General features: G+C 53.9%; 105 protein-coding genes, 1 other RNA gene, 1 pseudogene and 1 other annotated feature (2 of these 108 running past the window's edge). Of the genes and pseudogenes, 66 read left to right on the top strand and 41 right to left on the bottom strand.

Annotation, left to right across the window (positions count from 1 at the left end):
- Window positions 1–1445 carry the 3' portion of a tRNA uracil 4-sulfurtransferase ThiI gene (thiI, locus tag SIK69_RS03585; protein WP_319626972.1) on the top strand. The gene continues 7 nt to the left of window position 1, outside the view, so the window shows 1445 of its 1452 coding nt (coding positions 8–1452); its start codon lies beyond the left edge, outside the window; it ends in the stop codon at window positions 1443–1445.
- A gap of 98 nt (window positions 1446–1543) precedes the next feature.
- A complete protein-coding gene (locus SIK69_RS03580) occupies window positions 1544–2281 on the top strand; it encodes a GntR family transcriptional regulator (protein ID WP_319785420.1) in 738 nt (245 codons plus the stop codon).
- Between the two features lie 32 nt (window positions 2282–2313).
- Here the strand turns inward: SIK69_RS03580 and SIK69_RS03575 are convergent, their stop codons facing one another.
- The 5 genes from SIK69_RS03575 to panE all read right to left on the bottom strand — a co-directional run bounded on the left by SIK69_RS03575 (window position 2314) and on the right by panE (window position 7315).
- On the bottom strand, window positions 2314–3036 hold the full coding sequence (locus SIK69_RS03575; protein ID WP_319785419.1) for a glucosamine-6-phosphate deaminase: 723 nt from the start codon (window positions 3034–3036) through the stop codon (window positions 2314–2316).
- Window positions 3033–4361 (bottom strand): 6-phospho-beta-glucosidase, encoded by a 1329-nt coding sequence (locus SIK69_RS03570; protein WP_319785418.1) that lies wholly within the window; start codon window positions 4359–4361, stop codon window positions 3033–3035. The genes SIK69_RS03575 and SIK69_RS03570 overlap by 4 nt, the downstream gene beginning before the upstream one ends.
- A 12-nt stretch (window positions 4362–4373) precedes the next feature.
- Window positions 4374–5642, bottom strand: coding sequence for a PTS sugar transporter subunit IIC (locus SIK69_RS03565; protein ID WP_319785417.1), 1269 nt, complete (start codon window positions 5640–5642; stop codon window positions 4374–4376).
- A 208-nt stretch (window positions 5643–5850) separates the two neighbouring features.
- Window positions 5851–6441 carry a protein deglycase YajL gene (gene yajL / locus SIK69_RS03560; protein WP_319626695.1) on the bottom strand — a complete coding sequence of 197 codons (591 nt, stop codon included), beginning with the start codon at window positions 6439–6441 and terminating at the stop codon, window positions 5851–5853.
- Window positions 6401–7315 (bottom strand): 2-dehydropantoate 2-reductase, encoded by a 915-nt coding sequence (gene panE / locus SIK69_RS03555; protein ID WP_319626696.1) that lies wholly within the window; start codon window positions 7313–7315, stop codon window positions 6401–6403. Before panE ends, yajL begins: the two co-directional genes overlap by 41 nt.
- Before the next feature lie 149 nt (window positions 7316–7464).
- Between panE and SIK69_RS03550 the strand changes: the two genes are divergently transcribed.
- Window positions 7465–7956, top strand: a complete 492-nt coding sequence (locus tag SIK69_RS03550) for a YajQ family cyclic di-GMP-binding protein (RefSeq protein ID WP_319626697.1) — start codon at window positions 7465–7467, stop codon at window positions 7954–7956.
- 65 nt (window positions 7957–8021) lie between these two features.
- Here the strand turns inward: SIK69_RS03550 and SIK69_RS03545 are convergent, their stop codons facing one another.
- The 8 genes from SIK69_RS03545 to SIK69_RS03510 form a co-directional block, all read right to left on the bottom strand.
- Entirely contained in the window at window positions 8022–9386 is a 1365-nt protein-coding gene (locus tag SIK69_RS03545) for an MFS transporter (protein ID WP_319626698.1), read from the bottom strand.
- Between the two features lie 147 nt (window positions 9387–9533).
- The gene (cyoE, locus tag SIK69_RS03540) at window positions 9534–10421 is read right to left on the bottom strand and encodes a heme o synthase (protein WP_319626699.1); all 888 of its coding nucleotides are present in this window, start codon (window positions 10419–10421) and stop codon (window positions 9534–9536) included.
- 11 nt (window positions 10422–10432) lie between these two features.
- Window positions 10433–10759, bottom strand: coding sequence for a cytochrome o ubiquinol oxidase subunit IV (locus SIK69_RS03535; protein WP_319785416.1), 327 nt, complete (start codon window positions 10757–10759; stop codon window positions 10433–10435).
- A complete protein-coding gene (locus tag SIK69_RS03530) occupies window positions 10759–11373 on the bottom strand; it encodes a cytochrome o ubiquinol oxidase subunit III (protein ID WP_319626701.1) in 615 nt (204 codons plus the stop codon). Before SIK69_RS03530 ends, SIK69_RS03535 begins: the two co-directional genes overlap by 1 nt.
- Window positions 11363–13354, bottom strand: a complete 1992-nt coding sequence (cyoB, locus tag SIK69_RS03525) for a cytochrome o ubiquinol oxidase subunit I (RefSeq protein WP_319626702.1) — start codon at window positions 13352–13354, stop codon at window positions 11363–11365. Before cyoB ends, SIK69_RS03530 begins: the two co-directional genes overlap by 11 nt.
- A gap of 19 nt (window positions 13355–13373) precedes the next feature.
- A complete protein-coding gene (gene cyoA, locus SIK69_RS03520; protein WP_319626703.1) occupies window positions 13374–14318 on the bottom strand; it encodes a cytochrome o ubiquinol oxidase subunit II in 945 nt (314 codons plus the stop codon).
- Window positions 14319–14787: 469 nt separating this feature from the next.
- Window positions 14788–16263, bottom strand: coding sequence for a muropeptide MFS transporter AmpG (gene ampG, locus SIK69_RS03515; RefSeq protein WP_319626704.1), 1476 nt, complete (start codon window positions 16261–16263; stop codon window positions 14788–14790).
- 44 nt (window positions 16264–16307) lie between these two features.
- Window positions 16308–16886: a lipoprotein gene (locus SIK69_RS03510; RefSeq protein WP_319626705.1), complete on the bottom strand. Its 579-nt coding sequence runs from the start codon at window positions 16884–16886 to the stop codon at window positions 16308–16310.
- 305 nt (window positions 16887–17191) lie between these two features.
- Here SIK69_RS03510 and bolA point away from each other — a divergent pair, with 305 nt between their 5' ends.
- The 9 genes from bolA (at window position 17192) to SIK69_RS03465 (ending at window position 27548) form a co-directional block, all read left to right on the top strand.
- On the top strand, window positions 17192–17509 hold the full coding sequence (gene bolA / locus SIK69_RS03505; RefSeq protein WP_319626706.1) for a transcriptional regulator BolA: 318 nt from the start codon (window positions 17192–17194) through the stop codon (window positions 17507–17509).
- Window positions 17510–17857: 348 nt separating this feature from the next.
- Complete coding sequence (tig, locus tag SIK69_RS03500) at window positions 17858–19156, top strand: trigger factor (RefSeq protein WP_319626707.1); 1299 nt, start codon at window positions 17858–17860, stop codon at window positions 19154–19156.
- A 258-nt stretch (window positions 19157–19414) separates the two neighbouring features.
- Window positions 19415–20038: an ATP-dependent Clp endopeptidase proteolytic subunit ClpP gene (clpP, locus tag SIK69_RS03495; RefSeq protein WP_110511663.1), complete on the top strand. Its 624-nt coding sequence runs from the start codon at window positions 19415–19417 to the stop codon at window positions 20036–20038.
- Window positions 20039–20144: 106 nt separating this feature from the next.
- Window positions 20145–21419 carry an ATP-dependent protease ATP-binding subunit ClpX gene (gene clpX / locus SIK69_RS03490; protein WP_319626708.1) on the top strand — a complete coding sequence of 425 codons (1275 nt, stop codon included), beginning with the start codon at window positions 20145–20147 and terminating at the stop codon, window positions 21417–21419.
- 183 nt (window positions 21420–21602) lie between these two features.
- Window positions 21603–23957 carry an endopeptidase La gene (gene lon / locus SIK69_RS03485; RefSeq protein WP_319626709.1) on the top strand — a complete coding sequence of 785 codons (2355 nt, stop codon included), beginning with the start codon at window positions 21603–21605 and terminating at the stop codon, window positions 23955–23957.
- A 210-nt stretch (window positions 23958–24167) separates the two neighbouring features.
- Window positions 24168–24440 (top strand): nucleoid-associated protein HU-beta, encoded by a 273-nt coding sequence (gene hupB / locus SIK69_RS03480; RefSeq protein ID WP_002444653.1) that lies wholly within the window; start codon window positions 24168–24170, stop codon window positions 24438–24440.
- A 212-nt stretch (window positions 24441–24652) separates the two neighbouring features.
- Window positions 24653–26527 (top strand): peptidylprolyl isomerase, encoded by a 1875-nt coding sequence (ppiD, locus tag SIK69_RS03475; protein ID WP_319785415.1) that lies wholly within the window; start codon window positions 24653–24655, stop codon window positions 26525–26527.
- A 148-nt stretch (window positions 26528–26675) separates the two neighbouring features.
- Window positions 26676–27050: a helix-hairpin-helix domain-containing protein gene (locus SIK69_RS03470; protein WP_319785414.1), complete on the top strand. Its 375-nt coding sequence runs from the start codon at window positions 26676–26678 to the stop codon at window positions 27048–27050.
- A 99-nt stretch (window positions 27051–27149) separates the two neighbouring features.
- Window positions 27150–27548, top strand: a complete 399-nt coding sequence (locus tag SIK69_RS03465; RefSeq protein ID WP_319785413.1) for a YbgC/FadM family acyl-CoA thioesterase — start codon at window positions 27150–27152, stop codon at window positions 27546–27548.
- A gap of 46 nt (window positions 27549–27594) precedes the next feature.
- On the opposite strand, the gene queC is transcribed toward SIK69_RS03465, so the two are convergent.
- Together queC and SIK69_RS03455 are read right to left on the bottom strand one after the other, a co-directional pair.
- Complete coding sequence (queC, locus tag SIK69_RS03460) at window positions 27595–28290, bottom strand: 7-cyano-7-deazaguanine synthase QueC (RefSeq protein WP_319626713.1); 696 nt, start codon at window positions 28288–28290, stop codon at window positions 27595–27597.
- 75 nt (window positions 28291–28365) lie between these two features.
- Complete coding sequence (locus tag SIK69_RS03455; protein WP_319785412.1) at window positions 28366–30069, bottom strand: SgrR family transcriptional regulator; 1704 nt, start codon at window positions 30067–30069, stop codon at window positions 28366–28368.
- Window positions 30070–30183: 114 nt separating this feature from the next.
- Here SIK69_RS03455 and cof point away from each other — a divergent pair, with 114 nt between their 5' ends.
- A complete protein-coding gene (cof, locus tag SIK69_RS03450; RefSeq protein WP_319626715.1) occupies window positions 30184–31002 on the top strand; it encodes an HMP-PP phosphatase in 819 nt (272 codons plus the stop codon).
- Between the two features lie 64 nt (window positions 31003–31066).
- Here cof and SIK69_RS03445 read toward each other — a convergent pair whose 3' ends face one another.
- Window positions 31067–32113, bottom strand: coding sequence for a PLP-dependent cysteine synthase family protein (locus SIK69_RS03445; protein ID WP_319785495.1), 1047 nt, complete (start codon window positions 32111–32113; stop codon window positions 31067–31069).
- A 115-nt stretch (window positions 32114–32228) separates the two neighbouring features.
- Between SIK69_RS03445 and SIK69_RS03440 the strand changes: the two genes are divergently transcribed.
- From SIK69_RS03440 to amtB, 5 genes are all read left to right on the top strand, one after another.
- Window positions 32229–32687, top strand: coding sequence for an Lrp/AsnC family transcriptional regulator (locus SIK69_RS03440; protein ID WP_319626717.1), 459 nt, complete (start codon window positions 32229–32231; stop codon window positions 32685–32687).
- 162 nt (window positions 32688–32849) lie between these two features.
- On the top strand, window positions 32850–34625 hold the full coding sequence (locus tag SIK69_RS03435) for a SmdA family multidrug ABC transporter permease/ATP-binding protein (RefSeq protein WP_319626718.1): 1776 nt from the start codon (window positions 32850–32852) through the stop codon (window positions 34623–34625).
- Window positions 34618–36396, top strand: coding sequence for a SmdB family multidrug efflux ABC transporter permease/ATP-binding protein (locus tag SIK69_RS03430; protein WP_319626719.1), 1779 nt, complete (start codon window positions 34618–34620; stop codon window positions 36394–36396). The genes SIK69_RS03435 and SIK69_RS03430 overlap by 8 nt, the downstream gene beginning before the upstream one ends.
- A 256-nt stretch (window positions 36397–36652) precedes the next feature.
- Complete coding sequence (glnK, locus tag SIK69_RS03425) at window positions 36653–36991, top strand: P-II family nitrogen regulator (RefSeq protein WP_002891893.1); 339 nt, start codon at window positions 36653–36655, stop codon at window positions 36989–36991.
- A 31-nt stretch (window positions 36992–37022) separates the two neighbouring features.
- A complete protein-coding gene (gene amtB, locus SIK69_RS03420; RefSeq protein WP_319626720.1) occupies window positions 37023–38309 on the top strand; it encodes an ammonium transporter AmtB in 1287 nt (428 codons plus the stop codon).
- 95 nt (window positions 38310–38404) lie between these two features.
- On the opposite strand, the gene tesB is transcribed toward amtB, so the two are convergent.
- Complete coding sequence (gene tesB / locus SIK69_RS03415; protein WP_319626721.1) at window positions 38405–39265, bottom strand: acyl-CoA thioesterase II; 861 nt, start codon at window positions 39263–39265, stop codon at window positions 38405–38407.
- A 218-nt stretch (window positions 39266–39483) separates the two neighbouring features.
- On the opposite strand from tesB, the gene SIK69_RS03410 reads away from it, so the two are divergent.
- Complete coding sequence (locus tag SIK69_RS03410) at window positions 39484–40053, top strand: YbaY family lipoprotein (protein WP_319626722.1); 570 nt, start codon at window positions 39484–39486, stop codon at window positions 40051–40053.
- 34 nt (window positions 40054–40087) lie between these two features.
- On the opposite strand, the gene SIK69_RS03405 is transcribed toward SIK69_RS03410, so the two are convergent.
- A complete protein-coding gene (locus SIK69_RS03405) occupies window positions 40088–40399 on the bottom strand; it encodes an MGMT family protein (protein WP_319626723.1) in 312 nt (103 codons plus the stop codon).
- 62 nt (window positions 40400–40461) lie between these two features.
- The gene (locus SIK69_RS03400; protein ID WP_319785411.1) at window positions 40462–40869 is read right to left on the bottom strand and encodes a dTDP-glucose pyrophosphorylase; all 408 of its coding nucleotides are present in this window, start codon (window positions 40867–40869) and stop codon (window positions 40462–40464) included.
- 236 nt (window positions 40870–41105) lie between these two features.
- On the opposite strand from SIK69_RS03400, the gene ffs reads away from it, so the two are divergent.
- Window positions 41106–41202: signal recognition particle sRNA small type (gene ffs, locus SIK69_RS03395), an RNA gene on the top strand.
- A gap of 225 nt (window positions 41203–41427) precedes the next feature.
- Window positions 41428–41904: a hypothetical protein gene (locus SIK69_RS03390; RefSeq protein WP_319785410.1), complete on the top strand. Its 477-nt coding sequence runs from the start codon at window positions 41428–41430 to the stop codon at window positions 41902–41904.
- 611 nt (window positions 41905–42515) lie between these two features.
- On the opposite strand, the gene SIK69_RS03385 is transcribed toward SIK69_RS03390, so the two are convergent.
- The 3 genes from SIK69_RS03385 to SIK69_RS03375 form a co-directional block, all read right to left on the bottom strand.
- The gene (locus tag SIK69_RS03385) at window positions 42516–42788 is read right to left on the bottom strand and encodes a hypothetical protein (protein WP_319785409.1); all 273 of its coding nucleotides are present in this window, start codon (window positions 42786–42788) and stop codon (window positions 42516–42518) included.
- 274 nt (window positions 42789–43062) lie between these two features.
- The gene (locus SIK69_RS03380) at window positions 43063–44199 is read right to left on the bottom strand and encodes a PAAR domain-containing protein (RefSeq protein ID WP_319785408.1); all 1137 of its coding nucleotides are present in this window, start codon (window positions 44197–44199) and stop codon (window positions 43063–43065) included.
- Window positions 44200–44209: 10 nt separating this feature from the next.
- Window positions 44210–44671, bottom strand: coding sequence for a hypothetical protein (locus SIK69_RS03375; RefSeq protein ID WP_319785407.1), 462 nt, complete (start codon window positions 44669–44671; stop codon window positions 44210–44212).
- Window positions 44672–45109: 438 nt separating this feature from the next.
- Here SIK69_RS03375 and SIK69_RS03370 point away from each other — a divergent pair, with 438 nt between their 5' ends.
- The 3 genes from SIK69_RS03370 to SIK69_RS03360 all read left to right on the top strand — a co-directional run bounded on the left by SIK69_RS03370 (window position 45110) and on the right by SIK69_RS03360 (window position 46455).
- The gene (locus SIK69_RS03370; RefSeq protein ID WP_319626725.1) at window positions 45110–45733 is read left to right on the top strand and encodes a helix-turn-helix domain-containing protein; all 624 of its coding nucleotides are present in this window, start codon (window positions 45110–45112) and stop codon (window positions 45731–45733) included.
- 261 nt (window positions 45734–45994) lie between these two features.
- Window positions 45995–46243 carry a hypothetical protein gene (locus tag SIK69_RS03365; RefSeq protein ID WP_319626726.1) on the top strand — a complete coding sequence of 83 codons (249 nt, stop codon included), beginning with the start codon at window positions 45995–45997 and terminating at the stop codon, window positions 46241–46243.
- Window positions 46240–46455 (top strand): hypothetical protein, encoded by a 216-nt coding sequence (locus SIK69_RS03360; protein ID WP_319626727.1) that lies wholly within the window; start codon window positions 46240–46242, stop codon window positions 46453–46455. The genes SIK69_RS03365 and SIK69_RS03360 overlap by 4 nt, the downstream gene beginning before the upstream one ends.
- A 97-nt stretch (window positions 46456–46552) precedes the next feature.
- Here SIK69_RS03360 and yczR read toward each other — a convergent pair whose 3' ends face one another.
- Entirely contained in the window at window positions 46553–47980 is a 1428-nt protein-coding gene (gene yczR / locus SIK69_RS03355) for a MocR-like transcription factor YczR (RefSeq protein WP_319785405.1), read from the bottom strand.
- 87 nt (window positions 47981–48067) lie between these two features.
- Here yczR and yczE point away from each other — a divergent pair, with 87 nt between their 5' ends.
- The 3 genes from yczE (at window position 48068) to SIK69_RS03340 (ending at window position 52304) form a co-directional block, all read left to right on the top strand.
- Window positions 48068–48682 carry a membrane protein YczE gene (gene yczE, locus SIK69_RS03350; protein ID WP_319785403.1) on the top strand — a complete coding sequence of 205 codons (615 nt, stop codon included), beginning with the start codon at window positions 48068–48070 and terminating at the stop codon, window positions 48680–48682.
- 122 nt (window positions 48683–48804) lie between these two features.
- Window positions 48805–51888, top strand: a complete 3084-nt coding sequence (locus SIK69_RS03345) for a beta-galactosidase (RefSeq protein ID WP_319785402.1) — start codon at window positions 48805–48807, stop codon at window positions 51886–51888.
- A 62-nt stretch (window positions 51889–51950) separates the two neighbouring features.
- Window positions 51951–52304, top strand: coding sequence for a DUF1428 domain-containing protein (locus SIK69_RS03340; protein ID WP_319626731.1), 354 nt, complete (start codon window positions 51951–51953; stop codon window positions 52302–52304).
- A gap of 34 nt (window positions 52305–52338) precedes the next feature.
- On the opposite strand, the gene pdeB is transcribed toward SIK69_RS03340, so the two are convergent.
- Complete coding sequence (gene pdeB, locus SIK69_RS03335) at window positions 52339–53907, bottom strand: cyclic di-3',5'-guanosine monophosphate phosphodiesterase PdeB (protein WP_319785401.1); 1569 nt, start codon at window positions 53905–53907, stop codon at window positions 52339–52341.
- A 103-nt stretch (window positions 53908–54010) separates the two neighbouring features.
- On the opposite strand from pdeB, the gene SIK69_RS03330 reads away from it, so the two are divergent.
- On the top strand, window positions 54011–54727 hold the full coding sequence (locus SIK69_RS03330) for a GntR family transcriptional regulator (protein ID WP_319785400.1): 717 nt from the start codon (window positions 54011–54013) through the stop codon (window positions 54725–54727).
- Here SIK69_RS03330 and SIK69_RS03325 read toward each other — a convergent pair whose 3' ends face one another.
- Entirely contained in the window at window positions 54728–55927 is a 1200-nt protein-coding gene (locus SIK69_RS03325; protein ID WP_319785399.1) for an enolase C-terminal domain-like protein, read from the bottom strand. It abuts the gene before it with no gap.
- A gap of 278 nt (window positions 55928–56205) precedes the next feature.
- Between SIK69_RS03325 and SIK69_RS03320 the strand changes: the two genes are divergently transcribed.
- The 10 genes from SIK69_RS03320 (at window position 56206) to ykgO (ending at window position 63292) form a co-directional block, all read left to right on the top strand.
- Window positions 56206–57573, top strand: a complete 1368-nt coding sequence (locus tag SIK69_RS03320; RefSeq protein WP_319785398.1) for a PTS transporter subunit EIIC — start codon at window positions 56206–56208, stop codon at window positions 57571–57573.
- A gap of 398 nt (window positions 57574–57971) precedes the next feature.
- Window positions 57972–58952, top strand: a complete 981-nt coding sequence (locus SIK69_RS03315) for a 6-phosphofructokinase (protein ID WP_319785494.1) — start codon at window positions 57972–57974, stop codon at window positions 58950–58952.
- A gap of 11 nt (window positions 58953–58963) precedes the next feature.
- Window positions 58964–59278 (top strand): PTS sugar transporter subunit IIB, encoded by a 315-nt coding sequence (locus SIK69_RS03310; RefSeq protein ID WP_319785397.1) that lies wholly within the window; start codon window positions 58964–58966, stop codon window positions 59276–59278.
- Window positions 59271–60638, top strand: a complete 1368-nt coding sequence (locus SIK69_RS03305; RefSeq protein WP_319785396.1) for a PTS sugar transporter subunit IIC — start codon at window positions 59271–59273, stop codon at window positions 60636–60638. The genes SIK69_RS03310 and SIK69_RS03305 overlap by 8 nt, the downstream gene beginning before the upstream one ends.
- Window positions 60625–61467: a class II fructose-bisphosphate aldolase gene (locus SIK69_RS03300; protein WP_319785395.1), complete on the top strand. Its 843-nt coding sequence runs from the start codon at window positions 60625–60627 to the stop codon at window positions 61465–61467. The genes SIK69_RS03305 and SIK69_RS03300 overlap by 14 nt, the downstream gene beginning before the upstream one ends.
- Before the next feature lie 68 nt (window positions 61468–61535).
- Entirely contained in the window at window positions 61536–61805 is a 270-nt protein-coding gene (locus SIK69_RS03295; RefSeq protein WP_319785394.1) for a hypothetical protein, read from the top strand.
- A 9-nt stretch (window positions 61806–61814) separates the two neighbouring features.
- Window positions 61815–62252, top strand: a complete 438-nt coding sequence (locus SIK69_RS03290) for a PTS sugar transporter subunit IIA (protein ID WP_319785393.1) — start codon at window positions 61815–61817, stop codon at window positions 62250–62252.
- Entirely contained in the window at window positions 62249–62806 is a 558-nt protein-coding gene (locus SIK69_RS03285) for a P-loop nucleotide/nucleoside kinase family protein (protein ID WP_319785392.1), read from the top strand. Before SIK69_RS03290 ends, SIK69_RS03285 begins: the two co-directional genes overlap by 4 nt.
- An 82-nt stretch (window positions 62807–62888) precedes the next feature.
- Window positions 62889–63149 carry a type B 50S ribosomal protein L31 gene (locus tag SIK69_RS03280; protein WP_319626736.1) on the top strand — a complete coding sequence of 87 codons (261 nt, stop codon included), beginning with the start codon at window positions 62889–62891 and terminating at the stop codon, window positions 63147–63149.
- A gap of 2 nt (window positions 63150–63151) precedes the next feature.
- The gene (gene ykgO, locus SIK69_RS03275) at window positions 63152–63292 is read left to right on the top strand and encodes a type B 50S ribosomal protein L36 (protein WP_319626737.1); all 141 of its coding nucleotides are present in this window, start codon (window positions 63152–63154) and stop codon (window positions 63290–63292) included.
- Here ykgO and SIK69_RS03270 read toward each other — a convergent pair.
- The gene (locus SIK69_RS03270; protein WP_319626738.1) at window positions 63289–63999 is read right to left on the bottom strand and encodes a GNAT family N-acetyltransferase; all 711 of its coding nucleotides are present in this window, start codon (window positions 63997–63999) and stop codon (window positions 63289–63291) included. The two genes, ykgO and SIK69_RS03270, sit on opposite strands and share 4 nt — an antisense overlap.
- Window positions 64000–64098: 99 nt before the next feature.
- Here SIK69_RS03270 and pdxR point away from each other — a divergent pair, with 99 nt between their 5' ends.
- Window positions 64099–65559, top strand: coding sequence for a MocR-like pyridoxine biosynthesis transcription factor PdxR (gene pdxR, locus SIK69_RS03265; protein WP_319785391.1), 1461 nt, complete (start codon window positions 64099–64101; stop codon window positions 65557–65559).
- On the opposite strand, the gene SIK69_RS03260 is transcribed toward pdxR, so the two are convergent.
- The 6 genes from SIK69_RS03260 to acrA form a co-directional block, all read right to left on the bottom strand.
- Complete coding sequence (locus SIK69_RS03260) at window positions 65528–65998, bottom strand: YlaC family protein (RefSeq protein WP_319626740.1); 471 nt, start codon at window positions 65996–65998, stop codon at window positions 65528–65530. The genes pdxR and SIK69_RS03260 overlap by 32 nt on opposite strands.
- Window positions 65999–66095: 97 nt before the next feature.
- On the bottom strand, window positions 66096–66650 hold the full coding sequence (gene maa / locus SIK69_RS03255) for a maltose O-acetyltransferase (protein WP_319626741.1): 555 nt from the start codon (window positions 66648–66650) through the stop codon (window positions 66096–66098).
- Window positions 66651–66798: 148 nt separating this feature from the next.
- Complete coding sequence (gene hha / locus SIK69_RS03250) at window positions 66799–67017, bottom strand: hemolysin expression-modulating protein Hha (protein WP_154160200.1); 219 nt, start codon at window positions 67015–67017, stop codon at window positions 66799–66801.
- A 27-nt stretch (window positions 67018–67044) separates the two neighbouring features.
- Window positions 67045–67419 carry an Hha toxicity modulator TomB gene (gene tomB, locus SIK69_RS03245; protein WP_110511699.1) on the bottom strand — a complete coding sequence of 125 codons (375 nt, stop codon included), beginning with the start codon at window positions 67417–67419 and terminating at the stop codon, window positions 67045–67047.
- Between the two features lie 503 nt (window positions 67420–67922).
- Window positions 67923–71069: a multidrug efflux RND transporter permease subunit AcrB gene (acrB, locus tag SIK69_RS03240; protein ID WP_319626742.1), complete on the bottom strand. Its 3147-nt coding sequence runs from the start codon at window positions 71067–71069 to the stop codon at window positions 67923–67925.
- Between the two features lie 22 nt (window positions 71070–71091).
- Window positions 71092–72285 (bottom strand): multidrug efflux RND transporter periplasmic adaptor subunit AcrA, encoded by a 1194-nt coding sequence (gene acrA, locus SIK69_RS03235; RefSeq protein ID WP_319626743.1) that lies wholly within the window; start codon window positions 72283–72285, stop codon window positions 71092–71094.
- A 141-nt stretch (window positions 72286–72426) separates the two neighbouring features.
- On the opposite strand from acrA, the gene acrR reads away from it, so the two are divergent.
- Entirely contained in the window at window positions 72427–73071 is a 645-nt protein-coding gene (acrR, locus tag SIK69_RS03230; RefSeq protein WP_319626744.1) for a multidrug efflux transporter transcriptional repressor AcrR, read from the top strand.
- A 126-nt stretch (window positions 73072–73197) separates the two neighbouring features.
- Window positions 73198–76551, top strand: a complete 3354-nt coding sequence (mscK, locus tag SIK69_RS03225) for a mechanosensitive channel MscK (protein WP_319785390.1) — start codon at window positions 73198–73200, stop codon at window positions 76549–76551.
- Window positions 76552–76590: 39 nt separating this feature from the next.
- On the opposite strand, the gene rsmS is transcribed toward mscK, so the two are convergent.
- Window positions 76591–76752, bottom strand: coding sequence for a pleiotropic regulatory protein RsmS (gene rsmS, locus SIK69_RS03220; protein WP_319626745.1), 162 nt, complete (start codon window positions 76750–76752; stop codon window positions 76591–76593).
- An 11-nt stretch (window positions 76753–76763) separates the two neighbouring features.
- Window positions 76764–77291, bottom strand: a complete 528-nt coding sequence (gene priC / locus SIK69_RS03215; RefSeq protein WP_319626746.1) for a primosomal replication protein N'' — start codon at window positions 77289–77291, stop codon at window positions 76764–76766.
- A 68-nt stretch (window positions 77292–77359) separates the two neighbouring features.
- Here priC and SIK69_RS03210 point away from each other — a divergent pair, with 68 nt between their 5' ends.
- The 4 genes from SIK69_RS03210 to SIK69_RS03195 all read left to right on the top strand — a co-directional run bounded on the left by SIK69_RS03210 (window position 77360) and on the right by SIK69_RS03195 (window position 80854).
- Window positions 77360–77734, top strand: a complete 375-nt coding sequence (locus tag SIK69_RS03210; RefSeq protein WP_319626747.1) for a DUF454 family protein — start codon at window positions 77360–77362, stop codon at window positions 77732–77734.
- A 157-nt stretch (window positions 77735–77891) separates the two neighbouring features.
- Window positions 77892–78443: an adenine phosphoribosyltransferase gene (gene apt / locus SIK69_RS03205; protein WP_319626748.1), complete on the top strand. Its 552-nt coding sequence runs from the start codon at window positions 77892–77894 to the stop codon at window positions 78441–78443.
- A gap of 88 nt (window positions 78444–78531) precedes the next feature.
- Window positions 78532–80466 carry a DNA polymerase III subunit gamma/tau gene (dnaX, locus tag SIK69_RS03200; RefSeq protein ID WP_319626749.1) on the top strand — a complete coding sequence of 645 codons (1935 nt, stop codon included), beginning with the start codon at window positions 78532–78534 and terminating at the stop codon, window positions 80464–80466.
- Window positions 79796–79860 (top strand) — a sequence feature (DnaX frameshifting element). (Overlaps the previous gene by 65 nt.)
- Before the next feature lie 55 nt (window positions 80467–80521).
- Window positions 80522–80854, top strand: coding sequence for a YbaB/EbfC family nucleoid-associated protein (locus tag SIK69_RS03195; protein ID WP_319626750.1), 333 nt, complete (start codon window positions 80522–80524; stop codon window positions 80852–80854).
- A 54-nt stretch (window positions 80855–80908) separates the two neighbouring features.
- On the opposite strand, the gene SIK69_RS03190 is transcribed toward SIK69_RS03195, so the two are convergent.
- Window positions 80909–81814, bottom strand: coding sequence for a LysR family transcriptional regulator (locus tag SIK69_RS03190; protein WP_319785389.1), 906 nt, complete (start codon window positions 81812–81814; stop codon window positions 80909–80911).
- A gap of 107 nt (window positions 81815–81921) precedes the next feature.
- Between SIK69_RS03190 and SIK69_RS03185 the strand changes: the two genes are divergently transcribed.
- The 7 genes from SIK69_RS03185 (at window position 81922) to SIK69_RS03155 (ending at window position 89547) form a co-directional block, all read left to right on the top strand.
- Window positions 81922–82791: a pirin family protein gene (locus SIK69_RS03185; RefSeq protein WP_319626752.1), complete on the top strand. Its 870-nt coding sequence runs from the start codon at window positions 81922–81924 to the stop codon at window positions 82789–82791.
- 58 nt (window positions 82792–82849) lie between these two features.
- Window positions 82850–83527: an isochorismatase family protein gene (locus tag SIK69_RS03180; RefSeq protein ID WP_319626753.1), complete on the top strand. Its 678-nt coding sequence runs from the start codon at window positions 82850–82852 to the stop codon at window positions 83525–83527.
- 105 nt (window positions 83528–83632) lie between these two features.
- Entirely contained in the window at window positions 83633–84238 is a 606-nt protein-coding gene (gene recR / locus SIK69_RS03175) for a recombination mediator RecR (protein ID WP_319626754.1), read from the top strand.
- A gap of 110 nt (window positions 84239–84348) precedes the next feature.
- Window positions 84349–86223 carry a molecular chaperone HtpG gene (gene htpG / locus SIK69_RS03170; RefSeq protein WP_319785388.1) on the top strand — a complete coding sequence of 625 codons (1875 nt, stop codon included), beginning with the start codon at window positions 84349–84351 and terminating at the stop codon, window positions 86221–86223.
- A 209-nt stretch (window positions 86224–86432) separates the two neighbouring features.
- Window positions 86433–87077: an adenylate kinase gene (gene adk, locus SIK69_RS03165; RefSeq protein WP_319626756.1), complete on the top strand. Its 645-nt coding sequence runs from the start codon at window positions 86433–86435 to the stop codon at window positions 87075–87077.
- 122 nt (window positions 87078–87199) lie between these two features.
- Window positions 87200–88162: a ferrochelatase gene (gene hemH / locus SIK69_RS03160; RefSeq protein WP_319785387.1), complete on the top strand. Its 963-nt coding sequence runs from the start codon at window positions 87200–87202 to the stop codon at window positions 88160–88162.
- A 77-nt stretch (window positions 88163–88239) separates the two neighbouring features.
- A complete protein-coding gene (locus SIK69_RS03155; protein ID WP_319626758.1) occupies window positions 88240–89547 on the top strand; it encodes an inosine/guanosine kinase in 1308 nt (435 codons plus the stop codon).
- A 94-nt stretch (window positions 89548–89641) separates the two neighbouring features.
- Here SIK69_RS03155 and ybaL read toward each other — a convergent pair whose 3' ends face one another.
- Entirely contained in the window at window positions 89642–91306 is a 1665-nt protein-coding gene (gene ybaL / locus SIK69_RS03150) for a YbaL family putative K(+) efflux transporter (RefSeq protein ID WP_319626759.1), read from the bottom strand.
- A 232-nt stretch (window positions 91307–91538) separates the two neighbouring features.
- The gene (locus SIK69_RS03145; protein ID WP_319785386.1) at window positions 91539–92759 is read right to left on the bottom strand and encodes an MFS transporter; all 1221 of its coding nucleotides are present in this window, start codon (window positions 92757–92759) and stop codon (window positions 91539–91541) included.
- A 175-nt stretch (window positions 92760–92934) separates the two neighbouring features.
- Here SIK69_RS03145 and ushA point away from each other — a divergent pair, with 175 nt between their 5' ends.
- Window positions 92935–94587, top strand: coding sequence for a bifunctional UDP-sugar hydrolase/5'-nucleotidase UshA (ushA, locus tag SIK69_RS03140; RefSeq protein ID WP_319785385.1), 1653 nt, complete (start codon window positions 92935–92937; stop codon window positions 94585–94587).
- Between the two features lie 93 nt (window positions 94588–94680).
- Here the strand turns inward: ushA and ybaK are convergent, their stop codons facing one another.
- From ybaK to SIK69_RS03125, 3 genes are all read right to left on the bottom strand, one after another.
- Window positions 94681–95160, bottom strand: a complete 480-nt coding sequence (ybaK, locus tag SIK69_RS03135) for a Cys-tRNA(Pro)/Cys-tRNA(Cys) deacylase YbaK (RefSeq protein WP_319626762.1) — start codon at window positions 95158–95160, stop codon at window positions 94681–94683.
- Window positions 95161–95360: 200 nt separating this feature from the next.
- On the bottom strand, window positions 95361–96164 hold the full coding sequence (locus tag SIK69_RS03130; RefSeq protein WP_319626763.1) for a TraB/GumN family protein: 804 nt from the start codon (window positions 96162–96164) through the stop codon (window positions 95361–95363).
- A 58-nt stretch (window positions 96165–96222) separates the two neighbouring features.
- Entirely contained in the window at window positions 96223–96972 is a 750-nt protein-coding gene (locus tag SIK69_RS03125; RefSeq protein WP_319785384.1) for a DeoR/GlpR family DNA-binding transcription regulator, read from the bottom strand.
- An 83-nt stretch (window positions 96973–97055) separates the two neighbouring features.
- Here SIK69_RS03125 and SIK69_RS03120 point away from each other — a divergent pair, with 83 nt between their 5' ends.
- Window positions 97056–97640 carry an NUDIX hydrolase gene (locus SIK69_RS03120; RefSeq protein WP_319626765.1) on the top strand — a complete coding sequence of 195 codons (585 nt, stop codon included), beginning with the start codon at window positions 97056–97058 and terminating at the stop codon, window positions 97638–97640.
- Window positions 97641–97655: 15 nt separating this feature from the next.
- Here SIK69_RS03120 and copA read toward each other — a convergent pair whose 3' ends face one another.
- Window positions 97656–100157, bottom strand: a complete 2502-nt coding sequence (gene copA / locus SIK69_RS03115; protein WP_319785383.1) for a copper-exporting P-type ATPase CopA — start codon at window positions 100155–100157, stop codon at window positions 97656–97658.
- A 522-nt stretch (window positions 100158–100679) separates the two neighbouring features.
- On the opposite strand from copA, the gene tssB reads away from it, so the two are divergent.
- The 12 genes and pseudogenes from tssB to SIK69_RS03055 form a co-directional block, all read left to right on the top strand.
- Window positions 100680–101177 (top strand): type VI secretion system contractile sheath small subunit, encoded by a 498-nt coding sequence (gene tssB, locus SIK69_RS03110; protein WP_319626767.1) that lies wholly within the window; start codon window positions 100680–100682, stop codon window positions 101175–101177.
- A 35-nt stretch (window positions 101178–101212) separates the two neighbouring features.
- The gene (tssC, locus tag SIK69_RS03105; RefSeq protein WP_319626768.1) at window positions 101213–102763 is read left to right on the top strand and encodes a type VI secretion system contractile sheath large subunit; all 1551 of its coding nucleotides are present in this window, start codon (window positions 101213–101215) and stop codon (window positions 102761–102763) included.
- A 15-nt stretch (window positions 102764–102778) separates the two neighbouring features.
- Window positions 102779–104116, top strand: a complete 1338-nt coding sequence (tssK, locus tag SIK69_RS03100; RefSeq protein WP_319626769.1) for a type VI secretion system baseplate subunit TssK — start codon at window positions 102779–102781, stop codon at window positions 104114–104116.
- A complete protein-coding gene (gene tssL, locus SIK69_RS03095; protein ID WP_319785382.1) occupies window positions 104113–104766 on the top strand; it encodes a type VI secretion system protein TssL, short form in 654 nt (217 codons plus the stop codon). Before tssK ends, tssL begins: the two co-directional genes overlap by 4 nt.
- Window positions 104767–104769: 3 nt before the next feature.
- Window positions 104770–106485, top strand: coding sequence for an OmpA family protein (locus SIK69_RS03090; protein ID WP_319785381.1), 1716 nt, complete (start codon window positions 104770–104772; stop codon window positions 106483–106485).
- Window positions 106486–106489: 4 nt separating this feature from the next.
- Complete coding sequence (locus tag SIK69_RS03085) at window positions 106490–106981, top strand: Hcp family type VI secretion system effector (RefSeq protein WP_319626772.1); 492 nt, start codon at window positions 106490–106492, stop codon at window positions 106979–106981.
- Window positions 106982–107184: 203 nt separating this feature from the next.
- A complete protein-coding gene (locus tag SIK69_RS03080; RefSeq protein ID WP_319626773.1) occupies window positions 107185–107466 on the top strand; it encodes a hypothetical protein in 282 nt (93 codons plus the stop codon).
- 125 nt (window positions 107467–107591) lie between these two features.
- A complete protein-coding gene (tssH, locus tag SIK69_RS03075; protein ID WP_319785380.1) occupies window positions 107592–110228 on the top strand; it encodes a type VI secretion system ATPase TssH in 2637 nt (878 codons plus the stop codon).
- Window positions 110229–110313: 85 nt separating this feature from the next.
- Window positions 110314–110463, top strand: a pseudogene (locus SIK69_RS03070) (STM2901 family protein); the annotation flags it as partial.
- Window positions 110460–110780: a DUF1493 family protein gene (locus tag SIK69_RS03065; RefSeq protein WP_319626775.1), complete on the top strand. Its 321-nt coding sequence runs from the start codon at window positions 110460–110462 to the stop codon at window positions 110778–110780. The pseudogene SIK69_RS03070 and the gene SIK69_RS03065, both read left to right, overlap by 4 nt.
- Before the next feature lie 68 nt (window positions 110781–110848).
- Window positions 110849–113716 carry a type VI secretion system Vgr family protein gene (locus SIK69_RS03060; protein WP_319785379.1) on the top strand — a complete coding sequence of 956 codons (2868 nt, stop codon included), beginning with the start codon at window positions 110849–110851 and terminating at the stop codon, window positions 113714–113716.
- Window positions 113717–114177: 461 nt separating this feature from the next.
- Window positions 114178–115343: the 5' portion of a Tle2 family T6SS lipase effector gene (locus SIK69_RS03055; protein ID WP_319785378.1), read on the top strand. Its footprint extends 778 nt past the window's final position; the window shows 1166 of its 1944 coding nt (coding positions 1–1166); its start codon is at window positions 114178–114180; the stop codon falls past the right edge of the window.

Here is a 115343-nt window from a genome sequence, read left to right as displayed (position 1 = left end):
TTATCATTAAATTGTTCCCGGAAATCACCATCAAAAGCCAATCTGTGCGTTTGCGCTTTATAAAAATTCTGACCGGGAATATTCGTAACGTTCTTAAGCAGTACGACGAGACGCTTGCCGTCGTTCGTCACTGGGATCACATTGAAGTCCGTGCTAAAGACGAAGATCAGCGTCCGATTATTCGCGATGCGCTGACTCGTATTCCCGGTATTCACCATATTCTGGAAGTGGAAGACGTCCCGTTCACCTCGATGCACGACATTTTCGAGCAGACGTTGCCGCTGTGGCGCGAGACGCTGGAGGGAAAATCGTTCTGCGTGCGCGTGAAGCGTCGCGGTAAGCACGATTTTTCCTCCATTGAAGTTGAGCGCTATGTGGGCGGTGGGCTGAATCAACACATCGAAACGGCACGCGTGAAGCTGACCAAGCCAGACGTCACCGTGAATCTGGAAATCGATAACGATCGTCTGCTGCTGGTCAAAGGCCGCTACGAAGGTATCGGCGGTTTCCCAATCGGTACTCAGGAAGATGTGCTGTCGCTGATCTCCGGTGGTTTTGACTCCGGCGTCTCCAGCTACATGCTTATCCGTCGTGGCTGTCGCGTGCATTATTGCTTCTTCAATCTTGGCGGTGCCGCGCATGAAATCGGCGTTCGTCAGGTGGCGCATTATCTGTGGAACCGCTTCGGCAGTTCGCACCGGGTGCGTTTTGTGGCGATCAACTTCGAGCCTGTTGTCGGCGAAATTCTTGAGAAAGTCGACGACGGACAGATGGGCGTGGTGCTCAAACGCATGATGATGCGTGCGGCGTCTCAGGTGGCAGAACGCTACGGCGTGCAGGCGCTGGTGACCGGCGAAGCGCTGGGCCAGGTGTCCAGCCAGACCTTGACCAACCTGCGTCTGATCGACAACGTTTCCGATACGCTGATTCTGCGTCCGCTGATTTCCCATGATAAAGAGCACATCATCGATCTGGCGCGTGAAATCGGTACCGAAGATTTTGCCCGCACCATGCCGGAATACTGCGGCGTGATTTCGAAGAGTCCAACCGTTAAAGCGGTGAAGGCAAAAATCGAAGCCGAAGAGCAGAACTTTGATTTCGCGATCCTCGACAAAGTGGTGGCGGAAGCCAACAACGTCGATATCCGCGAAATTGCTCAGCAGACCCAGCAGGAAGTGGTTGAAGTCGAAACCGTCACTGAGTTTGCCGCCACCGACGTGGTGCTCGATATTCGTTCGATTGACGAGCAGGATGACAAACCGCTGAAGCTGGATGGTGTGGAAGTGGCATCACTGCCGTTCTATAAACTCAGCACTCAGTTTGGCGATCTCGACCAGAGCAAAACCTATCTGCTGTGGTGTGAGCGTGGCGTGATGAGCCGCCTGCAGGCGCTGTATCTGCGCGAGCAGGGCTTCGCCAATGTGAAGGTCTATCGCCCGGAATAAGCAGTAGAACGCAAGCCCGGTGGTACTCTGTTTACCGGGCCTGCGTGGAAATGTAGGCCGGGGAAGCGTCGTGCGCCACCCGGTATTTGTCCGAGGTCATGATGCAAAAAGTACACAAGTACATTGAGATTAAGGAACGCATCAAGAGCGATATCCTCAATCACGTCTACAAAAAAGGTGAAAGCATTCCCTCCGAGCGCGAGCTGGCGAGCCTGTATGGCGTCACCCGGGTGACGGTGCAGAAAGCGATGGATAACCTGGTGCAGGAAGGGTTTATCGAGCGCATTCACGGCAAGGGGATGTTCGTGCTGAAAAACAGCGCCACCAATGTGTACCTTTTGAATAATGAAACCAGCGACAGCATTCTTGGTTTTTCCCGCGAATTTCAGGGACGCGTCAGCGTCAGCAGTCAGCTTTTGGCCTTCAGCCTCATTCAGGCTGATGCCACCTTAGCGCAGCACCTGGAAATCCCTGCTGGAGACAACGTCTGGTTTATTCGTCGTATTCGTTTACTGGACGGTAATCCGGTGCTGGTGGAAGACAGCAACATTCCACAGCGCGTGATTGCGACTATCCCGGAAACGACGCTCAAAGAAGGCTCGCTGTACGGCTATATCGAAGAGTATACCGGTAAGAAAATCAAAGACGCCGACTCGATTATTGAAGCGGCGCTGTTTGATAATGAGCTGGCGTCGTTACTGAATATCACACCCGGTCAGCCGATGCTGAAAATTACTGAAGTGACCCGCCTGGCCGATAAAACGGCGTTTAACTATTCCATCAGCTACAACCGGGCCGATATTTTCCGGGTCAAAAACCTGCGTATCGAACGCTAACAGGCGCAACACGACCTGCCAGACGACGCGTGTTACAGCGCGCTTGCCGCCGCGTTATCCACATATAAACTCGCCTGTGCCACGGTTTTCACCAGGGTTGACGGAATATCGCGACTCGCTGGATGATTCACCGTCTGCGCGACAATTGCTGCCTTCTTCTCACCGCTCGCCATGACCACGATATTCTTCGCGGCCAGAATGGTTTTTAGCCCCAGCGAAATACCCTGTTTCACTACGCGTGGGGTATCGAAATACTTCACCGACACCGCCTGAGTGACCGGATCAAGGTCAATCACATGGCAACTGTTATCCAGCGACGCGCCTGGTTCGTTAAAGCCGATATGACCGTTGATGCCGATACCAAGCACGATGCAGTCAATCGGCCCATGCTGCGCAATATACGCATCGACGCGCTGGCATTCGGCTTGTGGGTCAACGGTAAGCCCATCGAAGAAGCAAATTTGTTCCTCCCGCAGCGTCAGCTTATCGAAGAAATGATGCCAGACCATTTCGCGACAGCTGCCCTTATCGGCTTTACCGAGGCCTAACCATTCATCCAGCCCGAGAAACTGAGTATGCGAGAAATCCACGCTGCCCTGTTTTTGCGCCTCGACCAGCGCGGCAAACACCCCAAGCGGCGTGTCACCGCCTGCGATGCAGATCAGCGCCTGCGGCTTGGCCTTCACACAGTCAATGACTTTTTGCGCCACGGCCTGACACAGCTGCGGGTAATCTGGGGAAATATGCGTTTTCATGCCTGTTCCTTAGCGTTAGGGGAATACTGCGGTAAATAGCGTTGATTCACTTCCAGATATTCATCCAGAATTTTTTCCGCCAGCGTAGCGGACGGCATCAGTGGGTTAATGGTCAGCGCCATCAGGGCAGTGCTGTAATCGCCAGTGATTGCTGCTTCCACCGCCAGTTCTTCATAGGCTTTCACGCTCTGGATCAGACCGCGAATTTTGACCGGTAACCGCCCGTAGGCCAAAGGATGCGCGCCCTGACGGTCGATAACGGCGTTAGTTTCCAGTGTGACGTGATCCGGCAGATCCGGCGTCGCCCCATTGTTTGGGGTGTTGACCACGTGGATCTCTTTCTTGTCGTTATAAATCGAACTGATGATGGAACAGGCGGTGTCGGAGTACCAGGCCCCGCCGCGCTTTTCCAGTTCTTTCGGTTTATGGGCGAGATGCTCATCCTGATAAAGCTCAAACAGGCGGTGTTCAATCTCGCGGGTTTGTTCCCCACGCGTGCCTTTAGTGCGGGCATCATTCTGCGCGGCCTCGACCATTTCGCGGGTCAGGAAGAAATATTTCAGGTAGGAAATTGGGTACATATGTAGGGCTTTAGCAAAGCGTGAGGAGAAGCCGATATCCGGGATGTTTTTCAGTGAGTTGCTGGCGCTGCCCAACGCCAGTTTTTCCATGAAATCCTCGGTGTAATCTTCACCTTTAATGAAAATCTGATCGGCAAAAATGAGGTGGTTCAGCCCCATGATACGGGCGTAAACGTCTTTCTTCTCAACCTCATAAGCTTTAGCGATGTCCATCAACATGCTGTTAGCGCCGCTGCAAATGCCGATGCTTTTGATGTTCGAATGCCGGGTAATGGCTTCGGTGACGATCCCTGCCGGATTGGTGAAGTTAATCAGCCAGGCGTCCGGGCAGTAGGTTTCCATATCGCGGCAGATATCCATCAGCACCGGAATGGTGCGCTGGGCCTTCATAAAGCCGCCGGGTCCCGTGGTTTCCTGACCGAGCACGCCATATTTCAGCGGGATTTTTTCATCGTTAATGCGTGCATCGAGGAAGCCTACGCGCAGCTGAGTGGTGACAAAATCGGCGTCCTTTAAGGCTTCGGCGCGGTCGAGCGTCAGGTGAATGTTCATCGGGATCCCGGCTTCTTTTACCATCCGCTGCGCCAGCTTGCCGACAATCTCTAGTTTCTCTTTGCCTTCCTCAATGTCCAGCAGGTAGTAGTCGGTGACCGGCAATTCATCATAACGCTTGATAAAGCCGTCGATCAGTTCCGGGGTATAGCTTGAGCCACCGCCGATGGTGACAATTTTGAGCTTTTTCATCAGGTATCCTTTTTACAATGCGGAATCAGTATTCAGTACGGAATCAGGGGCGCTCTGTTGTTCTTGCCGCTCTTTTTGTAGCTGCTGGCGCTCAAGCAGTTTGAAGAACGGGAAGTAGATAGCCACGGAAATGACGACGGTACAAAGCGACCACAACACCGCCGGAATATTGCCTCCGGTCACAAACCAGGCGGCGAGGATCGGGGGCATGGTCCAGGGAATTTGCAGCACCGGGCGACCGATGATGTCGAAGTACATCAGGCTGTAGGTGGAAATACACAGCAGCATCGGCGTCAGGGTGAAAGGGATCATCAGCAGCGGGTTGAAGACAATCGGGCAGCCAAAAATAACCGGCTCGTTGATGCAAAATACCGCCGAGGGCAGGGACAGTTTCCCGACCGATTTATACAATTTGCTGCGAGAGCGCAGCATCGCCAGTACCAGACCCAGCGTGGCCCCGGTGCCGCCGATGCACATAAAGACAATGTAAAAGCCGTCGGCGGTAATGTGGGGAATGGGCTGGTGGTTTAAATACGCCTGAGTGTTTTCGGCGATGTATTTAAGGAAAATCGGACTGGTGATGCCGGAGAGGACGTTATCGCCGTGTATCCCGCAGCACCACAGCAGTGAGATCAGGAAGATAAGCACCAACATCCCCGGGAGCGAGCCGAGTCCGCTGACCAGCGGGCTGAGGAGCTGGGTAAAGAATTGGTTGATATCAAAGCCAAGCATTACTCTGACAAACCACACCAGCGTAATCGTCACCGCCGCCGGGATCAGGCTGGCAAAAGATTGCGCCACCGCGGGGGGAACGCCATCCGGCAGCTTAATCACAATCTCATGAGTGATAAACCAGCGGATGATATACACCGTCAGCACCGCCAGAATGATCGCGGAGAACAGGCCCGCGGCCCCAAGGTTATCGACGTTCAGCTGATATTTGTCGTTCAGCTGCGCCAGCAGAAACACCACCAACGTGACCGCGCTGCAGGTTATCGCATTCAGCTTGTACTCTTTAGCCAGGTTGTAGCTGATGCCCACGGCGGAAATTACGCCTATCGCGCCAAAGGTGACGGCCACCGGGGCGCTGATTTTGTCGGCCCATGAACCTAACCATTCACTCCAGCCGGGGATCGGTAAGTTAGCGATGATCAGGAACAAGCTGCCAGTGATGGTAAACGGTAGCGTCAGGGCAATCCCGTTACGCACCGCGACCAAAATTTTGTTTTCACCAATCCGGATGAGGATTGGGATGATCTTGCTCTCAATGAAGGTAACCACGGGTGACTCCTTTTGTTAACTGGACTAGACCAGTTGCAAGTGAGTTTTCCATGGAATATTTTGGCTGTCAAGGTGAGGGATTTAAGGTGTGAAGAGCTAATCATATGAAATTAAAGGAGTTATAGATGAGAGTGATTGCGTTGAGGAAAAATTAATCGCAGAAGTGTGAGCGCCGCCACGGGCGTGGCGACGAAAAAAAGACGAAGGGTTACTCGTAGTAGTTGTAAATTCCGGCGGCCATCACCAATTGGGAAGAGACTTCCCAGGCTTTTTCACGGCTCACCAGTAGGTCGATCAGCTTCAATCCGAAGTCGATGCTGGTGCCCGGCCCTTGGCTGGTTAGCAGATTTACGCGGGGATCCCAAACCACACGCTTATCCTGCCACTGATCGTCCGGAATGGTCTCTTTTAACCCCGGATAACCGGTCATATTGCCGATAGGGAAGATCTCGTGTGGCACAAGCACGGTTCCAGCGGCGGCACAGATAGTGGCCACGATCCGGCCGGAGCGGTGGAACTGTTTGACCGTTTCGACCAGTAGCGGACTATCACGGAAACATTCGGCACCTTTCAAACCACCCGGCAGAATAATCGCGTCATAATCCCCATCAGCGACCTGTACCAACGGCGCATCGGCTAACAGTTTCACGCCGCGTGAACAGGTGATAACCAAATCCCCATCGCTGGCGACGCTGGCGGTCGTGACCTTAACACCGCCGCGAACCAGCAGATCGATGGTGGTCACCGCTTCCATTTCTTCACTCCCAGGGGCGAGACAAACCAGCGCTGATGCGCTCATACGTATTCTCCTTACGTTTAATCTGTTCAAACAGACGGGCATTCTCCGGCACGGCAATTCCGTGGGCGCGGGCCCGCTTTAGCAGGTAGCCACTGATGTAGTCAATTTCCGTCTGGCGCTGGGCACGAACGTCCTGCAACATCGATGAAATATTGTTGGCGGTGCTGTCAATGACCTGCCAGACGTACTTAATTAAATCGTCCGGGCTGGAGTGCAGCCCTTCACGTTGCATCACCGCCGCCACTTCCGTGCTGATGCGCGTCACTTCTTCAGGATGATCGCGCAGCTGGCCATTCGGGCAATCGTACAGTGCGGTCAGCGGGTTGATGACGCAGTTCACTGCCAGCTTACGCCAACTGGCGTTGTTGATATCGTTATGCCAGGCGACTTCTGGCAGCGCGGCGTGCAGCGTATCCGCCAGGGCGCTGTACTCCTGCGCGAGGGTGTTTGCGGGCCCAATGTGCGTGGTGCCATTAGCGGTATGAATAATCAGGTTACCATCGCGGCGTGCGGCCTGAATGGTCATTCCGAGCAGCAGCGGCTGTTTAAGCGAGCGCAACTCTTCCTGGGTGCCCATTCCATTGTGGATGAGCAGAATCGGGCTGCTAGCGGGCAGGCGTGCCGCCAGATTTTTCACCGCCGTTGAAACCTGCCAGGCTTTTAATGTCACCAACAGTAAATCGCTGCTGGCGAGAAAATCAGGATCGTTGGCGGTCAGCAGTTCGTTGAAGACGCTCCCGTCTGTCTCTTGCAGATTCACACTGCACCATGGGGCTGGCACGCGTAGCCAGCCCTGGACTTCATGGCCTTGCCGGTACAGCGCGGTCAGCCATAATTGTCCCAGGGCACCGCATCCGAGCACGGTTATCTTCATTGTTCCTCCTCACCTGCTGCGGGATCAGGCGTTATGATACTATTATAGCGCCGACGGCACGTCCGCAGTCACCTCACCGGGATAACAGGTTGTGTTCTTTAACGTTGCGGGTATTATGCATCGCAACAAAAAGAGAGGGAGAATAAAATATGCCATCTTTCGATATTGTCTCTGAAGTTGATCTTCAGGAAGCTAAAAACGCGGTCGATAATGCGGCCCGTGAAGTGGAGTCGCGTTTCGACTTCCGCGGGGTAGAGGCCAGCATTGAGCTGAACGAAAAAAACCAGACCATCAAAGTACTGAGCGAGTCTGATTTCCAGGTTAACCAGCTACTGGATATCCTGCGCGCCAAGCTGCTCAAGCGCGGCATTGAAGGTAACTCCATCGAAGTACCGGAAGAGTTTGTCCACAGTGGCAAAACCTGGTTCGTCGAAGGAAAGCTGAAAACCGGCATTGAAAGTGCCGTTCAGAAGAAAATCGTAAAGCTGATTAAAGACAGCAAACTGAAGGTGCAGGCGCAGATCCAGGGCGAAGAAATTCGTGTCACGGGTAAAGCGCGCGATGACCTGCAGGCCGTGATGGCGCTGGTACGCGGTGGCAACTTAGGCCAGCCGTTCCAGTTCAAAAACTTCCGCGATTAATAAAAAAACCACCTCGCATGAAGGTGGTTTTTCGTGAGACACCTGGCGGGGATTACCCCGCTTTTTTATGCCCCGGCGACCGCCTGTTCCACTTCAAAGCGGTTGGTTACTTTGCTGTCAATTTTGACGTAGGCAGAGCGTTCGGCGGCGACAACCAGCACTTCTTTCACCCCGTCTTTTGCTAACAGGCGCGCTTTCAGATTTTCATCGGCGTCGACATCATCCGGAATGCTTACCCGCAGGCTGCTGACGTAAGGCGGTTCCTGCATCGTCATGGCAATCAGTAGCCAGAGGGTAGAGAGCAGTGCGCCCATCAGGAACACCGTCTGGGAATCAAAGAATCCGTCGAGCCAGCCGCCCAGTGAGCCTCCGATGGCCACGCCGAGGAACTGGCTGGTGGAGTAAATCCCCATCGCCGTGCCCTTATAACCCGCCGGAGATTCTTTGCTGATAAGCGACGGCAGGAGGGCTTCCATCAGGTTAAAGGCGAGGAAGAACAGCTGCACACCCGCCACTAGTTCCCAGAAGTAAGCCCCGGCTCCCCAGAGCACGATTTCGGCTATCAGGATAATGGCGATGCAGACCAGGAACACGCGTTTCATGCGGCGCTTTACTTCGGCGTAGATGATGAAAGGCACCACCGACACAAACGAAATAAGCATGGTCACCAGATAGAGTTTCCAGTGCTCTGCTGCCGGGAATCCAGCGGCTTCCAGCTGGCCGGGCAGGGCGACAAAGGTCGACATCAGCAGAATGTGCAGACACATAATGCCGAAGTTTAGCTTCAGCAAACGCGGCTCCATCAGCACTTTACTGAAACAGCCTTTCACCATCCCGGATTCGCGGTTGAGAACGTGGTTTTCGCTGTCAGGCACCACCCAAATGGTGAGCAGAATGCCGAGCGTCGCCAGGCCGGAGATCATCCAGAACAGCGCGTGCAGGCCAAGCTTATGCGTGACTATCGGGCCGAGTACCATCGCGATAGCAAAGGTGACGCCGAAACTGACGCCGATAAACGCCATCGCTTTGGTACGGTTTTGTTCACGCGTCAGGTCAGAGAGCAGCGCCATAACGGCGGCGGCAATCGCCCCGGAGCCTTGTAAGGCACGGCCTAGAATAATTCCCCAGATAGAATCTGAGAGGGCAGCGATCATGCTGCCGAGCACAAAAATGAGTAATCCGCCGACAATCAGCGGCTTGCGGCCAATACGGTCAGACAGCAGGCCGAATGGGATCTGGAAGACCGCCTGGGCCAGCCCGTAAATGCCGATAGCGAGTCCAATCAGCGCTTCGCTGGCACCTTGCAACGCCATGCCGTAAGTAGTCAGAACGGGCAGAACCATAAACATGCCGAGCATGCGCAGAGAGAATACGGTCCCTAAACCCCAGGTCGCGCGCAATTCGCCTGGCGTCATCTTAAAATCGTTCATTTCCACCTCAGGATAAAATCAGCGCTTAGTGTAAGGCCGGGGAAGGGCAGGGTAAACAAGCGGTTGTTTAACAAATATTACATCGAGAAGCATTGAATCTGGCAATAAAAAAGGGTGCCGAAGCACCCTTTTTAACCCCGTGATGACTTACCAGACGTAAGCCAGCAGAGGGTGTGAATCCGGCACCATAAAGTCGACGGACATCATTACTGACAGTGAGGTGATGGCCACGATAGAGAACACGAACAGCTTACGCGCCCAGACTCTGTCGTCAGCCACTTTGTACCCACGCAACGCCATGCCGAGCCACCAAACGCTGACCGCAGCAGCCACTACCAGATATTTATATCCGGCGTAGCCGCCCAGGGACAACATCAGGGTCGCAACAGCAAATGCAATGATGTAGAGCGTGATGTGGTGTTTGGCAACGGAAATCCCCTTAACAACCGGCAGTACCGGGATGTTAGCCGCCTGATAATCCTTAAAGCGGAAAATCGCGATGGCGTAGGAGTGCGGCATCTGCCACAGGCTGAAAATAGCCAGCAGGATAGCCGCGCCGCTGTCAAAGTTACCGGTTACCGCGCAGTAGCCAATCACCGGCGGCGCAGCGCCGGAGAGTGAGCCAATCAGCGTGCCGTAAACGGAATGGCGCTTCATGTACAGGCTGTAAACGCCAACATAAACCACGAAGCCCATCACGCCCAGCCAGCACGCCAGCGGGTTGGCACCAAACCACAGGAGCATAAAGCCAGCAATACCCAACAAGGTGGCATACACCAGCGAAACGTTCGGAGAAATCAGGCCTTTAACCAGCACCCGATTTTTGGTCCGTTCCATCTTCCTGTCGATATCCCTGTCGATGTAGTTGTTAAACACACAACCGGACGCAACGACCAGCGACACGCCGACCAGGGTATAAACGAACAGCGGATAGTCGATGCTGCCTTTTGAAGCCAGCAGGAAACCGCCGATCACCGAGATCAGGTTACCGAAGATGATGCCAGGTTTTGTAACTTGCAGGTATTGCTTAAACATACTCGCCGCTCTTATCGAACCATCATGTTGTAGTTAAGGTTCCACATGATCCAGATTGAACCTATCACCACAATCGCAATGATTAGCACAGTAAAGATGAAGGCCGTCATATTCCAACCCTCATCTGACTTGGAGTTCATGTGCAGGAAGCACACCAGATGCACCACAATCTGAACTACCGCAGCCGCCAGGACACAGGCAATCATGGCCATGTGGGACGCAGATCCGTTCATCACCATCGCAAACGGGATAGCCGTCAGGATGATCGACAGGATAAATCCTGTCATGTAGGTTTTGACGCTACCGTGGGATGCGCCGTGATCGGTTGAATGACTCATTACATCGCCCCCATCAGATAAACTACAGAGAACACACAGATCCACACCACGTCCAGGAAGTGCCAGAACAAGCTCAGGCACAGGATACGGGTACGGTTAGTACTGGTCAGGCCGCGACGGCTTATCTGGAACATCAGAACGGCCATCCAGATAAGACCCGAGGTCACGTGCAGACCGTGAGTGCCGACCAGCGCAAAGAACGCGGACAGGAAGCCACTACGATCCGGACCCATGCCTTCGGCAATCAGGTGATGGAATTCATAGAGTTCCATCCCGATGAAGCCTGCACCAAACAGCCAGGTCAGCGCCAGCCAGGAGATAACCTGGCTTTTATTGTTCTTATACATGGCGATAGCCGCCATGCCATAAGTAATGGAGCTGAACAGGAGCAGGGCGGTTTCGACCAGTACAAACGGCAGCTCAAAAATGTCCTTACCTGCCGGGCCACCCGCGGTGTTGTTAACCAACACCGCATAGGTCGCGAACAGAATAGAGAACAGAACGCAGTCGCTCATCAGGTAGATCCAGAAGCCGAAGACTTTCATCGGCCCTGTATCGTGATGCCCATGTTCGTGCGCGTGGGCATGCGCGTTAGTTAAAGTATCAGTTGCCATTTTTCAGCCCTGCCTTGGAGATCTCATCGAAATGCTGGTTTTCCAGTTTCTCGATTTCTGCAACAGGTACGTAGTAATCCACGTCCTCGTCGAAGCTCTTCACAATCCAGCTGATAACGATGCCGAGGAAACCAACGATCGCCATCCACCAGATATGCCAGATCATGGCAAAACCGAATATTGTTGCGAAGGCAGCAATGACGATACCTGCACCGCTGTTTTTCGGCATATGGATTTCTTCATAGCCAGTCGGTTTTTTGTACGCTTCGCCTTTCTCTTTCATTTCCCAGAACGCGTCACGCTCATGAATGTGCGGCACGTGGGCAAAGTTGTAGAACGGCGGAGGAGAGGAGGTTGCCCACTCCAGCGTACGGCCACCCCATGGGTCACCGGTCAGGTCACGGTTCTGTTCGCGGTCGCGAATAGACACGTAGTATTGAATCAGCTGACACAGGATACCGCAGGCAATCAGCGCCGCACCGCACGCAGCCACAACCAGCATTGGGTGGAACTGCGGGTCAATCTGCTGGCTCAGGCGACGGGTCATACCCATGAAGCCAAGCACGTACAGCGGCATAAATGCAACGAAGAAGCCGATGATCCAGAACCAGAATGCGCGTTTGCCCCAGGTTTCGTTCAGCGTGAAGCCGAACGCTTTTGGCCACCAGTAGGTGATCCCTGCGAAGCAACCGAACACCACACCACCAATGATTACGTTATGGAAGTGGGCAATCAGGAACAGACTGTTATGGAGTACGAAGTCCGCACCCGGCACCGCCAGCAGAACGCCGGTCATACCGCCGACCGAGAAGGTCACGATAAAGCCGATGGTCCACAGCATCGCTGAGTGGAACACGATACGACCCTGGTACATGGTGAACAGCCAGTTGAAGATCTTAACCCCGGTAGGGATTGCGATAATCATGGTGGCAATACCGAAGAAGGCGTTTACGTTCGCGCCCGCACCCATAGTGAAGAAGTGGTGCAGCCAAACGATGAACGACAGAACGGTAATACACACGGTTGCCCACACCAGAGAGGTGTAACCAAACAGACGCTTACGCGAGAAGGTTGCCGCAACTTCAGAGAACACGCCGAAGACGGGCAGAACCAGAATGTACACTTCCGGATGGCCCCAGGCCCAGATCAGGTTGATGTACATCATCATGTTGCCGCCCATTTCGTTGGTGAAGAAATGGGTACCGAGATAACGGTCAAGCGTCAGCAGCGCGATGGTGACAGTCAGGATCGGGAATGAAGCGATAATCAGGATGTTTGCGCACAGAGAGGCCCAGGTAAATACCGGCATCTTGAACATGGTCATGCCAGGCGCACGCATCTTGATAATGGTCACGAAGAAGTTGATACCGGTCAGCGTAGTACCAATACCGGAGAGCTGAAGTGCCCAGATCCAGTAATCTACCCCGACGCCGGGACTGTACTCAATGCCTGACAGCGGCGGATAGGCCAGCCAGCCGGTCTGTGCGAATTCGCCCACACCGAGAGACAGGTTAACCAGAATCACACCGACAACGGTGAACCAGAAGCTGAGGTTGTTCAGGAACGGGAACGCAACGTCGCGTGCGCCGATCTGCAGAGGAACAACCACGTTCATCAGGCCGATAACCAATGGCATCGCTACGAAGAAGATCATGATAACGCCGTGGGCGGTAAAGATCTGATCGTAGTGGTGAGGTGGCAAGAAGCCGGCTTCACCCGCCGAGGCAAGAACCTGCTGGCTACGCATCATGATGGCATCTGCGAAGCCACGAATCAGCATCACGATACCGACGAGGCAGTACATCACGCCCAGTTTTTTGTGGTCAACCGAAGTTAGCCACTCTTTCCAAAGGTAGCTCCACTTACCGAAGTAAGTGATCAGGCCCAGCAGGGCCGCACCACCGATGATAATTGCAGCCACCGTAACCACGATAATGGGTTCATGGTAGGGCACTGCATCCAGTGTCAATTTTCCGAACATCGTTTTCTTCCTCGGCCCCTTAGTGAGCGGTTTCCGCGTGGCTCATGTCCATGCCTTCCATCCCTTCGTGTGAGGCGTGCTCACCGGCAGGTTGGCTCATGTCCATGTGACCGTGACCCATGTATTTGTTAATAACGTCTTTAAACAAATCGGGTTTCACGCTGGAGAAATATTCCACCTTGTTGTACTCGCTCGGCGCAGCCAGTTTCTCGTAAGCGTCCATATCGTTCATGGTGCTCTGAGACTGTTTCACCTTCGCGACCCACTGGTCGAACGTAGCGCGGTCAGGTGTTGCAGTTGCTTTGAACTTCATACCAGAGAAGCCCTTGCCACTGTAGCTGGCGGAGATACCGTCGTAGGTGCCCGCTTCGTTGGCAATCAGATGCAGGTTTGTCTGCATACCGGCCATCGCGTAAATCTGGCTTCCCAGACGCGGGATAAAGAACGAGTTCATCACGGAATTGGAGGTGACTTTGAACTGAACCGGAACGTTCGCCGGGAAAGCGATTTCGTTAACGGTCGCAATGCCCTGCTCCGGATAAATGAAGAACCATTTCCAGTCCATGGAAACCACTTCGATAGTGATTGGCTTCTCGTCATGGGCCAGCGGTTTGCTAGGCTCAAGCGCGTGAGTGGTTTTCCAGGTCAGCACAGCAAGGAACAGGATGATAAGGATAGGCACCGTCCAGACCACAGCTTCCACTTTATTGGAGTGTGACCAGTTAGGGCTATACTTCGCATCTTTGTTGCTCGCACGGTATTTCCAGGCGAAACCAACAGCCATTAAGACGGCGGGAATCACGACGATTAACATCAGGCCAAATGCCGTCAGTATCAGCGAGCGTTGCTCCAGTCCAATCTGTCCTTTGGGGTCAAGTAGCGCAGAATCACAGCCACTGAGTAAAACAGTGCCTGCGATTAATGACAACCATCCCAAACTTTTATTGTATTTCCTGAGTCTCATGTAACGACCTCAATTCCACGGGATTTGGTGGCGTTTAAAGTGTGGGGGCATTTTACGGGAAGGTTACATTACTGTAAACATGATTGAGGAAGTGTCTTTGGGGTGTTACCGGGTTCTGCCGGGGCTGTCACAGATGTTGCTGATTGTGTCCAAAATCCAGGCGGATAGCGCATTACACCGGGGTTATAACCAAACGGGAAAGAATGAGAGGGTTTCACTGGGAATGAGTATAAACAATGCCAAAAAAGCACAAATGATTAACAAATAATTATCAAATTCACGACATGACAAAAACAAAAAAATAATCCGCCAGTAGCTGAATCGGTTAAGGAAATATGCCGAAATTCAAAAAGCGCCAGTAATTTCCGAATTTATATAACGCACAAAATAACAATCGGAAAAAAAGAATGAAACAACGCCGTTATAATTACTGGAAGTAACTACAATGGCGTGTTCGATTATTTCTTGTTCATGCCAGATGGGTTTTCCGTAATGCCAGCGCATCAAGAACGCCACCCAAAACGATGCCGAAGATGGCTATCAGGGCACCGATTTCGAGCAGGCCCGTCAGGAAGGAGAAGGCGGTCAGGTCGAGCGCGTTCAGAATTAGCAGCAGCAGCCAGACACCCAGAATCAAACAGCCAATGCCGAGGATCTTCAACGCCACAGAATACCCGGCTTTAAATTCGGTGCGTGGCATAAAGCTTTCACTCTGCCAGGTGTATTCCAGCGTTTGCCGACACAGTAGCAGCAGTAACAGCCCTGGGATGGCGGCGAACACCGAGAACAAATAGAACGTTGGCCAGCCATGGGCTTCAACAAACCAACCTGCGATTGGCCCAACGTACACCCGACCGACTGCAGAGAGCGCCGACAGCAACGCAAACTGCGTCGCCGAGAAGGACTTATTACACAGCGTCATTAATAAGGCGACAAACGCCGATGTCCCCATCCCACCGCACAGGTTTTCGAAGAAGACTGCGGTGCCCATGCTCAGCATGCTTTTGTCAGTAATCGACAGCAACCAGTAACCGGCATTCGATGCGCCCTGCAAAATGCCGAATATCAGCAATGCCCGGAACAACGATAAACGTTGCATCAGCACGCCGCCATACAATGCCCCGAGGATGGTGGCAAATAGCCCAAGCGTTTTATTCACCACGCCGACTTCACCCGCGTCAAAACCGACCCCTCTAATCAGGAAGGTGGTGGTCAGGCTCATCGCAAAGGCATCGCCGAGCTTATAAAGGACAATCAGCAGCAGAATCAGCCACGCATTATTACGGCCAAAGAAATCACGCAGCGGTTCGGCCACCGCCTGTTCCAGCGTTTTGGGAGCGGGAATGACGTCGCTCGGTTCAGGCGCGAAAAGGGTGGCGATGATGCACGGGATCATCAGGGCGGCCATCAGCCAGTACATGGCCTGCCAGCCCAGCCACTGATCCGCCAGCCACAGCGCCAGCCCACCGGACACCAGCATAGCCAGACGATAGCCGAGCACGCTGATAGCCGCGCCAGTGCCGCGCTCTTCCGGCGGAAGCACGTCGGTTTTCCAGGCATCGAAGACGATGTCCTGTGAAGCAGAGCAGAAGGCAATGACGACCGCGAGTGCCGCCATCCAGCGCAGCTGCGAGGAGGGTTCAAGGAAGCCCATCGCCGCGATGGAGAGTAATAACAGAACCTGCGTGGTCAGCAACCAACCACGACGACGCCCTAAAAATGGCGGCGTATAGCGGTCCATCATGGGTGACCAAAGGAATTTAAAGACGTAGGCCTGGCCGACAAGGGAGAAGAAACCAATGGTTTTAAGATCGATATTCTCAACCGTCATCCACGCCTGAAGCGTGCCGGAGGTCAGTGCCAGCGGTAAACCGGAGGCGAAACCGAGTATCAGCAGAATGGCTGATTTGGGTTGCTGGAAAAAACGAAAGTAGTGATTAGGCATGTGCTTTGAAAACTGACCCGGCGCAGGGCCGGGTCAGTATTAACTTAACGCGCGTTCTGTTTGATGAAGTCGTGGACGCTGGTGTCCTGCGCCATATCGGAAATGGTATCCGTCAGTACGCTGTTAACCGCATTGGCAATGTTCTGGTTGTTAGCGGTGAACGCCCCTTCAACCTGATAGCTTGCGCGGTAGTTTTTGGTCATCTTGTTACCGTTTTTGGCGGTAGCGATGATAGCGATGTCGGCTTTGGTCGCGATGTTGTAACGCACGTTGCCCTGCGTCACGTCGGCATACAGATTGTTAACGATGATTTGCAGGTCAACGGCACCGTTAGGTCCCACCATGTAGCCGCGTGCGGTCATCTGCTTCTCAAGCACTTCCTGCAGCAGGAAGCGCAGGTCACGGGAAGCGGTCAGGGTCACCAACTGATTATCGCGGGTCACTTTCGCCAGCGCCTGGTCCGGACGCTGATCCGCGCCGTTAATGCTGACGGTTACACCCATCAGACTTGGATCCTGTGAAGGCAGGGTGATTTTGGGGGAAACATCAATCGTGGTCTGCGGCTTGGCACAACCGGCCAACATAAACATCGCAACCAACGGGAAGAGGATTTTTTTTAACATGTTCAGACTCTCAGCGTCACTGTGGTTCAACGGGCGAAAAATTCCCGCCATCATAACATTGCCACCGGCGAGGGGAAGTGGGCAACGCATGTAAATTCATCGTGTTGAGCGTTTTCTGCACGCAAGTATGATTTCGACCTCTTTTTTGAGAGGGATCCTACAGAAGAGTCCGTAAAGTTCATCCATTTGACTGAGAAAAAAAGACGAAAGCTAAATTTTTGTTGTCTTGATGTAATGGAAACGGTAAAAGCGGCTAACATTTAAAGGGAAGGGCGGCATCTCAGCGTTGTCGAAGGAGTAAATTCATGATGATACGTGAACAGATAGAACAAAAATTAAGGGCAGCCTTTGAACCCTTATTCCTCGAAGTGGTGGACGAAAGTTATCGCCACAATGTCCCGGCCGGCTCCGAAAGTCATTTTAAAGTGGTGCTGGTCAGCGATCGCTTTGCCGGAGAACGTTTTCTGAACCGTCACCGAATGATTTACGGCACCTTAACCGCTGAATTGTCCACTACCGTGCATGCGCTGGCGCTGCACACCTACACCGTTAAGGAGTGGGAAGGGTTGCAGGATACTGTTTTTGCCTCCCCGCCATGTCGCGGCGCAGGCAGTATCGCGTAAAATTCGCATTTGCAACTGCCGGAACTTTTCCAGTATGTTGCGTACAGATTAAATGAGAAACGGCCTGCGGGCCGTTTTGTTTTGTTCGGATTTTGAGCGAGTCACGCATTTTGTGGGGCAAAATTACCGCAAAACTGTGAAAAATGGCGCATCCCTGCGTCATTCCCGTTCTCGACTCACTACTGTGATGCCGCTATAATGCTGCGTCTTATTTTCGGAATGTCTTCGGGATGATTCTGGCAACAGGGAATGTACTTCTGCATTGAAGCGAACATCCCGGTTCTGCGAAGCCATCGATACGTGCTTCCAGAGTTGACCGAGCACTAGTGATTTTTTTGAGGTAACAAGATGCAAGTTTCAGTTGAAACCACTCAGGGCCTTGGCCGCCGTGTAACGATTACTATCGCTGCTGACAGCATCGAAAACGCTGTAAAAAGCGAGCTGGTCAACGTAGCGAAAAAAGTTCGCATCGACGGTTTCCGTAAAGGGAAAGTACCGATGAATGTTGTTGCTCAGCGTTATGGCGCTTCTGTTCGCCAGGACGTGCTGGGTGACCTGATGAGCCGCAACTTCGTTGATGCGATCATCAAAGAGAAAATCAATCCAGCAGGCTCCCCGACCTATGTTCCGGGCGAGTACAAACAGGGTGAAGACTTCACTTACTCTGTGGAGTTCGAAGTGTACCCAGAAGTTGAGCTGCAGGGTCTGGACGCTATCGAAGTTGAAAAACCGGTTGTTGAAGTGACCGACACTGACGTTGACGGCATGCTGGACACTCTGCGCAAGCAGCAGGCGACCTGGAAAGATAAAGACGGCGCTGTAGCTGATGAAGATCGCGTGACCGTTGACTTCTCCGGTTCCGTTGATGGTGAAGAGTTCGAAGGCGGCAAAGCGACCGATTTCGTACTGGCAATGGGCCAGGGTCGTATGATCCCAGGCTTTGAAGACGGTATCAAAGGCCACAAAGCAGGCGAAGAGTTCACCATCGACGTGACCTTCCCTGAAGAGTACCACGCTGAAAACCTGAAAGGTAAAGCGGCGAAATTCGTCATCAACTTGAAGAAAGTGGAAGAGCGTGAGCTGCCAGAACTGACTGAAGAATTCATCAAACGTTTCGGCGTGGAAGATGGTTCTGTTGCCGGTCTGCGCGCTGAAGTGCGTAAAAACATGGAACGCGAGCTGAAAGGCGCTGTGAAAAACCGCATCAAGTCTCAGGCGATCGAAGGTCTGGTTAACGCCAACAACATCGACGTTCCTGCGGCCCTGATCGACGGCGAAATCGACGTACTGCGTCAGCAGGCTGCACAGCGTTTTGGTGGCAACGCCAAACAGGCTATGGAACTGCCACGCGAGCTGTTCGAAGAGCAGGCTAAACGCCGCGTTGTCGTTGGTCTGCTGCTGGGCGAAGTGATTCGCACCAACGAGCTGAAAGCTGACGAAGACCGCGTTAAAGGCCTGATCGAAGAGATGGCTTCTGCGTACGAAGATCCGAAAGAAGTTATCGAGTTCTACAGCAAAAACAAAGAGCTGATGGACAACATGCGCAACGTAGCTCTGGAAGAGCAGGCTGTTGAAGCCGTTCTGAACAAAGCGAAAGTGTCTGAAAAAGCGACTTCTTTCAACGAACTGATGAACCAGCAGGCGTAATTAACGCCCTCACGGTTTAAAGTTTGAGCGAAAAACCCGTTGCCCTATGGTAACGGGTTTTTTTATTGCTGTAATAGAGGACGATACGTGCCAAAACGGCGTTTCGGTGTTAGCGTAACAGCAAAATATTGTTATGCTTGAAATAGGGTAGTTTGATCCCCATAACAAGGGATAGCATTACATTGACTGGCTGACGATCCGTCCGCAAGGTTACAATCAGTACAGCAGGTCTTTTCACTTTATATCCAGGAGACGGACATGTCATACAGTGGCGAACGAGATAACTTTGCACCCCATATGGCCCTGGTGCCAATGGTCATCGAACAGACCTCACGCGGTGAACGTTCTTTTGATATCTACTCCCGTCTGCTCAAGGAGCGCGTTATCTTTCTGACCGGCCAGGTGGAAGACCACATGGCGAACCTGATTGTGGCGCAGATGCTGTTTCTGGAAGCGGAAAACCCGGAAAAAGACATTTATCTGTACATCAACTCGCCGGGCGGCGTTATCACTGCTGGGATGTCAATCTATGACACCATGCAATTCATCAAGCCAGATGTCAGCACCATTTGTATGGGGCAGGCATGTTCAATGGGTGCATTCCTGTTGACCGCAGGGGCGAAGGGCAAGCGTTTCTGCCTGCCGAACTCCCGCGTGATGATTCACCAGCCGTTAGGCGGCTACCAGGGTCAGGCGACGGATATCGAAATCCACGCCCGAGAAATCCTGAAAGTTAAAGCGCGCATGAATGAACTTATGGCGCAACACACGGGTCAATCTCTTGAGCAGATTGAGCGCGACACCGAGCGTGACCGCTTCCTTGCTGCTTCTGAAGCAGTTGAGTACGGTCTGGTCGACTCCATTTTGACCCATCGTAAATAATGCCACTACGTCGAGTGCCGCTATACTGAAGGTGGCGGCATTCCGTTAAAACTGGCATTTGCGTCGTCATGTGCGGCACAAAGAACTTAGAAAGAGGTTTGGACTCATGACAGATAAACGCAAAGATGGTTCAGGCAAACTGTTGTATTGCTCTTTTTGCGGCAAAAGCCAGCACGAAGTGCGTAAGCTGATCGCCGGGCCGTCCGTGTATATCTGCGACGAATGCGTTGACTTATGTAACGACATCATTCGCGAAGAAATTAAAGAAGTGGCCCCGCATCGTGAACGTAGTGCTCTGCCGACGCCGCATGAAATCCGCCATCACCTGGACGATTACGTTATCGGTCAGGAACGGGCGAAAAAAGTGCTGGCTGTCGCGGTATACAACCACTACAAACGCCTGCGTAACGGCGATACCAGCAACGGCGTTGAGCTCGGCAAAAGTAACATTCTGCTGATCGGCCCGACCGGTTCCGGTAAAACGCTGCTGGCGGAAACGCTGGCACGCTTGCTGGACGTCCCGTTCACGATGGCCGATGCCACCACGCTGACCGAAGCCGGTTATGTCGGTGAAGATGTAGAAAACATCATCCAGAAACTGCTGCAGAAGTGTGATTACGACGTACAGAAAGCGCAGCGCGGGATTGTTTACATCGATGAAATCGACAAAATTTCCCGTAAATCGGATAACCCATCGATTACCCGTGACGTGTCAGGCGAAGGTGTACAGCAGGCCCTGCTGAAGCTTATCGAAGGCACCGTTGCTGCGGTTCCACCGCAGGGTGGCCGTAAGCATCCGCAGCAGGAATTCCTGCAGGTTGATACCTCGAAGATCCTCTTTATCTGTGGCGGTGCGTTTGCCGGTCTCGATAAAGTGATCGCCAACCGCGTAGAAACCGGTTCTGGTATTGGTTTTGGCGCGACGGTGAAAGCGAAATCCGAAAAAGCCAACGAAGGCGAACTGCTGGAGCAGGTTGAACCGGGTGACCTGATCAAATTTGGTCTGATCCCTGAATTCATCGGTCGTCTGCCGGTCGTTGCTACCCTCAATGAACTGAGCGAAGACGCGCTGATTCAGATCCTGAAAGAGCCGAAAAATGCGCTGACCAAGCAGTACCAGGCGCTGTTCAGCCTTGAAGGGGTGGATTTAGAGTTCCGTGACGAAGCGCTGGATGCGATTGCGCGCAAAGCGATGGCCCGTAAAACCGGTGCCCGTGGTCTGCGTTCCATTGTCGAAGCGGCACTGCTTGATACCATGTACGACCTTCCATCTATGGAAGATGTTGAGAAAGTGGTTATCGACGAGTCCGTCATCGAAGGGCAAACCAAGCCGCTGCTGATTTACGGTGCGACCGAAACTCAGCAGGCTTCTGGTGAATAATTAACCAATTCACTCAGTCATTTAACTAAAAGGGGGATATTTTATCCCCCTTTTACTTTTCCTGTATTCCTGCCGTTGAATGTGTGGGAAACATCCCCATATACTGGATTACATGTTAACGATGGCGTGAAGCACAGTGTCGCCATTGACTACCTGGCGGACATTAAACTAAGAGAGAGCTCTATGAATCCTGAGCGTTCTGAACGCATTGAAATCCCCGTATTGCCGTTGCGCGATGTGGTGGTTTATCCGCATATGGTCATTCCCTTATTTGTAGGGCGGGAAAAATCTATCCGTTGTCTGGAAGCGGCCATGGACCATGATAAAAAAATCATGCTGGTTGCTCAGAAAGACGCGTCAACGGATGAGCCGGGTGTAAACGATCTTTTCACCGTCGGGACCGTGGCCTCTATTTTGCAGATGCTGAAACTCCCTGACGGCACCGTTAAAGTGTTGGTCGAGGGCCTGCAGCGTGCGCGTATTTCCGCGCTGTCTGACGACGGGGAACATTTCTCGGCGAAAGCGGAATACCTTGAGTCTCCGGCTATCGACGAGCGTGAGCAGGAAGTATTGGTCCGCACGGCCATTAGCCAGTTTGAAGGCTATATCAAGCTCAACAAGAAAATCCCACCGGAAGTGCTGACGTCGCTGAATAGCATCGACGATCCTGCACGTCTGGCGGACACCATCGCCGCACACATGCCGCTCAAGCTGTCTGATAAGCAGTCTGTGCTGGAAATGTCCGACATCAACGAACGTCTGGAATACCTGATGGCGATGATGGAATCGGAAATCGATCTGCTGCAGGTTGAGAAACGCATTCGCAACCGCGTTAAAAAGCAGATGGAGAAATCCCAGCGTGAGTACTATCTGAATGAGCAAATGAAGGCTATTCAGAAAGAACTCGGCGAGATGGACGATGCGCCGGACGAAAACGAAGCGCTGAAGCGTAAAATTGACGCCTCTAAAATGCCGAAAGAGGCAAAAGAGAAGGCTGAAGCTGAGCTGCAGAAGCTGAAAATGATGTCGCCGATGTCTGCTGAAGCAACCGTCGTGCGTGGCTATATTGACTGGATGGTGCAGGTTCCATGGACCGCACGTAGCAAAGTCAAAAAAGACCTGCGTCAGGCGCAAGAGATCCTCGATACCGACCACTACGGTCTGGAGCGCGTGAAAGACCGCATTCTTGAGTATCTCGCAGTACAGAGCCGCGTGAACAAGCTCAAAGGGCCGATTCTGTGCCTGGTTGGGCCTCCAGGGGTGGGTAAAACCTCTCTGGGTCAGTCGATTGCCAAAGCTACCGGACGTAAATACATCCGTATGGCGTTGGGCGGCGTGCGTGACGAAGCGGAAATTCGCGGTCACCGCCGGACTTACATCGGTTCTATGCCGGGCAAACTCATCCAAAAAATGGCGAAAGTAGGCGTTAAAAACCCGCTTTTCCTGCTGGATGAAATCGACAAAATGTCGTCCGACATGCGCGGCGACCCGGCATCGGCTCTGCTGGAAGTGCTTGATCCAGAACAGAACGTGGCGTTCAACGATCACTATCTGGAAGTCGATTACGACCTCAGTGACGTGATGTTTGTCGCGACGTCTAACTCCATGAACATTCCGGCACCGCTGCTGGATCGTATGGAAGTGATTCGTCTCTCCGGTTACACCGAAGATGAGAAGCTGAACATTGCCAAACGTCATCTGTTGTCAAAACAGATTGAGCGTAACGCGCTGAAACCAAGTGAAATTACGGTCGACGATAGCGCGATTATCAGCATCATTCGTTACTACACGCGTGAAGCCGGGGTGCGTAGTCTGGAACGTGAAATCTCCAAACTGTGCCGCAAAGCGGTTAAACAGCTGCTGCTGGACAAAACGCTGAAACACATTGAGATCAATGGTGACAATCTCCATGACTATCTCGGTGTACAGCGCTTCGATTACGGTCGTGCAGACAGCGAAAACCGCGTGGGTCAGGTGACCGGTCTGGCGTGGACTGAGGTGGGCGGCGACCTGTTGACCATCGAAACCGCCTGCGTTCCGGGGAAAGGCAAACTGACCTATACCGGCTCGCTGGGTGAAGTGATGCAGGAATCCATTCAGGCAGCGCTGACCGTGGTACGTGCGCGTGCAGAGAAGCTCGGCATCAACGGCGACTTCTATGAAAAACGCGACATCCACGTTCACGTACCGGAAGGGGCAACGCCGAAAGATGGCCCAAGTGCGGGTATTGCGATGTGTACCGCGCTGGTATCTTGTCTGACCGGTAACCCGGTACGCGCTGATGTCGCCATGACCGGCGAAATTACGCTGCGTGGTCAGGTTCTGCCGATCGGCGGTCTGAAGGAAAAACTGCTGGCGGCTCACCGCGGTGGGATTAAGACAGTTCTGATTCCTGACGAAAATAAACGCGATCTTGAAGAAATTCCGGATAACGTGATCGCCGACCTGGATATCCATCCGGTTAAGCGAATTGAGGAAGTTCTGGCGCTCGCGCTGCAAAATGCGCCTTATGGCATGCAGGTTGTGACCGCAAAATAGTGACTTCGCGCAAAGAGCGTTAATAAAAACAGGGCTGGCAGGTGATTTCGCACTTGCCAGCCTTTTTTTGTATAGCTAATTTAGATTGCTGGTTGGGTATGTCATAGACAACGGGTGTTGTAAGGGCATGACACTCCTGATATAACTGCTGCGCCGTCGCATTGCGAAGGATTCCAGTGCGATATAAATTATAAAGAGAGGAAGAGAATAGTGAATAAATCTCAACTGATTGACAAAATTGCTGCAGGTGCGGATATCTCTAAAGCTGCCGCTGGACGTGCGTTAGACGCTTTAATCGCTTCCGTTACCGAGTCTCTGCAGGCTGGAGATGACGTTGCACTGGTTGGTTTTGGTACTTTTGCTGTTAAAGAGCGTGCTGCCCGTACTGGTCGCAACCCGCAGACAGGTAAAGAGATCACCATCGCCGCTGCCAAAGTGCCGGGTTTCCGTGCAGGTAAAGCACTGAAAGACGCGGTAAACTGATCGCTTTCCCTCCCCGGGAATGTGACAAAGTACAAGGGCGCATCAAAAGATGTGCCTTTTTTTATTCCTCCAGCCTGACTTTATGCGACTTTAGGCGCGTAGTAGACTGACAAATAGACTGGTTTCCTGTCACAATACGCCCTCACGCGCGGCGGCTCTCATGCTATGCTGTGCGAGGTATATAGTCACTTACAGCGGAGCGTTGTTACACCATGATGGACTCCTTACGTACGGCTGCGAATAGCGTCGTACTCAAGATTATTTTCGGTATCATTATCGTGTCGTTCATTTTGACCGGCGTGAGCAGCTACCTGATTGGCGGTAACGCAGATTACGCCGCGAAAGTGAATGGTCAGGAAATTGGCCGTGCACAGTATGAAAATGCCGTTGCCAGCGAACGAAATCGCCAGCAGCAGCAGTTGGGCGATCAGTTCTCTGAGCTGGCTTCCAACGAAAACTACATGAAAACCATGCGTCAGCAGGTTCTCAACCGTCTTATTGACGAATCTCTGCTCGACCAGTACGCGAAACACCTCAATCTGGGCATCAGCGATGCGCAGGTGAAAGACGCAATCTTCAAAACTCAGGCGTTCCAGGCGAACGGTAAATTCGATAACCAGCGTTTCAGCGGTATCGTTGGCCAAATGGGTATGACGACGGACCAGTACGCTCAGGCGCTGCGCAATCAGCTGGTCACCCAGCAGCTGATTAACGCCATCGTCGGGTCTGAATTCATGCTACCGGGCGAGACCGACGAGCTGGCCGCGCTGGTTTCTCAGCAGCGCATCGTGCGTGAAGCGACCCTAGATGTGAACGCGCTGTCTGCCAAGCAGCAGGTGAGCGATCAGGAAATCACCAGCTACTACGAGCAGCATAAAAACCAGTTCGTCGCGCCGGAGCAGTTCCGCATCAGCTACATCAAAATGGATGCTGCAAGCTTGCAGGAAACAGCTTCTGATAGCGAGATCCAGTCCTACTACGATCAGCATCAGGATCAGTACACTCAGCCACAGCGCGTACGTTACAGTGTGATTCAGACCAAAACCGAAGCTGAAGCGAAAGCGGCACTGGATGAAATCAACAAAGGCGCGAACTTTGCTGACGTAGCAAAAGCGAAATCCACTGACATTATCTCTGCCAAAAACGGCGGCGACATGGGCTGGCTGGAAGCATCCACCACGCCGGATGAGCTGAAAAATGCGGGCCTGAAAGAGAAAGGCCAACTGTCGGGCGTTATCAAATCTTCTGTGGGTTTCCTGGTGGCGCGTCTTGATGACAACGAAGCCGCTAAAGTGAAACCGCTGGCTGAAGTTCACGATCAAATCGCCGCGAAAGTGAAGCAGGAAAAAGCGCTGGACGCGTACTATGCGATGCAGCAGAAAGTGAGTGATGCCGCCAGCAACGATAACGAATCGTTGGCAGGTGCATCCCAGGTTTCCGGTATCAAAGTGGTTGAGACCGGCTGGTTTGGTCACGACAATCTGCCGGAAGAGCTGAATTTCAAACCGGTTTCTGATGCCATCTTTAACGGTGGTCTGGTCGGGCAAAACGGCACGCCAGGTAGCAACTCCGACATCATTACCGTTGATGGCGATCGTGCGTTTGTTCTGCGTGTCAGCGAGCACAAAGCGGAATCCGTGAAACCGCTGGCTGAAGTCAAAGCGCAGGTGACTGACATCGTGAAGCACACCAAAGCGGTGCAGGAAGCGAACGTGACCGCAGAAAAGCTGCTGACCTCCCTGAAAGCGGGTAAAGGTGATGAGGCGATGAAAGCCGCAAACCTGAGCTTCGGTGAGGCGAAAACTCTGAGCCGTACGGGTCAGGATCCGCTGAGCCAGACCGCGTTCACGCTGCCACTGCCGCAGAAAGACAAACCGAGCTACGGCATCGGGGCGGATATGCAGGGCAACGTAGTTCTGCTGTCGCTGGACGAAGTGAAAGAAGGCACCATGCCGGAAGCACAGAAGAAAGCGATGGTACAGGGTATTACCCAAAATAACGCTCAGGTGGCTTTCGAAGCGCTGATGGCGAACCTGCGCAAAGAAGCGAAAATCAAGCTGGGCAATATTGCGGAACAACAGCAATAACGTCGAGCACGCTCGCAGATTTTCGTAACGCACTGCAATATTTAAAGGCCGCTCTCGCGGCCTTTTCCAATTTTGATCTTTGCCTTTTGTACTGTTAACTCCGGCTGGATAAGGTGGCTTCGCTGTCAACCAACAAGGAGATAACAGCATGAAATCAGGAATCAAAACATTACTACTCGTTCTTACCGTCGCCTTTACCGGGCTCGGCTCACACGCATATGCGGCAACCTCTTCAGGCAAAGCGCAGGCGGAATCGAAAACCACGGCAACGCCACCGGCTGCAACTGACAAAAGCAGCGCCTCCCTTCCTCAGGACAAAAACTCTGGCGACAAGGTCAGCATCAACAGCGCCAGCGCTGAGGAACTGGCTCAGGCAATGAATGGCGTCGGCCTTAAAAAAGCGCAGGCTATCGTCAGCTATCGCGAAGAGTATGGCCCGTTCAAAACCCTTGACGATCTCCGCCAGGTGCCCGGCATGGGCGGCGCATTGGTCGAAAGAAATCTTTCACATCTGATGCTCTGACCGCACGGGAAGTTTGCACAGTAGCAAAAAAATGCCAGACTAAAGAGGTCGTACCAGTGTGCGACCTCTGACTCTATAAATAACAAAGGCTATGGCGCTATGCAGACCCAAATTAAAGTTCGTGGATATCACCTGGATGTTTATCAACACGTTAATAACGCTCGCTACCTCGAGTTCCTCGAAGAAGCCCGTTGGGATGGGCTGGAAAGCAGTGAGGGTTTTCAGTGGATGAGCAGTCATCACATCGCGTTTGTGGTGGTGAATATCAACATCAACTATCGCCGTCCGGCGGTGCTGGGTGACCTGCTGACGGTGACCAGCAAAGTGCAGCAACTTAACGGGAAAAGCGGCGTACTGAGTCAGGTGGTGACGCTGGAGCCTGAAGGCCAGGTGGTGGCAGACGCGCTGATCACCTTTGTCTGTATTGATTTGAAAACGCAAAAAGCACTGGCGCTGGAAGGGGAACTGCGGGAACACCTGGAAGCGATGGTCGAGTAACCATCATGATAACCCCGGCCAGCCATTCGCCGCCGGGGTAGCGCCTTTATTTCAGACCGGTTTTCGCCTTCATGGCGGCCATCACCCCAGCTTTATCCGCCAGGTAATGGTTCAGGCCGTTGGCCCGCAGGGAACAGGCCGCGCAATGCCCACAGCCGTCGCCTTTAATGCCGTTGTAGCAGGTGAGGGTTTCGCTGCGAACCCTGTCAAGATGACCCCAGTAATCGGCGAGCGCCCACGTTTGTGCTTTATCAAGCCACATCAGCGGCGTTTCGAAGCGGATATCTTTCGCCATGCCCAGGTTGACCGCATGGTTGAGTGCTTTAACAAACTCATCGCGGCAGTCCGGGTAGCCGGAGAAGTCGGTCTCACACACGCCGGTGATCACCGCTTCCGCTTTAACCTGATAAGCGTAAATCGCGGTCAGGGTTAAGAACAGAATGTTACGGCCCGGCACAAAGGTATTTGGAATGCCGTTGGCCTCAGGTTCATAGTCAGGAACCGGAATGCTGTCGCGGGTCAGGCTGCTCACCGCCAGTTCATTCAACAGCGTCACGTCCAGCACCTTATGCGCCCGTGCGCCGAGTTTCAGCGCCAGTTCACGCGCCACATCAATCTCCGCGCGATGGCGCTGGCCATAATCAAACGTCACGCAGTGCACTTCGTCATACTGCTGTAAAGCCTGAACCAGGCAAGTCGTAGAGTCCTGGCCTCCGCTAAAGACCACAACGGCGCGTTTCATAGCAAATCCTGTCAATGTTTAAGAAAACACTATGGTAGCGCCTGCGGACGACGTCGACCAGCTACAAGACATGCTTTATGCGTGGGACGACGCGGGCAGCCAGGCCTCCGTAAAATCAAACCAGCCACGGGCGTTCAGGCGAATACCGTTCACGCCCGGTGGGGCACTGATTTTGTACTGATAGTTAAACAACGGCGTCAGCACGGCATTTTCCATTAGATGATGAAAGACGTTTTGTAAGGCGGCATGGCGCGAAGCCGTGTTTTTCTGCGACTGAACCGCGTCGAGCGTGGCCTGAAGATGGGCGTACTGCGCGGCACTGAGGGTGTGCGGCCAAAGAGGATCGCAGCGCAACCACTGCTCGAGTGTGTATTCAGGCGTATCGCCTATCAGCCTGTCTCCCATTATCACATCGGCCTTCGCCAGATCCGGGCAGTTGTCCCAGGTTTTGGCATCGTGGAAAATGACCGTCAGTTCGCAGCCCTTTTCCGCCAGCGCCTGGCGGAGCTGTTCAGCCATGGTGTGGAGTTCCACCGGCAGATGATAAATAAGTGTCAGGGCAGGGGGGAAGGTGACCGTCGACGTATCTTCTGCCAACGGAATGCGCCAGCCTGGCAGCAGTTCATGGCTGGGGGTGATCAGGTTTTCATCCAGCGGCAGGGTTTGCATTAGGGGACTGCGGTGAATCAGCGCAATCAGCTTTTGTGCTTGGGCAGTTGTCAGACGCGGGCTTTTACGCAGTGTCAGATAGCAAAAGCCGAGGCTGATACTGTTGCTGACCAGGCGCAATTTTCGCAGGTCGTCCGCTTCGCCAATCGCCAGCTGAACCGGATGACGGCAGCTGGTGCCTAAATCCTGCTCAAACAGCTGCGGCGTTATCCAGTATTCGATGGTTTGCAACAGCGGGTGGCTCAGGTGATAGCGGCTGTGGCTTTCGAGGCGCACCAGCTCCGGCTCAAAGATTTTCAATCGGAAAGGCCCGGTGCCGAGCGTCGGGTTATCCGGATGCGCCAGCACGCTGCAATAGCTGGCCAGACGGTGCGCGAGCCAGTAGTCCGGTTTAACCAGCGTAAAGGTCAGACACTGGGCGTGCGTGACGTCAATCCGTTGCACGCTGGCGAACAGCGTCCGCAGGGCGGGCAAGCGCAGTAGCATGTCGAGACGTTGATGAAGCTGCACGGTATCAACCGGATCGCCATTGTGCCAGTGCAGCGTGGAGCGAATGTAAAAATACCAACGCAAACCGTCGGCCGACACCTCCCAGTGATGGGCCAAATCCCCCACAGGCTCATCGTGGTTTTGAGAGAAGCGGGTCAGGCCAGAGAAAACCTGCCCGGCCAAATGCTGTTCGGCGCGCCCGGGTAAAAAACCAGGATGCAGGGGCTCGAGTGGGCGATAGTAAGGAATGCGCAACGTCGGGGTGTTGTTCTGCCATTGACCACCGAGAAAGGGGTGTAGCAGCGCCCGCAACTCGGGGGCCGCCAGTTGGGCCAGCTCCAGCGCATTTTGCTGCTGTCCGAGCGTCAGCGCCTGCTCCATCATCTCATTTCGCAGGCTGTCGGGGGTGACATAAAAGGTCAATGTGCCACGTTTTCCGCGCCCGGACTGCGCCTGCCAGTTTAGCCAGCCCGCATCCTGGGCCTGACGCAGCAGCGTGCGAACGTGTCGCTCGCTGCAAAAGCACCGTTCCGCCAGTTCGGCGACGGTTATCTGCTGCGGCGCACCTGCGGAAGGCTGCCACAGGCGCTGGAACTGATTCAGTCGGTTGAGTTGGCGCATCGCCTGTCCTTAAATAAACCCGGAACAATAAATATCATTCATTCACTATTCCTTCCGTATATCTCAGGCGATACTTTCGCACAAGCGACTCTCATCACACTTCCGGGGAAGAACATGGCAAGACTGGCTGCATTTGATATGGACGGGACATTATTAATGCCCGACCATCGCCTGGGTGAGCAAACGCTGAGCACCTTAAAGCGCCTGCATGAGCGGGACATTACCCTGACGTTTGCTACCGGTCGTCATGTCCTTGAGATGCGTCATTTAATTGGCAACCTCTCGCTGGATGCATTCCTGATAACCGGAAACGGGACGCGCATTCACTCTCTGGAAGGGGATGTTCTGCACCGCAGCGATTTAGATCCAGAAGTAGCGGACCTTGTGCTCCACAGCCGCTGGGACACCCGGGCCAGCATGCATGTCTTTAACGACCGCGGCTGGCTGACGGACAGGGATATTCCCGAAATACTGCATGCCCACGTCTACAGCGGTTTCCGCTATCAGCTGTGTGATTTCAAACGTTTGCCTGCGCACGAGGTCACCAAGATCTGCTTCTGCGGCGATCACCACGATCTCAGCCGTCTGCGCATTCAGCTCAATGATGCGTTAGGCGCTCGCGCCCATCTCACCTTCTCGGCGGTGGAGTGCCTGGAAGTGCTGCCGGTGGGCTGTAATAAAGGCGCGGCGCTGTCGACCCTGAGCCAACATCTGGGTATGACTTTGGCGGACTGCATGGCATTTGGTGATGCGATGAACGACAGCGAAATGTTGGGATCGGTTGGCAAAGGGCTGATCATGGGCAACGCCATGCCGCAGTTGAAAGCGGCGTTACCGCACCTACCGGTTATCGGACACTGCCAGAATCAGGCAGTATCCCACTTTTTAACGCATTGGCTGGATACCCCACATCTCCCTTATTCCCCCGAATGAATGAGACCCTTCCAGCGAGCCAGGCATCCTGTGATGTCTGGCTTTTTTCTTTTCTGCAGCGAAACTAGCTCAGCATGTCGGCCAGCGCCGACTGCCACGGTGCCAGTTCACCGATGTTGGCCGCGACCCACTGCGGGTTGTAGTAGGTTTCCAGATAGCGTTCGCCGCTGTCGCACAGCAGTGTCACAATTGAGCCGGTTTGGCCGGCGCTGCACATCTGCGCGGCCAGCTGCAACGCTCCCCACATATTGGTGCCCGTTGAAGCGCCCACCTTACGGCCAAGCTGAGTTTCCAGCCAGTGTGCAGTGGCGACGCTCGCGGCATCCGGAACGCGTAGCATGTTGTCGACCACGTCAGGAATAAACGACGGCTCGACGCGCGGGCGACCGATCCCTTCAATTTTGCTGCCCACCGGGCTGCGCAACGTACTGTCGCGCTGCTGCCAGAAGTCCATAAACACCGAGTTCTGCGGATCAACCACCGTTAACTGCGTGTCAAACCCCTGACAGCGAATGTAGCGCCCGATGGTGGCAGAGGTGCCGCCAGTGCCCGCGCTCATCACGATATGCGCCGGAACCGGGTTTGGCTCGTGCTGCATCTGACGGAAAATGCTGTCGGCGATATTGTTATTGCCGCGCCAGTCGGTAGCGCGTTCGGCGAAGGTGAACTGATCCATATAATGGCCGTTCAGCTCGCGGGCCAGCATTTCAGAGGCCTCATAAATTTCGCAGGCGCTTTCCACGAAGTGACAGCGACCGCCGTAAAATTCAATCTGCTCAATTTTGCGTTTCGCGGTGCAGGAAGGCATTACCGCGATAAATGGCAGGCCGAGCAGGCGGGCAAAATAGGCCTCTGATACCGCCGTCGATCCCGACGAGGATTCAATGATCGTGGTGCCTTCTTTGATCCAGCCGTTGCATAAGCCGTACAAAAAAAGCGAGCGCGCCAGGCGGTGCTTGAGGCTTCCGGTCGGGTGTGTACTTTCATCTTTCAGATACAGCTGAATGCCGGGGAAGGCTGGCAGCATCAGACGAATCAGGTGCGTGTCAGCCGAACGCTGGTAGTCGGCGTTAATTTCACTGATCGCGTGTTTTACCCATGCGCTATTCATCATTACTTTCCGTTTGTCATTTTGTGCCTAGCTTAGCGGAAAGCACGGAAAAAATTGTTGCTATTTGACCTTTGCAATACACTTACCGGAGAAAAAATTTCTCTGCGAGTGGCGAATGATAGATAAAATTGACCGTAAGCTGCTGGCGTTGCTGCAGGAGGATTGCACCCTCTCTTTGCAGGCGCTGGCCGATGCCGTTAATCTGACCACCACACCCTGCTGGAAGCGCCTGAAACGCCTCGAAGACGACGGCATTTTACGCGCGAGGGTGGCGCTGCTGGATGCGGAAAAACTCGGGCTCGGGCTGACGGCATTTGTGCTGATCAAAACCCAGCATCACAGCAGCGAATGGTACAGCCGCTTTGTGTCTCAGGTGACGCAAATGCCCGAAGTGCTGGGCTTCTGGCGCATGGCAGGCGAGTACGACTATCTGTTGCGGGTTCAGGTAGCGGATATGAAACGCTACGACGACTTTTACAAACGACTGGTTAACAGCGTGCCGGGTTTATCTGACGTGACGTCGAGTTTTGCGATGGAACAGATTAAGTACACCACCGCGCTGCCGGTCGAGTAAGCTCTGACCGCCAGGCTATTTTATTTGCCCCTTTGGGCCCGTGCAGTGCTCACAACCCTCACGTACTTCATGTACGCTCCGGTTGTTCCGCGCTGTACGGACCCAAATGGGCTGCAACAATAACGCCTGCTCGTCCAGGCTTAATTCTCTGGGTATTTCTGCGTGCGATTATTTGCTCAACTCAGCTGGTACTTCCGCCGGGAATGGCGTCGCTATTTCGGAGCGGTCCTGCTGCTTATCATTATTGCCATTCTGCAGCTGATCCCGCCGAAAGTGGTGGGCTACGTGGTGGACGGCGTGACGCAACAGCATTACACCACTACGCGAATTATGATGTGGGTGGCGACGCTGGCGCTGATTGCGGTGGTGGTCTATCTGCTGCGCTACGTCTGGCGCGTGCTGTTGTTCGGCGCGTCCTATCAACTCGCGGTTGAACTCCGCGAAGATTATTATCGCCAGCTCAGCCGTCAGCATCCTGAATTCTATTTGCGTCACCGTACCGGGGATTTGATTGCCCGTGCCACCAATGACGTCGATCGGGTAGTGTTTGCCGCCGGGGAAGGCGTACTGACGCTGGTGGATTCGCTGGTGATGGGGTGTGCGGTGCTGATTGTGATGTCGACTCAGATTAGCTGGGAGCTGACGCTGCTGGCGCTGGTGCCGATGCCGATTATGGCAATTGTGATTAAACGTAACGGCGACACGCTGCATGAGCGCTTCAAGCTGGCGCAGGCGGCATTCTCTGGCCTGAACGATCGCACTCAGGAAAGCCTGACCAGTATCCGGATGATCAAAGCCTTCGGCCTGGAAGACCGGCAGTCGGCGCAGTTTGCCGCCGAAGCGGCGGACACCGGTGCGAAAAACATGCGTGTGGCACGGGTGGACGCGCGTTTCGACCCTACCATTTATATCGCCATCGGCATGGCTAACCTGCTGGCGATTGGCGGCGGGAGCTGGATGGTGGTTCACGGTAGCTTGACCCTCGGCCAGCTCACCAGCTTCATGATGTATCTTGGGCTGATGATTTGGCCAATGCTGGCGCTGGCGTGGATGTTCAATATCGTCGAGCGTGGCAGTGCGGCCTACAGCCGCATCCGCGCGATGCTGGCAGAAGCGCCGGTGGTTAACGACGGTACGCAGATACTGGCCCCGGAGCGCGGCAGTCTGGCGGTGAATATCCGTGAATTTAATTATCCGCAAACTGAAAAGGCGACGCTGACCAACGTGCAGTTCAGACTCGCACCGGGACAGATGCTGGGCATTTGTGGCCCAACGGGGGCCGGGAAAACTACGGTGTTGTCACTCATTCAACGTCACTTCGATGTCACGCAGGGCGATATTCGATTTCAGGATATTCCGCTGACCGCGCTCCAGCTTGACGGCTGGCGCAGCCGCCTGGCGGTGGTCAACCAGACGCCTTTCCTGTTCTCCGATACCGTGGCGAGCAACATTGCGCTCGGCAAACCGGGGGCGACGCAGGAAGAGATTGAACATGTCGCCAGGCTTGCCAGCGTACATGAGGACATTCTGCGTCTGCCGCAGGGCTATGATACCGAAGTGGGCGAACGCGGGGTGATGCTCTCCGGTGGACAGAAGCAGCGGCTTTCAATCGCCCGCGCACTGCTGCTGGATGCTGAAATCCTGATCCTCGACGATGCGTTGTCCGCGGTGGACGGACGCACCGAACACCAAATCCTGCATAACCTGCGCCAGTGGGGCGAAGGACGCACGGTTATCATCAGCGCGCACCGCCTGTCGGCCCTGACCGAAGCCAGTGAAATTATCGTCATGCAGCACGGACACATCGCCCAGCGCGGGGAACATGAACAGCTGGCGACGCAGCCGGGCTGGTATCGCGACATGTATCGCTATCAGCAGCTGGAGGCGGCGCTCGATGATGTACCAGAAGAACCGCGGGAGGAGGACACTGATGCGTAATTTTGGACAGCTGTGGCCGACGCTTAAACGCCTGCTTGCTTATGGTTCACCATGGCGCAAACCGCTGACGATAGGCATGTTGATCATGTGGGTGGCCGCGGCGGCGGAAGTTACCGGCCCACTGCTGATCAGCTATTTCATCGACAACATGGTGGCGAAAAGCTATCTCCCTTGGGGCATTGTTGTGGGTCTGGCGGCAGCCTATATCGGGCTCCAGCTGCTGGCGGCTTCGCTGCATTATGTGCAGTCGCTGTTGTTCAATCGGGCCGCGGTCGGCGTGGTGCAACAGCTGCGCACCGATGTGATGGATGCCGCACTGCGCCAGCCGCTCAGCGAGTTTGACGTTCAGCCGGTGGGGCAGTTAATTTCCCGCGTTACCAACGATACCGAGGTTATCCGTGATCTGTACGTGACCGTGGTTTCCACGGTGCTGCGCAGCGCGGCGTTGATTAGCGCCATGCTGGTGGCGATGTTCAGTCTCGACTGGCGGATGGCGCTGGTGGCGATTGCCATCTTCCCCGCAGTGACCGTGGTGATGGTTATCTATCAGCGTTACAGCACGCCGATTGTACGCCGGGTGCGAGCTTACCTGGCAGACATCAATGACGGCTTCAACGAAGTGATCAACGGGATGAGCGTAATCCAGCAGTTCCGCCAGCAGGCCCGTTTCGGCGAAAGAATGGGGGAGGCAAGCCGCTCGCATTATATGGCGCGGATGCAGACCCTGCGCCTGGACGGTTTTCTGCTGCGCCCACTGCTGAGCCTGTTTTCCTCCCTGATCCTCTGCGGCCTGCTGATGCTGTTCGGCCTGAGCACCACCGGCACGATTGAAGTCGGGGTGCTGTATGCTTTTATCAGTTATCTCGGGCGCTTGAACGAACCATTGATTGAACTCACCACCCAGCAGTCGATGCTGCAACAGGCGGTGGTGGCGGGCGAGCGTGTGTTCGAGTTGATGGACAAGCCGCGCCAGACCTACGGTGACGACCCACGACCGCTGCAAAGCGGGGCCATTGACGTGGATAATGTTTCATTCGCCTATCGTGGCGATCGGCTGGTGCTGGAAGATATACAGCTCAGCGTACCGTCGCGTAACTTTGTGGCGCTGGTCGGGCATACCGGCAGTGGTAAAAGCACCCTCGCCAGCCTGCTGATGGGCTACTACCCGCTGAGCCAGGGTGAAATTCGCCTTGATGGCCGACCGCTCTCCTCGCTCAGCCATAGCGTGCTGCGTCAGGGGGTGGCGATGGTGCAACAGGACCCGGTGGTGTTGGCCGAATCGTTCTTTGCCAACGTCACGCTGGGGCGCGATATCAGCGAAGAACAGGTCTGGCAGGCGCTGGAAACCGTACAGCTTGCGGACCTGGCGCGCGGCATGGCTGACGGGATTTATACCCGGCTCGGTGAGCAGGGCAATAACCTTTCTGTTGGGCAGAAACAGCTCCTGGCGCTGGCACGTGTGCTGGTCGATACGCCGCAAATTTTGATCCTCGACGAAGCTACCGCCAATATCGATTCCGGCACCGAGCAGGCGATTCAGCAGGCGCTAGCGCTGGTTCGCCAGCGCACTACGTTGGTGGTCATTGCTCACCGCCTGTCGACCATTGTCGATGCGGATACCATCCTGGTGCTGCATCGGGGTCAGGCGGTGGAACGCGGCACCCATCAGCAACTACTTGAAGCGCAAGGCCGTTACTGGCAGATGTATCAACTCCAGCTGGCCGGGGAGGAGTTGGCGGCGAGCATCGAAGAAGAATCGCTTATCGCCTGATGCACCATCATTAAGCAATTTACTGATGCCAGCCGCGAGCTGGTGCAAAAATAAAACGCACCTTGCACTGCCTTGGTGCGTTTTTATTTTGCGACCCCTCTCTGATTTTTTCTTTCTTCATATGATCCGGCTCTGCGCCCCACACAAAAAGCCAGAACGCTCTGAATGACGCCAGTTTTTTACTTCTGGCATGCCGATTGCTTTATCTCCTCTGTGTTAGCTGCCGCCATTACCGAATTCTGACTGGAGGGGATCTATGAAGCTCGTTACCGTGGTGATTAAACCATTCAAACTCGAAGACGTTCGTGAAGCGCTGTCTTCCATTGGTATTCAGGGGCTGACCGTTACCGAAGTGAAAGGCTTCGGGCGTCAAAAAGGCCATGCCGAGCTATACCGCGGGGCAGAATATAGCGTCAACTTTCTGCCGAAGGTGAAAATCGATGTGGCGATCGCCGACGATCAACTTGATGAAGTGATCGACGTGATCAGTAAAGCGGCGTACACCGGCAAAATTGGCGACGGCAAAATCTTTGTCGCCGAGCTGCAACGGGTCATTCGTATTCGTACCGGCGAAGCCGACGAAGCGGCTCTGTAACTCCTGGCACACAGTGATAGGGATCGAAAAAATGAACAAAATACTGCTGAAAATTGCCCCTGGTGTTCTGGCCCTGCTGCCGGGACTGGCTCTGGCGGCACCTGCGGTGGCCGATAAAGCCGACAACGCCTTTATGATGATCAGCACCGCGCTGGTGCTGTTTATGAGTATCCCCGGCATCGCCCTGTTTTACGGCGGTCTGATCCGGGGGAAAAACGTGCTGTCGATGCTGACGCAGGTCACCGTCACCTTCGCACTGGTGTGCGTGCTGTGGGTGGTTTACGGCTACACCCTGGCGTTCGGCACCGGCGGGAGCTTCTTCGGCAGTTTCGACTGGGTGCTGTTGAAAGGCATCGAACTGAAAGCGCTGATGGGCACCTTCTATCAGTACATTCACGTAGCCTTCCAGGGCTCGTTCGCCTGTATCACCGTAGGCCTGATTGTCGGCTCGCTGGCGGAACGTATTCGCTTCTCCGCGGTACTGATTTTCGTGGTGGTGTGGATGACCTTCTCCTACGTGCCGATCGCGCACATGGTATGGGGTGGCGGTTTGCTGGCCACGCATGGCGCGCTGGACTTCGCGGGCGGGACGGTGGTTCACATCAACGCCGCCGTCGCAGGCCTGGTGGGTGCATACCTGATTGGCAAACGCGTGGGCTTTGGCAAAGAAGCGTTCAAACCGCATAACTTGCCAATGGTCTTCACCGGCACCGCTATTCTGTATGTCGGCTGGTTTGGCTTTAACGCCGGTTCAGCAAGCGCTGCCAATGAAATTGCTGCGCTGGCGTTCGTTAATACCGTGGTGGCTACCGCAGCCGCCATCCTGGCCTGGGTCTTCGGCGAGTGGGCGGTACGAGGTAAACCGTCTCTGCTGGGTGCCTGTTCCGGCGCGATTGCGGGGTTGGTCGCGGTCACTCCGGCCTGTGGTTACATCGGCGTGGGCGGTTCCCTGATCGTCGGTATCGCGGCGGGTCTGGCGGGGCTGTGGGGCGTCACTGCCCTGAAACGCTGGCTGCGCGTGGATGATCCTTGCGATGTGTTCGGCGTGCACGGCGTGTGCGGAATTGTCGGCTGTATTCTGACCGGGATCTTCGCCTCCACGTCACTGGGTGGCGTCGGTTATGCCGAAGGCGTGACCATGAGCCATCAGGTTCTGGTGCAACTGGAAAGTATCGGTCTGACGATTGTCTGGTCTGGCGTGGTGGCCTTCATCGGCTACAAACTGGCTGACCTGACCGTAGGCCTGCGTGTTCCGGAAGAGCAGGAGCGCGAAGGTCTGGACGTCAACAGCCACGGCGAGAATGCGTATAACGCGTGATAGTAAGCAAACGGCAACTCTGGTTGCCGTTTTAGTGTTTGCACCCTCTCCCGGTGGGAGAGGGCTTGGGGTGAGGGCATCAGGCCTTACCAATCTTAGTTGCGATTACGCATCACGCCTTCCTGAACCGTTGAAGCCACCAGCACGCCATCCTGAGTATAAAACTCACCGCGCACAAAGCCGCGAGCGCTGGATGCCGAGGTGCTCTCCACGCTGTACAGCAGCCACTCATTCATATTGAACGGGCGGTGGAACCACATCGAATGATCGATAGTTGCCACCTGCATCCCTTTCTCAAGGAACCCAACGCCGTGCGGCTGAAGCGCCACCGGGAGGAAGTTAAAGTCTGAGGCGTAGCCCAGCAGATACTGGTGCACACGGAAATCATCGGCCACCGTGCCGTTGGCGCGGATCCAGACCTGGCGTTTCGGTTCAGCCACATGGCCTTGCAGCGGGTTATGGAACTCTACCGGACGGATCTCCAGCGGTTTGTCACAGAGAAACTTTTCTTTTGCCTGCGGGGGCAGCAGATGCGCCAACTGGCGGGCGATATCGGTTTCCGACCGCAGACCGTCCGGGGCAGGGGCGACCGGCATCGGTTTCTGATGTTCATAACCCGATTCGGGGGCCTGGAACGAGGCGGTCATATAAAAAATTGGCTTGCCGTTCTGAATGGCCGCCACCCGACGAGCGCTAAAACTGTTGCCGTCGCGCAGCACTTCCACGTCGTAGACAATGGGTTTCTGGCTGTCGCCAGGGCGCAGGAAATAGCTGTGGAAAGAGTGAACCAGTCTGTCGACCGGGACGGTTTCTTTGGCAGCATACAGCGCCTGACCCACCACCTGACCGCCAAATACCTGACGTAAGCCCAGATCCTCACTCTGGCCGCGGAACAATCCCTCTTCAATTTTTTCCAGATTTAACAGGGTTAGCAGATTAGAGAGAGCCTGACTCATAAATGTCCTCAAAGATAAAAAGACCGCGGCGTGGCGCGGGAATAGCCACAGTATAACGCAGAATACGAAGTGGTCCGATGGGTGCAATTATCTGAATAACGGCCCGATTACAGGCAAATATCTGAGATCTGTGCCACACTTACCAAGTCGCAAATGTTTCAACTACACACTCTTGCGGGATAAAATCCCGCGAGTGCATGGATGATAAGGAGAACATAATGAAAGTCGTGCACATGTTAAGTGGTTTAGCGGTTGCGGTTGCACTGTCTGCCTGCGCTGATAGAAGTGCTGATATCAAGACACCGGCACCCAGCCCGAACCCCTCTGAGGCCACACAGCCGGTAATTCAGCAACCTAACGTTTCCGGTACGGCGTGGATCCGCCAGAAAGTGGCTCTGCCACCGGATGCCGTGCTGACGGTCACGCTGTCTGATGCCTCTTTGGCGGACGCACCGTCTAAGGTCATCTCGCAGAAAGTGACGCGTACCGAAGGTAAACAGGCCCCGTTCAGCTTCGTGTTGCCGTATAACCCGGCAGATATCCAGCCTAATGCGAGGATCTTGCTGAGTGCGGCAGTAACCATCAACGATAAACTGGTGTTTATTACCGATACGGTTCAGCCTGTTATCAACAACGGCGGAACCAAAGCCGACCTGACGCTGGTTCCGGTGCAGCAAACTGCGATGCCGATGGCGACAGGGGGTGGTGCGGCGACGACGGTGCCATCAACGTCTCCAACTCAGGTGAGTCCGTCTTCTGCGGACTCTGCGCCGACGCAAATCCCATAACGTCGACGTTCCCTCCTCCGTTAGGAGGAGGGAATCAGTAATTCCAGCGATAGCGCTGCATATCGATTTTCCCACTCCCCGACACCTGTACACCTTCTGACAGCAAGGCCTGGCGCTGACGCTGAAGATCAGGCCCGGTGAGGGAGATATTCCCATGACGATTCACCACCCGATGCCACGGCAACGCTGAGCCTTCGGGTAAACGTTTCAGTACGCCCCCAACCTGACGGGCTGCTCGTGGTGAACCGGCCAACCTCGCGACGTCGCCATAGGTCGTCACTGTCCCTTCCGGGATAGCGGCCACAATTTGCCATACCCGGTGCGGGAATGAATCAACAGGTTCCATAGTGCTTTCCAACGGGGAAAAGCACAGGATAAGCGACGCCTTGCGCGATGTGAAGGCTGGCGTTACTCCGGCTGCTGGAAGGTAAATTCCAGGGCCAGACCAATCACCTGCGAGGTGCTTGGGGCAAATTCGTCGGGTTTTACCACCTGGTTCTCGAGGAATTTCAGTTTTCTTGATGCCGTATTAATAATCAGCTTCCCGCGCAGTTCTGGCAGGATCATCGTACTGATGGGATAGATCACGCGGCCTGATGCCGCGACCGGGATCCTGCGTAGCGGAACGTGTCCAAGCACGCCTAGTGAGGCGAACAGCACTGCCACGGGTGTCACAAACAGCAATGCATTGGGATTGATACTGACAAAATCGAGGATAACATTTGGGCGCAAGTAGTTCAGGCCCTGATGGGGCAGAGTCACTTCAGCAATAGCGGGCATTGGCAGAGTATGTGTCAAAGGCAGTGATTTGATCATTGTTGACCCCTGAAGGTGAAGAAAGACGGTTGTCCGTGGGTATCAAAACAGTCTGGACGCTGCGGCACAATTTGCTGCGAGCAAGTTCGCAATAATAGAAATCGGTGGTGTGGATAGGCATGGGAAAAGTCTGGTCGCACAATAAACCAGCATCCGGACAGCCTTGGGTTGCAATTGCCGGGCAGCGCAGGGATAATGCGCCTGCGCGTTAGAAATAACGCTCTCAATGGGGGCTCTGTTGGTTCTCCCGCAACGCTACTCTGTTCACCAGGTCAGATCCGGAAGGAAGCAGCCAGGGCAGACGACGTGTGTGCCGGGATGTAGCTGGCAGGGCCCCCACCCATTTCTGCTTTCCCTCTGATTTTTATAGCTAAAAATCTCATTTCTTTGCATTGATCCGCTGGTGGTACAACTTTTGTGTATCACTTAGAAGGCTAATCAATGTCACATCTGATGCTTTCCCGTCATGGGATCTGGTACTACCGCAGAGTTTATTCAACACCTCGGAGACGGCGCGAGATTCGCATTTCTCTGCGTATACGTTCAAAGCGTGAAGCTATGAAGAGTGCAGAGCAATACATCACCTCACAGCCTTTCGCCTGTGTTCCACAGGCCATCCCGGCACACTCATCTTCTGCTGCGGCTGCTTCTGACCTGGTGAAAAAGAAGAGGCAATTATTTCCGGATCTCAGGAGAGAACTTGAGAAGTACATCACTGCTAAAAAGGGAGCGGTGGGTGAACGCGAGATTTTGACGATCAACAGGTGCGTGAAGGCGTATCTTGCTGCCACGAAAGAACCGTTTAGTAAGCGTAGTGCTGCTGCGTTTGTCGATAGCTTAGAAGGTTCAGCCTCCACCAGAAATCGCTACATCAAGAAGAACTCAGCATTTTTCAAATGGCTTGCTACACGCACAGATGAAGATATGCGCAACCCGTTTGAAGGGATGAGCGTAAAAAGAAATCACGTCGGCGATGGATCGCCGTCCAGCATATACTCTCAACGATTTGAAACGGTTGCACATATCTTTACATAGCGTAAAGGATTGGTAGCGCTGGGTTATCTTAATCGAGCGCTTCACCGGTATGAGGCAGAATGAAATTTGCCAGCTTTACCAAAATGACGTGATGAAAGTTGACGGTATTTGGTGTTTCCGTATCGATAACTTAAACCCTAACCAGACGATAAAAACGGACAGCTCACGGCGATTTGTACCGATCCATTCTCAACTGTTAGCGCTTGGCCTACTTGATTTCATCAACGACAGGAAAGGGCATTTGTTCCCTGAATTAACCTTGCACTTTGGCAGCGATGGTCATGGTCACTATTTCAGCCGCTGGTTTACGAGGTTCAGGGGTAAGTATGGTTTGCCTGAGTACCATTCGTTGCGGCATTACGCCGCTACAACGTGAGCAGTTTGCCTCTCAAGTGCTCGGACACTCGAGCACAACGATCACGTATAACCGATACGGAAAAGGAGTCGACGTTAAAAGGTTAGTTGAGTTAGTGGAATTCCTTTAAAGAAATGCAGGGCATAACGGTGTATTAATCAACGGGGAGCATGTCACCACTAACGAGGCTTATTGGCTTCTAATGTTTAAAATCAGGAAGAAGGGGGAAAGGCTGGGGCTACCCAGCCTTTGGCGGTCATCTCACTTTCTTGAAGATGAGCAGGACCAAAACAAGGCAAATGGCGCTACCGACAAATGCGGTGATCAAGAGGTTATCCACTGAACGCGATAAGTCATCTATGATCGCTTCACATAAATTGGCTTCCATCTGACCTGTTGAAGGGGGGACGTTGTATTTCCAGGTTAGCCCGAAATCAAGCACTGGGATTGTCAGGGCTATAGAGTAGATGGCGAATACTGAAGCAATGCCTCCCCATCGAAGGATAGTCTTTGCTCTATTCGTCATCATTAGCAGTCCTCCAAATCATCTCACCTTTTTAAAGATCAGTAGGATGAGAGGCACGCAGATCGCAAAGCCAAAAAGGGCGACAGTAAAAACGCCATCAGTGGCTTGCATGATCGAGTCTATAGAAGCTTGGTACTCTTTTAATGGGATTGGGCCAGAAAACCGCATACTTTCACTCTCGGTGAATGCGGAAAAAGAGAAGGTAGATAGCACCAGTGCGATAAAGTAGCATAGCGATACAATGACAATCCCTCCCCATCGGAAAACGGTTTTAGTTCTATTCGCCATCGCCATAAGATCCCCCTAATACACCACCTACAGTGCCGCCGGAATACGGAGACAATGAATCACCAGTGGCTGCACCTTCCGCTGCAACATACTGAACTACCCCGCCGGGAGTTTCCTGGAATGGTTGTAAGTTACCTGAATTAGGGTATTGCTCTTTGAATACTCTGGTCATCTCAACGACAAGCATTGAGGACATGTCTCCACCCTTCGCAATGAGAAATCTTTGCAGCGATACCGGAACGGTGAAATCTTCCTCGGCTTCAATAGGTAGTTGGGTCGTCGTAGAAGTGTAACCGTGCTCAAATACCGTAGAGCCAGCAAACTTAATCCCCGCAACTGAATGTGTGGTGCAGTTGCTGCCAGTAACGTCATACTCATCAATGGTATGGCCTCTCCTCCTTGTTGTCTCTGGCATTTTTGATGTTTGTATAGCTGGCTTACTGCTGTTCCATAGGTCTTCGAAGAACGCTCTTGTCTTCACCGGGTCAGCATCGTCTATGCGGAAAACACGAGCACCCATCTCATAGAGTTCAGAACGATAGTAAACCCTTGCATCTTCATCTTGCAGGAAGTTAAGAACACCATCTCCTGTAAAGCCTCCACGATTGGTTCTGCCATAGCGACCATACGTGTAGAGATAGACATTGTTATTCTCGTGCACCGAAACGAAAGCGTGACCTGCGTTTTTGGTTTCAGTCCAGATGTAAACGCCGTTCAATAACGGGTTATCTTCGGGTTTGCAGGTGTCAGCAAAGCTGTTATGTTTCTTCGCTACTTGCGCGTGCTGCACTGGCTCTACAGGTGCTGTAGCCCAGGAAGGGGTATTCACCTCAACAGTGCCAGGAGCAATCAGAAAATTGGTCCCTTGTGGACATCCACAACGGATCTCTGCGCCATCCACAGCGACAGCGACGCCGTTTGAGTGCCGATGATCACCGGTGACAATAACTCCGACCTTCCCGCATTTCGGGCAGGAGGTAGTCTTATCACCAATGTAAAGTTTCCACTTGCCCATGACAGACATACCCGGACGGGCGGCAATACATTGTGCGCCTGTAGAGGTTTTATCCCCATGAAGGCCAACATTCTTACCGTGAACGGTGCAGCCTCTGTTTACTGATGCCATTGTAGCCGCCTTATTTCAGAAAATTAGCCGGCAACGTTTCCCCGGCCCGGACTGCTCTTCTGACACTCCCTTGCGGGCTACTGATTATTTCGTCGCCGTTGTCGAGTAAGCTACCGATAAGAGCGGCGGATTTGCCGGAAGTATTACCCACACCTGTAGTGATCTTCGCGGTTGTTCCATCAGGGTAGCGAACCTCATCACCAACGATAGAGACATTAACCAACGTACCATTCTCAAGCTCGATCTGCTGCCCGTTGTATTCACTGAAAACAGTTCCGCCGTCGCGGGTTAAGCTACCCTCTGTCGCGATCAGGTAAGCTGCTGTAACTGGATGAGCGAGATTGTATGCGTTTCTTTCATTGATCAGGCTACGCGCTTCTTCGTTCATTTCCGCAAGCTGTTCGGCTGTGAATAGTGACTGGTCAAAGGCTGTCAGCATTTCGGCGGTGAGTTCATTGGTGTACTGTTTCATAAGTCCCTCTACTAGTTATAGAAATAATCATATTGGCGATTTTACAAACAATAACCCTATGTACAACAAGTATTAGACTCAACCTAAGCCGCGTTTCGTAACAAAATACGAGAAGGTTAGCTGTAGTGAAATTTGAGTTAAGTGATGCTTGCTCTTCTATCTCTTCTCCGACCCTTCCTTAAACTCTGGTGGTTTGCGCTTCGCATAAATTACATGTGCTTCATTAATGTCGCCCAAGTATTTAATTCTCAGTCCGCGCTCATCGGATGATTCTTGCATATTGTGCAAAAACAAATCGCTTCCATTCAAAAATAAACTTATGTTTATTTCTTTAGTTACAATAATTTGTCTGAGATGTTATACCATCCTGTTCGCACAATGCCTTTCTTATTTTTTTATTTGGCAGTTTTATTTTTTTAAGTTAAAGAGGAGTGATGTATGGTGATTGGTCCACCAAAACGTCCTGATGAAGCCATTAACATTCTAATCAACGCCCTACAGCCTTTAGGCGAACGAATACATGTCATTGCACGAAAAAGAATAGGGTGGGGGACGCGCGAGAAGCCTTATATCTATCTGGTGATTGAAGGTGAAGTCTCCGTTTTACGACTTTCTGACGGGCTAATGCTTGGCTCAACCCGTGAACCACATGTGCTTGGTTTTACTGAAATGTTTTTCCCTGTCCGCAGCAACCAAATACGAGCGGAAACAGAATGTACGCTGATACGGATAGATGCATCTCGGGTAATTTCAGAAATCGATCGGTTAAACTTATGGCGTGCGGTGGCTGAATTGTCCACTTATCACACTACCTATATGGTGTATCGCGATTTACAGATTGTTAATCAGCGTACCCCGCCAGTTGTCTATCAGTATCTGCAAGAGATGGATCAATTACCGGATGAACAAAAACATCGCATCAATATTCTCAGCTATATTCAGGAGCGTACTGGGTTGTCACGAAGTAGCATTCTCAATGTGGTTGCGTGGTTAAAAAAACATAAATATATCGACTACCAACGGGGAGGGTATCACTTGAAAGTAAATAATCTACCGAACTAACGCCAGTCATGTATTGCGCAACTAACAGGAGTGCGTTGCGCAATAATGTCCCTGTGAACTGTTTGTGCTTATGCGACTCTCAGCCGGCAAAATAAACGGCTGTCATCTGAATGAAATATTTCTGTCACGTAACCGTCATATATTAGGCCGACAATCACTCCGGATAATGTGTTAATACAGGCATAAGAAAAATATATCTGTGGATCGGCCTGTCATCTTCGTGTATTAATTATGTTAATTAAATGAACGGGAAGTGTGACGATGAGCACGGTAGTTCTGAATGTTAAAATTGACGAAACGCTAAAAGAACAATTACGGCATTATGCAGAAGTGCATAACGAGACACTAAGCGCAGCAACGCAACGACTGCTGCAGCTGGCATTTGAAGTCGCATCCGAGGTGGGAGTATCCGAAGGCGAGGTAGACAGTCAGCATACCGAAGAAGAATCATCCCCTCTGACTCCTAAAGAAATCAAGGCATTACGCAAACTTCTTAAGAAGAGAAAATGAAACAACAACTCTCAACGGCAACTAACTATGGCGAAGCCTGTGAAATGCTTCGCTCCGGCTACGTGAAGCATGTCCGCCTGAACTGGAATGTTGGCAGTGATGAGTTCTTTCGCATCGCGTCAGACTGGTGCGACACTGGCGCTAAAATTAAGAAAGATGGCGACAGCTTTATTATATCGGTGAAAGGCTTCCCAATCCCACGCCAGCATTAATATACTCGTCATACTTCATACTGACCCAATCATCTCAGACGGTCAGGGACGAAATATTTAACGAGCCGATACTTCCTATCGGTTCGTCGCTATTTTATTAGATTATTTTCCTTGTACGTAAATTATTCTGCTGACCGTTCAGAGAATTCCAGAGCGGTTGCAGGGTTTTGAACGCTATCCGCAGGGCTTCATCATCCAGGGTAAACGGCAACCGCAGCCAGCGATCGAACGCCCCGGCAAGGCCAAAACGCGTCCCGGTGCCCAAATGAATCCCCACGCTTTCGGCGCGTGCGGCAAACAGCGTCGCCAGCATGTCCGGCAATTCCACCCAAAACGACAGGCCGCCTTCCGGCTGAGCGTAACGCCATTGTGGGAAATATTCGTGCATCAATGCGCTGCACATGTCCCTTCGTGCGGCGAGCATTTGACGCCGTTGTGGCAGAAAACTGTCTCCATTTTCCAGCAACCAGACGGTGGCGAGCTGCTCCAGACACGGCGAACCAAGGTCCAGCGTGTCGCGGGCCTGCACCAGCGAAGCAAGCGTACGCGATGACGCGCGGATCCATCCCAGACGCAGACCGCCCCAAAAACTTTTTCCGGTTGAACCAAGCGTTATCACCGGCGCATCGGCATTGAATGCGGCTAACGGTGGCGGCGGCGGGGCGTTATACCAGAGGTCGACCATCGTTTCGTCAATCACCAACGTGGTACGCGTGCGGGCAGAGAGGTCGGCAATCTGCTGACGCGTCGCGGCATCCATACAGCGCCCGGTCGGGTTATGAAAATCAGGCATCAGATAGGCCAGACGCGGTGCGGTCTGTGCAAAGGTCGCCGCCAGGCCCGCCACATCCCAGCCTTCGACAGGCAACGTCACGCCTACTGGACGGCAAGAGGCACCCTGAATCGCGGCGATCGCCAGCGGATAGGTGGGGCTTTCCACCACCACGCGGTCGCCGGGGCCGGTCAGCAGACGCAGGATAAGTGCCAGCCCGCTTACCGCCCCATTGACCACCATGATTTCGTCGGCGCGGGTCGGTAAACCGCGTGCGCAATAGCGTTGGGCAATTGCTTCGCGCAGTACCGAGAGGCCTTGCTGATCGTAGCCTGAACTGGAGAAGTGCTGCGGCATCGCAGCCAGCGCATGGCTGTAGGCCTGATGGATTTCCGGCCCGGCGTTTAGCGCTGCGGTAGAAAGGTCCAGCGCCTGCCCGGCGGTCATCCGTGTCGGCACCTGCTGATGCTGCACCGGTAAGATCACCCGCGAGCCGCTGCCATGACGGCTCTGCACATAACCTTCATCCCGCAACTGGGCGAGGGCGCTGGCCACCGTGGTCCGGCTGACGTTCAGCGCGGTAGCCAGTTCACGTTCGCCGGGCAGACGACTGTCGAGCGCCAGACGGCCATCAAGGATCAACAGCCGCAGCGCTTCGGCGAGCTGACGCCAAAGTGGGGTGCGGGACGGGCTTTCCTGCCAGTGGCCGAGCAGGCTCACCAGCGATTGACTACCGGAACGACGCAGAGACATAGCAGTCCACTTTTGTAAAACTGGTCATTAATAATAGGTCCATTTTTGACGATGATACGGTTTTCAGCAACCACTGATGAGGTTTTTATGCTGCGCCGTTTACTGCAACTGTACGTCGGACTCTGTTTGTATGGTGTTTCTACCGCGATGTTTGTCCGCGCCAATCTGGGGGCCGATCCGTGGGACGTGTTCCATCTCGGTGTCGGCAAGGTCTTTTCTCTGGATATCGGCACGGTGATGATCATCACCGGCGCGCTGGTGTTACTGCTGTGGATCCCCATCCGCCAACGCCCGGGTCTGGGCACGATTAGTAATGTGATTGTGCTTGGCCTGGCCGCCAACGCCACAATGGCGGTGCTCACGACGCCGGAGTCAGTATGGCTGAAAAGCGGGCTGATGATTGCGGCGGTAGTGCTGAACGCGCTGGCAACCGGAATGTATATCGGCGCGGGCTTTGGGTCTGGGCCACGTGATGGCCTGATGACAGGGATCCACGCCCGCACCGGCTGGTCATTACGGCTGATCCGCACCAGCATTGAACTGACGGTACTGATTATCGGCTATCTGCTGGGCGGCAGCGTGGGGATCGGCACCCTGGTCTACGCCCTGGCGATTGGCCCGCTGATCCAGCTCTGTCTGCCGTGGTTCCGGGTACAACCTGCCTCACGCGCGGTGGTGCAAAAAGCAAAAGCAATAAGTTAGTTTTGCGAGCGTTCACGGAGAAAAGAGAGCCGCTTCGCTTCCTGACCGCGGAGTGCTTTACCGCGCAAACTGAACCGTGCATTCTCTTGAAAAAAGTGAACGCTTCGCAAAGAGGTTTCCCGATGGTATCTGCCCCTTCCACTTTGGCCCTGCAACTGGCACGTCGCGACTGGGAAAACCCCGGCGTGACGCAGTGGCATCGCTTGCCCGCCCATGCCCCAATGTCTAGCTGGCGCAATGAAACCGAGGCGCAGGGTGATGTGCCCTCGGCAGCCCGGCAGCTGCTCAACGGTGAATGGCAGTTCAATTTCTTTAACGCTCCCGAGGCGGTGCCTGACGCGTGGCTGACAGGCGATCTGGTTGATGCCGTCACCATGCCGGTGCCGTCTAACTGGCAGATGCAGGGCTTTGATACCCCGATTTATACCAACGTCACCTATCCCATTCCGGTCACGCCCCCGCAGGTGCCCGCAGAAAACCCAACCGGCTGCTATTCCCGCGAGTTTGAGGTGCCAGAGAGTTGGCTGGCGCAGGGGCAGACACGCATCATCTTTGACGGCGTGAACTCGGCGTTTCATCTGTGGTGCAACGGGCAGTGGGTCGGCTATTCCCAGGACAGCCGTTTGCCCGCGGAATTCGATCTCAGCCCGATGCTGGTGCCCGGGCGCAACCGGCTGGCGGTGCTGGTGCTGCGCTGGTGCGACGGCAGCTATCTTGAAGATCAGGATATGTGGCGCATGAGCGGGATCTTCCGCGATGTGTCGCTGCTGCATAAGCCCCCGACGCGAATCGCTGATTATTACCTGACCACCGATCTGAATGAAGATTTCAGTCGCGGCGTGCTGAACCTGAACGTGACCCTGGAAGGTGACGCCTTTGCCGACACCCAGGTGGTGGCCGTGCTGTGGCGCGATGGCGTGGAAATTGGCCGTCAGCGGCAAACACCGGGTAGTGAGATTGTCGATGAGCGCGGGCAGTGGGCCGAGCGCCTGAGCCTGAAAATCCCGGTTGATGGCCCGTTGCTGTGGAGTGCCGAATGTCCGCACCTGTATCGTCTGACTGTCTCCCTGCTCAATGCCGACGGCGCGCTGCTCGAAACGGAAGCCTGCGACGTGGGCTTCCGCCGGGTGGCGATTGTTGATGGTTTGCTGACGCTCAATGGTAAGCCATTGCTGGTTCGGGGCGTCAACCGCCATGAACACCATCCGCAGACCGGACAGGCGGTAGACGAAGCCACGATGCGCGAAGACATTCTGCTGATGAAGCAGAATAACTTTAACGCCGTGCGCTGTTCGCATTATCCCAATCATCCGCTGTGGTATCGGTTGTGCGACCGCTACGGCTTATATGTGGTGGATGAAGCCAATATCGAAACCCACGGCATGGTGCCGATGAGTCGTCTGGCCGACGATGCGCGCTGGCTTCCGGCGATGAGCGAGCGCGTCACGCGGATGGTCGCCCGCGATCGCAATCATCCTTCAATCATTATCTGGTCGCTGGGCAATGAGTCCGGGCATGGGGCCAATCACGATGCGCTGTATCGCTGGCTGAAAACTACCGATCCGACGCGGCCAGTGCAGTACGAAGGCGGCGGAGCCAACACTGCGGCCACCGACATTATTTGCCCGATGTATGCCAGGGTTGACCAGGATCAGCCGTTCCCGGCGGTGCCGAAATGGTCGCTGAAAAAGTGGATCGGTCTGCCGCAGGAGTCGCGGCCATTGATCCTGTGTGAATATGCCCATGCGATGGGCAACAGCTTTGGCGGATTTGCCAAATACTGGCAGGCGTTCCGTGAATTTCCGCGTTTGCAGGGCGGCTTTGTCTGGGACTGGGTCGATCAGGCATTGTCTAAAACCGACGCTGACGGTAACACCTTTTGGGCCTACGGCGGTGATTTTGGTGACACCCCAAACGACCGCCAGTTCTGTATGAATGGTCTGGTGTTCCCGGATCGCACCCCACATCCGGCGCTGTTTGAAGCCAAGCGCGCGCAACAATTTTTCCAGTTCCGGTTGGATTCGGTGCAACCGCTGCGGGTGGAAATCAGCAGCGAATACCTGTTCCGGCGCAGTGACAACGAGCAACTACGCTGGTGGCTGGCGCACGATGGTGAAACGCTGGCCGAAGGCGAAGTCACGCTGGATCTGGCCCCTCAGGGGAAAACGGTGCTTGAACTGGCCGATTTCACGCCGGACATTAACGTCGGAGACATCTGGCTCAACGTGGAAGTGTGGCAGCCAGAGGCGACGGCCTGGTCGGCGGCGAACCACCTTTGCGCCTGGGATCAGTGGCCGCTGCCAGGGCCGCTGGCGGTCCCTGCGCTATCCGCCGAGGGCGTTGCCCCGCAGTTAGTCCGTAACCCGGAGGCATTTATCGTTAGCCACGGCCAGCAGCGTTGGCAGTTTAACCGTGACAGCGGACACTTGAGCCAGTGGTGGCATGACGAGCAGCCCACATTGCTATCTTCTGTTCTCGATAATTTCACCCGCGCTCCGTTGGATAACGATATCGGCGTCAGCGAAGCCACCCGTATCGATCCGAATGCCTGGGTCGAGCGCTGGAAGGCGGCAGGTCTGTACGCCATGACCGCGAGAATGCTGCACTGCGAAGCGCGTGAGCAGGCCGATGAGGTGGTGATCATCACCCGTCACGTCTGGGAACATCAGCAGAAGGTGCTGTTTATTTCCGACAAACTTTGGCGTATCGACGGTCATGGTGAGCTGCATGCTGACATCGATGTTACCGTCGCAAATGATATCCCTGAGCCTGCGCGCATCGGCCTGAGCTGTCAGTTGGCAGAATCTGCTTCGCAGGTCAGCTGGCAGGGTTTGGGGCCACATGAAAACTATCCGGATCGGCAACTTTCAGCCCGTCATGGGCGCTGGAGTTTACCGCTCGAGGCGCTGCATACGCCGTATATATTCCCCAGTGAAAACGGCCTGCGCTGCGACACGCGTGAACTGCGCTATGGGGCCCACCGCTGGCAGGGCGAGTTCCATTTTAGTCTGAGCCGTTACGGCCAGCAGCAGCTACACGAGGTGAGTCATCAACATTTGCTGCGCGAGGAGCCAGGCTGCTGGCTGAATCTGGATGCATTCCATATGGGCGTTGGGGGGGATGATTCGTGGAGTCCGAGCGTATCGCCGGAATTCCTGTTGCCAACCCGGCGTGTGCGTTATGCGTTCAGCTGGCGTCGCGACTAAACTTATCAACGCCGGACGCGGTCAGAACCGCTGGCCGCGCCGTTCACTTCGGAGGTTATCTCATGAAGTATGTTGATGGTTTTGTCGTTGCCGTGCCTGCGGACAAAAAGGAGGCGTATCTGGCGCTGGCGGCAAAGGCGGCACCGCTGTTTAAGGAGTTTGGTGCAACCCGCGTGGTCGAGTGTTGGACAGACGATGTGCCCGACGGCAAGCTGACCGACTTTCGCATGGCGGTCAAAGCTGAAGACAACGAAGAAGTGGTTTTCAGCTGGATTGAGTATCCATCGAAAGAGGTCCGGGATGCGGCCAACGCGAAGATGATGGCCGATCCACGGATGAAGGAGATGGGTGAAAGTATGCCGTTCGACGGTAAACGGATGATTTACGGCGGCTTCGCGCCGATCCTCGACGAGTAAACGTATACGGCTGTGCGGCGTGCCGCCAGCCGTTTTACGTGGCGTCAGGCTGGTGCAGGTTGTCTTCTGCCCACGCCATAAACTCCGCTTTCGGCAGGGCTTTGCTGAACAGCCAGCCCTGACCAAACTGCACACCGTGCTCGGACAACCAGCGGCGCTGGACCTCGGTTTCAACGCCTTCGGCGACCATCGCCAGCTGCAAACTTTTCGCCATTTCGATGATGTGCGGCGTGACGTTCTTAAACTCCAGGGTATCGACAAACGATTTGTCGATTTTAATGATGTCGACGTCGAGATTTTGCAGATAGCTCAGACTGGAATAGCCGGTCCCGAAGTCATCGATATACAGCGCATAACCTGCCTGACGGAGTTGGCTCAGCGTGCTGGCGCTGTTTTTCAGATCGATAAAGCTACGTTCGGTCAGTTCCAGCGCCACCTGTGACGGCGGAATACCCCATTTGTTCAGCTGCTGAGATAGCTGTAACGGCAGCTTTGCCGAAATCAGATCCTGCGGATCGAGGTTAATCGAGACGTGTTTGTCGGGATGCAGCTTCAGCCAGGGGCCTAAATCCTCAAACACTTTTTCCACAATCAGTCCGGTGAGCCGGGTAATCAGCCCGCTTTGCTCGGCCAGGGGAACGAAAATATCCGGAGACAGAAAGGTGCCATCCGGTTGTCGCCAGCGGGCCAGCGCCTCGGCCCCGACTATTTTCCCACTGCGTAAGGAGACAATTGGCTGGTAGTAAACGTCGAGCGCGCGACTGTTGATGGCGTCCAGCATCCGATGGTACGGCGACTGTAGATTGCGCACCATTTGCAGGATAAGCCCGGCACCGAGCAGACTTATCAGCACCCCGATCGGTAACCAAATCAGCATCTGCTGATGCCATTTGCTGGTCAGCGGGTCTGTGGGGGCCCAGATGATTTGTGATATGCCGATATCCGGGTAATCCCGCAGATTATAAATCATGCCGTTGCGGGCAAATGTGTGGTCGCCGAGCGGGTGCTCCTGCTGCCAGATGCGCATATCGAACGGCGCGCTATTGGAAATGAGGCTGCCGGTGCGGCTGCCAATCAGCACGGTGTTGATGGTCCAGGGAGCAAACGGCACCACATCGATGAAAGAACCCGGATCGACCATCACCATATGATGTGTGCTCGCCAGCGCCACCATGTAGTGATGTATACCCAGATCGTTGATGTCGGTCAGCCAGACGCGATAGCCGTCATCGGTTCGGCGGTCAGTGGGCGGGAATTCAACGTTGCGGCTGTGGCTTTCCAGCGAGGAACATTCCGGTCTTAGACCATTGAGCCACAACACTTCCTGTACGTCACGATGGGTATAGGCCGCCCGACGCATGGTCTGTAGATGGAGCGGACCGCAAGGCGTGCCCTGAAAGGTATCAATTTCTTTTAAGGTGGATTTAGCCTGCGACACCACCTGCTGGGCGCGTAAAATCACGCGTTCGCCGTAGTTACTGAGATCGCGGGTAAACTCTTTTTTGGCCTGATAATGTGCAACCCATACGCTGAGCGTGACCGGCAATAAAACGGAGAGGGTGAGCACGGCGACGACCAGGGCGACCATTTTTTTACTTGTCATGGCCCTGTTTTCCTTCCTGCGCTGAAATCGTTATGTTACGCCAATTATATGCAATGATAAGCTTAACTGTCTTTTTTCTAAGGAATAATCAGGGAAAATCCCGATGAAGAAAAATGAGTTCGTCACTCAGGATCTGCTGAGTAAAATTTATCAGCAGGGTGACGGCGGCCCGCGTAAGCTGCCGCCGGAGAGACAACTGGCGCAAGAGTATGGCGTTTCGCGATTTACCGTGCGCCAGGCGCTGGAGAAACTGGCGAGCATTGGCGTTATCAGAATTGTTCAGGGATCGGGCTGTTGGATTAACGACGGGGCGCGGAATAATCCGCTGGTGTACAACTCGATTACCGAAAAGCGTTTCGATCAGATGCGTTATCGGATGATAAGCCTGCATAAAAAACGCCCGAATCGCGAGGAACAGCAGATATTCGGGCTAACGGATGATGACTTTATCTGGCAGTTTTGTCGTTTGCGCTATGTGGATGACAGTCCGGTGCAAATCGAGGTGTCGCGCATGCCGTCGGCGGCATTCGCAGACCTTAATCAGCAGGTTATCGAACGTTCGTTACAGCAATATGCCCTGCAAAAGGGCTATCAAATTTCCCACATGCTCACCACCTATCGGGCGGTGAACGTCAGCCGGGAACAGGCCGAATTACTGGGCTGCAAAAAAGGCAGCCCGGCGATGCACATCAACAACCGCGGCATTCTGGCGGGCGGTCAGGTATACGCCATTAGCGACATTATCGATATCAACTACACCTGCACCTACGTCATTCCACATAACCGCGACAACCTCGCGTTCCGCCAACAGCCAGGCTGATTACGGCGTATGCAGCGTGCCGTCCGGTAGGCGACTTTGCGTCCATTCATGCGGGCGGTACACCACCGGATGCGAAGCCGCCAGTGCTTCGTTGAAGCCGACGCCAATGCCCGGTTTTTGTGGCGGATAAATGTAGCCTTCTTTTGCCACCGGCGCGCCGGGGAAGACGGCATCGGTGGTCGCGGATCGTGGAATGAATTCCTGAATTGCGGCGTTGTGCAGATGAATATTGAGATGAGTATTCACCGCCACGCCAATCGGCGTCATGTCGCCCGGGCCGTGCCAGGCCAGACGCACGCCAAAGGCCTGGCACAGCACCGCCAGCTTCAGCGCCGGGGTGATGCCGCCAATCTGTGACACATGACAGCGAATGAAATCAATCTGTCGATTGACTACCAGGTCATGCCATTCCGCCGGGTTATTAAACAGTTCGCCGAGCGCCAGTGGAACGCTGCTTTGCTGACGGATCTGCGCCAGCCACGGGGTTTGCTGCGGCGGCAGAATATCTTCAATAAAGTACGGCTGATACGGCTCGAGCTGTTTTGCCAGCTGCACCGCCTGCTGCGGGAACAGACGTTCATGTACATCATGCAGGATGTGGAAGCGATGCCCGTAGCGCTCTCGCAGGGCGCGGAACATTTCCACCGTGTTACGCATGTATTGATCCTGGCAGAACCAGGCACCTGGCGAAGGGTTATCCGGCGCATGGAGCTCGGTTGGCGTGCCGCCGTAGAAGCCAAGCTGGCAGCGAATATGGCGATAGCCTTTTTCAAGTAGCGCATCAACGGCGGTGTACAGCTCGTCCAGCGTATCACCGCTGGCGTGGGTGTAGGCGGCGATTGCGTCCCGGGATTGACCGCCAAACAGCTGATACAGCGGCATGTTCGCCAGCTGCGCTTTAATATCCCACAGCGCCATATCGACCCCGGCTATGGCGTTATTCATCGCCGGGCCGTTTCGCCAGTAGGCGTTGACGTTCATCATCTGCCACAGGTCTTCAATGTTATTGGCATCGCGACCGATCAACAGCGGACGCAGATATTCATCGACCAGGGTTTTCACTGCCAGCGGGCGTTGCTGAAAGGTGGCGCAACCGTGGCCGGTAATGCCTTTGTCGGTGGTCACGCGTACCGCCACTAAATTGTGGCGATCCGGGCGAGTGATGAAGCAGTCAATAGCGGTAATAAGCGTCGGTTCCACGGAAAAAGGCTCCCTGTTGATGACGGAAAAAATAGACGATTGATGATTTATCTTCGCCTTATTTTACGCGTCAGGTAAACCCTTTTCTGGAATAAATATTTTGGTCTGAAATAGCGTGTTTATTGAATTAAAAACCAGACCAATTTTGCGTATTTTAACCTTTGCATGCCTTGTAAGGGAAGAAGTGTGAGGGGGTTCAAATTTTATTGGTTTGTTTTGTATTCACAGCTTCATTACCATCCAGATAGCCAAAACAAGAACATGTCGCAGGAGTCACTATGGGGACGCGAGACGCCATCGCACGCATCATTCAACTGGTCGGTGGGCAAGACAATATCAATAAAGTCTGGCATTGCATGACCCGCTTACGCTTTGATTTAATTGATGATAGCAAAATCGAACAGGGCGAAATTAAAAAGCTGCCCGGCGTACTGGGCGCGCAGCTGCAAAGCGATCAGTTCCAAATCATTATCGGCCCTACGGTCAACGGCTGGTACGAGCAACTGCAGGCTGCCCTCGGTCAACGTGATGAGACAACGGTCACCAGTGGCAAGGGCCGTAAAAGCCTGGTGTCGCTGTTTATGGATACCGTTTCCGGCGTGTTTGGTCCGATTGTCCCGGCGATTGCCGGGGCAGGGATGATCAAAGGTTTGCTGGCCGGATTAATTGCGCTGAAAGTGGTGTCGCCGAAAAGCGATACGGTGATGATCATCGATCTGATCGCCAGCGGCGTGTTCTATTTTCTGCCGTTTTTCCTCGCGGTGTCGGCAGCAAAAATTTTCAAAACCAATGAATACCTCGCGGCGGCGGTGGCGGCCTGCCTGATGTATCCAACCTTAATTGACGCTGCCAAGGCGCTGGCGACCCATCAGCCTGATGCCGCCTCCGCGCTATGGTTAATGAACGCCGTGCCGGTGTCGGTATTTAACTACGCCTCCAGCGTCATTCCGGTGATTTTCTCGGTTCTGGCGCTGAAATACATCCATAAATGGGTCGACAGTATCATGCCGGAGGTGCTGAAAACCGTGTTTACGCCGACCCTGACGCTGTTTATCGGCGCGCTGGCGGCGTTAGTGGTGATTGGCCCGATTGGCATTTGGCTCGGAAAAGGGCTGGCGCTGTTTATCGAAGGGCTGTTCAGCGTATCGGCGAGCTTTGCCGGGCTGGTGGTGGGCGCGATACGTCCGGTGGCGATCCTCACCGGGATGCACCATGCGATGACCCCGATTGCGCTGCAAAACTTTAGCGATCGGGGCTATGACATGCTGATGCCAATGATGTTTATGGCCAACATGGCGATTGCCGGAGCGACGTTTGCTATCTGGCGCCTGAGCAAAGACCGACAGGATCGTACGGTGACGCTGTCAGCGGCGGTTTCTGCGCTACTCGGCATAACCGAACCGGCGTTGTTTGGCGTGCTCACCCGTCATAAGAAAGCGTTTATCGCCGCGACTATCGCCAGTTCGCTGGCCTCTGCCTTCATCGCGTTCTTCGGCGTGCGCCTGTATGGCTATATCTTATCGAGCATCTTCAGTTTGCCCGCTTATATCGGCCCGTACTTTGTCTATGCCCTGTCGGGCGTGGCAATCGCGCTGGTGCTGTCGTTCACCCTGACCACGCTGCTGGTGGGTCGGGAGCGAACGTAAGTAATGACATTTCAGCATTTAAGGGCGACGTAAGTCGCCTTTTTTATATGTTAAAACTGATCCCTCCACGCTAAGTCCCTCTTTTGCTCGCGGTCATTCACACACAGAAAACTGCGCGATAAATCACATTTTTTAAACCTCACATCTATGTATGAACTTCATGCGTAAGGTTTACAGGAATCTAAAGCCTGAATGCGTGTTAATTGCTTGAAATAAAAGTGAATTAATAATATTAGCAACAGGTGATGGAATGTGATGGCATTCACAAAAAATGACCCTAACCAATTGATGTCAATAGCAAGAGCGGACATCTTAATAACAATTTTGTGATGCTCGTTGCAAATTCATGGCTTGTTTAAAGGAAAAATCACTTTCAAGAAATAAGCGAGGTCATGATTATGAGAATCGGCATGGTAATTAGCGGCGGTGATGTGACAGGGATAAATAACTTTGTCTTTCAGATATCAAGATTAGCACGGGCAGAGATCATTTTATTCAATGGGGGGATTCCAGGCCTCTTGCAAAACAAATACCAGGCTATTTCTCTGCGTGATTTAGTGGATTTTTCCATTGCCGCCATTCCCATTATGTCTTCGGGGCGTACCAACCGTAAATTGATGGCCTCGGAATATGAGGTGATTGCGAAACAGCTTAAGACCCTGCATATCGATGTCCTCGTGATGGCGGGCGGCGATGGTTCTCTGCAATTTCTTCATCATCTCAGCGAGTACGGTATTAATTGCTTTGGTGTCGGGATGACCATCGATAATGATGTTTATGGCAGCGATTATACCATTGGTTTTTCTACGGCCTGCGAACAGATTATTAAAGAGGTCACCAAGCTGCGGAATACTGGGCGAGCATTACCGGGGCGAGTCTTTATGGTGGAGCTGCTCGGGGGCTACTGCGGTGAGCTGACATTGCAGTCGGCGATCAAAAGCAACGCCGATTTGGCCTTAATCCCAGAATGTCAGCATACTCTGAACGAACTGGCACAAAAAATCACTGTCCGCCTTGCAGAACAGAATAGTGTGGTGATCCTCTGTTCAGAAGGCTACACCAAAGAGTACTCCCCAGGTTTTCAGGGAGCGATTGATACCATGATTAAGCTGCTTGAACCGAAAATCGGGGTACGTATCCGTAAGTCGATCATCGGTTACAGTCTGCGTAACGGTGACCCTACCTGTGAGGAAATTTATCAGGGCACCATAATGGCCGGAGAGGTCGTGCGTTGTATCCAGTCAGGCATGAGAAATAAAGCGATTATTATTAATTCTAGTAACAAACCGATCCCTATAGATTTAATCAGTATGCAAAAACGCCTCGTCGATACCGAAGGGCATCATTATAAATTAGCTAAACAGCTCGATATTATTTGAGGAGTCTATTAATGCTTAAAATTCTTTGCGTATGTGGCTGTGGGTTAGGTTCCAGTTTCGCCATTGAAATGACAGCGAAAGCGGTGCTTAATAAATTAGAAATTCCAGCAGAAATAGAACACACCACTGTTTCTGAAGCAGGCGCCTTTAAGTCAGATATTATTCTGACACAAAAAACGTTTGCTGACATTTTAACGGCTGACGCGAGTGAAGAAGAAATCAAACGCGTTATTGTGTTGCATCGCTTAACAGATAAGGACGAAATCGAGCGGAAGATCGTCGCCTTTTTAAAAGAACACAATTTAAAGGTACTTGAAAATGAATAGCATCTTTAATTTTATTGTTAAGGACCTGCTGGGACAGGCATCTATTTTGATTGCCTTTATCGCCATGCTGGGTCTATTGCTGCAAAAAAAATCAAAAGGTAAAGTGGCGGAAGGCACGTTTAAAACGCTGCTTGGATTTTTAATCATGATGGCCGGGATCAATATTATCGTCGATACCCTGACGTTTTTAAACGATATCTTTACTCACGGCTTTGGTATGAAAGGATATATCACCGATGTCGCAGCGATTGCAGGGCTGGCAAACCGTGAGCTAGGTTCTGAGGTGGCGATGACACTGATGGTTATCTTCATCGTCAATATCATTATTGCCCGGATTACACCGTTTAAATATATCTTCCTGACGGGACAGGCCCTACTGTGGATGGCCACCATTGGTGCGGTAATTGGTTATAAAGCAGGACTGACTGGACTTCCGCTCATTCTGACCGGCGGCATTTTCGGCGGAATTATGGCGGTGCTGATGCCAGCGCTTGCTCAGCCTGTCGTACGTCGCATTACGGGTTCTGACGATGTGGCACTCGGACACTTTTGCACCATTGGCTACCTGGTGCAGGCGGCTGTCGCGAAGGTGGTCGGAAAGGGGTCCAGATCGACAGAAGATCTGATACTGCCGGATAACTTTAAATTCCTGCAGGACACCTATCTTTCGATGGCTGTGGTGATGATCCCGATGTATCTCATCCCTGCGCTGGCGGCAGGTCCGGAATATATTGCCCAGTACACCAACGGCGTGAACTATCTGATGTTCGCGTTTATGCAGTCGATTCAATTTGTGGCTGGTGTATTTGTACTTTATAGCGGCGTACGCTTGTTGTTAAACGAACTGGTGCCTGCCTTTCGTGGCATTGCGATGCGAATTGTTCCCGATGCTAAACCTGCGCTGGATTGCCCAGTGCTGTTCCCATATGCCCCGAATGCGGTCATCGTCGGCTTCCTGGCTACTACCGCAGGCTCGATCATTGGCATGATTGTCTTCCCGATGTTTGGCCTGGCTATGATTCTTCCCGGCCTGTTAACCAACTTCTTTGCCGGTGGCACGGCAGGCATCTTTGGCAACGCGATGGGCGGCAGGCGTGGCGCGGTTATAGGGGGAGTAGTACACGGCTTATTCATTACTTTCCTGCCAGCAATTCTGGTGCCGATGTTAGAAAGCTATGGCTTTACCGGTGTGACCTTCAGTGATTCTGATGTGATCAGCAGTGGTCTGATTCTGGGGCATGTTTTCCAGAATAACTGGACGTTTGTCGGCGTCTTCATCCTGTTTGTGGCGCTTATCGCCTGGTTCGTGAATGGCAAATCAACCAAACCTCAAGAGGAAAAAGCACATGAGTCTGTATAACTTCCCTGATTTATTGCAGGTGGCAAAAGAGCGTGGATTTAAAGCTGTAGGGTCATTTAATTTACATTGTTTGGAGATGCTGCCAGCATATTTTAAAGCAGCTAAAATAACCCATAGCCCGTTAATGATTCAGATCTCCACCGGCACTGCCGAATATTTAGGTTATCGTTTGCTGGTTGATTCGGTTTGTTCCTTAGCCGAAAGCCAAAATATACCGACCTGCCTACACCTGGATCACTGCTCGGACATTGAATCTATTAAAACGGCAATCGATGTCGGGTTCAGTTCAGTCATGTATGATGGTTCGCATTTAGATATGGCAGATAATATAGCCAATACCCTTAAGGTAATTGACATAGCCCGCCCGAGAAATGTCTCTGTAGAAGCAGAGTTGGGTGCAATTGGCGGTTCGGAAGATGGCAAAGCGGTGGCCGCAGAAGATATTTGTTTTACCACTACTGAAGATGCCAGACAGTTTGTTGATGCGACGAAAGTCGACATGCTGGCGGTGTCGGTCGGGACCGTACACGGTCTTTATACCGGCAAGGCGAAAATTCAGCATCAGCGTCTGGCAGAGATCAGCGAAGTGACTAAAACCCCCCTCGTATTGCATGGTGGAACAGGGGTGAGCGATGAAGATATGCGCCGAGCCGTCGAGGGTGGGATTGACAAAGTGAACGTGGGCACCGAAATGAATGTGCAGTGGGTAGGTCACTGCCAGCAGACGTTTGGTAAAGGTAAAGTCAACGACAGCGTGCGCAAATTTTTAATTCCGGCGAATGATGCCGTGGCGGCGGTATTAATCGAAAAGATCGCATTATTTAAATAAAAATCGACTAAATTTCACTCTTCAATGTAACCCTGGTTGCCTGGCAATCGTCGGGGCAGGAGGTCGCTATGTTTGAAACACTTAAAAGTTTGTTTAAACGAGATCATGTTGATGCCGGGCAATATGATATTCAGGCCGGGAAGTTAGCAGCTGAATTAACAGAGCTTGAACACACATTGGCGGAAAACCCTCTGAATAGCAACGCTCAAAAAGCATTAATGCTGCGCTATAACCAGGCGTTACAAATCTTTGCTAAGAGTACGACTCATCGGCAAGATATAGATGCGGTATTCGTTAAAATCGATGAGCTGAGAAATATCATCCGCAGAACTATTTAAGGAGCCATTATGGCCATTAAGGAGTTATTAATAGAAGCGCAGGCGATACAGATTGGCGTGCGTGAAACCGACTGGCAAAAGGTGATTGAAATAGCGGCCCGGCCGCTGGTGACTAACGGCTTTATACTGCCTTCTTATTACCAGGCTGTGATTGATAATACACTGGAGCATGGTGCCTATTACGTTTTTGATGAAGGCGTAGCCATGCCTCATGCCCGACCAGAATGCGGAGTACTTAAGAATTGCTTCAGTCTGCTGTTACTTGATAAGGCAGTTTCATTTGCTGACAGTCACGAGGCCGATATCGTCATCATGTTTGCCGCCAAAGACAGTAATGCACATATCGAAGAGGGCATACGCGCCATTGTGAATTGGCTTGGCGACGACTCCGTTATGTCGAAACTACGTCAGGCAAAAGTGAAGGAAGAGGTGATCGCACTATTATGAGCCAGACTACGCGAACACAGGGCAAAACGGTGGTACTTGTGAACGGCGTTCCCGCCTCAGGGAAAAGCACTATTGCGCATTTGTTGTCAGAACAATTTGCGCTGCCGGTTCTGACTATCGACGGCATTAAAGAACCGTTTATGGCGCAATTTGACGATATCGACAGGGCGTTCAACCGCCGTTTGGGCTGCGCCGCTTATGAGGTTATCTGGTCGATAGTCGCCGCCAGCCCAAAGCAGTGCGTCTTTCTCATCGATGCCTGGTTTGGCTTCCAGCCTAAGGAATCACTTATCCGTTATCTGGAACATGCAGGCATAAACCGTGTACTGGAAGTCTGGAATAGCATCCCTGGAAATCTGGCTGCGGCGCGTTATGCACAGAGGTTAGAAGTAAGGCGTAATGGCCATCCAGGGGAAGAGTATCTCCCCGAATTACTGCGCCTGGCTGATAGTGCTCAGCCAATGTCTCTGGGGCCTGTGTATATCGTCGATCAGGCAAAACCGATAGATAGTGCAGCGTTGATTAGTTGGATGAGACACGCGTTGGAGGATTAAACCCTGTATTGAGAAGGGTTGATATCCGCAGTTGCATGGCGTATTTTGTTGTTATGTTATACTGTAACAATAAAGGTGAGTCATGAAAGCCGATATCCATCCGCATTATCGTACCGTGGTATTCCACGACACCAGCGCCGACGAATTTTTCAAAGTGGGATCGACCATTAAAACCGACCGGGAAATTGAACTGGAAGGCGAGACTTTCCCGTATGTCACGCTGGATGTGTCGTCTAAATCGCATCCTTACTACACCGGGAAGCAAAAGAACTTCTCGAACGAAGGCAGTATGGCACGATTCCGTCAGCGTTTTGGCGGTTTCATTGACGCGAAACGGAGCTAAAGATGCAGGTTCTGAACTCGCTCAAAAGCGCCAGGCAACGCCACCCAGATTGTCAGATAGTGAAGCGAAAAGGGCGGTTGTACGTCATTTGCAAAACAAACCCCCGCTTTAAAGCCGTGCAGGGGCGTAAGAAAAAACGTTAATTTTTTGGCTGTCGCCAACTTTCCAGGGAAGTCCGCTGCTTGCCGTCGGGGCCGAAGTTCTCGGCGGCAAGCCATTTCTGCATCGCCCGATCGACCTCCGGCCACTCTGAGTCGATAATCGAAAACCAGTCGGTGTCACGGTTGTGGCCTTTAATGACCAGTGCCTGACGAAACTGCCCTTCATACTGAAAGCCCATGCGCAAAGCCGCACGGCGTGACGGCGCATTCAGACTGTTACATTTCCACTCGTATCGACGATAACCGAGCGTGTCGAAGGCGTAGCGCATCAGCAGCCACTGTGCTTCGGTCGACATCGGGGTGCGGCTGAGCAGTGGGGAAAAATGCACATGGCCCACTTCGATCACCCCGTTTTTGCTGTCGATACGCATCAGTGCCAGCGTGCCGACCGGCTGTCCGGTCTGTTTATCGACTACCGCGAAATGGATAGGATCCTGAAGTTCAACAATGCTCTGCACCCATGCACGATATCCTTCCACGTCACGGTCCGGCTCGCGTAACAGCCAGGTCCAGGCGCGGGTATCTTCAGCTAACTGGTAGGCGGCAAACAATGCGTCGGCGTGCTGCATGCCCAATGGTTCAAGGCGGCACAGACGGCCTTCGAGCGTGACGCGCTGCGGATGTTGACGCGGTTGCCAGTCGGGAAGGGCAACGCCAACCGGCTGACCAAACTGATTATGCTGACTCATAGTGACTCCTTAGTGGACGCTTATCCGCAGAATAGCGAACTGATGGTTCCCTAAAAAGAACCACTGCCGTATCTTCTGGTGGTACCACGAGGAGAGATGATGAATATTCCAGATGATGCGTTTTATGGCTTGCTGGCGCGGGCCATCGAGCAGCGGGCAGGCGAGACGCTGCAACGCGCGCTATATCATGCACTGCGAAATGCGATTTTGAGCGGACAACTGCAAGCGCAAAGTCGGTTGCCTGGTTCACGCTCGATGGCGCAGCAGCTGTGCTTGTCACGGAACACCATCAATGCCGCGCTGGAGCAGCTGGCGATCGAAGGTTATCTCATACGGGATCGGCAGGGATCGCAGGTGGCGACGCTGCCCCAGACCGCCACAATAGAAAGCAGCGCGCCTGCCGAATTCTGCTTGCCTGCACATCTGGCGGATTTGCCCCCGGGCACACGGCGTGATACTCCGACTCTGGCGTTTACGCCAGGCACGCCAGCGGTGAACTATTTCCCGCTGCCGTTGTGGCGACGCCTGCTCGACCGCGTGCTGCGTGAAGAGGGGGCCACGTTGTTGGGCTATGGGGATTCGGCGGGGGAAGCGTCCTTGCGGGTGGCCATCGCACGCCACCTGGCGTTGTCGCGTGGGATTGACTGTGATGCCAGTCAGGTGGTGATCACCGAAGGTGCGCGGGAAGGGCTCAACCTCTGTACCCAATTACTCAGCGAAAGAGGGCAGCTGGCCTGGATTGAAGATCCCGGCTATTTCGGGGCGCGGAGTGCGTTTATTTCTGCCGGGTTGCCCTGCCAGGGTTTGCCCGTCGATGATGAAGGCATGATTTCCCCTGCGGCCCCGACGGCCACCCCGCGACTTATTTTTACCTCACCGTCTCACCAGTTTCCGCTCGGCAGCCTGATGAGCGCGCCGCGCCGCCTGGCGCTGCTGGACTACGCTCGCTCGTCTGATGCATGGATAATCGAAGATGATTACGACAGTGAGTTCCGTTACAGCGGGGAGCCGATCCCGGCGATGCTCGGCATGGTGCCCAACGCGCCGGTGGTGTACCTCGGCACCTTCAGCAAGACACTGTTTCCGTCCCTGCGGATAGGCTTTATGGTGATGCCCAAAGCGTTGGCAAAATCGGTCCAGCCCGCCATTCATTCGCTGTTGCGAGGCGGGCATCGTGCCGAGCAGCGCGCGCTGGCACATTTCATCGAGGAGGGACACTACGCCAGACATCTGGCATCGATGCGCCGACTGTATCGCAAGCGACAGACGCAGCTCCGGGCCGCATTAGCACAAGAACTGACCTGTCCGCACAGCGTGTCGGCCGGGGAAGGCGGGATGCATCTGACGGTGAAAATCCCCGGAATAGAGGATGGCATGGTGGCGGCATTAGCCCGTCAGTACCAGTTGGCACCGGGGGCGTTGAGTCATTTTTATCTCAACCCGGCTCAGGGCGAAACCGGGCTGGTTCTGGGGTATGGCAATACGTCGGCATCTGGCTTCGTGGCCGCTATACGCATTTTGAATCGGCTTATTGAGCAGACTCGGCGCGTGCAAGGGTGAAAATGTCGTAGAAAGACAGTTCACCTTTGGTGGCGACCATCTTTTGCAGCTGGCTTTTTTGCGGCTCAGCCACCCGCGGCGATTGCAGAATAGTGTCAATTAATTCATTCGGCACGAAACGGGTGTTGTACCACTCCCCGTTGTAGCAGACGCGAAAATCGAGCACGTCGATATCTTCATAGCGATAGCGTGGGGCGACATCGAAAAAGAAGAAACCGTTCAGTACGATGAACAGCACGATTAACAGCCATTGGGAATCGGCCAGCGTTTCGGAACGGTACATCACCACCCATGTGGCGAGGAAGCCGAGATACATGGCGATAAACAGCCCAGGGAAGCGGCGAATGAAGCTGATACTGAAGCGCGGACGGTTGTCGCGCTTCTCTGCGCTGTTCAGCTCGTTGATGGTATGAGTAAGCAGTCGCTGGATTTCGGTCATCTGCGCCTTCTGTTATGCCTGAATCGGATGATACGCTATTTTATGTTGCGTTAATTCAGGCGAAAAGTAACAGTTCAGTTGCAGAAAACCATAACAGTCAGACGAGCATTTTAATTATTTTCGCCGGATTGCCGCCAACCACCGTGTTGGCCGGGACATCTTTCACCACCACGGCTCCGGAGGCAATCACCGCGTTGTCGCCAATGGTCACGCCCGGATTGATAATGGCTCGCCCGCCAATCCACACGCTGTTGCCTATCGTCACAGGTTTACCGAATTCTGCTCCGGCGTTGCGTTCTTCGGCATCAAGCGGATGGGTGGCGGTATAAATATGTACTCCGGGTGCAAGCATGCAGTTCTCACCAATATGAATCGGGCAAACGTCGAGCATCACGCAGTCGAAATTGGCATAGAAGTTTTTACCGAGGAAAATGTTGTAGCCATAATCGCAGCGAAACGTCGGCTCGATATAGGCATCTCCCGCCTGGCCCAGCAGTTCGCCAAGCAATGCGGTACGCAGAGGTTTCTCCTCGGGCGAGGAGTGGTTATAACGGTGCAGGATAGTTCTGGCGCGTAAACGGTCGGCCCGGAGGGTGTCATCACCCGGACGATACAGCTCTCCGGCGATCATTTTGCGTTTTTCTTCACTCATGTGATTCTCCTTTTAAGCAGAGAGCCACAGTATAATTTATAACCTTAATTGGGAACGTTCCCTGCTTCTGCATGTGATACTTATCACATTGTAATCCGTACTGTTGTCAGTAAAGAAATGAGGAGGGGCAAGCCTGATGCAGATGTAATTAACGTATAAATTTCCATACCGAAGATGGGATTTTATCGTAAAGCTTATTCATCGTCAGTTCGGCAAGACGATGATCGGCTGCTGAGTAAAAAACAGCCAGCTCATTATCTGAGAGTTCATATTTATTTTTTTCTATAACGCGTTCTAATGTATCAAGCGTCTGACAACGTCGCAGTCGCATCAAATAATCAGTTTTTGTTAAAGGTTTATCTGACATAACTTCACCTTTTTGATTGTAATAATTTTAACAAGAAAGACTTACAGGGTTTGTCCGGCTAAGATTGACGAAGCAACGGAAGAGTCTGTTACCCGACTTCCGCCATTTCTGCAGATCGTCTGCGTTAATGCCGTAGTTACTGAACAACATAAAGGTATCGTCCAGATATTCATCAATTTGCGCGATGAGCTTATTGTCTTCGTTATACTTAATCTTGTAATTAAGTGCGAACGTAGCAATATGCTCTATCAGTTCGTTGAGTTGAAGATTGAGTGCTGACGTGGGGTCATTAACCCAGCCTGCGCGGTTCTCTTCAAGGTTAGCGAGACAGTCATGATACAACGTTTCACAGAGAAATTTAAGCTGTGCGAGATCATGTCTTTTTGGCGAGTATTCGTCCATAACGCATCCCCTTATGATTAATCAACCAACACTGTGTGGGATGGATACTACTGTCTGACCCGGAACATACGCTGTGAACCTGATACGCTAACTATAATCTACTCTGAAAAAGATTTCACCGCGCTATTACGAAAAATTACAATTAGCATAATTAGATCCGATGCGTTGCCGTAATCTCCGGCCTTTCTTATAGCAGGGTTAAAGATGATTACGCGGAAATAACCATAGACACGCTTAATAATCATTAACTTAAGTTTAATGATGCGTGTTAGAGATGCTCGATAATTGAGTTCAGGGTCGCTAAACTAAGAGAATTCCTACGTTCTGATAGGATCCTCCGCCAGATTTTTCGCAATAGCCTAAGAAAATAACCACAATATTAAGATTATATCCCTGGTGATTGTCGGCGTTAAATAAAAAATTGCGCAATACGTAGGAGTCATCTTTTGTCGCAAAAAAAAAGGCCGCGATAGCGGCCTTTTTCCATTACAGCAGAGTGTTAATTAATGACGCTCAACCGGATGGCTATGTTCGATATCTTCGTTCTTTTTACCGAAACGGCGGCGAACCACCACGAAGAATACCGGAACAAAGAAGATAGCCAGAATGGTCGCGGTGACCATACCGCCCATTACGCCCGTACCCACGGCGTTCTGAGCACCGGAGCCTGCACCACTGCTGATAACCAGCGGCATTACCCCGAGGATAAAGGCCAGGGAGGTCATCAGAATTGGACGCAGACGCATGCGCACGGCTTCCAGGGTGGATTCAATCAGGCCTTTGCCTTCTTTATCCATCAAGTCCTTGGCGAATTCGACGATAAGAATCGCGTTCTTCGCCGACAAGCCAATGGTTGTCAGCAGGCCTACCTGGAAGTACACGTCGTTTGTCAGGCCACGGAAGGTGGCGGCTAACAGCGCACCCACAACCCCCAGCGGAACGACCAGCATGACCGAGAACGGAATGGACCAGCTCTCATACAATGCCGCCAGACACAGGAACACGACAATCAGGGAAATCGCGTACAGGGCAGGGGCCTGGTTACCGGACAGACGTTCCTGATAGGACATACCGGTCCAGTCATAGCCAACGCCCGTCGGCAGTTTGCTGGCCAGTTCTTCCATTAGCAGCATCGCTTCACCGGTACTCTTACCTGGAGCCGCCTGGCCAAGAATTTCCATCGACGGCAGACCGTTGTAACGTTCCAGACGCGGCGAACCGTATTCCCAACGCATGGTAGAGAAGGCGGAGAACGGCACCATCTGGCCACTGCTGCCACGCACGTACCAGTTGCCAATATCACTCGGCAGCATACGGTATGGCGCTTCTGACATCACATACACTTTCTTCACGCGTCCACGGTCAACGAAGTCGTTGACGTAGCTACCGCCCCAGGCGGCACCCAGCGTGGTGTTGATGTCACTGATAGACACACCCAACGCCTGTGCTTTTTCCTGATCGATGTCGATCTTGAACTGCGGCGTATCTTCCAGACCGTTCGGACGAACGCCGACCAGCATGTCAGGGTGTTTGGCTATCTCTCCAAACAGTTGGTTACGCGCCTGAGTCAGTTTTTCATGACCCAGACCAGCCTGGTCAATCAGCTGGAAGTCGAAGCCGGTAGCCGTACCCAGTTCCACAATCGCTGGCAGGTTAAAGGCAAACACCATCGCATCTTTAATCTGCGAGAAGCGCGCCATCGCCCGGCCAGTGATGGCCTCAACTTTGTTTTCTTCACCCGGACGCTGACTCCAGTCTTTCAGAGACACGAATGCGATACCGGTGTTCTGACCACGACCGGCGAAGCCGAAGCCGTTAACGGCAAACACGGATTCAACGTTCGCTTTCTCTTTGTTGAGGTAATAATCCGTCACCTCATCAAGGACTTTCTGCGTACGCTCCTGGGTTGCACCTGCAGGCAGCTGCGCCATGGTCAAAAACACGCCCTGGTCTTCTTCTGGCAAGAACGAACTTGGCAGACGGACGAACAGGTAAGCCATGCCGACCACGATGATGATATACAGCAGCAGATAACGACCGGTGCTGCGCAGAATGTTGCCTACGCTGTCGGTGTAATGGTGCGTGCTCTTATCGAACATCCGGTTAAACCAGCCGAAGAACCCTTTGTGCTCGCCGTGACCGCCTTTCTGAATCGGCTTCAGCATGGTGGCACACAGCGCAGGGGTCAGGATTAACGCCACCAGAACCGACAGCGCCATCGCTGAAACAATAGTGATGGAGAACTGACGATAGATAGCACCGGTTGAACCGCCGAAGAAGGCCATCGGAATGAATACGGCGGACAACACCATTGCGATCCCGACCAGCGCGCCCTGAATCTGACCCATCGATTTACGGGTCGCTTCTTTAGGCGGTAGTCCTTCCTCGGCCATCACACGTTCGACGTTCTCGACCACCACGATGGCGTCATCCACCAACAGGCCGATGGCGAGCACCATCCCGAACATCGTCAGGGTGTTTATCGAATAGCCAAAGATGGACAGGATGGCGAACGTCCCCAACAGCACCACCGGTACCGCAATCGTTGGGATCAGCGTGGCGCGGAAGTTCTGCAGGAACAGATACATGACCAGGAACACGAGGATGATCGCTTCAACCAGCGTTTTCACCACTTCATGAATCGAAATCTTCACGAACGGGGTGGTGTCGTATGGGTAAACAATTTTCATCCCTGACGGGAAGAACGGTTCCATACGAGCCAGTTCAGCCCGGATAGCATCGGCGGTGTTCAGCGCGTTCGCGCCGGTCGCCAGTTTGATCCCCAGGCCGGAAGCTGGCTGACCGTTAAATTTCGCCACGACGTCGTAGTTCTCGCCGCCAAGCTCAATTTTCGCCACGTCACGCAGGCGCACCTGCGAACCGTCCGGATTCACTTTCAACAGAATTTTGCCAAATTCATCGACGTTGGTCAGACGGGTCTGCGCAATGATTGAGGCGTTTAACTGCTGGCCTTTCACTGGTGGCGTACCGCCTAACTGACCGGCTGCCACCTGGGCGTTCTGGGCTTTCAGGGCGGTGATAACGTCAACCGGAGTCAACTGGAAGTTATTCAGTTTGTTCGGGTCCATCCAGATACGCATCGCGTACTGTGAACCGAACAGCTGAACGTCACCGACGCCGGAAGTACGGCTGATCGGATCCTTCATGTTCGCGGCAACGTAATCGGAGATATCGTCCTGGGTCATGGTGCCGTTGGTGTTAATCACACCGACAACCATCAGGAAGCTGCTGGAGGCTTTCTCCACGCTCACACCCTGCTGTTGAACTTCCTGCGGCAGAAGCGGCATCGCCAGCTGCAGTTTGTTCTGAACCTGAACCTGGGCGATATCCGGATCGGTACCAGACTGGAAAGTCAGGGTAATGGTTGCTGTACCAGTAGAGTCACCGTTTGAGGACATATACATCAGGTTATCGATACCGTTCATGTTCTGTTCGATAACCTGCGTCACGGTGTTCTGTACGGTTTCAGCATCCGCTCCCGGATACACAGCCGTGATGGCAATGGCCGGCGGCGCAATCGTAGGATATTGCGCTATCGGCAATTTGAGGATCGCAAGACCCCCTGCCAGCATGATAATGATGGCGATCACCCATGCAAATATGGGGCGATCGATAAAGAAATTAGGCATGTCTTAACGTCTCCTGTTTAAGTTAAGACTTAGGCTGTTCTGACGCGGTATTACCTGCAGTTTGCTGCTGTGCGTCAGAAGTGACTTCCTGCGCTTTTACCTGAGCGCCCGGTTTCACTTTCTGCAAACCGGAAACAATGACGCGATCGCCTGTCTTCAGACCGTCGGTAACCAGCCATTTGTCGCCGATAGCCTGGGTCGCAGTAATCTGGCGAACTTCAACTTTGTCGCCTTCGCCGACCAGCATTACGCTGGCATCACCACGTGGGGTACGTGTCACGCCCTGCTGAGGTACCAGCAGCGCCGTCGGGTTAATCCCTTCTTCCAGTTTTGCCCGCACGAACATGCCCGGCAGCAGGGTATGGTCAGGGTTCGGGAAGACGGCACGCAGGGTGATAGACCCGGTGGTTTGGTCAACGGTGACATCAGAGAATTCCAGGGTACCGCTCTGCGAATATTTGATACCGTCCTGCGTCACGAGATCGACTTTTGCTTTGCCATCCACCTGCTTCAGCGCGCCGCTGGTCAGTTCCTGCTTCAGACGCAGGAAATCGTTGCTGGACTGGGTCACATCAACGTAGATAGGGTCGAGCTGCTGTACGGTCGCCAGCGCATCAGCCTGACCGTTTTGCACCAGCGCACCTTCGGTAACGGAAGATTTGCCAATACGGCCGCCGATAGGGGAAGTCACTTTGGTGTAGGCCAGGTTAATACGTGCCGTTTCAACGGCAGCTTTCGCAGCCAGAACGGCGGCGTTAGCCTGCTGAGCATCCGCCAGTGCGGTATCGTAATCCTGTTTACTGATGTATTGCGTACCGACCAGTTTCTGATAACGGTTAACCGTTACCTGAGCAATTTTGGCTGCGGCTTGTGCTTTCGCCAGATCGCCTTTCGCGCTGTCGTAAGAAGCCTGATAGGTTGCCGGATCAATCTGATACAGAGACTCGCCAGCCTTGATTTCACCACCTTCCGTAAAGTTGCGTTTCAGGATGATGCCACTCACCTGAGGACGAACTTCTGCGATACGGAAAGCACTGGTGCGGCCAGGTAATTCAGTTGTGATTTGGAGAGGTTCGGTTTTGAGCGTTACCACACCAACTTCTGGCGTATGCGCTGCTCCTTGTTGAGCCTGTTTATCGTCACATCCTGTAAGCGCTAAGCTGCCTGAAAGCATCAGAACGACCGCCAGAGGCGTTAACCCTCTGTTTTTGTTCATATGTAAACCTCGAGTGTCCGATTTCAAATTGATCTATGGATCACATGTCCACAAACCCATTGCTGCTTTATATTATGGTCGTGCTATGGTACATACATTCATAAATGTATGTAAATCTAACCTCTGTAAATTCACCAACCTATGGCACGAAAAACCAAACAACAAGCGCTGGAAACACGGCAACACATCCTCGATGTTGCCTTGCGCTTGTTTTCTCAACAGGGGGTATCATCCACCTCGTTGGCCGAGATTGCAAAAGCGGCTGGTGTCACCCGTGGAGCAATTTACTGGCATTTCAAAAACAAATCCGATTTATTTAGTGAAATCTGGCAGATTTCCGAGTCCAGTATCAGCAGTTTAGAGTCAGAGTATCGGGCAAAATTCCCTGACGATCCACTCTCAGTTCTTAGGGAGATTCTAGTCTATATTCTTGAAGCAACGGTGATAGAGGAACGCCGCCGTTTAATGATGGAAATTATTTTCCACAAATGTGAATTTGTGGGCGAAATGGCCGTGGTGCAGCAGGCTCAGCGCGATCTCTGTCTGGAAAGTTATGACCGAATCGAAGGTGCTCTCAAAGACTGTATTGTGGCCGGGCAGCTACCGGCCAATTTATTGACCCGGCGTGCGACGATTCTGATGCGCAGTTATATTTCAGGCCTGGTTGAGAATTGGTTATTTTCCCCGAATAGCTTTGACCTGAAAAGTGAGGCCAGAGCGTATGTCGCCATCTTGCTTGAAATGTATTTGCTTTGTCCGACGCTCAGGGCCGTACCGTCGCGCTGACCATCCTGTGCGCGAGGACGTCGAATTTTCCTGGCACAGACCGCTATTCGACTCAGGGCAGAAATGCTATGCTTCGCCGGCAATTACCCCCGGCGTTCCGGCCCTGAACTCATTCATGCTGACACTATGCTGCACAACACTTTCTGGCGTAAATCACTCTCCGCGTTAATCGTCGTTTTGATCTTCTTCTTTGCCGCTACCCGCGTCAGTCAGGCGCGTGCGCCGGGCGCGACCGATCTGCCTGACAGAGCAGATGTGCAAAAGCAACTGACGACCCTGACCAAGAAAAAAGAACTCACGCCGCAGGATAAGCTTATCGAGCAGGACTTGTCGGACACTCTGCAACTGCTCGATAAAATCGATCGCGTCAAGGACGAAACCGCGCTGCTGAAACAGCAGATCGATCAGGCTCCCGCCAAGATGCGTCAGGCCACCGATAGCCTGAATGCGCTGGGCGATGCCGACAGCGACCAAGAAACCCGTAAGACCCTGAATCAGCTCTCAATGCGTCAGCTTGAGGCACGGGTAAGCGACATTCTCGATCAGCTCCAGACGGCGCAAAACGATATCGCCACCTATAACAGTCAGCTGGTGTCCCTGCAAACGCAACCCGAGCGCGTGCAGAACGCCATGTATAACGCCTCGCAGCAGCTTCAGCAAATTCGTAATCGCCTGAACGGTACTACCGTCGGGGAAGACGCCCTGCGCCCGACCCAGCAAACCATGTTGCTGGTGCAGCAGGCGTTACTCAATGCGGAACTCGACCAGCAGCGCAAGAGCCTCGCAGGCAATACCGTGTTGCAGGACACGTTGCAGAAGCAGCGTGACTTTGTGACCGCCAACAGCAACCGCCTTCAGCATCAACTTCAGCTTTTGCAGGAAGCGGTAAACAGCAAGCGCTTGACGCTGACCGAAAAAACGGCGCAGGAAGCGGTTTCTCCGGACGACGCGGCGCGTATTCAGGCTAACCCGCTGGTGAAGCAGGAGCTCGATGTGAACCATCAGCTCAGCGAGCGTTTGATCAAAGCCACCGAAAGCGGCAACCAGCTGGTGCAGCAGAACATCCGCGTCAAAAACTGGCTCGACCGGGCGCTGCAATCCGAACGCAACATCAAAGAACAAATCTCGATGCTTAAGGGCAGCCTGCTGCTGTCGCGTATTCTTTACCAGGAACAGCAGACCCTACCGTCTGCGGATGAACTGGAAGATATGACCAACCGCATCGCGGACCTGCGTCTGGAGCAGTTTGAAATCAACCAGCAGCGCGATGCCTTATTCCAGAGCGATGACTACGTGGCGAAGCTCGAAGAAGGGCACAGTGCTGACGTTAATGACGATGTCACCGATGCGTTGAATCAGGTGGTCGACATGCGCCGCGAACTGTTGGATCAGATGAACAAGCAGCTGGGTAACCAGCTGATGATGGCCATCAATCTGCAGGTGAACCAGCAGCAACTGATGAGCGTGTCGAAAAGCTTGCGTTCCATTCTCACCCAGCAGATTTTCTGGGTGAACAGTAACAAGCCGATGGATTGGGAGTGGATTAAATCCTTCCCGTCGTCGCTGAAAGAGCAGTTCAGCAAGATGACACTCACCGTGAACTGGGAAAAAGCCTGGCCTGCGGTATTTGTCGCGTTCCTTGCCGGACTGCCGTTGCTGCTGATCGCCGGTCTTATTCGCTGGCGTCTGAAGTGGCTGCGCAGCTATCAGCAAAAACTGGCCTCGGAAGTGGGGCAGTTACGCAACGACAGCCAGCTCCACACCCCGAAAGCGATTCTGATCGATCTGATCCGTGCCCTGCCGGTGGTGATGCTGATCCTGGCGGTGGGATTGATCCTGCTGACCATGCAGCTAAACGTCAGCGATCTGCTGTGGGCGTTCAGTAAAAAGCTGGCGCTGTTCTGGCTGGTGTTCGGCGTGTGCTGGAAAGTGCTCGAGAAAAATGGGGTGGCGATCACCCATTTCAACATGCCGCCGAAGCTGACCAGCCACTGGCGTCGCCAGATTGTCCGCCTCAGCCTCGCGCTGTTGCCGCTGCACTTCTGGTCGGTAGAAGCCGAGCTTTCACCCTTGCATTTGATGGACGACGTGCTCGGCCAGTTTACGATTTTCCTCAACCTACTGTTGATCACCATCCTGGTCTGGCCGATGTGCCGCGACAGTTGGCGGGATAAGGAATCGCACGGTCTGCGCCTGCTCACCATCACCATTCTGGCGATTGTGCCGGTGGCGCTGATGGTGCTCACCGCGACGGGCTATTTCTACACCACGCTGCGCCTGGCCGGACGCTGGATTGAAACTGTGTATCTGGTCATTCTGTGGAACCTGATTTACCAGACCGTGTTGCGTGGCCTGAGCGTGGCCGCCCGCCGTATTGCCTATCGCCGTGCGCTGGCGCGTCGTCAGCACATGGTGAAAGAGGGCGCGGAAGGGGCTGAACCGCAGGAAGAGCCGACCATCGCGCTGGAAGACGTGAACCAGCAGACGCTGCGTATCACCATGCTGGTAATGGTGGCGCTGTTTGGGGTGATGTTCTGGGCTATCTGGTCTGATTTGATTACCGTTTTCGCCTATCTCGACAGCATTACACTGTGGCACTACAACGTGACCGAAGCCGGGGCGGAGGTGCTGCGGAACGTGACGCTCGGCAGCCTGCTGTTTGCGCTGATTGCGCTGGCGGTGGCCTGGGCGTTAATCCGCAACTTACCGGGCCTGCTGGAAGTGCTGGTGCTCTCGCGGTTGAACATGCGCCAGGGCGCGTCGTACGCAATCACCACCATCCTGAACTACGTGATTATCGCCGTCGGGGCGATGACCATCTTCGGATCGCTCGGCGTGTCGTGGGACAAACTGCAATGGCTGGCTGCCGCGCTGTCGGTCGGTCTCGGCTTCGGCTTACAGGAAATTTTCGGGAATTTCGTTTCCGGCCTGATCATCCTCTTCGAACGCCCGGTGCGTATTGGCGATACGGTGACCATCGGCACCTTCTCGGGTTCGGTGAGCAAGATCCGTATTCGTGCCACGACGATCACCGACTTTGACCGCAAAGAAGTGATCATCCCAAACAAAGCGTTCGTGACCGAGCGCCTGATCAACTGGTCACTGAGTGACACCATTACCCGCGTGGTGATACGCCTCGGCGTGGCCTACGGTTCGGACCTGGATAAGGTCAAAGAGGTGCTATTGCAGGCGGCGATGGAGCATCCGAAAGTGATGCACGAGCCAGAACCGGCGGTGTTCTTTACCACCTTTGGCCCGAGCACGCTGGATCACGAATTGCGTCTGTACGTGCGGGAGTTGCGCGATCGCAGTTATACCGTCGATGAGCTCAACCGCACTATTGACCGGCTGTGCCGTGAAAACGGCATCAACATTGCCTTCAATCAGCTGGAAGTGCATCTGCGTAATGAAAAGGGTGATGAAGTGACGGAAGTGAAGCGCGACGTGAAAGGGGATGACCCCACGCCAGCGGGCGTGTGAGTCGGTATTTACTCTCTCCCTGATCAGGGAGAGAGACCGTTATTCCGTCGTCCCCGAAGCGGGCTTAACTTTACGCTCAAAATCCCGCGTGACGATCTCCAGCGCGCGTAACACCGTTTCGGGCGCAATATGATGCTCTTCCAGCAGCATGATCAAATCCACCGCCAGTTTGACATCATCCGGGGCGTTCTCCAGCGACATACTCTCTCCTGTTAGCGCGTCATGCGCGCCAGTACGTTTTCGATATTCTCCAGCGCCCCGCGACAGCGTGCCAGCCTGGCGCTAAACGCCTCTACTTCCCGCGAAAGGCGCTGCTGATCCGCAAGCGTGGTGGCCTGCGCTAACTGCTGGCGTCTTTCCCGGGTCATCTCCAGCAGTCGGCGTTCGTACTCCTGATGCTGTAGACGTTTGCGCTGCCAGCGGGTCAGGGCAGGGGAGCCATTATCCCAGCCGCGCAGCGACCAGGCGGCGCTTTCCCGGGCGATAGCCTCAAGTTGGGCCACCAAATGCTCCGCCAGCCACTGCACCTGCTCCAACTGCTGCTTTTCTACCGCCTGATGCAGGGCTTTCAGATTTCCTCGGGCTTCTTCCACACACGCCTGCAGGAATGAGCTACGGGTGCGAAAAAGCTGGCGGTCAAAACGCGCCCCCAGGGTGGCATGGAACGCCATCGGCGCGACGTCTGCCTCCAGGCGTGAAAGCTGTGAATCCAGCGATTGCAGTAACAGGTCAGTTTTCATGTTTTTCTCCCTCGAAAGGACAGTGGCCTGTGCTACATTTGCCGTTCAGTTTGATAAGTATTCTGACTATGAAACGGACCATTCTAAACATCATTGGCTGGCTGGCGGTAGTGTTAGGCACGCTGGGCGTGTTTTTACCTCTTTTACCGACCACGCCATTTATCCTGCTGGCGGCCTGGTGCTTTGCGCAATCGTCCCCGCGATTCCACCATTGGCTGCTCTACCGCTCATGGTTTGGCGGCTATCTGCGCCACTGGCAGGAACATAAAGCCATGCCGCCGGGGGCCAAATCGCGGGCGATTATTGTCACCCTGGTGACCTTTGCCATTTCCCTGTGGCTGGTCAAGATAATGTGGGTGCGTTTTTTGCTGCTGGGCATCCTCGCCTGCCTGCTGATTTTCCTTTGGCGTATCCCGGTGGTTGATGCAAAACAACAAAAATAATAATGCAGGTAATGGTTATTGCATTTATCGTTGACTGCCAGTACATTCTGGCGTTTTCGAGCACGGGCCCGGCGGGTTAAAAGTTAAGCAAGTGTAACTTTACTCAGCCTAAGAGAGGCGCCTTGTGAGTAACACCGTTTTAATCAGGCATACACCTATGACCGCAACTGCACAGCAGCTTGAATTTCTGAAAAACAGCATCAAAAGCATCCAGGACTATCCAAAACCTGGCATTCTTTTCCGCGATGTCACCAGTTTAATGGAAGATCCGAAAGCCTACGCGCTCAGCATCGAACTGCTGACCGAGCGTTTTAAGAACATGGGTATCACCAAAGTGGTGGGTACCGAGGCGCGTGGCTTCCTGTTTGGTGCTCCGGTCGCGCTGGCGCTCGGCGTAGGTTTTGTACCCGTACGTAAACCGCGCAAACTGCCGCGTGAAACCATCGCTGAAAGCTACGAACTGGAATACGGCACCGATCAGCTGGAAATCCACATTGATGCCATCCAGCCGGGTGACAAAGTGCTGGTGGTTGATGACCTGCTGGCTACCGGCGGCACCATTGAAGCCACCGTGAAGCTGATTCGCCGTCTCGGCGGTGAAGTGACCGACGCCGCGTTCATCATTAATCTGTTCGATCTGGGCGGTCAACAGCGCCTGGAAAGCCAGGGCATTAATTGCTTTAGCCTGGTGCCTTTCCCGGGTCATTGATCCCGGACGCCACAGCCTCGCCCAACGGGTGAGGTTGTGTTAGCATTACCCTCCTGTATTCCACCTTCCAGCGTTGCAGAGCCTGCCAATGAGTTATCAGGTCTTAGCCCGAAAATGGCGACCACAAACCTTTGCTGACGTTGTCGGCCAGGAACATGTGCTGACCGCACTGGCGAACGGCCTGACATCCGGTCGTATCCATCATGCGTACCTGTTTTCCGGCACCCGTGGCGTCGGTAAAACCTCCATCGCACGTTTGCTGGCGAAGGGGCTGAACTGCGAAAGCGGCATCACCGCCACGCCGTGCGGCGTCTGCGATAACTGCCGTGAAATCGAGCAGGGCCGCTTTGTCGATTTGATTGAAATCGATGCCGCCTCGCGCACCAAAGTTGAAGATACCCGCGACCTGCTGGACAACGTGCAGTACGCCCCGGCGCGTGGTCGCTTCAAGGTCTACCTGATCGATGAAGTGCACATGCTCTCGCGCCATAGCTTTAACGCGCTACTGAAAACGCTGGAAGAGCCGCCGTCGCATGTGAAATTCCTGCTGGCGACCACCGATCCGCAAAAGCTGCCGGTGACCATACTTTCCCGTTGTTTACAGTTCCATCTCAAGGCGCTTGATGTCGATCAGATTCGCCAGCAGTTGGAACATATTCTCGGCGAAGAGCATATTTCCTCTGAGCAACGCGCCCTGCAATTGATTGCCCGCGCCGCCGACGGCAGCCTGCGCGATGCGCTGAGCCTGACCGATCAGGCGATTGCGAGTGGGGATGGCCAGCTGAGCGCGGCGACTGTCAGCACCATGCTCGGCACGCTCGACGACGATCAGGCACTGTCGCTGATTGAAGCCCTGGTAGCGGCCAATGGCGAACAGGTGATGACGCTGATTCACGAAGCCGCTGCCCGTGGAATCGAATGGGAAGCGCTGCTGGTCGAAATGCAAAGCCTGCTGCATCGCATCGCGATGGTCCAGCTGTCACCGTCGGCGCTTGGCAGTGACATGGCGGTGGTCGAACACCGGATGCGTGAACTGGCGCGAACCGTGCCGCCAGCCGATATCCAGCTTTATTACCAGACGCTGTTGATTGGCCGCAAAGAGCTGCCGTATGCGCCCGACCGCCGGATGGGAATCGAAATGACCCTGCTGCGCGCGCTGGCGTTTCATCCGCGTCAGCCGTTGCCGGAACCGGAAGTGCAGCCGCAATCCTTTGCCCCCGTCGCCCCGACGGCGGTAATGCATCCGACGCAGGTGGCGCAGCAACCCACGCCTGCGGCTCCCGGGTATCAAAGCGAAGCGCTACCGGAATCGACCAGCCAGGTGCTGGCCGCCCGCAGCCAATTGCAACGCGCTCAGGGAGCACCCAAAGCAAAAAAGAGTGAACCGGCAGCCGCATCCCGCGCGCGGCCGGTGAACAGTGCTGCGCTGGAGAGACTGGCCTCGGTCACGGAACGCGTTCAGGCGCGCCCGTCTCCAACGGCGCTGGAAGAACAGCGTCCGCAGAAAAAAGAAGCTTACCGTTGGAAAGCGACAACCCTCGTTGAAGAGGTGAAGGAAGAAGTCGCCACTCCGAAAGCGCTGAAGAAGGCGCTTGAGCATGAGAAAACGCCAGAACTGGCGGCGAAGCTGGCGGTCGAAGCCGTAGAGCGCGACAGCTGGGCGGCAGAGGTGAGTCAGCTAAAATTGCCTAAACTGGTAGAACAGGTCGCGCTGAATGCGTGGAAAGAGCAGGACGGCAGCCGCGTTTGTCTGCACCTGCGACCTTCCCAGCGTCATCTGAATAATGGCGGGGCACAAAAGGTCCTGACCGAAGCAATGAGTGAATTAACCGGCCAACCGGTTGAACTCACTATCGTGGAAGATGATAATCCCGCGGTGCGTACGCCGCTGGAGTGGCGTCAGGCCATTTACGAAGAGAAGCTTGCGCAGGCGCGCGAGGCGATCGTTGCCGATAACAATATTCAGACCCTGCGTCGTTTCTTCGATGCGGATCTGGACGAAGACAGTATTCGACCCATTTGACTGCAAGCCCGGCTTGCGGTTTAACCTTTAACATGACTGACTGAGAGATAAGCCTATGTTTGGTGGAAAAGGCGGTCTGGGTAACCTGATGAAACAGGCCCAGCAGATGCAAGAAAAAATGCAGAAAGCGCAGGAAGAAATCGCTCAACTGGAAGTGACCGGTGAGTCTGGTGCAGGCCTGGTGAAAGTGACCATTAACGGGGCGCACAACTGCCGTCGCATTGAGATCGATCCGAGCCTGCTCGAAGACGATAAAGATATGCTGGAAGATTTGGTGGCCGCGGCGTTCAACGACGCTGCACGCCGTATCGAAGAAACCCAGAAAGAAAAAATGGCCGGTGTATCCTCAGGGATGCAGCTGCCACCGGGCTTCAAGATGCCATTCTGATGACATCAGACACCCTCTCTTCGCAGAGGGTGTTGCTTTTCAACACCCCGCCAGTTACTCCTCATCAAACCCTGCATACTGCTCTGCCAGAAAATCAATCAACGCCCGCACCGCCGGAAGCTGACCGCGCCGGGAAGGAAATACTGCGTGAATAATTTCCCGTCGGGTACGCCATTCAGGCAGCAAATGCACCAGCGTTCCGGCGGCAATCTGCTCTTTCAACATCAATAATGGCAGCTGCACAATGCCGACCCCGGCCAGCGCTGCGCTGCGCAGGGCAATCATATCGGTTGTGATGTATCGCGGCGTGTGATGCAAGGTCACGTCCTGCTTATCCGGCCCCAGCAGACACCAGCGATAAACCTGCTGCGGCTTACTCAGCGCCAGGCTCGGCCAATGTTGAAGGTCAGCCGGGGAATGCGGGGTACCAAATTGCGCTACTAATTCCGGGCTCGCCACCAGACACATGCTTCTGTCCGCCAGCCTGCGCATCACCAAATCACTGTCTTCCAGGGGTAATGGGCGCACACGAATGGCGATATCGACGTTTTCATTATGGACATCCACCCGGCGGTTGGTCTCTTCCAGCTGGACGGTGACCTGCGGATAGCGAGCCATAAACTGCGCCAGCATCTCACCGATATGCACGTGCAGCAGCGTAATCGGGCAGGTGAGACGGATAACCCCGCGCGGTTCGGCCCGCAGCGTGTTAATAGCCTCCTGCGCCGCCTCGGCTTCGATCATCATCGCTTTGCAATGCCGATAAAAAATCTGCCCGGCTTCGGTCACCGTAAAACTGCGGGTGGATCGCTGGATCAGACGCGTTTCCAGCCGTTCTTCCAGCAGCGCAATACGGCGGCTGAGGCGTGATTTCGGAATGCCGATTGCGCGACTGGCTGGCGAAAAACCTCCGTTATCCACCACCTGCACGAAATACCACAGATCGTTGAGATCCTGCATTTTATTGTCCTGTAAATGGAACACTGAGTTCATTTTTTCAGTCTACCGCAAGAAATGTCTTACGTATAAGCTTTATCTCATCGCAACAACGTGTCCTGGAGACAATCATGAAATCAATTCTTGGCGTGTATTCAGCCCCAAAATCCCACTGGGTGGGCGACGGATTCCCGGTACGTTCCCTGTTTTCGTACGCCAAATTCGCTCAGCAGCTGAGCCCGTTCCTGCTGCTGGATTACGCAGGCCCGGCAGAATTTAAGCCGAGCAACAAAGGCCAGCGCGGGGTGGATGTCCATCCACATCGCGGTTTTGAAACGGTGACCATCGTCTACAAAGGCGAAGTGGCACACCGCGACTCCACCGGCAGCGGCGGGGTGATTGGCCCCGGTGACGTGCAGTGGATGACCGCAGGCAGCGGCATTTTGCACGAAGAGTTTCACTCTCCGGCCTTCAGTGAGAGGGGCGGCACCCTGGAAATGGTGCAACTGTGGGTGAATCTCCCGGCGAAAGACAAATCAACGCCGCCGGCGTATCAGTCGATAGTTGATGGCGACATTCCGCAGGTCACATTAGCGGATAACGCCGGACTGGCGCGAGTGATTGCCGGTGAACTGGACGGTCACAAAGGCCCGGCGCGAACCTTTTCGCCGATGCGCATTCTCGATTTGCGCCTTAACCCGCATGGTCTCACCACGCTGAACCTGCCTGATGGCTGGAACACCGCACTGGTGGTACTCAAAGGCACGGTGCAGGTGAACAACCAGGAAGTGGCGCGTGAAGCGCAACTGGTGGTGCTGGATGCTAAAGGTGAAAACGTGACGATCGAAGCCAATAACGACGCGGTGGTGCTGGTTCTCAGCGGTGAGCCGCTGAATGAGCCGGTGGAAGGCTACGGGCCGTTCGTGATGAACACCCGGGAAGAAATTAATCAGGCCATTGACGACTTCAACGCGGGTCGATTTGGTCAGACGGTGGCGTAAAAGCAAACGGCTATCGAAGCGGTAGCCGTTCATTTTCAACGAGATGGAGAACAAAAAGATGACCCCTGCAAATTTTAACGGACAAAAACCGATGATTGACCCAAGCGACGCGGTACTGTTATTGATCGACCACCAAAGTGGCTTGTTCCAGCTGGTGCATGACATGCCGATGACCACGTTACGTACCCACGCCACGGTACTCGCCAAAATGGCGACCCTGGCAAAACTGCCGGTGATCACGACGGCCTCGGTACCGCAAGGGCCGAATGGGCCGCTGATCCCGGAAATCCACAAATATGCGCCGCACGCGCAGTACGTGCCGCGCAAAGGTGAAATCAACGCCTGGGATAACCCGGAGTTCGTGGCGGCGGTCAAAGCCACCGGGCGTAAAACCCTGATTATTGCTGGCACCGTGACCAGCGTCTGCATGGCGTTCCCGGCGATCAGCGCGGCGGCGGAAGGTTTTAAAGTCTTCGCGGTCATCGATGCTTCCGGCACCTATTCTAAAATGGCGCAGGAAATTTCTCTGGCACGTGTCATGCAAGCGGGCGTTGTACCGGTGGATATGGCCGCGGTCACCGCAGAAATTCAGCACACCTGGAACCGCGATGACGCGCAGGAATGGGCGAATCTGTGGTCCGGCGTCTTCACCGAATATCCGCTGCTGATGGAAAGCTATCAGAAAGCGCAGGACGTGGTGACAAATCAGGAGCAGCTGGATTCCCAGCGCGCCTGATCATCGCCCTCTGCGCGGCATCGTGCAGAGGGCGTATCTTTTTCTATACCCGTCGGCGGGGCTAATGTTAGGCTATGGCCCACTCTTTTTTTAGAAGTCTGAGCGATGCAAACCAGTCCTTTACTTACCGCCCTGATGGAATCCCTTCGCTGCCTGCCGGGCGTCGGCCCTAAGTCCGCCCAACGCATGGCGTTTACCTTGCTCCAGCGCGATCGCAGCGGTGGTATGCGTCTGGCGCAGGCTCTCACCCGGGCGATGTCTGAAATTGGTCACTGTACCGATTGCCGCACCTTTACCGAACAAGATATCTGCAACATTTGTTCGAACCCGCGTCGTCAGGAAAATGGCCAATTATGCGTGGTAGAAAGCCCGGCAGACATCTATGCCATTGAGCAAACCGGACAGTTTTCTGGCCGCTATTTCGTGCTGATGGGACACCTGTCACCGCTCGACGGCATCGGCCCGGACGACATCGGCCTCGACCGCCTTGAGCAGCGTTTAAGCAGCGAGCAGATGAAAGAGGTTATCCTCGCCACGAATCCGACGGTGGAAGGTGAAGCGACCGCGAACTACATTGCCGAACTTTGCGGACAGTATGGCGTTGAAGCCAGCCGTATCGCCCACGGCGTGCCGGTCGGCGGCGAGCTGGAAATGGTCGATGGCACCACGCTGTCGCACTCCCTCGCCGGACGTCATAAGATTCGTTTTTAACCAATCGGGAGGACAATCGCGTTCTCCCGCTTGAAAAGCCTCTCCCTCAGCCCCATCTCCCCCTCAACGCTTTTATTACTCTGTTTAATTTGGCATTGAGGAATTTTCCGATGAAAGGACAAGAAACCCGCGGTTTCCAGTCAGAGGTCAAACAGCTTCTGCACCTGATGATCCATTCGCTGTACTCCAATAAAGAAATTTTCCTGCGTGAGCTTATCTCCAACGCCTCCGATGCGGCGGATAAGCTGCGTTTCCGCGCGCTGTCCGACGCCTCCCTGTATGAAGGGGATGGCGACCTGCGCGTGCGCGTCTCTTTCGATAAAGAAAAACGCACTCTGACCATTGCCGATAACGGCATCGGCATGAACCGCGATGAGGTGGTTGATCACCTCGGTACTATTGCTAAATCCGGCACCAAAGCCTTCCTGCAGTCAATGGGTTCTGATCAGGCGAAAGACAGCCAGTTGATTGGTCAGTTCGGGGTTGGTTTCTACTCGGCATTTATCGTTGCCGACAAAGTCACCGTGCGCACCCGTGCGGCAGGTGACAGCGCTGAAAACGGTGTGTTCTGGGAATCAGAAGGCGAGGGTGAATACACCGTCGCGGACATCACCAAAGCCGATCGCGGGACCGAAATCACCCTGCATCTGCGCGAAGGTGAAGATGACTTCCTCAACGACTGGCGCGTGCGTTCTATCATCAGCAAATACTCCGATCACATCGCCCTGCCGGTTGAGATTGAAAAGACCGAAGAGGTTGACGGTGAAACCGTGGTCTCCTGGGAAAAAATCAACAAAGCCCAGGCGCTGTGGACGCGCAATAAGTCTGAAATCAAAGACGACGAATACAACGAATTCTACAAGCACATCGCCCACGACTTTACCGACCCGCTGGCCTGGAGCCATAACCGCGTGGAAGGGAAGCAGGAATACACCAGCCTGCTGTACATCCCGGCACAGGCCCCGTGGGACATGTGGAACCGCGATCACAAGCATGGCCTGAAACTGTACGTTCAGCGCGTGTTCATCATGGACGAAGCCGAGCAGTTCATGCCGAACTACCTGCGCTTTATCCGTGGCCTGATTGATTCCAACGATCTGCCGCTAAACGTCTCCCGTGAAATTCTGCAGGACAGCAGCGTCACCCGTAACCTGCGCACCGCGCTGAGCAAACGCGCCCTGCAAATGCTGGAAAAACTGGCGAAAGACGACGCGGAGAAATATCAGACCTTCTGGAAACAGTTCGGCCTGGTGCTGAAAGAAGGCCCAGCGGAAGACACCGTTAATCAGCAGACCATCGCTAAGCTGTTGCGCTTTGCCTCCACCCATACCGACTCGTCCGAGCAGACCGTGTCTCTTGAAGACTACGTCTCACGGATGAAAGAAGGGCAGGAGAAAATCTACTACATCACCGCTGACAGCTATGCAGCGGCGAAAAGCAGCCCGCATCTGGAACTGCTGCGTAAGAAAGGCATCGAAGTCCTGCTGCTGTCTGACCGCATCGATGAGTGGATGATGAGCTACCTGACCGAATTCGACGGCAAAGCGTTCCAGTCGGTGGCGAAAGCCGACGAGTCGCTCGACAAGCTGGCGGATGAAGTGGATGAAACCACCAAAGAAGCTGAAAAAGCGCTGGAGCCGTTCGTTGATCGCGTGAAAACCCTGTTGGGCGAGCGCGTGAAAGAGGTGCGTCTGACCCATCGTCTGACCGACACCCCGGCGATTGTTACCACAGAAGCCGACGAAATGAGCACTCAGATGGCGAAACTGTTTGCCGCTGCGGGCCAGAGCGTGCCGGAAGTGAAGTATATCTTCGAACTGAACCCGGACCACGCGCTGGTGAAACGCGCAGCCGATACACAGGACGACGCACAGTTCGGCGAATGGGTTGAGCTGCTGCTGGATCAGGCACTGTTCGCCGAGCGCGGCACGCTGGAAGATCCGAACCTGTTCATCAAACGCATGAACCAGCTGCTGGTGTCTTAACCATTGTTTGACCGGCCCGGCAGGCAACGCGTCGCCGGGCGATTTCGTGGTGCCCGGTGACGCAAAGCTTACCGGGCCTGCGTGCAACAGCCGAATAAATCCCGCCGTTAACCGTTTCAGCCCGCCCGCCTTCCTTGAGCGAGCCGCCGTCTGGTGGTATCGTTTAGCGCTTTTGAAAAATTGAATCGACATTTGAGGGGATTTTCGCAATGCGTATTATTCTGCTTGGCGCTCCGGGCGCGGGTAAAGGAACTCAGGCGCAGTTCATCATGGAGAAGTACGGTATTCCGCAGATCTCCACCGGTGACATGCTGCGCGCCGCAGTGAAGTCAGGCTCTGAGCTGGGCAAACAGGCGAAAGACATCATGGACGCTGGCAAGCTGGTGACCGATGAGCTGGTTATCGCCCTGGTGAAAGAGCGCATTGCTCAGGAAGACTGCCGTAACGGTTTCCTGCTCGACGGCTTCCCGCGCACCATTCCACAGGCTGATGCCATGAAAGAAGCGGGCATCAACGTGGATTACGTCCTGGAGTTCGCGGTACCGGACGAGCTGATCGTTGACCGTATCGTCGGTCGTCGCGTACACGCTGCCTCTGGCCGTGTATATCACGTTAAATTCAATCCGCCGAAGGTGGAAGGTAAAGACGACGTGACCGGCGAAGAGCTGACCACCCGTAAAGACGATCAGGAAGAAACCGTGCGTAAGCGCCTGGTGGAATACCATCAGATGACCGCGCCACTGATCGGCTACTACTCCAAAGAAGCGCAGGCTGGCAATACCCAGTATGTCAAAGTTGACGGTACTCAGGCCGTGGCTGACGTTCGCGCTGAACTGGCAAAAATCCTCGGTTAATCCGCAGGACCTCTCACCCGGGTTCTCCGGGTGAGAATTATTCTCACCTATCGTAACAATGGGTTTCTCCGACGCCCTTTTCAGCTACAATTATCAGCCATTTAAACGAATAAGAGGCGGTAATGCGTCAGACGAAAACCGGTATTCTGTTAGCTAACCTCGGCACGCCCGATGCACCCACGCCTGACGCGGTGAAACGCTATCTGCGTCAGTTTCTGAGCGATGGCCGCGTGGTTGATACCCCACGAGCCCTGTGGTGGCCGATTCTTCGCGGCGTGATCCTGCCGTTGCGTTCACCACGTGTGGCAAAACTCTATCAGTCGGTATGGATGGAAGAAGGCTCGCCGCTGATGGTCTACAGTCGTCAACAGCAAAAGGCTCTGGCGCAGCGTTTACCCGACACGCCGGTTGCGCTCGGGATGAGCTATGGCTCACCGTCTCTGGCAAGCGCCGTTGAAGAACTGTTGGCCCATGACGTCGACCATATCGTGGTGCTGCCGCTATATCCGCAATATTCCTGCTCAACCGTTGCTGCGGTGTGGGATGAACTGGCGCGAATTCTGGCGACCAAACGCCATATTCCAGGTATCTCGTTTATTCGCGATTACGCCGACGACGGCGACTACATTCAGGCGTTGGTCAGTAGCGTACGGGCCTCGTTTGCTCAACACGGTGAACCGGACGTGCTACTGCTCTCTTTCCACGGCATTCCGCAGCGCTACGCCGATGAGGGCGACGACTATCCGCAGCGCTGTCGTGATACCACCCGTGAGCTGGTATCTGCGCTCGATATTTCGCCGGATAAAGTGATGATGACCTTCCAGTCGCGCTTTGGTCGTGAGCCCTGGTTGATGCCGTACACCGACGAAACGCTGAAAATGCTCGGCGAGAAAGGCGTGAAGCACGTGCAGGTGATGTGCCCCGGATTCTCGGCTGACTGTCTGGAAACGCTGGAGGAAATCGCGGTGCAGAACAAAGAGTTCTTCCTCGAAGCGGGGGGCGTGAAGTATGAATACATCCCTGCGCTGAATGCCTCGGCGGAGCACATTGAGATGATGGTCAACCTGACCGCACCGTACCGCTGAACACGCAGCACGGGGCAGCGAAAGGGCGGGGAATATGCTACTATTCTCCGCTTGTTCACAGCCACCAGACCGCACCCATGAAATTTCCCGGTAAACGCAAGTCCAAACACTACTTTCCCGTTAACGCCCGTGATCCGCTATTGCAGCAAATCCAGCCCGAAACTGAAAACAATAATGCCTCGTGGGTAGTCGGTATCGATCAGACGCTGGTGGATATCGAAGCCAAAGTGGATGACGCGTTTGTCGCCCGCTACGGTCTGAGCAGCGGGCACTCGCTGGTCATTGAAGATGACGTGGCGGATGCGCTTTATCAGGAACTGGTGCGTGACAACCTGATTACCCACCAGTTTGCCGGGGGCACCATCGGCAACACCATGCACAACTACTCGGTGCTGGCCGATGACCGTTCGGTCCTGCTCGGCGTAATGTGCAGCAACATCGAAATCGGCGGCTATGCCTACCGCTATCTGTGCAACACCTCCAGCCGAACCGATCTCAATTATCTGCAAGGCGTTAATGGCCCGATAGGTCGCTGTTTTACGCTGATCAGCGACAGCGGCGAGCGCACCTTTGCCATCAGCCCAGGGCACATGAACCAGCTGCGTGCCGAGAATATTCCGGAAGAGGTGATTGCCGGTGCCTCCGCGCTGGTGCTGACCTCTTATCTGGTACGTTGTAAGCCGGGCGAACCGATGCGCGATGCGACCATGAAAGCCGTGGAGTACGCCAAAAAACATAACGTGCCGGTGGTTCTGACCCTGGGTACCAAATACGTGATCGCGGATAACCCGGCCTGGTGGCAGGATTTCCTTAAAGAAAACGTGTCGATTCTGGCGATGAATGAAGAAGAAGCCGAAGCGCTGACCGGCATTGCCGATCCGCTGCTGGCATCGGATAAAGCATTGGATTGGGTTGACTTAGTGCTGTGTACCGCCGGGCCAGTGGGTCTGTACATGGCAGGCTTTACCGAAGACGAAAAGAAACGGCTGACGCAGCATCCGCTGCTGCCGGGGGCAATTGCCGAATTCAACCAGTACGAGTTCAGTCGCGCGATGCGTCACAAAGACTGTAAACAGCCGCTGCGCATTTACTCGCACATTGCGCCATATATGGGCGGCCCTGAGAAAATCATGAACACCAACGGCGCGGGCGACGGTGCCCTGGCGGCGCTGCTGCACGATATCACCGCCAATAACTACCACCGGAGCAATGTACCGAACTCCAGCAAACATGCCTTTACCTGGCTGACCTACTCTTCGTTAGCGCAGGTGTGTAAATACGCCAACCGCGTGAGCTATCAGGTGCTGAACCAGCACTCGCCGCGCCTGACGCGCGGCTTGCCGGAACGCGAAGACAGCCTGGAAGAGTCCTACTGGGATCGCTAAGAGCACCTGATTTTGTAGGCCCGATCAGCAACGCGCCGTCGGGCATTAATGCCAAAAGCCCGGTGGCGCGACGCTGACCGGGGTTACGCGATTTTTAATCCGCCACAGTCGAATTTTCCAGTAGCGTCATCATGGTATTGGCAATCTCGCGTTCGCCCATTACCACTTTATTGGCCCCGCGCTCGGAGATGTAATCCACCTCGTCGTCATAATGCGCGCGGGCGATAATTTCAATGTTGGGGCATTTCTCTTTGGCCGACGCGACGATCTCTCCGGCCTCGTAGCCGTTTGGAATGGTCAGCAGCAGCCAGCGGGCGCAGTCCAGATGCGCCAGATTCATGATCTCTTCGCTCGCCGCATTGCCCAGCACCGCACGAATGCCGCGCTCGCGGAGCTCATCCACGCGGGTGCGCGAGGTTTCAATCACCACCAACGGAATACCCTGCGCCAGTAGCTTTTCGCCTAGCAGGCTGCCAACGCGACCAAACCCGACCAGCAGCGCATGATTGCAAATATCCACCGGGATCTGTTTTTCGTCCTCAATCGCTTCTTCCAGGGTCTGCTCTTCAAGGGTTTCGGTCTTCGCGAGGTATTTTTCCAGTACCGCAAACAGCACCGGGTTGAGCATGATCGACAGAATCGCCCCTGCCAGCACCAGATTCTGTCCGGCCTGCGGCAGCAGATCCAGCGCCATGCCAAGGCCGGCAAGGATAAAGGCGAATTCACCGATCTGTGCGAGGCTGGTGGCGATCGTCAGGGCGGTACGCTGTGAGTGACCGAACAGGCGCACCAGGCCAAAGGCAGCCACCGATTTACCGAAGATAATAATCGCCAGAGTGCCCAGCACCGCCAGCGGCTGCTCGATAAGCACCATCGGGTCGAACAACATCCCGACAGAAACGAAGAACAGCACCGCAAACGCATCGCGCAGCGGCAGGGTATCGTGCGCGGCGCGATGGCTCAGTTCGGATTCGTTAAGCACCATCCCGGCAAAGAATGCGCCAAGGGCGAAGGAGACGTCGAATAGCTCAACCGCCCCAAAAGCGATGCCCAGCGCCAGCGCCAGCACCGAGAGGGTAAAGAGTTCACGGGAGCCAGTGGCGGCGCTGCGGGCGAGGATCCACGGCACCAGGCGGCGGCCCACCAGCAGCATCACGGCAATAAAGGCAATCACTTTGCCGATGGTCAGGCTTAAATCAAGGGCCAGCGTCGCAAAGCCCACATCGCCTTGTTCCATCATGCTGGCAATGGCGGGCAGCATGACCAGCGTCAGCACCATCACCAGATCTTCAACAATCAGCCAGCCGATGGCGATTTGCCCGCGCTGACTGTCTATCAGCTGTCTTTCCTCAAGCGCACGCAGCAGTACCACGGTACTGGCGGTGGAGAGACATAAACCAAAAACGATGCCGGTCATCAGCGACCAGCCTAATCCCGCTGAAAGCGCCACACCCAGCAACGTTGCCACGGCTATTTGGGCAATCGCGCCGGGAATGGCGATGGCCTTTACCGCCATCAAATCCTTGAGAGAGAAGTGCAGACCGACGCCAAACATCAGCAAAATCACGCCGAGTTCAGCCAGTTCAGGGGCCAGTTTGGTATCGGCCACGAAGCCTGGGGTAAAGGGGCCGGACAATACGCCTGCTAACAAATAGCCTACCAGTGGAGAAATACGCAGTTTGTTGGCAATCATGCCGAAGATGAAGGCGAGGACGAGCCCCCCTACAATGGTGGTGATAAGCGGTGTCGCGTGATGCATTCCGTCTCCTTTCGTGGCTGGTGGATCCATTTCTGGCTAAAAAGCCAAAAAACCGAGTAACAGTTTATGACAAAATTAGCCATTCCGTTTATGAATAATTGTTGAATTTAGAAGAAAAAGGGAATTAGCGGCGAAAAATGCACGAATTGGCAAAGAGAGACCATTAAATGTCAGGAAGGCAGACAAATCCTAGGGGGTGAGCCGCCAGATATTTACTCTGGCGGCCAGAAAGTTAGGCTTTATGTCGGTTGTCAGGCAGGAATATGGTCAACATCCCCAATAATGGAAGGAAAGCGCATATTTTATAGACCTCTTCAATACTGGTGTGGTCGGCAACCACCCCCAGTACGGCAGCTCCCAGGCCACCCATGCCAAAGGCGAAGCCAAAGAACAGGCCTGAAACCATACCAATTCGGCCCGGTAACAGCTCCTGGGCATACACCAGAATGGCCGAAAACGCCGAAGCAAGGATAAATCCAATGATCACCGTTAAAATTCCGGTCCATTCCAGCGTGGCGTAGGGTAAAACAAGCGTGAACGGTGCAACGCCGAGGATAGAGCCCCAAATAACATATTTACGCCCAATCTTATCGCCCAGAGGCCCGCCAATCACCGTTCCGGCGGCGACCGCGAAAAGGAAGGCGAACAGATGGAACTGCGCATTTTGTACCGATAAACCGAATTTATGCATCAGATAAAAGGTGTAATAGCTGCTGATGCTTGCCATATAGAAGTATTTCGAGAAAATCAGCAGTAACAGCACGCTTACCGCGAGGATAACCTTGTTACGCGGCAATGGATTGATAATTGGCGCTTTGGGTTTGCCTTTGTTCATCCGGTGCTGTGCGGCGTACCAGCGGCTGATTTGCGCCAATACCACGATAGCCAGCAGGGCCGCCAGCACGAACCAGGCCACGTTACCTTTGCCATACGGGGCGATAATCAACGCGGCCAGCAATGGGCCGAGCGAACTGCCGAAATTCCCTCCCACCTGGAAGATCGATTGTGCCAGGCCATGACGGCCCCCGGACGCCATGCGAGCCACGCGGGAAGACTCCGGATGGAACACCGATGATCCGGTCCCGACCAGGGCGGCGGCCAGCACCACGGCCTCAAAACTGCCCGCCATCGCCAGCAATACCAACCCGCTAAGGGTAAAGCACATGCCAATCGGCAGCGACCACGGCATCGGATATTTATCGGTCCAGTAACCCACTACCGGCTGGAGTAGCGACGAGGTAAGCTGGAAGGTGAGGGTAATCATCCCGATTTGTACAAAGGTGAGCGAAAACTCAGCCTGTAACAGCGGGTAGATCGCCAGGATAAGCGACTGGATCATGTCATTGAGCAGGTGCGAAAGGCTAATAGCGCCCAAAATACCAAACGAGGTTTTGGCCTTTTGTGGCGGCGCAGAGGTGCCTGACAGCGTCGAACTGGTTTCACTGATTGCCATAGATTTCACTTTAATAGTTGGTTTGCGACGTTGGGGAAAATCGACTGTGTAATAATTATCAGACTAAGATAACTGGCTCAGACGTTTGAAGAAAGTCTCAATACTGAAAACATATTTGTCTATCCTTGTTACTCATTGTAATTTCTGCACTTGTCATTCAGTCAGGGAGAGAGTCATGAAATGTTTGAAACGCGGTGTGGCGCTGGCGATGCTGGCAGCATGGTCGCTGACCAGCCTACAGGCGCAGGCGTATGAGCAGGATAAAACCTACAAAATTACTATCCTGCATACCAACGATCACCACGGCCATTTCTGGCGCAGCGAATACGGCGAGTACGGTCTGGCGGCGCAAAAGTCGCTGGTGGATGGCATTCGTAAGGATGTGGCGGCGGAAGGCGGCAGCGTGCTGCTGCTCTCCGGCGGCGACATTAACACCGGCGTGCCGGAATCGGATTTGCAGGATGCGGAGCCCGATTTCCGCGGCATGAACCTGATTGGCTATGACGCAATGGCGGTGGGTAACCATGAGTTCGACAATCCGCTGACGGTGTTACGCCAGCAGGAGAAATGGTCCAAATTCCCGTTCATCTCCGCCAATATCTATCAGAAAAGCACCGGCGAACGCCTGTTCAAACCCTGGGCGCTGTTTAATCGCCAGGGGCTGAAAATTGCGGTGATGGGTTTAACCACCGATGACACTGCGAAAATCGGTAACCCGGAAAACTTCACCGATATTGAATTCCGTAATCCAGCGCAGGAAGCGAAGCTGGTGATTCAGGAACTCCAGCAAACGCAAAAACCGGATGTCATTCTGGCTGCCACGCACATGGGCCACTACGACAACGGCAACCATGGCTCTAACGCCGCAGGCGACGTCGAAATGGCGCGCAGTCTGCCAGCCGGTTCGTTGGCGATGATTGTGGGCGGTCACTCGCAGGATCCGGTGTGTATGGCCTCCGAGAACAAAAAGCAGGTTGATTACGTGCCGGGTACGCCTTGCGCGCCAGATAAACAGAACGGTATCTGGATTGTGCAGGCTCATGAGTGGGGCAAATACGTCGGACGGGCGGACTTTGAGTTCCGCAACGGCGAGATGAAGCTGGTGCATTATCAGCTGATCCCGGTGAACCTGAAGAAAAAGGTCACCTATGACAATGGCCAGAGCGAGCGCGTACTGTACACCCCGCAAATCCCTGAGAACCCGCAGATGTTGTCGCTGCTGACGCCGTTCCAGAATAAAGGCAAAGCGCAGCTCGGCGTAAAAGTCGGTGAAGTGAACGGTCATCTCGAGGGCGATCGCAGCAAGGTGCGTTTCGTACAGACCAACATGGGCCACCTGATCCTCGCCGCACAAATGGCGCGAACCAGTGCAGACTTTGGGGTCATGAGCGGCGGCGGGATCCGTGATTCGATTGAAGCAGGCAACATCACCTACAAAGACGTGCTTAAGGTGCAGCCATTCGGTAACGTGGTGGTCTACGTCGATATGACCGGGAAAGAGGTGACGGAATACCTGACTGCGGTCGCGCAGATGAAGCCCGACTCCGGGGCCTATCCGCAGTTTGCCAACGTCAGTTTTGTGGCGAAAGGCGGCCAGCTAACTGATCTGAAAATCAAAGGTGAGCCAATCGATCCGAACAAAAACTACCGTATGGCGACCCTGAGTTTTAACGCAACCGGCGGTGACGGTTATCCGCACATCGACACCAAACCGGGCTATGTGAATACCGGATTTATCGATGCCGAAGTGCTGAAACAGTATATCGAGCAGAGCTCACCGTTGGACGTGAGCGCTTACGAACCGAAAGGGGAAGTGAGCTGGCAGTAAGTTCACTTTATGCGGCCCGGCAGCATGCGCTGCCGGGCGATGACGTATACTGCCCGGCGGCGCTGCGCTGACCGGCTACCCGCCCTGAGAACCTTAATCTCGCCGTGCAATGTCCGCGAATTTTGCATCCAACATTTTTGCCAGACTCACCGCCGTCAGTTCAATATCCAGCCCGCGTTTGCCACCGGAAACATAGATCGTTTCAAAGGTTTGCGCCGGGGCGTCAATCAGCGTGGGCAGTCGTTTTTTCTGCCCCAACGGGCTGATACCGCCGACCAGATAACCGGTGGTGCGCTGGGCAATCATCGGATCGGCCATATCAACCTTTTTCGCGCCTAACGCCCTGGCAACCTTTTTCAGATCGAGCTGCGTGGCGACCGGGGTGACGGCCACTGCCAGATGTTTCATATCGCCGTTGATCGCGACCAGCAGCGTTTTGTAAACCTGGTCCGCATTGAGGCCGAGTTTGCGCACCACTTCATCACCAAAATTGGTCTCATGCGGATCGTGATCGTAGCTGTGGAGCGTAAAGGGGATCTTGTTTTTTTCGAGTAACTTAATGGCCGGAGTCATAACCATCCTTCTTACAACCGGAGTGAATGAGGGTAAGGATACGCCCGAAGAACGGCGAAAAAATAGTACTATCTTGCGCAATAATGTTGGCAGTGATGGTTACTTTGAGCGACAATCGGAAGATCCGAAGTGCAAACTTCGGGATAATAATAACGATGAAATTCCTCTTTGACGGGCCAATAGAAATATTGGCCACTTTTTTATCTGCGCTCTGCTTTCAGCATCGAGGGCAGATTGCCTTCCCCGTATAAATGCAGCGCTCCGACGGCGACCACATAGTGCCCAGGCGGCAACGCGTGCAGCTTTTTCTGCCAGGCCAGGTTACGCTGATGCATTAACACATCGTACAGCGACTGGCTGAAGGTATTGGGAAGCGAGGGCGTATCGCCCGGCGGCTGCTCCATCCACCAGCCAATCATCACCTGCAATAAACGGGCATTGGTGTGCCAGTGGGTGAGAGTATCTTCCAACAGTGACAGACCGTTATCCGGCAGTTCACGTAGCAGCGTTATCTGGCTTTCCGCGCCCTCCAGTTCCATCACCGGTTTATCCACTTCCCGGGCCGCATTCAGCAGCTGGTAATCAATCCCGTAATCGGGACGTAAACCCAGCTTCTGCGCCTGTGTGGCCTGTAAAATCATCGCGATTTGCCATAACGGCTGGCTATCGAACAGCGCCAGAGAAAGCCCGAGTTCATCGCTCAGTTTTTCCAGCTGTTGAAAATGGGCCTCGCTCAAACGCTCGCGCAGCGGTGGATAAGCAGGCAAGTCGCGGAAAGGCGTTTCGTTTCCGGAGATATCGGCTTCAACGATCAGCGCGTCAGCCTGCTGGATCATACTGACCAGACGCGGCGGCAGGGGGGCCATATCGCGGGTGCCCATATGAATACTGCCGACCAGATGCAGTTTCTGCCCGCCTGAAAGCGTAATATCCAGCCCGGGCCACGGATAGCGGCCACGAAACAGCGCGCGCAGCGCAGATTTTATGCGTTGAAACAGTCCCATACGCGCTCCGTCAAGGTAAAGAAACCATGCTAACGCGCCAGGAGCAGGGGCTCAACGCTTAAATGAGGGTCATTCCGTGTTTCTGACAGGCCGCCCGTAAATCCCCTGTAAGGTCATGTTCAACCACCAGCGTACTCGCCATATTTAATTCGCCAATGGCAAATGCCGATGCACTGTTGAGTTTATCCGCCGACGCCATCACCACCGTTTCGGCTGCCCGCCCCGCCAGGGCGCGTTTCACGCAGGCTTCTTCGTAATGACCGGTGGTAAAACCCGCGCGTGGATGAATGCCGGTCACGCCCATAAAATAGAGATCAGCATTGATTCGATTAATGGATTCCAGCATCGCCGCTCCCATCGTGACCACAGAATGACGGAACAGCACCCCTCCCACCAGGATGACCTCCACCTGAGGGAAATCCACCAGGGCCACGGCGATCGTCGGGCTGTGGGTGACGGCGGTAAAAGACAGATTCGCGGGCAGCTGCTTGACCAGCTCAAGCGTGGTGGTGCCTCCGTCTAAGAAAACCACCAGGCCCGGTTGGATTAGCGCCACGGCTTTTTTGGCGACCACCTGTTTACTCTCAGATTGCACGTATTTGCGGGTTTCCAGCGGAGCGATGGCATCTGATATCGGCAACGCACCGCCGTGGACTCGTTGGAGCAATCCTTCCGCTGCCAACTCACGTAAATCCCGGCGAATAGAGTCTTCAGAGAGACCAAAACGTTGGCTTAGTTCTCCCGAATGGACCTGCTTGTCACGGGCCAGGATCTGCAAAATCTGTTGTTTTCGTTGACTGGCAAGCATTGCGCATCCCGTTCATGAATTATCTTGATATTGCACGATTATGCATGGTAGCGTTTTCACTGTCATCTGTCGGAGAGCAAAACATGCAAAAAGAAAACGATCATGTTCGACACCTGGAAGCCCATCTCTTGTCGGATAACTGGTACACCCTGAATAAATACACCTTTGAACTGCGCCGCCAGGATGGCTCATGGCAGCAGCAAAGCCGAGAAGCTTACGATCGCGGCCACGGTGCAACCATTCTGTTGTATAACCGCGATAAAAAAACGGTGGTGCTGACGCGCCAGTTCCGTTTGCCAGTATATCTGCACGATGGGAACGGTTTTCTGATTGAGTCTGCTGCCGGTCTGCTCGATGACGCTTCGCCAGAACAGCGCATTATTGCCGAGGCGCAAGAAGAGACCGGCTTTATGATTTCTCATCCTGAGAAGGTCTTTGAAGCCTTTATGAGCCCGGGCTCGGTCACAGAAAAGTTGTACTTCTTTATTGCTGAATATCGCGAACAGGACAGAAATGGGCAGGGCGGTGGTCTGGCCGATGAGGGCGAGGATATTGAGGTACTGGAATGGCCGCTGGACAAAGCACTGACGGCCATTCGCAGTGGAGAGATTCAGGATGGAAAAACCATCATGCTACTGCAATATCTGGCCCTGAACATTTTCTGTTAAGGGCCAGACGATGGCTTAACGTTTAGGTTTAAACCGCAGCAGGCGGTTGGCATTACTGACCACGGTGATGGACGACAGCGCCATCGCCGCGCCTGCTACGACGGGGTTGAGTAACGTGCCGGTCAGCGGCCACAGGATCCCGGCGGCAATCGGAATGCCCAATGAGTTATAAATGAACGCCCCCAGCAGGTTCTGCTTCATATTACGCAGCGTCGCTTTGGAGATAGCCAGCGCATCCGCCACGCCTTCCAGGCTATGACGCATCAGGGTTATCGCCGCGGTTTCGATGGCGACATCACTCCCGCCGCCCATCGCAATCCCGACTTCCGCTTGAGCCAGCGCCGGAGCGTCGTTAATGCCGTCTCCGACCATCGCCACTTTCCGACCTTCCGCCTGCAATTTTTTAATCGCGTCGGCTTTACCCTCCGGGAGCACCCCGGCGATCACTTCATCAATACCGGCTTCTTTGGCAATCGCATTGGCGGTAACGGGGTTATCGCCGGTCAACATCACCAGACGATAGCCTTCGCGATGCAGTCGGGCGAGCGCCGTTAAGCTGTCTTCCCGCAGCGGATCGCGGATGGCAAATAGCGCTGCCGCTTTGCCATCAACGGCCAGTAATACTGGCGTAGCACCCAGCGCAGCCTGCGCCTGAACGTCCGCGTCCATGTCGGTGGTGGCAATCTGCTGTTCGTTCAGCAAAGCCTGATTACCGAGCAGCAGCGTATGCCCCTCGGCTTCACCGCTAACGCCCAGACCGCGCAAGGTACGGAACGCATTAATTTGCGGCAGCGGGTCGGTACCCGCTTTTTCAATAATGGCGCGGGCCAGTGGATGACTTGAACCCTGTTCCAGTGCGGCGGCGAGGCGTAATGCCTGAGCCTCGGCGTATTCGCCGTAGATTTTCACCGCCACGACCTGCGGCTTCCCTTCGGTCAGGGTGCCGGTTTTATCAAATACCAGCGTATCGAGTTCGCTGGCGCGTTGCAGCGCGTCGGCATCGCGCACCAGCACGCCGTATTCTGCAGCCCGTCCCACCCCGGCGATGATTGACATCGGCGTAGCCAGACCCAGAGCACACGGGCAGGCGATGATCAGCACCGTGGTGGCGATCACCAGGGTGTAGACAATTTGCGGAGCCGGACCAAAGAAATACCAGATAGCCGCGCTGAACAGGGCAATCGCCACCACCGTCGGGACAAATACCGCCGAGATGCGGTCGGCCAGTTGGCCAATCTCCGGTTTGCTGCTTTGCGCCTGGCGGACCATGCGAATAATACGCGACAGCGTGGTGTGGCTACCGACGGCGCTGGCGCGGAACAGCACGCTGCCGTCCTGCACCACCGTTCCGGCGTGAATGCTTTCGCCGTCACCTTTCTGTTGCGGCACGGGTTCACCAGTCAGCATCGCTTCGTCAAACCACGCTTCACCCTGGGTAATGTCGCCATCGACCGGGACGCGATCGCCGGTAGCAAGGCGCAGGATCATACCGGGCTGCACGTCAGCCAGCGGCAACGATTTTTCACCTTCATCTGTTACCACCCGCGCGGTTGGCGGCGTCAGGTCGAGCAATTTTTCCAGCGCTTTCGATGAACGCTGACGGGCGCGGGCTTCGAGCATATGACCGAGGTTAATCAGACCAATGATCATCGCACTGGCTTCATAGTAAAGATGCCGGGCTTCCATCGGGAACCACTGTGGCCACAGGTTGACGCTCATCGAATAGAGCCAGGCAACACCGGTGCCCAGTGCTACCAGGGTGTCCATGGTGGCAGTACGGTTCTTCAGGCTCTTCCACGCGCTGGTATAGAAGTGACCCCCGGCGAAGACCATTACCCCGAGCGTGATCAGGCCAATCACCAGCCACAGGGAACGGTTCGCGTCGGTAACCATCATGTTGTCACCGAGCATCCCCCATACCATTACCGGCACGCCGACCAGCAGCGCGACGATAGCCTGCCAGCGGAAGCGTTTCATAGTGGCAACGGCGGTTTCCTGCTGGCGTTCACGGCGCTCAAGATCATCTTCTATCGCCTCCGCGCCGTAGCCCGCTTTTTCCACTGCCTGCACTAAATCGGTCGCGGCCGCACTGCCCATGACCAGGGCGGTGCGTTCCGCGAGATTGACCCGTGCCTGCGTAACGCCCGGAACGGCAGCCAGCGCGTTCTGAACCCGGGAGACACAGCTGGCGCAGCTCATACCGTTGATCAGCAGCTGTTGGCTGTCATCAAGGTCGTCAGCTGCCGGAAGCGCAGAAGGGGCCGCTGTCAGTGCTTCCGACGGGGTTGATGACTCTGCCAGCGGGTTAGCCTTTGGGTGGCTGAGCTCCGCCCCGTATCCGGCTTGTTTTACGGTGTCGATCAGCGCTTCGGCACTGGCGCTGCCGGTGATTTGCGCTTCATTAAGGCTAACCTCTGCCTGCTCAACGTCGGAACGCTGCTCGAGGCTCTCTTTCACACGCTTCACGCAGTGGCCGCAGGTGAGACCGTCGAGCGCGAGAGTAATGGTATGAGACATATTCATTCTCCTGATGGATGAACCGAATAAAGCATCGGCATAAATGTTTTTTCTTACCGTGTTAAAGCTTAAACCTTCCATCAAGGGGAAGGTCAAGTAGGTTTTACGCGTTCCTGCAATGCGAATTTTTCTTACGCGAGGATAAAACACCCGCGCAAAAGTGATATTTGTCTCAGAAATTGATTAGGATTTTTAGGTTATTATTTGTAGGAATTTTCGGGTAAATCTAAATATGGTTCGATAAAACGTGTATGAAACTTCTTAAAATGCATTAATTTGAAAATTCAAAGTCCATATATGGACCGTGTCAATATTAATTAATGTATTAAAATGGTCTGAAAGCCAGTGGTGACGGGGTTGTTAAGACATAATGTATCTGTATTTAACCCCCGCTTAATAGCAAGGGTGTTACAATAATACCCACTTTACGTTTCCGGATAATGCTGGTAAAAGTACAACGCTCATTGATATATGAGCATCTTACCCACTACAGGGAATAATATATTCAGGAGATGAATTAAAATGGCAGACTCATTTCAGGCGGAAATACCTAAGGCCCGCGTTAATATTCAGCTTTCACTACATACCGGCGGCGCACAGAAGAAAGTTGAGCTTCCTCTTAAGTTGCTGACAGTAGGGGATTTCAGCAACGGTAAGGCAGAAGGGCCGCTGTCTGAGCGTGAAAAAATCAACGTCAATAAAAACAATTTCAACAGCGTCCTCGCTGATATCAATCCCGAAGTCAGTCTCACCGTGAAAAATACGCTCGCTGGAGACAATTCAGAAGAAAATGTGAAACTGGCATTTAACGATATGAAAGACTTCGAGCCAGAACAGATTGCCCGTCAAATACCTCAGCTCAAAGCGATGCTGGCCATGCGTAACCTGCTGCGTGATTTGAAATCCAATCTTCTGGATAACGTGACTTTCCGGAAAGAACTGGAAGCCATCCTGAAAGATCCCGCTTTAAGTGATGAACTGCGTAACGAGCTTAATGCGCTCGCACCGGGCCAGGAATAATTACTGGAACTGTTAACGGACTAATTTAGAGAAAAATGCTTATGTCAGTCAATAATGAATCCCAGGTATCAGCGGGCGGGGCGACTATTGAAAAAACGCTGCCGAACGACGGTGTTTATGCCTCTCTGTTTTCCAAAATCAATTTAAAACCGGTTTCCTCCATCGACGATTTGAACGGTTTCGATGATAACGTCGTGATGGCCGAAACCTCTGCCGATGCGCGTGTTACCGCCGCGGTCAAAGTGTTCATGCAGTGCCTGCAAAAGTCCGGTCAGCGGGTGGATAAGCTGGACAAAACCCTGTTGGATCACCACATCGCGGAGCTGGACTTCCAGATCAGCCGCCAGCTCGACGAAGTGATGCACAACGATGAGTTCCAGAAAGTGGAATCCATCTGGCGGGGTCTGAAATCGCTGGTGGATAAAACCGACTTCCGCCAGAACGTGAAGCTGGAAATCCTGGATCTGTCTAAAGACGAACTGCGTCAGGATTTCGAGGACGCTCCGGAAATCATCCAGAGCGGCCTGTACAAGCAGACCTACATCGCGGAATACGACACCCCGGGCGGTGAGCCAATTGCTGCCGTGATTTCAGCCTACGAGTTCGACGCCTCGGCGCAGGACGTGGCGCTGATGCGCAACATCTCCAAAGTGTCCGCGGCGGCACACATGCCGTTCATCGGTTCCGCAGGTCCGAAATTCTTCCTGAAAGAGAAAATGGAAGAAGTGGCGGCCATCAAGGATATCGGCAACTACTTTGACCGCGCCGAATACATCAAATGGAAATCGTTCCGTGATACTGACGACTCCCGCTATCTCGGTCTGGTGATGCCGCGCGTGCTTGGCCGTCTGCCATATGGTCCGGACACCGTGCCAGTGCGCAGCTTCAACTACGTTGAAGAAGTGAAAGGCCCGGATCACGACAAATACCTGTGGACCAACGCCTCGTTCGCCTTCGCTGCAAACATGGTGAAAAGCTTCATCAATAACGGCTGGTGCGTGCAAATTCGTGGCCCGCAGGCGGGTGGCGCAGTGAAAGACCTGCCAATTCACCTGTATGACCTCGGCACCGGTAATCAGGTGAAGATCCCGTCAGAAGTGATGATCCCGGAAACCCGCGAATTTGAATTTGCCAATCTCGGCTTCATCCCGCTGTCGTACTACAAAAACCGCGATTACGCCTGCTTCTTCTCGGCGAACTCCACCCAGAAACCGGCGCTGTATGACACCGCAGATGCGACGGCTAACAGTCGTATCAACTCCCGCCTGCCATACATATTCCTGCTGTCGCGTATCGCGCATTACCTGAAGCTGATTCAGCGCGAAAACATCGGTACCACCAAAGACCGTCGTTTGCTGGAGCTGGAGCTCAACACCTGGGTGCGCGGTCTGGTGACTGAAATGACCGATCCGGGCGACGAACTGCAGGCTTCTCACCCGCTGCGCGATGCGAAGGTGCTGGTGGAAGACATCGAAGATAACCCGGGCTTCTTCCGCGTGAAGCTGTTCGCTATCCCGCACTTCCAGGTTGAAGGCATGGACGTGAATCTGTCGCTGGTTTCCCAGATGCCGAAAGCGAAAGCGTAAGGTGGGATCCCAGGGATGAAAATTTATCGTCCATTATGGACTGACGGGGCCACGCTGGCCCCTCAGCAGTTCCAGCAGCAATCTCGTTGGGATGCTTATAACACCGAGAATGTGGCAGCGATGTCGCTGGCACATACCTGGGGCGTGCTGCATGCCGAGTTTGATACCTCGGCCTTAGCACTTTCCCGGCTGAATGCCACCCGTCTGGTCGTGCGCTTCCCGGACGGCACGCTCGTGGATACGAGCATTGCCGATACCCTACCAGCGGTCTGTGACTTGACCGACGCGCAGGGGCGAGAAAGCGTCGAGGTGGTACTCGCGCTGCCGCTGCTTTCCGCTAACGGTGGGAATCTGGATGACGGGCAAAATAGCGAACGTCCACAACGCTGGCGTCAGGAATGGGTGACCGTCCAGGAGTTGTCAGGACATGAGCAAACGGAGCTGGCGATTTTACGCCACGCCATTTCGTTGCGTTTTGCCCATCAGGAAAATGCAGCCTGGCTGACCTGTCCGGTCGCCCGTCTGGTGCGTAATGCCCAGGGTCAATGGGCACTGGACGAGAGTTTCATCCCTCCCGCGTTGTCGTTTTCTGCCAGCCCGCGTTTGTCGCAGGAATTCAGCGATCTGCTGCACCGCTTGCAGGCGCGGCGACGTCGTTTGATGCAAATGCGTCGGGAGAGCAACGAACGTCTGGCTGACTTTGCGGTGGCCGACGTTTCGCTGTTCTGGTTGCTCAATGCCCTGAACAGTGCCGAACCGGTGCTGGCAGAATTGTTCCAGACCCCCACGCGTCATCCGGAACTTTACTACCGCGAGTTGTCTCGGCTGGCAGGAAGTTTGTTGACCTTTTCACTGACGCACAGTCCGGATGATATTCCTGTGTATCAGCATGATGCGCCAGAGCAGGTATTTCCGCCGCTGTTTACGCTGCTGGATACGCTGCTGGAAGCGAGTCTGCCGTCACGCGTGATCAGCATCGATCTGGTCCATTCAGGTCAATTCTGGAAAGGTGCAATGCACGATGCACGCCTGCGTGAAGGGGCAGATCTCTATCTCTCCGTTCGTTCAACCATTCCAAACCATCTGCTGCAAACCCAGTTCCCACTGCTGTGTAAAGCCGGGAGCGTTGAGGATGTGGCCGATGTGGTGAACGTCGCGCTGAACGGCGTCGGTCTGAAGCCACTGTCGCACGTACCCGCGGCGATTCCGTTGCGCCTTGAGAATCAGTATTTCGCGCTCGATCTTAGCGGCCCGGCCGCAGAGGCGATGCTTGATGCCGGGAACTGCGCGTTCTACATCCCGGAAGCGCTGGGTGACGTCAAACTCGAACTCTACGCGGTGCTTCGCTCATGAAAAACAATCCAACCTCCTTTATCGATCAGATGTTCTATCCCGGCTGGCTGATGGTCAGCCAGTTGCGAAACGGGCAGGAGATTACCGACGGTAAAGTACTCTATCGTCGCACCTGTGAATGGCTCGATGGTTGGCGTGCGCAGCTGGAAGAACAGGGTGTGCCGCAGACCAGCATTGATCATCTGTTGTATACGCTCTGCGCGTTGTTTGATGAAAGCGTGTTGAACCGGGGCAAGCAGGATGACGGTTACAACACCTGGCTTGCGAACCCACTTCAGGCGAAGTATTTCAACACCCTGAATGCGGGCGAAGAGCTGTGGGAACGGATCCGGACCGTGCTTCAGGAGCCCTCTCCCGATATCGCGGTACTGACCTGTTTCTCGCGTGCATTAACGCTGGGGTTTGTTGGTCGCTATCGTCAGCAGGCGGATGAGCGCCGCGAAGACGTGGTACGTAATCTCAGTCAGCGCGTGCCGCCGTTCACCCTGTCGGAAGAAGCCCCTATTGTTGCTCGGGCTGGCACACTGCGTAGCGGCCGCCGGTTTTACTGGCTGTCCTGGATAGCAGGCATTGTGCTGCTGGGCGCGGTATGGTTTCTGCTTTCGACCTCCCTGCAGCAGATGGTTTCGGCCATTGCGGGCGCGGAGTAAACCATGCGCAATCTGAGCAAGCCCTTGCTGGTCGCGCTGGCTTTCACGCTTGCCCTCTGGCTGGTGTGGGGATTCTGGCCGTTGGGCCTCGGTAGTCGCCTGTTTTTGAGCGTGGTTGTCCTCGTTTTGGCGGGCGGTCTCGGCTGGCGTTACTGGCATCAGATGCAAAACAGCGCTGTAACCGTGGTGGATATCGCATTGCCACCGGAGGATTTCGAAGGCGCACTGGTTCTGGTCTGCGGTGACAGCGACGTGCTGTTTACTGCCGATGAGTCCTTTCGCGAGACGCGTCAGGGCTGGTATCTGCCTGTACGTCAACCGGAACAACTGGCACAAATTGCTGAGTCTGTCGCATCCGGGCGTCCGGCACTGGTAGCCCAGGTTTCAGTCTTAATGGCTTTCGCTCCGGAGCGCTGGCAGGAGGAAGTGGCCTTCACCAGCCAGCTTCATCAGTGGCAGCGAGCCATCGCACAATCACGCCGGTCGTTTGCTGGACTGCCGCCCGTTTGGACCTGTCTGTGGCTGAATGCACCCGCAAAAAGTGATGAAGGCCGATACCGCTGGTATTTCCTTACTAACAACCGTGAAGGCATTCAGGTTCAGGAAAACAACGGAGTCGCGCAATCCTATCTGCCGTGGTGTACCTACGCGCCTGAGGCTTTACATCCGCATCGTCTGGACAGTTCGCTGTGGCTGGAGTCGCTTTTTCGCTGGCTTAAACCCCGTGTGACCGACCTCATGCAGACACGTCACCACGATACACCTGCGCTGCCTGCCTGCATGTTGGCGGTGTGCAGCGGACCCTTAGCGACACTGCCCGACAACCTATGGCAACAGCATACCGCTTCGGTGACAACCTTGCAGAGTCGTTCCGCTTCCACGGAAGAAATGCCGCCGCTACCGGATATGCTGCTGCCGCATTTATCACGCCGCCACGGTATCAGCCGCGTGATGCTTTCCTGGCGCGTCGTGGGCGGGATTGTGGGGATCTTTTTGCTGCTGGCGATGCTCGCCTCATGGATCAATAACCAACGTTTGATCCAGAACGTCAGCGATCATCTCGCGCTCTACCAGCGTTTAAGCGGTAACCCGCCAGCTCCGAAAGTTCAGGCTCAGGAACAGTTGCGCAGAGATAACGGACTGCTGGATTCATGGCAACGCCAGGGCGCACCGATGCGTTACACGCTTGGGCTGTATCAGGGAATGCGCCTGATTGCCCCGCTGCGTGCGGCAATCAATAACTGGGCACCCCCTCTGCCACCTCCTCCGGTTATCAAAAAGATTATCCAGGGCCCGAAAACGGTCCGGCTCGACAGCATGTCGCTGTTCGATTCCGGTCAATCCGATCTCAAATCCGGCTCGACCAAAGTGCTGGTGAATTCACTGGTGGGCATCAAGGCCAAGCCGGGCTGGTTAATTGTGGTCAGCGGCCATACCGACAACACCGGCACGCCGAAACTGAATCAAACGCTGTCCCTGAAACGTGCCGAAGCGGTACGCGACTGGATGCGTGACACCGGTGATGTGCCGGAAAGCTGTTTTGCCGTGCAGGGCTATGGCGAAAGCCGCCCTGTCGCAACGAATGACACGCCGGAAGGCCGCGCGCTGAACCGTCGTGTCGAAATCAGTCTGGTCCCGCAGGCAAATGCCTGTCAGGTGCCGGGCAAATCCCCAGCGTCATCGCAGGATGATGACGCTTCACAACACAATGGAGAGTAATTCCATGGCTATTCCTGTTTATCTGTGGCTGAAAGACGACGGCGGTGCGGACATTAAAGGTTCCGTAGACGTTAAAGACCGTGAAGGCAGCATCGAAGTTGTCGCTCAGGATCACAATATCTACATTCCGACCGACAACAACACGGGCAAATTGACCGGGACGCGTATTCACACCCCGTTCATGTTCACCAAGGAAATCGACTCCTCCAGCCCGTATCTGTACAAGGCAGTGACCACCGGTCAGACCCTGAAATCTGCTGAGTTCAAATGGTATCGCATCAATGACGCGGGCCAGGAAGTGGAATATTTCAATACCAAGCTGGAAAACGTGAAGGTTGTGAAAGTGAATCCGTTGATGCACGACGTCAAGGATCCTTCTTTCGAAAAACACAATCACCTCGAGCAGCTTGAACTGCGTTACGAAAAAATCACCTGGACTTACAAAGACGGCAACATCATTCATTCCGATTCCTGGAACGAACGTACGACTGCCTGAATTTAGGGTAATGCCTAATGCGGGCGGGGAGACCTGTCCGCAATTTTTGCAATGTCCCTTTATGCGGAGGGGACAGTGCAAAAATGATCATCCGACAATCTGACCTAATGCGCTTAGGGTTCCTTGTTAGAAGGGTAAGCGATGGGCGGTAGCGTGCCTGAATGAAATCAGGCTTATTTCTGAGGACATAAAAGGGAACAACTATGCCATTTAGTTTTGACGATTCTGCTGCCAGGCAGAACTGGGGAAAAGGAAAATCAATCAGCGTACCGCCAGCCGGAATGCGAAAATATCACGACTGGCGTCGATATATTCTGGCCGGACGATCGCCATCAGATGCGGCAAGACTTGCCGGGGATATGAATTATGAACTGCTGCAAGGCAACAGTAATCTCTGCTCCGTCAGGCTTACACAGCAGCACCGAGTTTTATTCTCGGTTGTCGGGATGTCAATCAAGGTTCTGGAAATTGGCGGTCATTATTAGCCTCGGTCCTAATCAATAAATACATTACCAGTATTTTTACATGTCCACCCGAGGGGTTATCTGAAACGGATAACCCCCGTGTGCTAAATAGCCCAATAGTGCGTGTCAGAATGGAGAAGGTCTTTATGGAGCATCACTCATCAACCTTATTACGTCGCCTTAACCCTTACTGTGCTCGCGCACTTGAAGGCGCTGCGAGCTTGTGCCAAACCCGCGCCCATTCGTCTATCCTCCCAGAACACTGGCTGCTGAAACTGCTTGAGCAGGGCGAAGGCGACCTGACGGTGCTGGCGCGTCGTTACGAATGGGATATGGACGCGCTGTGGCAGGATTTACTCGGCTGGCTGGATACGCTGCCGCGCTCGGTGCGCGCGCGACCGAGTCTGTCAGACAATATTCAGGCGCTAATGCAGGAAGCCTGGCTGCTGGCGTCACTTTCCGGCGAGGATCAGATCCGCAGCATTCACCTGCTGATGGCGCTGGTCGGTAAACCAAAATTGGTGCGCTGCGATGGCCTGTGGCCGCTGCTGACTCTGGGTCAGAGCCAGCTGGAACGCCTGCGTCCGCTGCTCGATGCGCAGTCCGACGAGCGCCCGGAGATGCAGCAGGCAGCAGAGCTGGCCCAGCAGGGCGGCGATGTCGAAATGGTTGGTCGTCCGGTTGGGGCTGAAGTCCGCGACGGCGAACTCAACCCGGCGCTGCAAAACGCGCTGGATAAATTCACTCTCGACGTCACCGCCAAAGCGAAAGAGGGCAAAATCGACCCGGTGTTTGGCCGCGATACCGAAATCCGTCAGATGGTGGATATTCTGTCCCGTCGTCGCAAGAACAACCCTATTTTGGTCGGTGAACCGGGCGTGGGAAAAACCGCGCTGGTCGAAGGTCTGGCGCTGCGTATTGCCGAGGGCAACGTGCCTGAGTCACTGAAAACCGTCAGCCTGCGCACCCTCGACCTCGGCCTGCTGCAGGCGGGAGCGGGCGTGAAAGGTGAATTTGAACAACGCCTGAAAAACGTCATCGACGCGGTACAGCAGTCGCCGAATCCGGTGCTGCTGTTCATCGACGAAGCCCACACCATTATCGGCGCGGGCAATCAGGCGGGCGGCGCGGATGCGGCCAACCTGTTAAAACCCGCACTGGCGCGTGGCGAACTGCGCACTATCGCCGCTACTACCTGGAGCGAATACAAACAGTATTTTGAACGCGACGCCGCGCTTGAGCGCCGTTTCCAGATGGTGAAAGTCGATGAGCCGGACGACGAGACCGCCTGCCTGATGCTGCGCGGCCTCAAATCCCGTTACGCCGAACACCATAACGTCCACATTACCGATGCGGCGGTCCGCGCTGCCGTGACCTTGTCGCGCCGTTATCTGACCGGGCGTCAGCTGCCGGATAAAGCCGTCGACCTGCTCGACACCGCCGCCGCCCGCGTGCGTATGAGCCTCGATACCGTGCCGGAGCCGTTAACGCGGATGCGCGTCCAAATCACCGCCCTGGACATCGAGAAGCAGGCGCTGCTGGAAGATATTGCCGTTGGGAGCAGTAGCCAGGGCGAACGTCTGGCGGCGATTGAACAGGAAGAAATCAACCTGTTTATCGAACTGGACGAGCGCGAGACCCAGTACGGCCAGGAGCTGTCGCTCACAGAGCAACTGCTGGAGACCCGCAAGGATATCTCTCGTCAGGGAGAGACCCGTGAGCTGCAACAGCAGCTGGATGGCATGCAGCAGAATAGCCCTCTGTTATCTGTCGACGTCGATACCCGCACCATCGCCAACGTGATTGCCGACTGGACCGGGGTGCCGCTTTCCTCGCTGATGAAGGATGAGCAAACCGAACTGCTGAACCTGGAAGGGGAAATTGGCAAGCGCGTGGTCGGACAGGACGTGGCGCTCAACGCCATCGCCCAGCGTCTGCGTGCCGCTAAAACCGGACTCACCTCCGAGAACGGCCCACAGGGCGTGTTCCTGCTGGTCGGCCCGAGCGGCACCGGGAAAACCGAGACTGCGCTGACCCTCGCCGATGTACTGTACGGCGGTGAAAAGTCGCTCATCACCATCAACCTGTCGGAGTATCAGGAACCACATACCGTCTCCCAGCTGAAGGGCTCGCCGCCGGGCTACGTCGGTTACGGTCAGGGTGGTATTCTGACCGAAGCGGTGCGCAAGCGCCCGTACAGCGTGGTGCTGCTCGATGAAGTCGAAAAAGCCCATCGGGACGTGATGAACCTGTTCTACCAGGTGTTCGACCGCGGCTTCATGCGCGACGGTGAAGGCCGCGAAATCGACTTCCGCAACACCGTGATTTTGATGACCTCCAACCTCGGCAGCGATCACCTGATGCAACTGCTGGACGAACAGCCGGACGCCAGCGAAGGGGACCTGCACGAACTGCTACGGCCTGTCCTGCGTGACCACTTCCAGCCGGCGCTGCTGGCCCGCTTCCAGACGGTCATCTACCGCCCGCTGGCGGAAACCGCGATGCGCACCATCGTGCAGATGAAACTGGACCAGGTCAGCAAGCGCTTACATCGCCATTACGGCCTGACCACCCACATCGACGAGAGCCTGTTCGATGCGCTGACGTCCGCCTGCCTGCTGCCGGACACCGGCGCACGCAATGTTGACAGCCTGCTCAACCAGCAAATTCTGCCGGTGCTGAGCCAGCAACTGCTTACTCACATGGCGGCGAAGCAAAAACCGAAGTCACTGACGCTGGGATGGAATGAAGAAGAGGGGATCGGGCTGGAATTTAGGGACTAATCAGGACAGATAATATGGATACTGTTGAAGAACTTAACGGAACCTATTTTTTGATGGCATGAATAATCTGACCGCCTGGGAGCTGCTTTTTTGGGTTAATAATCTTGGTGCTTTCGTGGGGAGGGCGGTTCCTGTTTTGGGATGGGTGATTCTGGCGCATGACATTTCCGTTATCAGTTATCGTACGGTCACTCGCTACAACATCATTGCTCGTGAAGAGGATAAAATCTGGTGAACAGGGTAACTGATGACAAAGTAAGAGACTTTATTCTTGATGACCTCCCTTTGGTCACAACTCTTTTTCTGAAAAGGGTAGATGTAGCTGATGATGCCGTATTGCAGGAGCTCTTTGAAGTTGAAGATGTTGCAGAAATGGTCGACGCATTCTTCCATCACTTTCATATCCGGGCAGATGGTTTTTCCATTGATAATTACTATCCCTGGCAGGGTAAATCTCCATTTCTATGCAAAAAAACAACGCAGAGTAAATCGCCACTAACGATTCGAATGTTTATTGAGTCAGCTAGGGCTGGGCGCTGGTTATATAAATGATTTGTTTTTTATTACCCCACTTTAACTGGTGGTGACATCAAACAGATTACCACCACGGAGTTATGATAATGAGTCTGACAGACATGTTACAGAATACCTTTTCGGGTGTGGTTAATACTACGCTCAATCGCTATCAGCTTAATATTCCCTCCTGTCATTCGTCATTGGATGTCGAAGATTTCTGTGGGACTGAATCGCTGAGCCAGCTCTATCGCTATGACATCAGTTTTACCAGCACAGATAAAAATATTGATGCCAACCAGATATTGAGCAAATCGGCGACCCTGACTATGGGAACCGGGATGCTCAATATGCTGACTGGTCAGAAAGTAGTGCATGGTGTGGTGACGCAATTTGAGCGTATAAAAAGTTCTGCCGACCAGGCCGAATACATGATAACGCTTGAACCGTTTCTGGCGTTGTTGCGTAACCAGTTCCGTACCCATCGCTTCTTCGTCAATAAATCGGTACCCGAGGTGGTCACCGAAGTCCTCCAGGAGCATGGGCTGAAAGGCTGGGAATATGAATTCACCCTTAAGGCCGACTACCCGAAGCGTGAGCAGATTAACCAGTATCAGGAAAATGACCTCGCATTTATCGAACGTCTGCTGGCCGAAGTGGGGATATTTTATTTCTTTACCCTGCAGCCGGACACCCAGACCGAAGTGGTGCATTTTGCAGACAAACAGAGCGCCTGGACGTTCGGGAAAAAACTACCGCTGAACAGCCCGTCAGGGACGAACGATAACGCAGTGGATTCGGTGTGGGGCGTGCATGTCCGGCAGAACGTGGTGGAACGTTCCGTTACAGCGAATGATTACAACCACCGGGAAGCCCAGAACATCCTGATGTCCGTTCCTGCGGACATGACCCAGGGCGAAGGCGACGGTGTTACCTACGGGGATGTGTATCTTCACCGTCCGCGCCACCTTGAACGTGGCGACAAAATTAGTCCGACAGCGGAAACCGCCAACTTCTGGGCGTGTCTGGAGCATGAACGCTTCCTGTCAAACCAGACGACGGTGACCGGCAGCAGTACCGACCACACCCTGGGTCCGGCCCAGGTGCTGACCATCACTGAAAAGGCCGTCCCCCCGACCCTGCCGCGGGAAACCGAGAATGGCGTCGTCATCGTCAGCGCGGGTTACACCGCCAGCCGTCAGAATGCCCTGAGGGTGGAGTGGGCGGCGATGCCGTATTACGAGAACCGTTGCTGGCGGCCTGCGCCTAAAAAGCGCCCGGTGGTCAGCGGCACGCTGACGGCGCGCGTGACCAGCGCCAAAGACAACGATATCTACGCCTGGCAGGATGCATCCGGCATGTACCGGGTGAAGTTTGATGCAGACCGTGATGACAAAAGTCAGGGCATGGAAAGTATGCCGGTACGTTTTGCCAAGCCTTACGGCGGTGATAAGTACGGCTTCCACTTCCCGCTGATACAGGGCACTGAAGTGGCCATCGCTTTCCATGAAGGTGACCCGGACCGCCCGTATATTGCCCACGCGATGCATGATTCCCGTCATGTCGACCACGTCACTGAAGCCAACAGCACGCGCAACGTTATCCGTACCGCCGGGCTGAACAAGCTGCGGATGGAGGACAAGCGCGGGGAAGAGCACGTCAAGCTGAGCACCGAGTACGGCGGTAAGACGCAGCTTAATTTAGGGCATAATGTTGATGCTTCTCGTACCCTGCGGGGTGAAGGGGCGGAGCTGCGCACTAACGACTGGGTCAGCGTCCGTGGTGGCAAGGGAGTTCTGCTTACTGCAGATGCTCAGCCTGACGTCGGCAGTAAAATGCTTGAAATGGACAGGGCTGTAGAACAACTGGAACAGGCTCTCACGCTGGCAAGAAGCCTCCAGGCTGCTGCGAAAGGGGCACAGGCAACAATATCTGACATCGACAGCCAAAAGACGCTAAACAGCTCACTGAAATATCTGAAAATGCCAGGAATGCTGGCCAGTGCACCTGCAGGCATTGGCATTCTAAGTCCTGAGGCTGTCCGGCTTGCTTCAGGCGGGGCAAGTATTGGCCTCATGTCAGGTAAAAACACGGATATCAGCACCGGGCAATCGTTTACTGTGGCGGCAAGCGAGGCTGTAAGCTTGTTTGCTCAGGCTGCAGGAATGAAAATGTATGCCGGGGCAGGGAAGGTTGATATCCAGGCACAAGCTGATGCCATGAATGTCTCAGCATTACAGGACATCACTGTCGCCAGTGGTCAGGGAAGCGTGAAGGTGAATGCCAGCAAGGAACTGATTTTAAGTTGCGGTAGTGCTTATATAAAGCTTAGCGGTGGGAATATTGAACTGGGATGTCCGGGGAATATTTTGCTGAAAGCGGCCAATGTTAATCAGACGGGACCTGCAACACTTGATACTCCACCTCTTACTTTCCCTAAGGGGTATGGCGGAACGTTTACTGTTACCGATCCTGCATCAGGGGATATCAAACCATTCACCAGTTATAGAGTAACCTCTCCAGATGGCGAGGTGCTTGAAGGAATATCTGACTCGTCAGGGAAGACTGCACCGTTTTACTCATCGACACCTGGTAATGTAAAAATTGAGTTTCCACGTGAGCAAAATGATGAAGGACCTGGGCATTGGGTTACTGTTGGTCATGATTATCACGGGTTGAAGAATACTGCAATTATGGCAATCAACCGCTTAACTTCTATGGGAGATGAGGGGCGTGTTTTTGGTTCTGAAGGGAAGGACTATATGAATACGAAAAGAGATAAAATCCAGGAATGGCAGCCTTTGCCATCTGATGCTACAGACGAGATAGAGCAGCAATCAGCAGTACGTCGTTACGGAGAACAGAGAAAGGTAACACAAACTTTTCTGGAAGGTGACGATGCCTGGGCTGTTACAGGTCAGTCGTGGCACTGGCAACCAACGACCGCTGATGATGTCTATGAGGGAATTAAATGAAGTTTAGATTAAAACAGAACCATATCTTGTATTTTTGGGCGGTATTTGATCTCTTTTACATTGCCAGATTTATCTGGCTGAATATATCTCAGGGACGAATTCCTTTAATTGATGATATATTGTCTTTTAGCAATATTTATCCACAGCAAGGGGCATATTCGCTAGTCCTTTTTTCATTTTCATTACTGCTTAATATATCAATTGTTTTTTCTGCTGTAATGTTCTTAAAAAAGTGGAAGTATGTGAGCTGGATGGTTTATTTTCAAACACCATTCAGACTGTTCTTCATGATCCCTTCTGTTTCGATAATGCCATGGATATTCAAAACCATGTCAATCAAACTTGGAGCGATATTTCTTGTCGTTGTATTCTTATCAGAGATAATTAAGGTTGGGACATTTTATCTGACAAGAGAAAGGAGTTCATGATTTTTTGCTAAATCTGAATAAAGAGGGATGTTGATGGCAGGCAATTCATTAGTGACATCTGTGACACATACAGAGGCAAAAGCTACGACGGGAAAGCAAAAACCTTATTGGGTCGAATTTCAATTGGTTGATGAGCAGGGCGATCCTGTGGCGAATATGCCATGGAAGGCTGAAAGCTCTCATCCCGTTTCTGGACCTGTCGATAACTTTACCTATACAGGTCAAAGTGACGCGGACGGGTTTATCCGTATAGATATGCCGCATGGTCTGGAGCTGAAACTAACATTAAATAGCAATCTGTTGACGGAAGAAATGGAGAAGCGTTCTCTTCGAGTCGGCAGGGATCCTATAAAAGATTCGACCGTTCGTCCAAAAGCGGAGAAAAATGGCCATGTGTGGCACTACGCCGTAGTGGGTGAATTATGTCATGAACAACCTGATTTACAACTAAGCGATGGAGAGGAGTTGCCCTTATTCCATTTCCCCATTAGTAGTTCATTTCAGGGTGTTAAGATCAGAACAAATGAACTCGAAAAACGCCATGTGATTGAAATTTGCCCATTTAGAACCTGGGAGTTAGTTCTCCATCACCAGAATGATTACTCTATGGCAAATGCCATTAATTTAGGATTGGCCTCTGATTTAGCTTATGATGAGATAGATATTATAAAGAAGTATTTTATTAATAAATGTCAGGACCTTTCGACGATACCATCCAGAAAAATTGGTCAATCGACTATTAATGCTTTAGTTGTAGATGTGCCGTATTCTGAAAGATATTTAATTCCAATAGATATCGATTCAACCAAAACTGATGATCCTGAAGGAGATACACAGCTTTATTATGTCTACAATAATAGTAAAATAGTCATAGCGTGGCGCGGCACTGCAAGCCTGACCGATGGGATAACGGATGCATCGTTTAGACCGGTAGAGTCCGATAGTTGCAATATCAAATCTGAATGTACTTCATTAGTTCCTACTGGGAAAGTACATACGGGATTTTGGGCAGGCTACACCTTAATTGAACGAATGTTTAAAAATCAGCTTAATGAACTTAGCAATAAAATCGAAGGTAGGGATTTGTTCATTTGTGGTCATAGCTTAGGAGGATCGCTGGCATTAATCCACTCGGCAAGATTAAAGGAAAGCAAACCGCTTCTTTATACTTATGGTATGCCAAGAACGTTCACTAAAAA

It is taken from the genome of Scandinavium lactucae (genome assembly GCF_033843265.1).
Classification (GTDB): Bacteria; Pseudomonadota; Gammaproteobacteria; order Enterobacterales; family Enterobacteriaceae; genus Scandinavium; species Scandinavium lactucae.
The sequence above is the reverse complement of the archived record's forward strand: the minus strand, read 5'-3'. Positions and strand labels throughout refer to the sequence as shown.

Bases quoted from the DNA above. Each gene is read 5' to 3' on its own strand.
- htpG (WP_319785388.1), top strand. From the start codon at position 84,349: ATGAAAGGACAAGAAACCCGCGGTTTCCAGTCAGAGGTCAAACAGCTT.
- dnaX (WP_319626749.1), top strand. From the start codon at position 78,532: ATGAGTTATCAGGTCTTAGCCCGAAAATGGCGACCACAAACCTTTGCT.
- SIK69_RS03290 (WP_319785393.1), top strand. From the start codon at position 61,815: ATGGCCATTAAGGAGTTATTAATAGAAGCGCAGGCGATACAGATTGGC.
- SIK69_RS03085 (WP_319626772.1), top strand. From the start codon at position 106,490: ATGGCTATTCCTGTTTATCTGTGGCTGAAAGACGACGGCGGTGCGGAC.
- SIK69_RS03300 (WP_319785395.1), top strand. From the start codon at position 60,625: ATGAGTCTGTATAACTTCCCTGATTTATTGCAGGTGGCAAAAGAGCGT.
- SIK69_RS03060 (WP_319785379.1), top strand. From the start codon at position 110,849: ATGAGTCTGACAGACATGTTACAGAATACCTTTTCGGGTGTGGTTAAT.
- SIK69_RS03380 (WP_319785408.1), bottom strand. From the start codon at position 44,199: ATGGCATCAGTAAACAGAGGCTGCACCGTTCACGGTAAGAATGTTGGC.
- amtB (WP_319626720.1), top strand. From the start codon at position 37,023: ATGAACAAAATACTGCTGAAAATTGCCCCTGGTGTTCTGGCCCTGCTG.
- SIK69_RS03080 (WP_319626773.1), top strand. From the start codon at position 107,185: ATGCCATTTAGTTTTGACGATTCTGCTGCCAGGCAGAACTGGGGAAAA.
- pdeB (WP_319785401.1), bottom strand. From the start codon at position 53,907: ATGACAAGTAAAAAAATGGTCGCCCTGGTCGTCGCCGTGCTCACCCTC.
- clpP (WP_110511663.1), top strand. From the start codon at position 19,415: ATGTCATACAGTGGCGAACGAGATAACTTTGCACCCCATATGGCCCTG.
- SIK69_RS03360 (WP_319626727.1), top strand. From the start codon at position 46,240: ATGAAACAACAACTCTCAACGGCAACTAACTATGGCGAAGCCTGTGAA.
- tesB (WP_319626721.1), bottom strand. From the start codon at position 39,265: ATGAGTCAGGCTCTCTCTAATCTGCTAACCCTGTTAAATCTGGAAAAA.
- mscK (WP_319785390.1), top strand. From the start codon at position 73,198: ATGCTGCACAACACTTTCTGGCGTAAATCACTCTCCGCGTTAATCGTC.
- SIK69_RS03345 (WP_319785402.1), top strand. From the start codon at position 48,805: ATGGTATCTGCCCCTTCCACTTTGGCCCTGCAACTGGCACGTCGCGAC.
- lon (WP_319626709.1), top strand. From the start codon at position 21,603: ATGAATCCTGAGCGTTCTGAACGCATTGAAATCCCCGTATTGCCGTTG.
- SIK69_RS03270 (WP_319626738.1), bottom strand. From the start codon at position 63,999: ATGAGTCAGCATAATCAGTTTGGTCAGCCGGTTGGCGTTGCCCTTCCC.
- cyoA (WP_319626703.1), bottom strand. From the start codon at position 14,318: ATGAGACTCAGGAAATACAATAAAAGTTTGGGATGGTTGTCATTAATC.
- tssH (WP_319785380.1), top strand. From the start codon at position 107,592: ATGGAGCATCACTCATCAACCTTATTACGTCGCCTTAACCCTTACTGT.
- SIK69_RS03530 (WP_319626701.1), bottom strand. From the start codon at position 11,373: ATGGCAACTGATACTTTAACTAACGCGCATGCCCACGCGCACGAACAT.
- SIK69_RS03120 (WP_319626765.1), top strand. From the start codon at position 97,056: ATGCAAAAAGAAAACGATCATGTTCGACACCTGGAAGCCCATCTCTTG.
- SIK69_RS03365 (WP_319626726.1), top strand. From the start codon at position 45,995: ATGAGCACGGTAGTTCTGAATGTTAAAATTGACGAAACGCTAAAAGAA.
- SIK69_RS03285 (WP_319785392.1), top strand. From the start codon at position 62,249: ATGAGCCAGACTACGCGAACACAGGGCAAAACGGTGGTACTTGTGAAC.
- SIK69_RS03550 (WP_319626697.1), top strand. From the start codon at position 7,465: ATGCCATCTTTCGATATTGTCTCTGAAGTTGATCTTCAGGAAGCTAAA.
- SIK69_RS03280 (WP_319626736.1), top strand. From the start codon at position 62,889: ATGAAAGCCGATATCCATCCGCATTATCGTACCGTGGTATTCCACGAC.
- ybaK (WP_319626762.1), bottom strand. From the start codon at position 95,160: ATGACTCCGGCCATTAAGTTACTCGAAAAAAACAAGATCCCCTTTACG.
- yczR (WP_319785405.1), bottom strand. From the start codon at position 47,980: ATGTCTCTGCGTCGTTCCGGTAGTCAATCGCTGGTGAGCCTGCTCGGC.
- SIK69_RS03385 (WP_319785409.1), bottom strand. From the start codon at position 42,788: ATGATGACGAATAGAGCAAAGACTATCCTTCGATGGGGAGGCATTGCT.
- SIK69_RS03545 (WP_319626698.1), bottom strand. From the start codon at position 9,386: ATGAACGATTTTAAGATGACGCCAGGCGAATTGCGCGCGACCTGGGGT.
- priC (WP_319626746.1), bottom strand. From the start codon at position 77,291: ATGAAAACTGACCTGTTACTGCAATCGCTGGATTCACAGCTTTCACGC.
- bolA (WP_319626706.1), top strand. From the start codon at position 17,192: ATGATGATACGTGAACAGATAGAACAAAAATTAAGGGCAGCCTTTGAA.
- ampG (WP_319626704.1), bottom strand. From the start codon at position 16,263: ATGCCTAATCACTACTTTCGTTTTTTCCAGCAACCCAAATCAGCCATT.
- SIK69_RS03575 (WP_319785419.1), bottom strand. From the start codon at position 3,036: ATGAAAACGCATATTTCCCCAGATTACCCGCAGCTGTGTCAGGCCGTG.
- SIK69_RS03210 (WP_319626747.1), top strand. From the start codon at position 77,360: ATGAAACGGACCATTCTAAACATCATTGGCTGGCTGGCGGTAGTGTTA.
- SIK69_RS03155 (WP_319626758.1), top strand. From the start codon at position 88,240: ATGAAATTTCCCGGTAAACGCAAGTCCAAACACTACTTTCCCGTTAAC.
- tig (WP_319626707.1), top strand. From the start codon at position 17,858: ATGCAAGTTTCAGTTGAAACCACTCAGGGCCTTGGCCGCCGTGTAACG.
- acrR (WP_319626744.1), top strand. From the start codon at position 72,427: ATGGCACGAAAAACCAAACAACAAGCGCTGGAAACACGGCAACACATC.
- recR (WP_319626754.1), top strand. From the start codon at position 83,633: ATGCAAACCAGTCCTTTACTTACCGCCCTGATGGAATCCCTTCGCTGC.
- SIK69_RS03400 (WP_319785411.1), bottom strand. From the start codon at position 40,869: ATGATCAAATCACTGCCTTTGACACATACTCTGCCAATGCCCGCTATT.
- ushA (WP_319785385.1), top strand. From the start codon at position 92,935: ATGAAATGTTTGAAACGCGGTGTGGCGCTGGCGATGCTGGCAGCATGG.
- SIK69_RS03125 (WP_319785384.1), bottom strand. From the start codon at position 96,972: ATGCTTGCCAGTCAACGAAAACAACAGATTTTGCAGATCCTGGCCCGT.
- SIK69_RS03185 (WP_319626752.1), top strand. From the start codon at position 81,922: ATGAAATCAATTCTTGGCGTGTATTCAGCCCCAAAATCCCACTGGGTG.
- SIK69_RS03570 (WP_319785418.1), bottom strand. From the start codon at position 4,361: ATGAAAAAGCTCAAAATTGTCACCATCGGCGGTGGCTCAAGCTATACC.
- SIK69_RS03510 (WP_319626705.1), bottom strand. From the start codon at position 16,886: ATGTTAAAAAAAATCCTCTTCCCGTTGGTTGCGATGTTTATGTTGGCC.
- adk (WP_319626756.1), top strand. From the start codon at position 86,433: ATGCGTATTATTCTGCTTGGCGCTCCGGGCGCGGGTAAAGGAACTCAG.
- tssC (WP_319626768.1), top strand. From the start codon at position 101,213: ATGCTTATGTCAGTCAATAATGAATCCCAGGTATCAGCGGGCGGGGCG.
- SIK69_RS03455 (WP_319785412.1), bottom strand. From the start codon at position 30,069: ATGCGCCAACTCAACCGACTGAATCAGTTCCAGCGCCTGTGGCAGCCT.
- SIK69_RS03310 (WP_319785397.1), top strand. From the start codon at position 58,964: ATGCTTAAAATTCTTTGCGTATGTGGCTGTGGGTTAGGTTCCAGTTTC.
- copA (WP_319785383.1), bottom strand. From the start codon at position 100,157: ATGTCTCATACCATTACTCTCGCGCTCGACGGTCTCACCTGCGGCCAC.
- SIK69_RS03445 (WP_319785495.1), bottom strand. From the start codon at position 32,113: ATGAATAGCGCATGGGTAAAACACGCGATCAGTGAAATTAACGCCGAC.
- tomB (WP_110511699.1), bottom strand. From the start codon at position 67,419: ATGGACGAATACTCGCCAAAAAGACATGATCTCGCACAGCTTAAATTT.
- rsmS (WP_319626745.1), bottom strand. From the start codon at position 76,752: ATGTCGCTGGAGAACGCCCCGGATGATGTCAAACTGGCGGTGGATTTG.
- SIK69_RS03315 (WP_319785494.1), top strand. From the start codon at position 57,972: ATGAGAATCGGCATGGTAATTAGCGGCGGTGATGTGACAGGGATAAAT.
- SIK69_RS03430 (WP_319626719.1), top strand. From the start codon at position 34,618: ATGCGTAATTTTGGACAGCTGTGGCCGACGCTTAAACGCCTGCTTGCT.
- SIK69_RS03370 (WP_319626725.1), top strand. From the start codon at position 45,110: ATGGTGATTGGTCCACCAAAACGTCCTGATGAAGCCATTAACATTCTA.
- SIK69_RS03295 (WP_319785394.1), top strand. From the start codon at position 61,536: ATGTTTGAAACACTTAAAAGTTTGTTTAAACGAGATCATGTTGATGCC.
- apt (WP_319626748.1), top strand. From the start codon at position 77,892: ATGACCGCAACTGCACAGCAGCTTGAATTTCTGAAAAACAGCATCAAA.
- cof (WP_319626715.1), top strand. From the start codon at position 30,184: ATGGCAAGACTGGCTGCATTTGATATGGACGGGACATTATTAATGCCC.
- yczE (WP_319785403.1), top strand. From the start codon at position 48,068: ATGCTGCGCCGTTTACTGCAACTGTACGTCGGACTCTGTTTGTATGGT.
- SIK69_RS03405 (WP_319626723.1), bottom strand. From the start codon at position 40,399: ATGGAACCTGTTGATTCATTCCCGCACCGGGTATGGCAAATTGTGGCC.
- ppiD (WP_319785415.1), top strand. From the start codon at position 24,653: ATGATGGACTCCTTACGTACGGCTGCGAATAGCGTCGTACTCAAGATT.
- cyoE (WP_319626699.1), bottom strand. From the start codon at position 10,421: ATGTTTAAGCAATACCTGCAAGTTACAAAACCTGGCATCATCTTCGGT.
- hha (WP_154160200.1), bottom strand. From the start codon at position 67,017: ATGTCAGATAAACCTTTAACAAAAACTGATTATTTGATGCGACTGCGA.
- SIK69_RS03390 (WP_319785410.1), top strand. From the start codon at position 41,428: ATGAAGAGTGCAGAGCAATACATCACCTCACAGCCTTTCGCCTGTGTT.
- SIK69_RS03340 (WP_319626731.1), top strand. From the start codon at position 51,951: ATGAAGTATGTTGATGGTTTTGTCGTTGCCGTGCCTGCGGACAAAAAG.
- acrA (WP_319626743.1), bottom strand. From the start codon at position 72,285: ATGAACAAAAACAGAGGGTTAACGCCTCTGGCGGTCGTTCTGATGCTT.
- clpX (WP_319626708.1), top strand. From the start codon at position 20,145: ATGACAGATAAACGCAAAGATGGTTCAGGCAAACTGTTGTATTGCTCT.
- SIK69_RS03180 (WP_319626753.1), top strand. From the start codon at position 82,850: ATGACCCCTGCAAATTTTAACGGACAAAAACCGATGATTGACCCAAGC.
- SIK69_RS03440 (WP_319626717.1), top strand. From the start codon at position 32,229: ATGATAGATAAAATTGACCGTAAGCTGCTGGCGTTGCTGCAGGAGGAT.
- SIK69_RS03195 (WP_319626750.1), top strand. From the start codon at position 80,522: ATGTTTGGTGGAAAAGGCGGTCTGGGTAACCTGATGAAACAGGCCCAG.
- panE (WP_319626696.1), bottom strand. From the start codon at position 7,315: ATGAAGATAACCGTGCTCGGATGCGGTGCCCTGGGACAATTATGGCTG.
- ykgO (WP_319626737.1), top strand. From the start codon at position 63,152: ATGCAGGTTCTGAACTCGCTCAAAAGCGCCAGGCAACGCCACCCAGAT.
- SIK69_RS03330 (WP_319785400.1), top strand. From the start codon at position 54,011: ATGAAGAAAAATGAGTTCGTCACTCAGGATCTGCTGAGTAAAATTTAT.
- cyoB (WP_319626702.1), bottom strand. From the start codon at position 13,354: ATGTTCGGAAAATTGACACTGGATGCAGTGCCCTACCATGAACCCATT.
- glnK (WP_002891893.1), top strand. From the start codon at position 36,653: ATGAAGCTCGTTACCGTGGTGATTAAACCATTCAAACTCGAAGACGTT.
- SIK69_RS03190 (WP_319785389.1), bottom strand. From the start codon at position 81,814: ATGCAGGATCTCAACGATCTGTGGTATTTCGTGCAGGTGGTGGATAAC.
- SIK69_RS03130 (WP_319626763.1), bottom strand. From the start codon at position 96,164: ATGGGACTGTTTCAACGCATAAAATCTGCGCTGCGCGCGCTGTTTCGT.
- queC (WP_319626713.1), bottom strand. From the start codon at position 28,290: ATGAAACGCGCCGTTGTGGTCTTTAGCGGAGGCCAGGACTCTACGACT.
- SIK69_RS03580 (WP_319785420.1), top strand. From the start codon at position 1,544: ATGATGCAAAAAGTACACAAGTACATTGAGATTAAGGAACGCATCAAG.
- ybaL (WP_319626759.1), bottom strand. From the start codon at position 91,306: ATGCATCACGCGACACCGCTTATCACCACCATTGTAGGGGGGCTCGTC.
- SIK69_RS03320 (WP_319785398.1), top strand. From the start codon at position 56,206: ATGGGGACGCGAGACGCCATCGCACGCATCATTCAACTGGTCGGTGGG.
- SIK69_RS03470 (WP_319785414.1), top strand. From the start codon at position 26,676: ATGAAATCAGGAATCAAAACATTACTACTCGTTCTTACCGTCGCCTTT.
- acrB (WP_319626742.1), bottom strand. From the start codon at position 71,069: ATGCCTAATTTCTTTATCGATCGCCCCATATTTGCATGGGTGATCGCC.
- SIK69_RS03535 (WP_319785416.1), bottom strand. From the start codon at position 10,759: ATGAGTCATTCAACCGATCACGGCGCATCCCACGGTAGCGTCAAAACC.
- SIK69_RS03375 (WP_319785407.1), bottom strand. From the start codon at position 44,671: ATGAAACAGTACACCAATGAACTCACCGCCGAAATGCTGACAGCCTTT.
- tssK (WP_319626769.1), top strand. From the start codon at position 102,779: ATGAAAATTTATCGTCCATTATGGACTGACGGGGCCACGCTGGCCCCT.
- SIK69_RS03090 (WP_319785381.1), top strand. From the start codon at position 104,770: ATGCGCAATCTGAGCAAGCCCTTGCTGGTCGCGCTGGCTTTCACGCTT.
- SIK69_RS03260 (WP_319626740.1), bottom strand. From the start codon at position 65,998: ATGACCGAAATCCAGCGACTGCTTACTCATACCATCAACGAGCTGAAC.
- pdxR (WP_319785391.1), top strand. From the start codon at position 64,099: ATGAATATTCCAGATGATGCGTTTTATGGCTTGCTGGCGCGGGCCATC.
- SIK69_RS03305 (WP_319785396.1), top strand. From the start codon at position 59,271: ATGAATAGCATCTTTAATTTTATTGTTAAGGACCTGCTGGGACAGGCA.
- SIK69_RS03410 (WP_319626722.1), top strand. From the start codon at position 39,484: ATGAAAGTCGTGCACATGTTAAGTGGTTTAGCGGTTGCGGTTGCACTG.
- tssB (WP_319626767.1), top strand. From the start codon at position 100,680: ATGGCAGACTCATTTCAGGCGGAAATACCTAAGGCCCGCGTTAATATT.
- SIK69_RS03145 (WP_319785386.1), bottom strand. From the start codon at position 92,759: ATGGCAATCAGTGAAACCAGTTCGACGCTGTCAGGCACCTCTGCGCCG.
- hemH (WP_319785387.1), top strand. From the start codon at position 87,200: ATGCGTCAGACGAAAACCGGTATTCTGTTAGCTAACCTCGGCACGCCC.
- yajL (WP_319626695.1), bottom strand. From the start codon at position 6,441: ATGAGCGCATCAGCGCTGGTTTGTCTCGCCCCTGGGAGTGAAGAAATG.
- SIK69_RS03465 (WP_319785413.1), top strand. From the start codon at position 27,150: ATGCAGACCCAAATTAAAGTTCGTGGATATCACCTGGATGTTTATCAA.
- maa (WP_319626741.1), bottom strand. From the start codon at position 66,650: ATGAGTGAAGAAAAACGCAAAATGATCGCCGGAGAGCTGTATCGTCCG.
- tssL (WP_319785382.1), top strand. From the start codon at position 104,113: ATGAAAAACAATCCAACCTCCTTTATCGATCAGATGTTCTATCCCGGC.